Below are 115343 nucleotides of genomic sequence, written 5' to 3'. Positions count from 1 at the left end.
CGCGGCCGCTGAACACGAAGGTCTCCACCGAGGCCACGCCGCCGACCTTGCGGTAGAACTCCTCGCCTACCTCGCCCGCCTGCGAGGCGCGCAGCACCACCACGTGGCCGTGCCCGGCCTTGGCCAGGAACCAGCGCAGCGCGTCATAGTTGCGGTCGCCGCCGCCCATCAGCAGCAGGCCGGGCGACACCGGACCGGGCGTGGGCGCGGCCGGGTCGCCGACCAGGTACTGGCGGTACTCGCGCGCGACGGCGGGCGTGGCCAGGCACAGGCCCAGCAGCAGGGAGAGCCAGGGCCGGAACAGGCCGACGGAACGGGTCATGCGGATCTCCTCGGGAACGGGACGGGCAGGCGAGCGTGCGGCTCGCTGCTGAGAGGGGACGAACGGCGGCACGGTTTCCCCCCGCCACCGCCACCCTCCCACGTTCGCCTGCGCGGCACTTGCCCGCAGCTGCCGGCGATCGGCTAATGTGGGATCCATGTCCGCTTCCCTCGACGATTGGTTCGTCCAAGAAATCCTGGTCCACGAGCAGGCGCTCAGCGGCTACCTGCGGCGCTGCTGGCCGCATCGCGAGGAATGGCACGACCTGCGCCAGGAGATCTATGTGCGCGTCTACGAGGCTGCGGGCAAGTCCCGGCCGAGCCTGCCCAAGTCGTTCCTGTTCGCCACCGCGCGGCACCTGATGACCGACCGCCTGCGCCGCAATCGGGTGGTGTCGATCGAGGCGGTGGGGGATCTGGAGTCGATGCACGTCCTGGTAGATGAGCTGTCGCCGGAACGCTGGTGCGGCGGACGCCAGGTGCTGGGCCGGCTGGCCGCGGCCTTCGATCGCTTGCCGGACCGCTGCCGCAGCGTGGTCTGGTTGCGGCGGGTCGAGGAACTGCCGCAGAAGGAGGTGGCCGTGCGCCTGGGGATCAGCGAGAAGAGCGTGGAGAAGCAGGTGGCCCGGGGCATGCGCTTGCTGGCCGATCATTTCCATGGCGACGAGGGCGCGGCGGCGCCGGCGGCGCCGTTGCAGGCGCGCGCACGCGATGGACAGCAAGTGGATTGAGGCGCGTGCGGCGGCCTGGCTGGCGCGGCGCGACCGCGGCGACTGGACCGACGCACGGCAGGCGCGCCTGGACGCGTGGCTGGCCGCGGCCACCGCGCACCGGGTGGCGTTCCTGCGCCTGCAGGCGGCCTGGCAGGAAAGCGGGCGCCTGCAGGCGCTGGGCGCAGGCCAACGCGACGGGCAGGTGCCCGAACGCGGCCGCTGGCAGGGCCTGGGCGGCCGTAGCACGGCGGCGCCGGCCGCGGCGGCAGCGGCCACTCCCGATCTGCGCGACCTGCGCTTCGCCCCACGTTCGCCCGCGCGCCCGCGGCGGCGCTGGCCGGCCGCGCTGGCGGCGACGCTGCTCGGTGCCGCGGTGCTGTCCCTGGTCTGGCGCCATGCCGTCGAACCGGTGCCGACCGCCTACGCCAGCGTCACCGGGCAGTTGCGGCCGGTGGCCCTGGCCGACGGCTCGCAGGCCACGCTGAGCAGCGACAGCCGCATCGCCGTGGCGCTGTCGCGCGCGCAGCGGCATATCGACCTGCAGCGCGGCGAAGCGTTCTTCGCGGTGAGCAAGGACCCGGGCCGGCCGTTCGTGGTCGCCAGCGGCGCGCGCCAGGTGGTGGCGGTGGGCACGCGCTTCGCGGTGCGCCGCGACGCCGACGCGCTGCGCGTGGTGGTCACCGAAGGCACGGTGCGGCTGGAGTCGGCCGATGCACCGCACGCACCGCCGTTGCTGCTGCCTGCCGGCAGCATCGCCCAGGCCGGCCCGCACGGGGTGCTGGTGCGCCGGGTGGCGCTGGCCGAGGCCGAGCGCGCGCTGGACTGGCGCAGCGGCTACCTGAGTTTCGACGACACCCCGCTACAGGCGGCGGTGGCCGAGTTCAACCGCTACAACACGATCAAGCTGCAGGTCGCCGATGCCGGCGCCGCGGCGCTGCGGGTCGGCGGCAACGTGCGCTGGTCCAACGTCGACGCCTTCGTGCGCCTGCTCGAACAGGGCTTCCCGATCCGCGCCGAGCGCCGCGGCGACACGGTGCTGTTGCACAGCCGGTAAGCCGCCCGCGCCGGCGTGCGCGAGGGCGGGGGGATTTGCCGGTCTCGTTCGTCCTGGAGCTACGAAGGCGCGCTCCGCGCCCGTTTGGGGGAGAAAACTCGATGCGGTATCCGATGCGTGCCCTGCTGCTGAGCATGGCCTGTGCGAGCGCCTGCGCGGCGCAGGCGCAACCCGCTGCCGTGGCCGCCACCGGCACGGTGGACATCCCCGCCGGCCCGCTGCGTGCGGCGCTGGATGCCTTGGCGCGGCAATCCGGCGTGCAACTGATCTACCGCGCCGATCAACTCGGCCAGGCCCGCAGCGGCGGCGCGCACGGCCAGTTGGACACGACGCAGGCGCTGCAGCAGGTACTGCGCGGCAGCGGCTTCGTCGCCGAGCGCGACGCCTCCGGCGCGTGGCTGGTGCGGCGTCAGGCGCCGGCTCCGGCGCGCGCGCCAGCGGCGGCCCGTGTCGCCACGCCGACGCCTGCAGCGGTACCTGACGCCCCGGTGGCGCAACTGGACACCCTGCGCGTCACCGGTTCGCGCATCCCGCGCACGCAGGTGGAAGGCCCGGCACCGATCAGCGTGATCGGCGCCGAGCAGATCAAGGCCAACGGCTTCACCTCGGTGCCGGACGTGCTGCGCGCGATGACCCAGAACGGTGGCGAGACGCAGAGTCCGCAGTCGGCCAGCGGCGCGGACTTCTCGCCCGGCGCGCAGCAGGTGGACCTGCGCGGGCTCGGCCCCAACCACACCCTGGTGCTGGTCAACGGCCGCCGCATCGCCGACTTCCCGATGCCGTTCAAGGGCCGCAGCAACTTCACCGACATTTCCAACATCCCGCTGGGCATGATCGACCGCATCGAGATCCTGACCGGCAGCGCCTCGGCGATCTACGGCTCGGACGCGATCTCCGGCGTGGTCAACTTCATTCTCAAGCAGCACGCCGACGGCACCACGCTGGACTACCGTTTCGGCGACACCACCCGCGGCGGCGGCGAGAGCTTCAACCTCAGCCTCAGCAGCGGCTGGTCGCGCGGCAACTTCGATGCGGTGTTCGGCGCCGAGCTGGTCTCGCAGACGCCGCTGTGGGCCTACCAGCGCAGCCGCCAGGACAGCACCCTGGACGGCCCCACCGCGCGCTCACAAGTGCCGCGGCGTACCTTCCTGCGCACCGATTACGACGACAACTATCTGGATCCGGGCGCGGACACCTGTGCGGCGGTGTCCGCGCTCAACGGCGGCAGCACCGGCTACGCCACCCGCCCGGGCTATGGCGCGTTCTGCGGCAGCAGCGCCTCGATCGGCTACGGCACCATCACCAACAAGCGCCGCGGCCTCAACGGCTACGCCTCGCTGCGCTACGCCTTCGACAACGGCAGCGAGTGGTTCGCCGACGTGCAGGTGGGCTACCACGAGCTGTCGCTGTTCCGCGACGTGACCCAGTGGGGCTACATGGCCCCGGACGGCAACGAGCAGGGCTATTTCTACAACCAGGCCACCGGCCAGGTGGAAGCCTGGGGCCGCCAGTTCAGCCCGGAGGAAATGGGCGGCCTCGATGCCGGCACCATCCGCACACGGCAAAAGACCTTCAGCGTCACCACCGGGTTCAAGGGCCGCCTGGGCGCGGACTGGGACTACGAAGCCAGCCTCAGCCACTCGCAGTACCAGGCCACGATCAGCTGGCCGCAGATCGTCGCCGCGCGCGCCAACGCGCTGTTCCTCGGCCCGCAACTGGGCGTAGACGAGGATTCGGGGCTGCCGATCTTCGACGCCGACCCGCAGCGCCTGTACACGCCGCTGCGCCGTGCCGAGTACGACAGCATCGCCCAGCGCACGGTGTACCAGCCGCGCTCGCGCACCGACACCCTCGCCTTCACCGCCACCAACACCGCGCTGTTCTCGCTGCCCGGCGGCGATGCCGGCATGGCCGCGACCGCCGAATTCGGCAACCAGGCCTACACCCTGCGCCCGGATCCGCTGGCCACGCAGTACTACTACTACAGTTGGAAGGACTCCGACGGCCACGGCAGCCGCAACCGCTGGGCACTGGCCAGCGAGCTGCGCCTGCCGGTGCTGTCGACGGTGTCGCTGAGCCTGGCCGGGCGCTACGACCAGTACCGCTTCGCCGGGCGCTCGCTGGGCAAGTTCACCTACAGCGGCGGGCTGGAGTGGCGGCCGGTGCAGTCGCTGCTGGTGCGCGGCTCCTATGGCACCGCGTTCCGCGCGCCCGACCTGCACTACGTGTACGCCGGCCCCGGCAACGACGAGACCACCGGCGTGGACTACTACCGCTGCGCCAGCGAGGAGCCGGGCGTGGCGATCCAGGACTGCAGCTACAACGAGGAAGCGGTGATCCGCGGCCGCAGCGGCAACCGCGCGCTGGACCCGGAGAACAGCACCTCGTGGACCGCCGGCCTGGTGTGGTCGCCGATGGCCGACCTGGACCTGTCGCTGGACTACTTCGACATCGACATGCGCGACCAGGTGCAGGACCTGCGCGTGGACCAGGTGCTGCGCGACGAGGCCGATTGCCGCCTTGGCGTGCTGCAGGCGGCCTCCACCACCTGCCAGCAGGCGCTGGCGCGGGTGACCCGCAGCGCCGACGGCCGCCTGTACGGGGTCTACGTCAACCCGATCAACATCGCCCGCGAACGCACCAACGGCGTCGACCTGAGCGCGCAGTACCGTCTCGACACCGGCATCGGCACCTTCCGCCTGAGCGGCAACTACACCTGGGTGCGCCGCCACGATATCCAGGTGTACGCCGGCGAAGCGATGGTGGACGAATTCGCGGTCAACAGCGGCTACGACATCCCGCGCACCAAGGCCAGCGCCAGCGTGTCGTGGGAGCGCAATGCCTGGACCGCGACGCTGCACGGCGAACGCCTGGGCCGGCTGCCGAGTTCCGATTCCTACGATCAGGTCTACGACCCGGAGAGCGGCGACAGTCCGTGGATCGGTGCCACCTACCGCTACAACGCCTCGCTGCAGTACCGCTTCACCGACCACGCGCAGCTGTCGCTGACGGTGACCAACCTGTTCGACACGATGCCGCCGCACGACCGCACCTACACGGCGTATCCGTACTACGACGTGTCCTGGTTCGACACCGTGGGCCGCAGCGTGTACCTGCAGTACACGCAGAAGTTCGGCGGCAGCGCGTTGTAGCGCGGGGCGTCCAAGCGATGATGTAGGAGCGGCTGCAGCCGCAACAGGCGTTACCGAAGGCCTGTCGCGGCTGAAGCCGCTCCTACAACAGACACTCGGCCTGTGCGTGCAGGTGCAAGGTCCAGCGCATTGGCACCGACGCGGCACCGATGCACTGCAGGGCGCATGTGGGAGCGACTTCAGTCGCGACGCATGGAACCGGAATCGGGCTGACCCCGTCAGTCGTCGGGACTGAAGTCCCTCCCACAAGGACGCCCGATCAATACCCCGTAGGAGCGGCTTCAGCCGCGACCGGAGCGTTCCCGATGTCCCGGTCGCGGCTGAAGCCGCTCCTACGACATCGGTTGATGCTGTTGAGTAAAACGACAGATGCGCGTCGGGACTGAAGTCCCTCCCACAGTGCGCCCTCCGACGATGCTGGCGCCGCACCTGTGGGAGCAGCTTCAGCCGCGACGCGTGAAGTCCAAAATCACCTGGCACCGCCATGCGTCGGGACTGAAGTCCCTCCCACAAGGGCGCCCGACCATTCCCCCCGTAGGAGCGGCTTCAGCCGCGACCGGGGCGTTCCCGATGTCCCGGTCGCGGCTGAAGCCGCTCCTACGACTACGACACCGGTTGGTGCTGTTGGGCTGTTGGGTAAAACGGCGGATGCGCGTCGCCGTCAGCCGCCGCTGCCGCTCACAACGTGTCGCGATGCTTGCCGCGCCATGGCCGGTACCAGGTGCGGATCGCGGCGATGTCGGCCTGCATGTCCTCGCTGGTGTACACCGGCTCGCCGAGGCCGACGGTACGGCTGGGGTAGTCGAAGTACACCGGAAAAATCGGGACCTGCGCGCCGTGGGCGATCTTCCAGAAGCCGGTCTTCCACTTCTCCACGCGCTTGCGCGTGCCCTCGGGGGTGATCACGTACCACATGCGCTCGGCGCCGCGGATCAACGCCACCGCCTGTTCCACCACCCCGCGCGGCGAGGTGCGGTCCAGCGGAATGCCGCCGAGCTTGCGCAGCAGCGGCCCCAGCGGCCACCAGAACAGCTGGGTCTTGCCCAGCACGCGCACCTCGAAGCCGACCGCGAACTTGACCGCGAAGCCCAGGAACCCGTCCCAGTTGGACGAATGCGGCGCCACGATCATCACCAGCTTCGGCACGTTGGGGAACTCGCCCACGACCCGCCAACCGGTCACCCGCAGGGCGGTGCGGCCGAGCCAGCGCATGAAGCGGCTGGGCTTGACCATCGGCATGTTCGGCGGCGCTGCGGGCAGGCGGTAATCGCGTTCGGTCAAAAGTCACTCCCAGCGGCCGGGCGACCGGCCGCGTTTGATCTGGCTGCGCTCGCGCTTGGCGTCCAGGCGTCGCAACTTGGCGCCGTGCGAGGGTTTGGTGGCGATGCGCCGCTTCGGCACCGACAGCCCGGCGGCGATGAACTCGGCCAGGCGCTGGCGCGCATCGTCGCGGTTGCGGTCCTGGGTACGGAAGCGCTGCGCATCGATCACCAGCACGCCCTCGGCGGTGATGCGCCGATCGCGCCGCGCCAGCAGCCGCGCGCGCAGCGGCTCCGGCAACGACGGCGAGCCGGCCAGGTCGAAGCGCAACTCGACCGCGGTGGCGACCTTGTTGACGTTCTGCCCGCCGGCGCCGCTGGCGCGCACGAAGCGCTCGACGATTTCGTCCTCCGGAATCGTCAGGCTGCTCGAGATGTGGATGGCCCCATTACCCATGGCGCGGATTGTAGGGCATCCGCCGGACCGCCTGATTTCCGGGCCGGGGAAGACTGAACGGCGCAGCCGGCGGTCGCCGGCCCGCGGCGCCCCGGCGAGCGTCGGCAGGGCCGCGGGGATTGCCGTATTCTGGCCGCCGGTCATCGTCCTGCAGGATGCCCCATGTCCCCGACTCCGCGCTTCTTCCGTTGGCCGCAGCGCCTGCTGCTGGTCCTGCTGCTGGCCCTGGCCGCTGTCCCGGCGCTGGCCGAACCGCCCACCGATGCCGACGTCAACCGCCTGCTGTCGGCCTCGCGCGCGCAGAACATGCTTGACACCATGCTGCCGCAGATCGAGGCGATGCAGCGCCAGCAGTTTGCCCAGCTCACCGCGCAGCACCCGCTCGACGCCGCCCAGCAACAGAAGCTGCAGCAGATCCAGGAGCGCACCCAGGCCACCGTGCGCAAGGCACTGTCCTGGCAGGAAATGCGCCCGCTCTACGTCAACCTGTACAAGCAGACCTTCTCCAAGCAGGACGTGCTGGCGATGGCCGAGTTCTACGAGAGCCCGGCCGGCCAGAGCCTGCTCGACAAGACCCCGCAGCTGATGCAGAACCTGATGGGCGCGATCCAGCAGAAGATGACCCCGCTGTTCGCCGACCTGCAGAAGGACCTGGAACAGACGATCAACACGCCGCCGGCGAAATAACTAAAACCGATCTTGCAGTCGTAGGAGCGGCTTCAGCCGCGACCGGGCGTTATCGAGGAAGCCCGGTCGCGGCTGAAGCCGCCCCCACGACAGCCGTCAGGCTTGCGGCGTTCCCTGCTGACATCGCATCCGGATGCATCACCCTCTCGATGCTGTGCCAGTTCCGACGTGGAAGCGCGATCACTTCCGGGTGAGCGACGTCGATCGCGACAGAGGGCCGGTAAAACGCGATTACCGACGTCGCTCGCACACCCACGCGCGGCATCCGGCAGCCGCTATCCTCCCGCATCCACCTGCCACGGCGCAGGATCCCAGCCGAACAACCCGAACGCCCGCACGAACGCCGCATCCAGCGGCGCCGTCACCGCGATCCGATGCCCGTCCGGGTGCGGAAACGCCAGGCGCTCGGCGTGCAGCAGCATGCGGTGCACGCCTTGCATGCGGAAGAAGCGGTTGTGGCGGCCGTCGCCATGGCTGGTGTCGCCGATCAGGTGATGCGAAATGTGCTTGAGGTGGCGGCGGATCTGCCGGAAGCGCCCGGTCACCGGGCTGCAGCGCAGCAGCGCATAGCGCGAAGTCGCGAACTCGCCCGACGGCACCGGCAGTTCGCCGCAGGTCAGGCGCGCGAAGCGGGTCTGCGCCGGTTTCTTCAGCGGCTTGCCGGGGCCGCCGTCGAGATCGTGGTCGACGTCGAAGTGCTCCTCGGCCGGCCAGCCGCGGCAGATCGCCAGATAATCCTTGTCCACTTCGCCGCCCATCAGCGCCTTGCCCAGCGTACTGGCGGTGTCGCGGTCGAAGGCCAGCAGCAGGCAACCGCTGGTGGCACGGTCCAGCCGGTGCACCAGGAAGATCGGCCGGCCCAGCTGCGCACGCAGGCGGTCGGCGAGGAAATCGTCCTCGCCGCGGGCGAGCTTGCTGTCGTGGACCATCAGCCCGGCAGGCTTGTCGACCACGGCCAGCAGCGCGTCCTGGTACAGGATCTGCAAAGGAGGTTCGGCGGTATTCACCTGCAGATTATCCGTGCCGCACCGGCGCGCCACAATGCGCATGGGGTGCCTGGCGTCCAGGCGCGCGATGCGTCGGGGCGCGACAACGCGGACACGCCCGCATCGCGGCGGATGCTCGATCGCGATCCCGCGCCTGCGCGGCGTGCCGCTGCGCCGCGGCGGCGGTCGCCCCTGCGCACAGGAAACCGCGCCTCACGGCGCCGATACCTACGCGTCTTTGACCGCCAACAGTTCGCCGTTGCCGACCGGCAGCGTGGTGCAGGTGAAGGCCGCATCGGCCTGCAGCAGCGCCGCGAACGGTGCCATCTCCGCCGCGTGCGACAGCGCGTTGTCCACCACCAGCAACCCGCCTGGCCGCAGCACCCGGCGCAGTTGCGGCCACCAGTCGCAGTACAGCGTGCGCTCGGCGTCCAGGAACACCAGGTCGAACGCGGCCGACGCCGCGTCGGCCAGCCATGCGCCGGCATCGGCGTGGACCAGTTCGACGCAGCCCTCCACGCCGGCACGGGCGAAACTGCGCTGCGCCAGCGCGATCTTGTGCGCGGCGTATTCCAGCGTGACCACGCCGCCGCCAAGCGCCGCCGCGGCCTCGGCCAGCCACAGGGTGGAATAGCCGTTGGAGGTGCCGATCTCCAGCACCCGCCGCGCCCCCGTGGCGCGCACCAGCACCGCCAGCAGTTCGCCGGTTTCCGGAGTGATGTTGAGCAGGCGCTGCGCGCGCTCGGACTCGCCGGCGTCGTGGCGCGGCCCCTCGGCGCCGAGTTCGGTCCGCACCGCCTGCAGTTGCGTGCGGTCGAGCGTGGCCGCGGTCAACGCCGCCACCATGCCGACAGCAAGGCCGCCACGCCGGCACCGCCGCTGATCCACGCCCACAGCGACACCCCGCCCAGCTGCGGGCCACCGGCGTCGAGCGCGTACAACAACGTGGCCACCGTGAGCAGGCCGACGCCGGCGATCGCCGCGACCACCCGCCGCTGCATGCGCCGCACCAGCAGGTTGAGTTCGAACAGGTCGCGCGAGCGCATCGACAGCTCATGCCGGCCCTCGACCTGCTGGCGCAGCCAGCCGTGGATGAGCCGTGGCATGTCCGGCGCGTGGGTCATGATCTCCGGCAGGCGCTTGCGCAGTTCGTGCAGCGCCCGCTGCGGGCTGTAGCGCTCGATCAGGATGCGTTCGAGCACCGGCCGCGCCACCGCCCAGATGTCCAGCTCCGGGTCGAGCTGGCGGCCGACGCCTTCGATGTTGAGCAGGGTCTTCTGCAGCAGGATCAGCTGCGGCTGCAGGGTCAGCTGGTAGCGCTGGGCCACGCGGAACAGCTTGATCAACACCTCGGCCAGCGAGATCTGCGACAGCGGCCGGGTGAAGTACGGCTCGCACACCGAGCGCGCCGCGGCCTCCAGTTCGTCGATGCGCACGCTCGCCGGCATCCAGCCGGCCTCCACGTGCAGCTCGGCCATGCGCCGGTAGTCCTTGTTGAAGATGGCCATGAAGTTCTCGGCCAGGTAGTACTGATCTTCCTGCGAGAGCTGGCCCATGATGCCGAAGTCCAGCGCGATGAAGCGCGGGTTGTCGCGGCGCGCCGGGTCGCTGTCGACCCAGATGTTGCCGGCGTGCGCATCGGCATGGAAGAAGTTGTCGCGGAACACCTGGGTGTAGAACACCCGCACGCCCTTGGCCGCCAGCGCGCGGCGGTCGATGCCGGCAGCGTCCAGCGAAGCGATGTCGTCGGAGGGAATGCCGCGCACCCGCTCCAGGGTCAGTGCACGCTCGGCGGTGTGGGTCCAGATCACCTCCGGCACGTACAGATCGTCCGAATGCAGCCAGAAGCGGCGCAGCACGCTGGCGTTGGCGCCCTCGCGCTGCAGGTCCAGCTCCGCGGCCAAGGTGGTCTCGATCTCGGCCACCACCTCGCGCGGGCGGATCTTGTCGGCGCGCGGATGGGTGCGCTCGACCAGCGCGGCAGCCGATTTCAGCAAGGCGATGTCGGCGTCGATCTGCCGTTCGATGTCCGGGCGCAGCACCTTGACCACCACTTCGCGGCCGTCGTGCAGCGTGGCCGCATGCACCTGCGCGATCGAAGCCGAGGCCAGCGGCGTGGTGTCGAAACTGGCGAAGGCGACGCCGATCGGCTGCCCCAGCGCCTGCTCGACGATGCGCCGCGCGGCCTCGCCGTCGAACGGGCGCACCCGGTCCTGCAGCAGGGTCAGCTCCTCGGCCACGTCCGGCGGCATCAGGTCGCGGCGGGTGGACAGGATCTGTCCGAACTTGACGAAGATCGGCCCCAGGTCCTGCAGCGCCAGGCGCAGGCGCGCCCCGCGCGACTGCGCGGCGATGTCGGGGCTGGCGCGCGGCACGAACGGCTTGGCCAGGCGCAACCAGCGTTCGGCCGGGGTGCCGTCGAGCAGGTCGTCCAGGCGATAACGCAGGATCACCCGGCCGATGCGGCTGGCACGGAACATCGCCTTCATGCGCCGCGCTCCGGCTGCAGCCGCGCCACCCGCGCAGCCAGGCGTTCGATATCGTCGCGCAGCACGTCGACGTCGTCGTAGAAGGCCTCCAGCTCGGCGCGCGCGACCACGTCGCGCGACTCCTCGGTGACGTACTCGGCCGCGCTCTGCGCCAGGTCCTGCGCACTGCGCCGGGCCTGCTGCAGGGCCGAACGCGCGGTGTTGGCCACCTGCACGCCGAGCACCTCGCCGAACACCTGCACGAACGGCCGCTGCCAGTCCGGATCGAAGCGCGTGGCCAGGTGCTGCAGGCGCCGCGCCAGTTCGGCATCGCCGGAGACCCGCACCCGCCCGCCGGGGCCGCCGGTGCGCCGCGCCTGCGCCAGGAACGGCAATTGCGCGAGCAGGCCGCCGAGCGTGCTGCGCACCGCCAGTTCCGGCTCCTGCGCCGGATCCACCGGACCGACCCGCAGCTGCGTGCCGTCGACGCGGATCTGCAGGGCCAGCGCGGGCGTCTCCAGGGTCAGCGCCACGCGCTGGCCATCGAGGTCGCGCAGGGCATCGCCGGTTTCCGGGTCCAGCGCCAGCGCGCGATTGAGCGCCGCTTCCAGCGCGCGGCCGGCCAGGGGCTTGAGAGCATCGAAGGGGGATCCAGACATGCCCGCATTCTAGCGGCAGACACGTCGCAAGGCCGTGCGCAGGGCGAGACAGATGCTCCACCCGTGCCACCGCTCGCCGCTACTGCGCCTGCGCACCGCCCAGGTGCCTGCTCAGGAAGGCCAGCAACTGCGTGTAGCAGGCGCGCCGATGCGCTATATCGGCGGCCACGTCGGTGGGGCCGGCACGCCGCAGCACGCCCTCCAGAAACGACTTGCCCGCGACGCAGGGCGCCGCGGGCAAGAAATCGACGTTCGATTGTCGCGGAAGGACTACACCTTGCCGCGGCGGAACATCGAGATCACCGCCAGGATCAGGAACACCACGAACAGGATCCAGGCGATGTTGGTCGCCGCACCGGCGATGCCGCTGAAGCCGAGCACGGCGGCGATGATGGCGATCACGAAGAAGATGATGGCGTAATGCAGCATGGCAATATCCAGAAGTTGTCGTGCCGAATCGGCGCGGCATCATCTTCGGCAAATAGCGGTCGTCAGCGGGTGACGGACGTGTCGTGGCGCCATGAGGACGCCAACCGCTGCAGGCCCTGCTCGATCGTCACCTGCGGCACGTAGCCGAAGTCGCGTCGCGCCGGTTCCATGCTGTACCAGTGCGGGGTGCACAACTGCTCGGCCAGAAAGCGCGTCAGCGGCGGCTCGCCGCGCAGGCGCAGCAGCGGCCACAGGGTCTCGCAGGTGGCGCCGATGCGGTAGGCGGCCTTGAACGACAGCGTCTTGGTCACGGTCGGTGCACCGACCGCGGCGAGCAGCTTGTTGAGCAGTTCGCGCATCGGCAATGGCTCGCCGTTGGAAATGAAGTAGGCCTTGCCGGCGCAGGGCGCCCCCACCGCCAGGTGCTCGAAGGCGTCGAAATGCGCCTGCGCGGCGTTGTCGATGTAGGTGGAATCGACCTTGTTGTCGCCGCCGCCGACCAGGCGCACGCGCCCCGCCTGCGCGCGTGCGACCAGTTTGGGCAGGATCTGGTTGTCGCCCGGCCCCCAGATCAGCCGCGGACGCAGCGCCACCACGGCCAGTTGCGCGTCGTTGGCGGCCAGCACCATGCGCTCGGCGATCGCCTTGGTCGCCGCGTACGGCGCCTGGAACTCCTCGCCGTAGGGCACCTGGTCCGCGCCCAGGCCTTCGACCGGATGGGTGGCGCGGTGGGTCACGCTCGGCGTGGAGGTGTAGACCAGGCGCCCCACGCCATGCGCGCGGCAGGCGGCCAGCACGTTCTCGGTGCCGACCACGTTGGGCTGGTAGTAGCTGTCGTAGCTGCCCCAGGCGCCGGCCTTGGCGGCGTTGTGGAACACCGCATCGGCGCCGGCCAGCGCATGCTGCAGCGCCTGCGCGTCGGCCAGGTCGCCACGCACCTGGGCCACGCCCAGCGCCTGCAGTTCCGGGTAGTGGCCGCGGTTGAAGCTGACCACCTGGTGCCCGCGCGCGACCAGCCCGCGGCACAGCGCCTGGCCCAGGAATCCACCGCCACCGGTCACCACGATCTTCATCGCCACACTCCATTGTCAGGGCGGCCATTCTGGGGCCGGCCTTGCTTCACGCCAACGTCGCCCAGCAGCACAGGCACGCCAGGCCAGCTGCCGCGTGCACTCATTTACGCTGTTCCGCCGCCCACAGCGCCAGCTTTTCCCGCCCGATCTTGGCGTTGTGGCGGATGTCCACCGGGAAGCCGGGGTGGCTCAGGAAGTCGACGATGCCGGCCGTGTGCGCATGCGCGGCGGCGGTGTCGCGCAGTTGCTGCTGCAGCGCCTGCAGTTCCGGGCCGCTCGACAGCATGGCGTTCACTTCGAGCTCGTAGCACAGCACCGGACGCTGCCGCCCCGGCTCGCCGATGCCGACCAGGGCGGTGCGGCCGATGCCCGGCAGCGCGTTGAAGATCGGCTCCACCTGTTCGGTGTACAGCGGCCCCTGCGCGGTTTCCACGCGCTGGGTCTTGCGCCCGCAGAACCACAGACGGCCCTGCGCGTCGAAATAGCCGACGTCGCCCATGCGGTGCACGATGCGCTCGCTGCCGTCGTCCAGGCGCTCGCGGATCTTGGCCAGGCGCGTGGCCGCGTCGCGGTTGAAATAGGTGTCGGTGGCAGTCGGGCCGGCCACGGTGATCTCGCCGACCGTGCCCACCGGAACTTCGCGCACGCCGCTCCACTCGGGAATGGCGGCATCGTCGATGGCGATGATGCGCACCTCGTTGGGCGGCACCACGGTGCCGATGCAGGTGCCGGCGCCGTTCTCGGTGGCCGCGCGCGTGTCCTGCAGCTCGCGACCCTCGATCACCGCCACCGGCAGGCACTCGGTGGCGCCGTAGGGCGTCCAGAACCGTCCATCCTCCGGCAGCAGGCTGCGGATCCGCGCCACCACGTCCGGCGGCACCGGCGCGCCGGCCGAGGTGGCGCAGCGCACGTTGGTCAACGGCTTGCCGTAGTCGGCCAGCACCCGCATCAACGCGGGCGACCCGAACAACTGGGTCACGCCGAAGCGCTGCATCGCATCGTGCAGCTTGCGCGGATCGACCTTGGCCGGACGCGTCGGGTCCATGTCCGGGATCACCGAGGTCAGTCCCAGCGCCGGGTCGAACAGCGCGAAGGGCGGGAAGGTCGGCAGGTCGATGCCGCCCGGCTGCATGTCGAAGGCATTGCGCATCAGCTCGATCTGGCCGACGAAATGCCGGTGCCGGTAGACCACGCCCTTGGGCATGCCGGTGGAGCCGCTGGTGAACAGGATCGCGGCGACGTCGTCGGCGGCCGTATCGGCCAGCTGGCTGCCGGCGCCCTGGCCGGCGCGCTCGATCCGCGCCAGCGTGGTGCCGCCCCAGGCCCAGCGCCGGCCGACGGTGACGATCCGTTTCGCCGAGCGCGCCCAGCCGAGCACGCGCCGCGCCAGCTGCGCCAGCGGAATGCCGATGAAGGCCTCCGGCTGCGCCTCGTCCAGGCATTGCTTGAGCGCGCGCCGGTCGATGCCGGGGTCCACCAGCACCGGCACCGCGCCAGCCTTGAACAGCGCGAACATCAGCAGGAAGAACTCGGGCGACGGCCGCACCATCACCACCGTGCGGGTGCCGCGGCCGATGCCGTAAGCGCCCAGGCCGGCAGCGATGGCATCGCTGCGCGCATCCAGCTGCGCATAGCTCAGGGTCACGTCGTAGGCCGCCATGCCGCCGGGGCCGGGCCGGCCGGGGCAGCGCATGGCGATCTGGTCCGGGCGCTCGCGCGCCAGCCGCGGCAGCGTGGCCGCGATGTTGCAGGTCGTGGTCATGCGCCGATTATCGCCGATGCGCCGGGCCGCAGCCGACAGCGCGCCCGTGACGGCCACGGCTGAATGCCGCAGTGCTTGCAGCGCGCGCCGGTTCGGTCAGAATGCCGCGCCCCCCACCGCTGTTCGCCGCGCAAGGCCCGGCTGCCATGTCCCATCCCTGCCTCACCTGCGGCGCCTGCTGCGCCTACTTCCGCGTCAGTTTCCACTGGAGCGAAGCCGATCCCGCGCTGGGCGGCAGGGTCCCGTTCGAGCTCACCGAGCCGTTGCGCACCCATGAGCGGGTGATGCGCGGCACCTCGCAGGCGCAGCCGCGCTGCATCGCCCTGGACGCGGACATCGGCCGCTACAGCCGCTGCAGCATCCACGAGCGGCGGCCGTCGGTGTGCGCGGCGGTGCCGGCCTCGCTGGAATTCGGCGAACGCAGCGCGCAATGCGACAAGTCGCGGCTGGCGCATGGACTGCCACTGCTGACCCTGGCCGACTGGGACGGCGTGGTCGAACGCAATCTGCCGGACGCCTGAGCGGCGGCGGTCGCCAGGAGGGCGGGGAGGCCGTAGGAGGCTCTTGTCCCCGTCTGTGGGATCGGCGGCGAGCGGCGTTACCGGAAAGCCAGGTCGCGGCGGAAGCCGCTCCTACGAGACGACGAGCCCCTGGCAGCATCCGGCGAGCGGCGCGACGCACGCGGCACCCGCGCGCCGCCTCGGCTCAGCGATGTTTCCAGGCAGTCGGCACCGGATTGGTCACCGTGTTCTTTTCCAGGGTGTAGGTGCCGTTCTGCTGGGCGATGGCCTCGCCGGTGTCGACGATCGCATTCTGGATGAAGACGTTCTTGTCCTCGCCGCGGATGAAGGTCAACTGGTGGAAGGCGGTCTTGTTGCCCCAGTCCTCGGACGGCAACGAGATGAAGCGGATCGTATAGGTCTGATCGTCGAAGCTGCCCTGCAGCACGTACACGCCGTAGTGGTTCTCGCCCTGCGAAATGATCTTGTACATGCCGTTGCTGTAGTAATAGATCTCCGCATCGGGGAACGGCTTCTTGTCGTACAGCTTGCGGTAGTGCAGCACCTGCTTCCAGGTGGGTTGGCCGAATCCCACCGTCAGCGTCTTGCCGTCCGCGGACGTCGTCAGGTCCTCCGCATGCACGCCCGGCACGCTCATCGCCATCAGCAGCATCGCCATTGCCATCGCTTTCACTCTCGGTCTCCGGTCGGATTGCGTGCATCGTCCGCTTCGGCGCAACGCGCACGTCGGCGGCGACTGTACACAGCCGCACATGTTGCAGCACGGCAATCGGTAGCAGTTTGCGTGCGCCCGTGTAGACGATCCACGGCGCAGCGGCGCCGGGATCGCGGCGCACGTCGCGGCAATGCTCTCCGCATCTGCTGCACGCCACTGCGGCGCACGGCTGCACGGCGGCACCCACCGCGTAACGCGCTCAAGCCAGCGGATGCGCGTCCAGGAAGCGGCGGATCGCCGGCACCAGCACCTCGTGCTTGTCTTCCAGCACGTAGTGGTTGGCATCCTCGAAGGCCATCACCTCGGCCTGCGGCAGCGCGCGGCGGAAGCCCTCCAGGAAATGATGGTCGAAGCAGATGTCGCGCAGGCCCCAGCCGATGAAGGCCGGTCGATCGGCGAACGACGGCAACGCCTGCTCGGCCCGCGCCAGCAGCGACCAGGCCTTGTCCGCCGGCGACAGCGGGATGTCCTGCATGAAGCGGATGGTGGAGATGCGATTGGCCCAGCTGTCGTACGGTGCCACGTAGGCGCGACGCACGTCGGCGGGCATGCGCCGCGACACGCCCAGCCACGACGCGCCCGAGGAGAACGCATTGAAGGTGCGGATGAACCACTCGCCCATGCGCCAATGCCGGCCCATCGCGATCTGCCACGGCATCGGCTTGGCCGCCGGCAGCGGGAACGCCGCGGTATTGGTGATGACCAGGCGCCGCACCTGCGCATGGTGCGACAGCGCCCAGCCGAAGCCGATCATGCCGCCCCAGTCGTGCACCGCCAGCGTCACCGGTCCGTCGATGCGCAGATGCCGCAACAGCGCGTCGAGGTCGTCCACGCGCGATTGCAGGGTGTACTCGTAACCCGGCTGCGCGCCCGGCGCATCGTCCGGCTTGTCCGACAGGCCCATGCCGATGTGGTCGGGCACGATGCAGCGGTAGCGATCCGACAATCCGCTCACCAGCGTGCGCCACAGATAGCTCCACGACGGATTGCCGTGCAGCATCACCACCACCTCGCCATCGCGCGGGCCCTCGTCGAGATAGGACATGTGCAGCCCCGGGCGAACCTGGAAGCGCTGCGGGGTGAAGGGGTAACCGGGGTAGTTCATGCGGGGGACCGATGCGATGTGGAGAGGGATGAGAACGGCGGCGCCGCGGCGCGTGGCGCATCGCCGTCGGCGTGCGGCACCGGAGGGCTCATAGTGGCTGCGCACCCTCGCTGAGGATGTCCAGATAGGCCTGATAGGCGAACACGCGGTGCCGCTGCTGTCCGGTGAGTTCGTTGACGATATCCAGATCCTGCAGGGTGCGGATGGCGGCACGGATCGTCGGTGCGCTGAGCGGCAAATGCGGCAGGACCTGCGGCACGCCGAGCAGCACACGATGGGCGAACTGCTCGAACACCAGGCCGACGTTGCCGGCGCGCGTTCCCAACCCGGCGATACGGGCACGGTCGGCCGCCAGCAGCGCCAGCAGGCGCTGCGCGGTGGTGACCGCCTGTTGCGCCGTGTCCGCCACGCCCTCGAGAAAAAAATCCAGCCAACCTTCCCAGTCGCCTTCGGTGCGCACAGCATTGAGGCGCTCGTAATAGCGCGCGCGATGACGCTTGAAGAACAGGCTCAGATACAGGCTGGGTGCGCGCAGCACACCTTCGTTGCACAGGATCAACGCGATCAGCAGCCGGCCCAACCTGCCGTTGCCGTCGCTGAAGGGATGGATGGTTTCGAACTGCACATGCGCCAGAGCCGCCTTGACCAGCGGCGAGACATCGCGGTCCGGCGCGTGCAGGAAACGCTCGAAGGCAGTCAGCGCCGCATCCAGCGCCTCCGGCGGCGGCGGCACGAAATGCGCCAACGCCGGCGAGGCACCGCCGATCCAGACCTGGCCCGAACGGAACTCGCCCGGACGTTTGCCGGCACCACGCCCACCTTGCAGCAGCAGGGCGTGCATCTCGCGGATCAGGCGCAGCGACAGCGGGAAGTCGTCCTGGCGCAAGCGTCGCAACCCGTGGTTCAACGCGGCGACGTAATTGGAGACCTCCTCCACGTCGTCCAGGGGAACACCCGGCGCCTCGTCCAGCTCGAACAGCAGCAAGTCGGACAGCGACGACTGCGTGCCCTCGATCTGCGAGGACAGCACCGCTTCCTTGCGCACGTAGTGGTAGAGGAACAGCTCCGGGTCCGGCAGCATCAGGGTGATGCCATCCAGGCGACCCAACGCCTGGTCGGCCTGTTCCTTGCGCGCGATCAACGGCGGCGCCGCCAACTGCAGCGGCGGCTCGGGCGGCAGCGGGTCAGGAACGAACGCCTGATAACGGCTGCCGGCCAGCGATCCGGGGACGTAGTGTCCGGTACAGCGTCGAAGCGACATCGGGCAATCCTTGCCGTGGCTGGGGAAGGCTCTTAGGAAAGAAATCTAGCAAATTTCTTTCTAAACACCTAACTTGAGGCGCGCAAGGAAAATCCGCGCGCCTGCCCTGCGCCCTGTCGCTTACCAAACCACCTCGGCCATCGAGCAGTTCAGGCCAGAGCCGATGCCCATCAGCGCGATCCGGTCGCCCTTCTTCAGGCGGCCCAGCTCGCGCAGCTTGCTGAGCACGATCGGCACGCTGGCCGGGCCGATGTTGCCGTATTCGCCGAAGATGGTCATGACCTTCTTCTGGTCGATCCCGAAGCTCTTCATGAAGGCCTTGGTGTGCGGAAGGCTGACCTGGTGGATGACGAACTGGTCCAGTTCGTCCACGGCCCAACCCAGCGCCTGCCGGGCAGCGGCGAAGGTCTTCTGGCCCAGCTTGAGGCCTTCGATCAGCAGCATGCGGGTGTCGGTGACCATGCGGTCCATGTTGCCCCGGCACAGGGTGTTCCACTGCGTGGCCGAGCGGGTCACGCCACCGCGGTAGCGCGGCGCATCCGGTGCCAGGTCGGTACGCGCCATCACCATCGCCACGGCACCGCAACCCAGGGTCAGGGTCGCCATCTCGTCGCGGAAGGCATCGGCGGTCAGGTCCTGCGAGGCCATCCGCTCCAGGGTCTTCTCGTACACCAGGTTGGCGGTCTCGCCATCGACCACCATCGCGTAGTCGATCTCGCCACGCTCGATCATCCGCGCCGCGATGTCCATGCCGTTGATGAAGGCCAGGCAGGCATTGGCGACGTCGAAGGTCATGCACTGCTCGCTCACGCCCAGGTTGCCGGCGACGATGCTGGCGGTGGACGGCTCCAGGTAATCGCGGCTGACCGAGGTGTTGACCAGCAGCCCGACCTGCCCAGCCTCGATGCCCGCATCGCTCATCGCCTTGCGCGCCGCCAGCGTCGCCACGTCGGAAGCCTGCAGGTCCTGGTCCCACATGCGCCGCGCGTGGACGCCGGCGATGTCGCCGAGCACGTCGGCACGGATCCGCAGCCGGTCCAAGGTAGGCTGCAGGCGCGCGTTGATCTGCTTGGAGGTCAGCGTGTGCGGCGCGTCGATATGCGCCAGTCCCGCGATCGAGACGTTGGTGAAGAGCATCGAGGTGTACGCCAGGGTCAGGCGAGGGGGCGCCAATTCTAGCGGTTACACCGTTTTACCGCATCTTTAACAAATCCCCGGAAAGCGTATGGTCTGAGCGGTTCAGCGACCGCCGCACTGGTAGGCGGTGAAGCGCTGGTCGCCGTCGACCGGGTCGCCCATCGCCTGCACGGTGTTGGCGCCCACGCCGGGCGCCTCGTTGCGGGCCAGGGTCTCCAGCTCCTCGCGCACCCGCAGCGGGTTGCGCTGGTAGAAGCCGACGCTGCTCTTCACCGACACCACCACCTCGCCGCGCTTCTCGCAACCGCTGGCGGCCTGCCCGGGCGGCAGGACCCGCACCCCTTTGCCTTCCGGCGCCATCGGCACCCAGGTGCAGCCGGCGAGCGTGGCGAGCAGGACGAAGGCGATCGGTAGACGCATGGAGGGGCCCGTTGGCAGGTGAATCCGGATTGTGCCGCAGAACGGTGAATCCGCCATGACACCGTCGGCGCGCCGCCACCCGCAGGCGGCGCGCCGGCCATCGTCGATGTGCACCTGCTCCGATCAGCGCGGCGCCGGGGCCGCCGCCGCACCGCCCTGCGGCACCCCGTCGGCATCGATCACCGTGACCTCGCCCAGCTTCAGCGCGCGCACCGGCGCCTCGATCTGCTTCAGGTCGCCCACCACCACCCAGGTCAGGCTGTTCGGGTCGAGCATCGACGCCGCCTCGCGCACCTGCGCCGGGGTCATCGCCTCGATCTCGGCCTTGCGCTTGAACACGTAGTCGTCGGGACGGCCATAGCGGACGATGCCGCCGATCGCGCCCATCACCGAACTGGCGGTCTCGTAGGCACCGGGCAGGCTCAGGGTCTGGATGTTGCGGATGCGCGCCACCTCCTCCGCCGTCGGCGGCGCCTTGCCGTTGGCGAAGGCGCTGATCTCCTTGGCCATTTCCTGCAGCGCCGGCGCGGTCTTGTCGATCTGCACCGGCGCCGAGGCGGTCCACGGCCGCTGGCCGAGCGCGCTGGCCGCGCCGCTGCGCGCGCCGTAGGACCAATGCTTGTTCTCGCGCAGGTTCATGTTTAGGCGCGAGGTGAAATCGCCGCCGATCACGCCGTTGGCCATGTCGAAGCGGACCGACGCCGGATCGGTGGTCGGCGGCACCAGTTCCGAGGCGAACAGGTTGGCCTGCACCGCGCCGGGCTGGTCGATCAGGTACACGCGCGGCTTGGCCGGCCGCGCCACGCCGGCCGCGGCCGGCACCGACGGCGCCTGGCCCTCGCCCTTCCAGTCGCCGAACTGCGCGTCCAGCAGCGGCACGATTTCGCCCAGGGTGGTGTCGCCGACCACGATCAGGGTGGCGTTCTCCGGACGCACCCAGTCGCGGTGGAAGTCGACTAGGTCCTCGCGCTGCAGGGCCGCGATCGCCGCCTCGGTGCCGGTGCCGCTGAACGGGATCGCGTACGGATGGCCGGCGCCGTACAGCAGCGGCGGCAGCACCCGCATCGCCACGCCGTTGGGCTGCGCCTTCTCCTGGCGGATGCCGGCGATCCAGCTGGCGCGGATCCGCTCGATCTCGTTCGGCGCGAAGCGCGGCCGCCGCAGCATGTCCGCATACAGCGCCAGCGACGGCGCCAGGTTCTCCTTCAGCGCCGACAGATAGGCGTTGCTGCCGTCCAGCGAGGCGCCAGCGGACAGCGACGCGCCCAGGGCATCGGCCGCATCGGCGAACGCCAGCGCATCGCGCTCGCCGGCGCCCTCGTCGAGCATGCCCATGGCAAAACTGGCCGTGCCCGGCTTGCGCCCCTGGTCGGCGCTGTAGCCGCCGCGGAACTCGTAGCTGAACTGCACCACCGGCACGTCGTGGCGCTCGGCCAGGATCACCGTGCTGCCGTTCTTCAGCGTGGCGCGCTGCAGCGCCGGGAACTTCAGCTGCGGGAACTGGGTGGTCTTGGGCGGGCCGGCGCTGCGATCGACCACGCTGGGCAGAGCGCGGTATTGGGGATCGACCGGCGGCGGGTTCAGCGGCGCCGGTTGCACCGTCGGTTCCTCGGCCAGGGCCACACGTTCGCCCGGCTGGATCAGCAAGGTGTAGTCGCCCTTGCCCAGCCATTTGCGGCCGACCGCGGTGAGATCGCGCGGGCGGGTGGAGGCGATGGTCGCCAGCGAGGTGCGGAAGCAGCCGGGGTCGCCGGTGTAGACCGCGCACTCGGCCAGCACGTCAGCCTTGCCGCCGAAGCCGCCGATGCGTTCCACACCGCGGATGAAGCCGGCGCGGAACGCGGTCTTGGCGCGCGCCAGTTCCGCCTTGTCCGGGCCCTTGTCCAGCAGCCGGCGCACTTCCTCGTCGATCGCCGCCTCGACCCTGGCCGGGTCCACGCCCTGCTTGACCATGGCGATGATGCCGAAGCCGGAGCCGAGCTGCGACGGCCACACCGAGGCGCTGATCTGGTCGACCAGCTTGTCCTCGTGGACCAGGCGCCGATCCAGCCGCGAGGACTTGGCGCCGCCCAGCACCTGCGCCAGCAACTGCAGGCGGTCGACATCCTCGGTGCCGGTCTGGGCCACGTTCCAGACCCGGTAGATCCGCGTCTGCGGCACCTTGTCGGTCATGGTCTCGCGGGTGGACTGGCTGCGCTGGGCCACGTCGACCTTGGGCTGGGCCATGGTCGGGCCGGCGGGAATGTCGCCGAAGTAGCGCGCCACCTTCTCCTTGGCCGTGGCCACGTCGATGTCGCCGGCCAGCACCAGCACCGCGTTGTTGGGCCCGTACCAGGTGCGGAACCACTGCTTCACGTCGGCCAGCGAGGCCGCGTTGAGGTCGTTCATCGAGCCGATGACGGTGTGGTGGTACGGGTGGCCGGCCGGGTACAGCGCACGGCTCAGCCGGCTCCAGGCCTGCCCGTATGGCTGGTTCTCGCCCTGGCGCTTCTCGTTCTGGACCACCCCGCGCTGTTCGTCCAGCGCGGCCTGGTCGATGGCACCGAGCAGGTGGCCCATGCGGTCCGATTCCATCCACAGCGCCATGTCCAGCGCAGTGGTCGGCACGTTCTCGAAGTAATTGGTGCGGTCGCTGTTGGTGGTGCCGTTCTGGTCGGTGACACCGACCTGCTTGAACGGCTCGAAGAACTCGCCGTGGTGGTTCTCGCTGCCCTGGAACATCAGGTGCTCGAACAGATGCGCGAACCCGGTGCGCCCGGCCGGCTCGTCCTTGGCGCCCACGTGGTACCAGAGGTTGACCGCCACGATCGGCGCCTTGCGATCGGTGTGCACCACCACCCGCAGTCCGTTGGGCAGGGTGAATTGCTCGTAGGCGATATCCACCGACGTGGCGGCGGCGGGCCTGGCCGCCGCCGAAGGCGGCGCATAGCTCAGTGCGCCGAGCGCGGCGGACAGGGCGAGGGCCAGCAGGGTGCCACGCGGGCGGGTCGAGACGGTCATGCGGATCCTTCTTCCTTGGGGGCCAATGAAATAGCCGGTGAACGCCGATCGTACCGGGCGTCCCGCACGGCGCGTATTCCGCCGTTGTCGCTGAGGTCCTGCTTCGACGGCGTCGCGACCGCGCCGCCAAAGGGTCGACGGCCGCCACGACGGGCGCCGCGGTATCCGTGTCCGGCGTACGCGAGCGCCCGGGTGTCCGCCCGCGGACACTCCAGAGAGATCAATTCCTCTTCAAATACAGATACTTGGAGTTGGCACGCAGCCTGCTTGAACACCCTCAAGCGCGAAAGCCGACGCCGCATTAGTGAATGCAAGCTTAATGAAACAACGCAACACGAAAAAGTTCTTGCAGCCCCTGATTAGGTGTACTACCTTACTACAACACCACTGATCAACAACACCAACGAGGCCCGCCATGAAAACCACCACCCTGCTCCTGACCGCCGCCATCGCCGCCCTGTTCGCCGCCCCGTCCTTCGCCGCCACGCAGATCGCCACCCTGGACACCGTGCAGGTGCGTCCGTCGGCCGAACAGATCGCCCAGCGCAACGTCGAGCAGACCAGCGGCATCGCCACCCTCGCCGCCGTGCAGGTGCGTCCCTCCGCCGAGCAGATCGCCCAGCGCGAGGCCGAACTGTCCAGCCACATCGCCACTCTGGCCGCGGTGCAGGTGCGCCCGTCGGCCGAGCAGCTGGCCGAACGCGACCTGGAACAGGCCGCCGGCCAGCACGTGGTGACCCTGGCCACCGTGCAGGTGCGTCCGGACGCGGACATGGGCAGCATGCTGGCGATCGGCGATGTGGTCGGCGAGACGCTGGACACCGCGATGCTGCAGCTGCAGCCGAGCCTGCAGAAGCTGGGCCAGGACCTGGCGGTCGGCCTGGTGCGCTGACCCGCCCCAAGCCCGCCGCGCCGGCGCGTACACTGCGCCGATGATCGCCACCCCAACGCTGCACGTTCTGCTGTACCAGCCCGAGATTCCGCCCAACACGGGCAACGTCATCCGCCTCTGCGCCAATACCGGCGCGCAATTGCACCTGATCGAGCCGCTGGGCTTCGACCTCGGCGACCGCCAGCTCAAGCGCGCCGGCCTGGACTACCACGAATACGCCCGACTGCAGGTCCACGCATCGCTGGAAGCGGCCCTGCAGGCCATCGCCCCGCGCCGCCTGTTCGCCCTCAGCACCCGCAGCAGCACCCGCTACGACACGCCCGCCTTCGCCGACGGCGACGCCTTCCTGTTCGGCCCGGAAACCCGCGGCCTGCCCGACGCCGTGCTCGAGCAGGTGCCCGACGCGCAGCGCCTGCGCCTGCCGATGCAGCCGCACAACCGCAGCCTCAACCTGTCCAACGCGGTGGCGGTGGTGGTGTTCGAGGCCTGGCGACAACTGGGCTTTCCCGGCGCCGAGTGAGCGCCGGGCACGCAGCGCCCTCAAGCGAAGCGCTTTGATCCATGTGGACGAACAGATCCGCAGCCTGCCCCTGGCGATCGCGTCGCGCCTCGCTCGAAGCCCGCTGACGCTTCTACACTGGGGTCCCGGCGGCGCAACCTCTGCATGCAGCGAGAACGCCGCCTGTCGTGCTCCTACTGGACTCCGCCAATGGCACCGCACACCCAACCCAACGCCAGTGACTGGGTCAGGATCCGCCGCGACCGGGAGACCGGCATAGAAAGCGTGCATGCGCACTTCCACGGGCATGCCTACGATCCGCACGATCACGATGAGATGCTGGTCGGCGTGACCCTGCAGGGCGTGCAGCGCTTCCGTTGCCATCGCTCGCTGCACACCAGCACGCCCGGGCGTGCCATGCTCATCGAACCTGGCGCGGTCCACGACGGGCATGCGCCCGCCGAGGACGGTTTCACCTACGCGATGCTCTACCTGCCGCAGCGCTGGGTGGCGGGGGCACTGCAACGCCTCGGCCAGCAGGACGGTTCCGCGCTGCATCCGGCGTTCCGCACGACTCTGGCCGACGACGCCGCACTGAGCGCGGCGATACGCCAGGCCTTCCTGGCGATCCATCAGCACGAAGGCCGGCTGGCGCGGGACCAGAGCCTGGACCGCATGATGCGCCTGCTGTCCCCGCAACTGTCGGCCGAGGCGCAGCGCCCTTGCGCGTCGACGCCGGCGGTGGCGCGCGCCAGGGAGTTTCTGCACGCGCAGATGGAGCGCGACGTCGGCCTCGATGAGCTTGCCGACTGCGCCGACCTGGATCGGTTCCGCCTCACCCGGCAATTCCAGCGCACCTTCGGCCTGTCGCCGCATGCCTACCTGGTCCGACTGCGCTTGCGCGCGGCCCGGGCCCTGCTGGCGGATGGACAGGAACCGGCGGAGGTGGCGCTCAAGGTCGGATTCGCCGATCAGAGCCATCTGGGCCGCTGGTTCAAGCGCGCCTATCGGCTCACGCCGGCCGCGTACCGGCGGCAGTGCGCCGGCGGTGCTGCACAGGCGTTCTAGAACGCAGCGACGGCGCCGCGGACCATGGCCGCAACGTCCCCACCGCGGAGTTTCCCGTGTTCGACACCAAAGTAGCCCTGATCGTCCGCAACGACCTGGCGATCTGGCAACGCCTGAACGTCGCCGCCTTCCTGGCCACGGGCATCGCCGCGGCCGCTCCCGACGCGATCGGCGACCCTTACGTCGATGCCAGCGGCCAGCGCTACGGTCGCCTGCTCGGCCAGCCGATGCTGATCTTCGAAGCCGATCTCGGCGGGCTTCAGGCCGCGCACCGCGTGGGGCTGGCACGCGAGATCACCGTGCTGCCGTACGTGTTCGCCATGTTCTCGACCGGCCACGATGCGGCCAATCGCCAGGCGTTCGCGGCGGAAGATCCTGGCGATCTGAACCTGGTGGGACTCGGTCTGCGCGGACCGAAGAAGGCCATCGAAAAAGCCACCAAGGGCCTGGCGCTGCATCGTTAGGCACGCGCAGGCACGCGCGCAGCGTCAGGAGAGATCGTGCAGGTCCTTGCCCAGCACCGGCCCCAGGCTCCAGTCGGAGAAGCGGACCTTCAATCCCTCGCGTTCGGGCGTGCACGTCATCGGGCCGACGAGGTAGGAGGACGCCACCGGGAACGGGCACAGCCGCACCAGCGGCCAGTACTTGCCGTCGCGCGAGACCTGCAGGCGCAGCACGCCCGTGTCCACGGTGGCGCGCATCCAGAAATCCGAGGCGTCGGCTTCGTACGGGCCGGTGGCCCAGTCCGAGCGGCCATCGGTCAACACGCTACTGAGCATTGGCCGGCCGTCGCTCAGTTCGATGCCGGCCTTGACCCAACGGCGCTCGTCGATCCGGACCATGAGGCCGGCCTGATCGTACAGCTGTTCGAACTTCCCACGGATGCGCAGCTGGCAGGTGAAGCGCGCGGGCGCGGCGATGCCGAGGAAATGTCCGCTGTCGCGGGTGAACCCGTAGTGGGTTTCGCGCCAGAAGTCGCTGCCCTTGTCGGTGACTACCTCGAGCACGCCGCCGGGCAGGATCCGATGGACCTTGGGCGCGTTGAGCCAGGTGCCGGCCTCCCAACCGGCCGCCGGCGCAGCGCGCGCCCCGGCGGCAGGCGCCCCGGTGGCCAGCACGACGCCACCGGCGGCAAGCCCGCCCAGAGTCGCCCGGCGGCCGATATCCACGTCCCGCTCCCCGGTATTGGCCATCGCCCTGCTCCTCGCGTCGCTGTTTTCGAGGCGCCATCGCGGCGATGGCCTTCGTCGACCTCATTGGCCAATTTGTACATCCGTACCAATTGAGGTGTCAATCGCGAACTGCGATCATCGGCGCTCGTCGAAAACAGCGTTGGACAGGCATGAGCGGCAGGACCTGGCGGCAGGATCCGCACCGGAAGGACGCGATCGAGCAGGCCGCGCTGCGGGTGATCCTGGACCACGGCGTCGCCGGCACCACCTTCCGCAAGGTCGCCGAGCAAGCCGGCGTTCCGCTCAGCGCCACTACCTATTATTTCGGCTCGATGCACGAGCTGCTGGTGGCCGCGTTCACCCGGTTTTCCCAGGAAGTGTCCACCGACTTCGCCGCCGAAATCCGCGCCGCGCAAAGCCACACGCAGGCTCTGGACGCGGTGGTGAACATCATCTTCGCCGAGGGCACGGCCTCCCCGCGGGTGCTGCTGCTGAGCTACGAGCTGTACGCCTTCGCCCGCCGGCATCCGGAGATGACCGCGATCATGCAGCAGTGGATGGCCAGGAGCCGGGCGGCGCTGGAAACGCATTTCTCCGTGGCGGCGTCCACCGCCATCGACGCCTTCATCGAAGGCGCGACGATCCATCGCTCGGTCGTGCCCATGGACAGGCAGCGCGTGCGCGATGCGATCGAGAAACTCGCCGCGCTGTAGGCGACGACGGGGACGTGGATATCCGCGCCATCCCCGGCAAGGCGCAGCACCGCCTTGAGGACGCCGAGCCCTGCAAGCCACCGACCGGCGTTGCCGCAGTGACGGCCCGCCCCGCCCGGCTGATCCGGCGCACGGCGGCCATGAGCAGAAGCACGCTCTGGATGAGGAGCATCACTGCCTGCCGGCAGCGCTCGCAGAGCAGTGTGAACTGCATCCCTGCAGCGCGCCGCCGTTCCTGAACAAGGCGTTTAATTTATGTACTAGTCAGTTCGGGATTCAGGGCGAGTTCGGGTGGCTAACGGATAATTTACATATCGGCAGCGAACGGCCCCACGCCTCAGCGCCGACAAACCAATAACGAAGGTACCCGATTATGAAGACCTCTCTGCTTGCTCTCGGCCTCCTGGCCACCCTGCCGTTCGCCGCTTCGGCTGCCGAAGGCCTTTCCTACAACTATGTCGAGGGCGGCTACGTCAAGACCGACGCCAGCGGCGGCGACGCCGACGGCTGGGCTGTCAAGGGTTCCTACGCGTTCCACCCGAACTTCAGCGTGTTCGGCGACTTCAACCGCCAGAAGACCGACTTCGATGACGTGCGCGTCGACCAGTGGCGCATCGGCGCCGGTTACAACCACGAGATCGCGACCAGCACCGACCTGGTGACCCGCGTGGCCTACAACCGTTTCGACCCGGAATACGGCACCAAGTTCAACGGCTGGAGCGCCGAAGCGGGCATCCGCACCGCGTTCAACCCGTACCTGGAAGTCTATGCCCTGGGCGGCTACGAGGACTATGCGAAGAAGGACGGCGTCAATCCGGAGGGCACCTTCTACGGTCGTCTGGGCGCGCAGGCCAAGCTGAACCAGAACTGGGGCCTCAGCGCCGACCTGAAGATGGACCGCCACGGCGACAAGGAATGGTTCGTCGGCCCGCGCTTCAGCTGGTAAGCGTTCGCTAGCGCCGCGCGCGTCGTCTCTCTCTCCCGCCGCGCGCGGTTCGGAAAGCCCGGTCCAACGACCGGGCTTTTTTTTGCCTGGCCGCGCCGGATACCAATGGCGCGCCGGCGTCGGAAACGAAAACGCCCGGCCAGGCCGGGCGTTCGCGTTTCCGGCAGTTGGCCGGATCAACTGAACAGGGTGGTCGGGTACTCGGGCTTCTGCTCGCGCGCCAGCAACTGCTGCAGGCCCACCGCCGGAGTCAGTTCGCCGTGCAGGACCGCGCGCACCGCGTTGGAGATCGGCAGGTCGATGCCGTGGCGCTCGGCCTGGCGCATCACCTCGTCGGCGGTCTGCACCGACTCGACCACCTGGCCGATCGCGCGGACCGCCTCCTGCAATGGCTGCCCGCGGCCCAACGCCAGGCCCAGCCGGCGATTGCGCGACAGGTCGCCGGTGCAGGTCAGCACCAGGTCGCCGAGCCCGGCCAGGCCCATCAGGGTTTCCGGCTTGGCGCCGATCGCCGCGGCCAGCCGCAGCATCTCGTTGAGGCCGCGGGTGATCAGGCCGGCGCGGGCATTGAGGCCCAGCTCCATGCCGTCGGCCACGCCGGTGGCTACCGCCAGCACGTTCTTCATCGCCCCGCCCAGTTCGGCGCCGACCATGTCGTCGCCGGTGTAGGCGCGGAAGGTCGGGCCGTGCATGGCGTCGGCGACCTGCTGCGCGAAGGCGGCATCGCCGTGCACGGTCACCGCGGTGGGCAGGTCCAGGGCCACTTCCTTGGCGAAGGACGGGCCCGTCACCACCGCCAGCGGGACGTCCTCGCCCAGGATCTCCTGCGCCACTTCGTGCAGGAAACGCCCCGACCCGGGCTCGAAGCCCTTGGTCGCCCAGGCCACGCCGGCCTGCGCCGGGCGCAGCGGCGCCAGCTGGCGCAGGGTCTCGGTGAACGCATGCGACGGCACCACCACCAGGATCCAGTCGGCGCCGTCGATGGCCGCGGCCAGGTCGGTGGTGGCCTGCAGGCCCTCCGGCAGCGCGATCCCCGGCAGGTAGCGCGGGTTTTCGTGGCGCTGCCCGATGACCTCGGCGACCACGGCATCGCGGCCCCACAGCACGGTCGGATACCCGTGCCGTGCGGTCAGCGACGCCAGCGCCGTGCCCCAGGAGCCGGCGCCGAGGACGGCGATCTTCTTCTTGGCGTTATCGCGCATGCGCAACGGCGGACGCGCTCAGGCGTTGCCGGCCGGCTCCGAATCGGCCAGCGACTGGCCCTCGCCCTGCTGCGCGCGCTGGCGCAGGGTCTCGGCGTACAGGGCCTCGAAGTTGATCGGCTGCAGGAAGAACGGCGGGAAGCCGCCGGCCTGGATCAGGTCGCTGACCAGCGAACGCACGTACGGGAACAGGATGCTCGGGCACTGGGTGCCGAGCAGCACGTCCACCGCCTGCGGGTCCAGGCCGACCAGGCCGAACACGCCGGCCTGCTGCACTTCGGCCACGTACGCGGTCTTGCCGCCGGCGGTGCAGGTCAGGGTCACGGCCAGCACCACTTCAAAGGCCTGCTCGTTGAGCTGCTGCACGCGCTGGTTGAGGTTGAGCTGCAGTTCCGGCTGCGCGTTGTCGTTGAACACCGACGGCGCGTTGGGGGACTCGAAGGACACGTCCTTGACGTAGATCTTCTCGATGGTGAAAGCGGGGCCGGCCGCGGCTTCGGCCGGCGCCGCGGCGCCGTTGTTGGTGACGTCGGACATTGCTTGACTCCGGTGGATTCGGTAACAGGAAGAAACGGGATTATCACACGCCGGCCGCGACCCTCGGGGGGCCGGCCGGGCGCGTGTCTCAGCGGCCCTTGACCAGCGGCAGCTCGGCCTGCTGCCAGGCGGCGATGCCGCCCTCCAGCACATAGACCTGCTCGAAGCCGGCCTTCTTCAACTGCTTGGCGGCGCCGTCGGCAGTGGTGCCGGTACGGCAGACCAGCACCACCGGCTGCGCCTTGGCGTTGGCCACCAGCTTGTGCTCGGGACCGAACTGGCTGGCGGTGGCGTTGCGGCTGCCGGCGATGTGGCCCTTCTCGAAATCGGCCGAGGCCGACAGGTCGACCAGCACCGCGTTTCCGGCGTTGATCAGGCGGGTCAACTCGGCCGGCCGCAGGCTCTTGTAGCCACGGAACAGGCGCGCCACTTCGGTGACGATCAGGGCGATGGTGAGGCCCACCAGGGCCAGGGCCAGCATCGGGTTGCGGCCGGCGAAGGCCAGCAGTTCTTCGAAGTTCACGGGACTCGGGGGCGGGAAGCGGGCGCCGATTGTCGCACAGCTCGGCGACCGCGCTACTGGCCGTTCCACAGGTCCGGCAGGCCGTCCTGCAGCCACCAGGTCTTGGCCTCGGGATCCCAGCGCCAGCGCTCGCGGTAGCGGACGACACGCTCGGCCTGGGTATTGCGGTTGATCACGCCCAGCTCGATCTCGCGCAGCGCCTCGCCGTCGCCCACCGCGCCGCCGCCGACCTTGTAGGAGGAGACCTGGATCTGCCGGTAGCGCTCCAGTTGCAGATCGGTCAGCGGGTGCGCCTGGCGGTAGGCCGGATCCACCGCCTGCCAGGCGGTTTCGAACTCGCTCCAGCGCACCGCGGCGGCGTAGGCGGTCTGCAGGTCGTCGAGCTTGCGCTGTTGCGCACGGGTGCCGGCCACGGCCGCGCCGGCCCAGCCCAGCAGCAACAGCAGCGCGAGCGCGCGGAACATCGAAGGCATGGCGGCGTCCAGGTGGCGGCGCGCGGCGCGCGCGATCCGCGCATCCTACCCTTTGGCGATGGCCACGAAGCGACCGCCCAGGGTCGCCGCCGCCGCCGCGCCGGGCGCACCGACCTGGGCCTGGATGCCGATGCGGGCGCGGCCGCGCTGGCGGAAGGTGTGCACGAACACGTCCCAGTCGCCCTCGGCGTCGGCATTGGCCTGGGCGTGCAGATCGGCGTACAGCGGCGCCAGGTAGCGCACCTGGCTGTCGGCGACATAGACGTCGGCCTGCAGCCCGGCGCGGTGCAGCTCGCAGTTGACCAGCCCCCAGCCGGCCAGGGTCATCACCGATCCCAGGCTGCCGCCGAAGGCGTTGCCCTTGTCGTTGATGTTGGCCGCCAGCGGCGCGACCACATGCAGACGCCGGTCGGCATAGGCGTGCACGGCGACCTGGAGCGCCGCCACCGGCGGCATGGCCTGGAACTGGCGTTGCAGCTGCTGCAGGAACGCCTCGAAGGAAAGATCCGCTGCCATGGTGCGATTGTGCTGCCGGTGGGGGCTCGCATAATGCCTGGCATGAGCGCGCATGCAACCGCCGCCCCGGCCTGGACCCTGATCTCGCTGCGCCCGCAGGGCGAGCACGCGCCGCTGCGGCGGGCCGCGGCGCGCTGCGGCGGGCGCGTGCTGGCGCTGTCGCCGTGGCGGCTGCGGCCGCGCACCGATCCCGCCACCCGTGCGGCCCTGGCCGCGGCATTGGCTGCACCGCGGGTCATCGTCAGCAGCCCGGCGGCGGTGCGCGCGGCGGCGGCGCTGCAGCCGCTGGCGGCACGCCCTGGGCAGTGTTGGCTGGCGGTGGGCGCGGGCACGGCGCGCGCCTTGCGCCAGCACGGCATCGCCGAGGTGGCGACGCCGGCGCGGATGGACAGCGACGGCCTGCTGGCGCTGCCGGAACTGGCCGCGCCAGACGTGCCGGTAGGCCTGGTCACCGCGCCCGGTGGCCGCGGCCTGATCGCCGCGCACCTGCAGGCACGCGGCACCCCGCTGCTGCGCGCCGACGTCTATGTCCGCGAACCGGTGCCGTTACGCCCGGCCGACCTCGCGCGCCTGCGTGCAGCGCCGCCCGGGGTACTGGCCGTGAGCAGCGGCGAGGCGCTGCACCAGTTGCTGGCGCAGTTGCCCGAGGAATTGGCGCAGGCCTGGCGCATGCGCCCCGTCGTCGTCGCCAGCGCGCGCCTGGCGGCGCTGGCGAGAGACCTGGGATTTACCGAGGTGGTGCAGGCGGCCGGACCGATGCCGCAACAGCTGGTGGCCGCCGCGGTCGCGATCGTGACGCGCTCGCCACCTCGCTGAACGCGGGCCAGCGCCCGGGTTGCGGCCGCAGTGCCGCTCACGCCATGCTCCGGCGGTGCCGCGCCACCCGCCGCCTTGCTCGCGACGGGCGTCGGCCCCCCAGGACGCTGCCGATGACCGACGAAATCCCGATCACGCCTCGCCGTTCCACACGCTGGATCTGGTTGCTGCTGGTACTCGCCACGCTGGCCGCGTTGGCGTTCGCCGGCTGGCGTGGCTGGGACTGGTGGCAGGCGCGCAGCGCGCGCGAGCTGGCCCAGCAATCGGACCTGCAGCAGCAGCTGCAGGCGTTGCAGCAGGCCCAGGACAGCCTGCGCCGCGACCAGCGCGCCACTGTGCAGCGGCTGCAGGATGCGGCCAGCACCAACCGCGTGCTGCGCGATGAAATGCTCGGCCTGAGCCAGCGCAGCGCGCTGCTGGAAGCCAATGTCGCCAAGCTCGCCGATTCCAACCGCCACGGCGCGCAGGCGCTGCGCCTGGACGAGGTCGAACTGCTGCTCAACCAGGGCCAGCAGCGCTTGCTGCTGGCCGGCGACGCGGCTGGTGCGCGCCGCGCCTACGCCCTGGCCAGCGGCGTGCTGGACGGCATCGACGATCCGCAGTTCCTCAACCTGCGCCAGGCGCTGCTGCAGGAACGCACCGCCCTGGATGCGCTGGGCGACGGCCCGCAGGCGCGCCTGGCGGCGCAACTGGATGCCTTCGCCGCCAGCCTGGACAAGTTGCCGACGCAAGTGCCGGACAGCGCGCAGCCGCCGCTGTGGCAGCGCCTGCTGGCGCCGCTGGTGAAGATCCGCCCGTCGCAGGGCGGCGTACTGGCCGCCGGATCGGAGCGCGTCGCCGCCCACGATGCGCTGCAGCTCGACCTGACCCTGGCGCGCGCGGCGCTGGAGCGCGGCGACACGCGCGGCTATCGCAGCGCACTGGCCGGCGCCGGGCGCTGGCTGTCGCGGCTGTGGCCGGAATCGCCGCAGCTGCGCGAACGCCGCGCCGCGTTGCGCACCCTGGCCAACGCCGATCTGCGCCCGACCATTCCCGAACTCGGCACCACCCTGCAGCAGTTGCGCGCGATGCGCGACGCAAGGAGCCCGTCATGAAATCGCTTCGTTCCCTGATCGTGCTGTTGATCGTCATCGCGCTGGGCGTGATCGGTGCGCAATGGCTGGGGCAGGACCAGGTCCGCCAGTTGGGCGAGGTGATCGTGCGCGTCGGCGGCACCGACTACATCGCCTCGCTGCCGCAGGCCTCGCTGCTGCTGGTGATCGCGTTCCTGGCGCTGTGGCTGGTGTGGAACGTGCTCAGTTTTCCGTTCCGCGCCTGGGGCCGGCGCCGCCGCAAGCAGTCGCGCGCGCGCCTGCTCGACGGCCTGGCTGCCGCCCACGCCGGCCAGTGGACGCGGGCCGAGAAGCAGCTCAACGCCGCCGCCGAGGATCCCGAGGTCAGCGCCATCGCCCTGATCGCCGCGGTGCGCGCGGCCGATGCGCGCGGCGACCGCGAGGCGACCGAACGCCACCTGCGGCGCCTGGCCGAACGCGATGCTGCCGCGCACGCGCTGCTGCAGGCCGAACTGCACCTGGAGCAGCAGCGCCCGGTCGATGCGATCAACGCGCTGGACGTGGCCGCGGCGCAGCCGCTGCCGCCGCGCGGGCTGTTGCTGCGCACCGAGGCGCTGGCCCGCATCGGCCGCGCCGGCGAGGCCTACGGCCAGCTCGGCGCGATCCGCCAGCAGCAGGCCTTGCCGCTGGAGGCGATCGCCACGCTGGAAACGCGCCTGGCCGCGGCCTCGCTGGACCAGGCCGGCGATGCCAATGCCCTGGCCGAGCGCTGGGAAAGCCTGCCCAAGTCGCTGCGCAGCGAGCCGGCGGTGGTCGCCGCCTATGCGGTGCGCGCGGCGGCGCTGCGCTGGGACGATGCGGCGCTGCGCAGCCTGGAGCAGGCGCTGGACACGCGCTGGGACGAAGGCCTGGCCGCGCTGTACGGACGCCTGCCGGTGGAGAAGTACGATTCGCGCCGTGCCAGTGCGCAACGCTGGCTGCAGGCGCACCCGGACAGCCCGGCGCTGCTGCTGACCCTGGCGCGCCTGGCCCGGCACCAGCAGCAATGGCCGCAGGCCGAGGAATTCCTGCATCGTGCGCTGGCGCTCGGCGCCGGTGCCGAGGCCTGGGAAGTGTTCGGCGACGGCTATGCCGACGCCGGCGACATGCTCGCGGCGCAGCGTTGCTACGCCAATGCGCTGCGCGTGCGGCGTGGCGAACCGGCGCAGCCGCTGCCCGAACCGGTCGCTCCGGTCACCCCGATCGCACCGGATCCGGATGGTACCGAGCGCCGCGACGCGCATGGGTTTCCGAGGCTCGAGGGCTGAGTCCGGGACGGACGCGGGAGTCGGCGCGGCTTAGTGGTCCCTGTTTGGGCTCGGCCGCGACGCGCGATCTCGACTGCCCAACGTGGCTAATAGGCAGCGCCGATCGCCGGCTTTTGCCACGTTGCGCCGAATGCCGTTTGCCCCGTAGGAGCGGCTTCAGCCGCGACCGGGGGTTCCTGGGAATGCCCGGTCGCGGCTGAAGCCGCTCCTACAGGATGCTTCCCGTCGTTGTCGGAGAGGCGCTCAAGGCCTGCCTACGAGACAAGGCTACCTGGCGCTGATCCGCGGCGAAGCGCGTCTTAGGCATCACCGACCCAAGAGCACGCGCGCATCGCGCAGGGCCGCTGCGCGGCCGGCGAGATCCCGGAAGCCCGGCGGGATTCAGCGATTCTCGTCATGTGGCCACGCCCGCCGCGCGGCGCGCACCCCATCCAACGGTGCACTGACCGCCCGCTCAGCGTCGCAAGGCCGGCGGCAGCGCCGGCAGGCGCGACAGGAAGGCAGGCGCCAAGCCCTTGTAGCGTGCGTAGCGCTCGTCCATGCGCCGCGGCACCAGGATGCGCGCACCGAGCATGCCCCAGATCAGCATCACCAGGAACACCAGCGGCCCCACCACCCATCCGAGGTCGTCGCCAGCGGCAAATCCCAGCAGCGGACCGGCGAGGAAGGCGCCCACGCTCAGCAGCACGAAGCGGTTGCGCCGGCGCCGATGCTCGGCACACATCCCGAGCACATGGCTGCTGCGCTTGCGCGCGACCAGCGCCGCGATCAGGTAGATCACCACGCTCACCAGGATCAGCGCATACCAGCCCGGCGCATGCCAATAGAAGGTGCGCTTCTTCAGCTCGTCGTTGCGGAGCGCCACTCCGCACTTCACGCAATGCGGTGGGAACGGCGTATCGCGCAGACACAGCACCTCGTTGCCGTCGCGCCAGAGCGTCTCGCCCGGCAGGGGCGGCGGCAGGCTGGACGCGGTGGCGACGCTGGGTGCCTGGTACGGATTGAAACTGCCCTGCTCGGTCATGGCCTGCGCCCCCCTGCGCGCGGTGTCGCCCGCATGGCGCCGGCGAATCGGCGGGCATGGTAGCGCGGCGCGTGCAGGGCGGTCAGCGCCGACGGCGCAAGGCCCGGTGGTCGCGCCAGCAGGGCGCATCCCCAGCGGGGCGATCGCGCGCGTGCGTGCACGCGCGCGGCCAGGCTTAGCGTTCGACGATCGCCACCACGCCCATGCCGCCGGCGGTGCAGATCGAGATCAGCGCGCGGCCGCCGCCGCGTTCGACCAGTTGCTTGGCGACGGTGGCGACGATGCGCGCGCCGGTCGCGGCGAATGGGTGGCCGGTGGCCAGCGACGAGCCCAGCGGGTTGATCTTGGCCGGGTCGATCTGCCCCAGCGGCGCGTCCAGGCCCAGCCGGGTGCGGCAGTAGTCCTCGCTCTCCCAAGCCCGCAGGGTGCACAGCACCTGCGCGGCGAAAGCCTCGTGGATTTCGTAGATGTCGAAGTCCTGCAGGCGCAGGCCGTGACGCTTGAGCATCTCCGGCACCGCGATGGTCGGCGCCATCAGCAGGCCTTCGCCGTGCACGAAATCCACCGCCGACACCTGCGCATCGCGCAGATAGGCCATCGGCACGTGGCCGTGCGCTTGCGCCCAGTCTTCCGAGGCCAGCAGCACCGCGGCGGCGCCATCGGTCAGCGGGGTCGAGTTGGCCGCGGTCAGGGTGCCGCGGCCGCTGACCTTGTCGAACGCCGGCTTCAGCGTGGCCAGTTTCTCCAGCGAGGTGTCCGCGCGCAGGATGTTGTCGCGCTCCACGCCGCGGAACGGCGCGATCAGGTCGGCGAAGAAGCCGCGCTCGTAGGCGGCGGCCAGCTTCTTGTGCGAGGACACCGCCCAGGCGTCCTGCGAATCGCGCGAGATGTTCCACTGCTTGGCCATGTCCTCGCAGTGATCGCCCATGCTCTTGCCGGTGCGCGGCTCGGCCACGCCGGGGAACTCGGGCTTGAGCTCGGCGAACTTGAAGCCGCGGGTCAGCGCGCGCAGCTTGTCGCCGGCGCTCTTGGCGCGGTTGGCCGCCAGCAGCCGCGCGCGCAGCTTCTTGCCGTAGACGATCGGCACCTCGGAGGTGGTGTCCGAGCCGCCGCCGATGCCGGACTCGATCTGCCCCAGCGCGATCTTGTTGGCCACGGTGATGATGCTGTCCAGGCTGGTGCCGCAGGCGCGCTGCAGGGTGATGCCCGGGGTCAACGGCGACAGCCCGGAGGACAGCGCCGCCTCGCGACCCAGGTTCCAGTCGCTGGAATGCTTGATCACCGCGCCCATCGCCACTTCGCCCAGCTGCTGCCCGTGCAGTCCGTAACGCTCGACCAGCGCGCCCAGCGTGCGCACCGACATGCCGAGGTTCCCGACATCCGCGTACGCCGTGTTCTGCCGGCAAAACGGAATGCGGACGCCGCCGAGAATGGCGACGGGACGGGCTGCTGGCATGGGATTACCTCGCGCGAGGGGAGTCGGGGACATGGCCTGCACGTTAGCGCAGGCATAATGAAGCGAGTGTAGCTATGCGCCCGCGACGGGCCAACCGCCAATCCCATGACCCAAGCCTTCGCCAACAGCCACGCCCGCGGGGTGATCGCCCTGGAACTGTCCTCCGGGCGCGAACCGACGCATCCGGCGCTGCCGCATACGCAGGCCGCCGAGCTGGCCGAGAAGGTCGGCCGCGACCTGGCGCAGCTGGTACCGGCGGTGCGCGAGCTGGAGCTGAGCCTGGCCGGCGCGCATTTCGACCCGGCCGAAGCGCTGCGCCCGGGCTGGCCGCTGCACCGGCGCCTGGAGGAACTCGCGGCCCGCGCGCCCGGCCGCGATGACGGCCCGCGGCTGCTGGCCTTCGGCACCGATGCCGACGGCAGCGTGCCGCTGCCGTTCCAGGCCGATAGCGGCCTGCGCGGCGGCGCGTTGCGGGTGGTGCCGTTCCTGCTCAGCGGCCCGGCCGACACCGTGCAGGCGGTGGCCGAGGCCCTGGAGGAGGTGCTGCTGGCGCAGGGCATGGCCCAGGCCGATACCGCGTTGCTGGCGCAGCAGGGCTTCGGCGCGCAGATCGAGCACGCCCGCTATCTGACCGGCAACGACCTGGCGGCGATGATGTCGATGCAGTACGACAACCAGGGCCTGGCGCCGCTGTGGCCGCTGATCGAGACCGCGCTGCTGGCACCGGACCAGGAAGAGTGGCTGCAGGCCCCGCCGGAGCCGTTGCTGCGCTACCGCGGCGGCGAAGTGCGCATGGCCCTGTTCGACCCGGCCAGCTGGTGCGCGCACTACGCCTACGACCGCCAGGACTGCGAGCGCCTGCAGCGGGTCTACGAGCAGTACCTGGCCCGGCAGCGGCAACTGGCCGCGGTGCTGGAGGCCCACGGCCTGCCGGTGCTGTACGTGCATTGCGAGAGCGGGCAGGACGCGAAGCAGGCGTTGCTGGCGGCCTGAGCCGCAATGCGCCTGACGCATCGGCGCACAGTCGCCGTGCGTCATCGCTAGGAACAATCCCGATCCTGGGAACACAACTGCATTGGCAGCGTGCCGCTGCGGCCTGAGCACGACAGGACGCGACACCGGCGGCGGTATGCCCGCCGCCGCCGGTGCCGGGAGCGCTCGCTTAGTGGCTACCGGCCGCAGCCGGCGCGGCCGCCGCGTCGCCCTTGATCACGCCGCAGGCCAGGCGGCCGCCGGCGTTGCCGGTGGGCTGGCTCTTGTAGTCGTCCGGGTCGGCGTGGACGATCACCGCGTGGTTGAGAATGTCGAAGCCATCGCCCTTGCCGATGTTGACGTTGTTGGACACCGCCGCGTCGATGGTCGCCTTGCCCTCGGCATCGGCCTTGAGGTTGGGCATGTCGCCGCCGTGGTGCGGATCGCTGCCGACCTGGCCGTGCTCGGTCTTGGCCGGGTTGAAGTGGCCGCCGGCGCTGCTGCCGTCGGGCGCGCTGCAGTCGCCGAACTCATGGATGTGGAAGCCGTGCTCGCTGTTGGGCTTGAGCCCGGTGATGGTGCCGGTGACGTGCACGGCGCCGTCGACGGTGGTGAACTTGACCTCGCCGGCCACTTCGTTGCCCTGGGTCGGGCTGAGCGAGGCGCTGGCGCTGCCGGTGGCATTGGCGGCGGCCGGCGGCGCGCTGGCCGCGGGAGCGGCGGCAGGTTCCGGGGTCGGCGCCGGCGTGGCCGCCGGTTCCTCGCGCTTGCAGGCGCTCAGCGCCAGGGTGGTGGCCAGGAACAGCAGACTGGGAAGGGTACGACGCATGGGGTTCTCCTTCGTTGCAGAGCCGCGGAATGCGGACGGACCTCCCAGGCGGACCCGGGCGGAAGTAGCGATGCGAGGTCAGCGCAGCGGGCGGATCACGCCGCAGGCCACGCGCGCGCCGGCATTGCCGGCCGGTTGGCTGCGGTAGTCGTCCGGGTCGGCATGCGCCACCAGCGCGCGGCCGACGATATCGTTGGCCGCGCCGCCGCCCAGCACCACGCCGTGCAGCAGCACGTCGATCTGCGCGGTGCCGTCAGCGTTGGCGTTGAGGTTGTCCATGTCGCCGGCGTGGTGCGGGCCGTTGCCGGCGCGGCCGTGCGGTGCGCCGAGTGGATTGAAGTGGCCGCCGGCGCTGCTGGCGTCGGCCGCGCTGCAGTCGCCGCGCTCGTGCACGTGGAAGGCGAAGCTGCGGTTGGGCTGCAGGCCGCCGAGCGTGCCGGTGATGCGCACGCCGCCGGGCGCGGCGACCAGCGACAGCTTGCCGCTGACCAGGCTGCCGGAGGCCGGTGCCAATACGGCCTGCGCCTGCTGCACGGTGCCGGCGCTCGGCAACGGCGGGGCCTTGGGCGGCGGCGGCGGCGCCTTGGGCGGCGCGCTGCTGCACGCGGCCAGCATCAACAAGGCGCTCGCGGCGAGGGGCAATCCATAACGCATCGACATCGACTCCTGTGACAGGGCGAAACTAGAGGGGCAGCCGTGCAGACCTCATGAAGGCGCACGGCGCGCAGTCTAACCGGCCGGGATTCGGGATTCGGGATTCGGGATTCGGGATGACCAGCCTGCGGCTGTTGAGAGGCGGGATTCGGGATTGGGGATTTGGAGCGGCGATTTCCCATGCGCGGGCAGATGTCGCCCGCTGCATGGATGAGTGAAAGGGCATGACATCCCAGGGCATTGCGCCCAATCTCATAGCGCTACGCTTTTGCGAATCCCCAATCCCGGCTCTCAACAACCGCAGGCTGGTCATCCCGAATCACGAACTTCAGCGCCGCCGCCGCCCCGGCCCCAGCTTGCGGGTGACGGTGTTGCGGCCCACGCCCAGGCGGGCGGCGGCTTCGGCGCGGCGGCCCTGGGTGAAGCGCAGCGCCACTTCCAGCAGTGCCTTGTCGAAGCGCTCGCGGGCCTCGGCGTGCAGGCCCTCGGCGCCGTCGGACAGGCGCTGCTGCGCCCAGGCCGACAGCTGCACGTCCCACTCGCCGCCGTCGCCGGCGCGCTCGCGGCGGCCGCCACGCAGCAGGGCGGCCTCGACGTCGCCGGCGTCGATGATCTCCGCCGGCGCCAGCGCGGCCAGGCGCCAGCACACGTTCTCCAGTTCGCGCACGTTGCCCGGCCACGGATAGGCCCGCAACGCGTCCAGCGCCGCCGGCGCCAGCCGCTTGGGCGGGGTGTCGAGCTTGCGCGCGGCCATCGCCAGGAAGTTCTCGGCCAGTTGCGGCACGTCGGCGCGGCGCTCGCGCAGCGGCGGCAACTGCAGCCGCACCACGTCCAGGCGGTGCAGCAGGTCGGCGCGGAAGCGGCCCTGCTCGACCAGCGCTTCCAGGTCCTGGTGGGTGGCGGCGATCACCCGCACGTCGACCCGGATCAGTTCGCGCCCGCCGACGCGGAAGAATTCGTTCTCGGCCAGCACGCGCAGCAGCCGGGTCTGCAGCGGCAGCGGCATGTCGCCGATCTCGTCGAGGAACAGGGTGCCGCCGTCGGCCTGCTCGAAGCGGCCGATGTGGCGGCGCTGGGCGCCGGTGAACGCGCCGGCCTCGTGGCCGAACAGTTCGCTCTCCAGCAGCTCGGCCGGGATCGCGGCGGTGTTGAGCGCGACGAACGGTTTGCGCGCGCGCGGCGACTCGGTGTGCAGCGCGTGCGCGACCAATTCCTTTCCTGTGCCGGTCTCGCCGTTGATCAGCACCGACAGCGGCGCCTGTGCCAGCCGGCCGATGGCGCGGAACAGCGCGCGCATCGCCGGGGTGTCGCCGATCAGTTCGGTACTGCCCTGCCCGGCCGGCGCCACTGCCGGCGTCGCGGCGATGGCGCTGCCGGCATCGGGCAGCGCGCGCGCGGCCAGCGCCACCGCGTCGTCCAGGTCGAACGGCTTGGACAGGAACTCGTGGGCGCCGCCGCGGAACGCGCCGGCGGTGCTGGCCACGTCGGTGTAGGCGGACATCACGATCACCGGCAGTTGCGGATGCGCGGCCTTGAGCTTGTCCAGCAGCACCAGGCCGTCGTCGCCGGGCATGCGCACGTCGGTGAACAGCAGGTCGGGCATCGGCCGCTGCGCCAGCGCCTGCAGCGCGGCGGCGGCACTGTCGAAGCCGTCCACGCTGTAGCCGGCATCGCGCAGCGCGGTGGACAGCACGAAGCGCACCGAACGGTCGTCGTCGACCACCCAGATACGTTGCGTTCCTTGCAGGGAATCGGTCATCGCAGTGCTCCTAATCGGTGTCCGCTGCGCGCTGCGGCAGCAGCAGGGTGAACACGGTGTGGCCGGGGCGGGAGCGGTAGGTCAGCGAGCCGGCATGCTCGCGCGCCACCTGCTGGGCCAGCGCCAGACCCAGGCCGCTGCCCTCGGCGCGGCCGCTGACCAGCGGCAGGAACAGGTGCTCGGCCAGTTCCTCGGGCACGCCACGGCCGTCGTCGACGATCTCCAGGCGCAGGCCGCGCACGTGCACGCGGTCGCCGATGCGCTGGCCGTGCTCGACGCGGGTGCGCAGGGTGACCTGCGCGGCGCCGGCCTGGATCGCGTTGCGCACCAGGTTCCACACCGCCTGGGTGAGGCGGTCGGCATCGCCGAGGAATTCGGGGATGCTGGGGTCGTAGTCGCGCTGCAGGCGCACCGACCAGCCGCCTTCGTTCTCGGCCAGGCGCAGCACCCGCTCCAGCACCGCGTGGATGTTGAGCATGGCGTGCGGGCGCGCCGGCGCCGGCGACAGCAACTGGTCGAGCAGGCTGTTGAGGCGCTCGATCTCCGCGCCGATCAGTTCGATCAGCTCGCGCTCGTCCTCGTCGCGGTGCTGGGCGCGCCGCGCCAGCAGCTGGGCCGCGCCCTTGAGCCCGGCCAGCGGATTGCGCAATTCATGGGCCAGGCCCTTCAGCGCCGCGCTGAGCGCGTTCGGCAGGGCCTGCGCCGGGTCCAGCGTGGGGAATTCGTCGACCGGATGCGCTTCCAGCAGCCAACCGCCGTCGTCCAGCCGCGACAGCCAGCCCTCGGCGAAGCGTGGGGGCTCGCCGGGCACGGCCAGGGCCATGCGGTGCAGGCGCAGCACGTCGCGCTCGTCGTTGCGCAGGAACCGCGCCAGCGCATCGCCCTGCACTTCCAGCGAGGCCAGCGGCTGGTCGAGCAGGCGCCGCACGCTGACCCCGAGCCAGCGCGCGAAGGCAGGGTTGGCGCCGCGCAGGCGGCCGTCGGCATCGGCCCAGACCACCGGGGTACCGAGTGCGGAAAGCGGGGGCGGCGAGGAGTTCATGACCATTGCACCAATGTAGTGCAAAGGCCGGCAGGCGGCACGGGCGGGCGGCGCATGACGCGATCCCTGCCCGCGCAGGCGACGCGGCGGGCGGCCGCCTGCGGACCGGTGGGCGCTACTCCCCGGCCTTGCATTACGACGCAGCCAGGAATCTTGCGGAAAGCCGGGGGTGTGGCGAGGCGAATGGCCACGCGGAATACCTCGATCTTTTGAGAATGGCCGGCGCTTCCCCCCAGGAAGCGCCGGCGAAGGCCGCGGTCGCGAGGGCCGGCCACCAGCACCGGCCACACGCACTGCGACAAGGCCCGCGACCGCCGCCGCGGGCCGGCGAACCTCAGGACTCGTAGGCCGATTCGCCATGCGAGGTGATGTCCAGACCCTCGCGCTCGGCGTCTTCCGGCACGCGCAGGCCGATCACCAGCTTGGCGATCAGGAAGCCGACCACCGAGACCACGCCGATCCAGCCGACGGTGATCAGCACGCCTTCGGCCTGCACCAGCACCTGGTGGCCCATGGTCACGCCCTCGGCGTAGCCCATGCCGCCCAGCGCCTTGTCGGTGAACACGCCGGTGAGGATCGCACCGACGATGCCGCCGACGCCGTGCACGCCGAACACGTCCAGGGTGTCGTCGGCATTGAGCAGCTTCTTCAGCCCGGTCACGCCCCACACGCAGATCACGCCGGCGGCCACGCCGATGGCGATGGCACCGAACGGTCCCACGGTGCCGGCGGCCGGGGTGATGCCGACCAGGCCGGCGACCATGCCCGAGGCCACGCCCAGCGCCGAGGACTTGCCCTTGACCACCTTCTCGGTCAGCGACCAGGCCAGCACCGCCGCGGCGGTGGCCAGCAGGGTGTTGAGGAAGGCCAGCGCCGCGGTGGCGTTGGCTTCCAGCGCCGAGCCGGCGTTGAAGCCGAACCAGCCCACCCACAGCAGTGAGGCGCCGACGAAGGTCAGGGTCACGTTGTGCGGCTTCAGCGCGGTGTGGCCGAAGCCCAGGCGCTTGCCGACGAAGTAGGAGCCGACCAGGCCGGCCACGCCGGCGTTGATGTGGACCACGGTGCCGCCGGCGAAGTCCAGCGCGCCCTTGCCGAACAGGAAGCCCGGGGCCGACCACACCATGTGCGCCAGCGGCAGGTAGCCGAAGGTGAACCAGATGACCACGAACAGCAGCACCGCGGCGAACTTCACCCGCTCGGCGAAGGCGCCGACGATCAGCGCGCCGGTGATGCCGGCGAAGGTCAGCTGGAAGGCGACGAACACGTACTCCGGCAGCTTGAAGCCCTTGGAGAAGGTGTCGGCCAGCGTGGTGGTGTCGACCCCGACCAACAGCGCCTTGTGCAGCGTGCCGATGAACGGGCCGCCGTCGGCGAACGCCAGGCTGTAGCCGTACACCACCCACAGCACCGCGATCAGCGAGAACACCACGCCGACCTGGATCAGCACCGACAGCACGTTCTTGGCGCGGACCATGCCGCCGTAGAACAGCGCCAGGCCGGGCACCACCATCAGCAGCACCAGCAGCGTGGAGGTGAGCATCCAGGCGACGTCGCCCTTGTCCACCACCGGCGCGGGCGTGGCCGCGGCCGGCGCGGCCGCCGGTGCGGGCGGCGGCGTCAGTTGTTCGGTGACCACGTCCGGCGTCGGCGCGGGAGTGGTTTCGGCCTGGGCGAAGGCGTTGCCGGGCACGCCGACCGCCATCGCGCTGACCAGCATCAGCATGCATACCGCGTAGAACCGGGCCTTCCACCCGGCGAACAGACCTGTCTTCATGAAGGGCTCCAAGGTGGGGTTAGAGCGCATCGGCGCCGATTTCGCCGGTACGGATGCGGACGACCTGCTCGATGGCGGTGACGAAGATCTTGCCGTCGCCGATCTTGCCGGTGCCGGCCGCGCCCTGGATCGCCTCAACCACGGCGTCCAGACGCTCGTCGGTCACCACGGTCTCGATCTTGATCTTGGGCAGGAAGTCGACGACGTATTCGGCACCGCGATACAACTCGGTGTGGCCCTTCTGCCGACCGAAGCCCTTGACCTCGGTGACGGTGATGCCGGACACCCCAGCCTGCGACAAGGCCTCGCGGACCTCGTCGAGCTTGAATGGCCGGATGATGGCGGTGATCAGTTTCATGCGCATACCCCGTTGGTGGAAGGAACCGGCCGCCGAAGGCCGACCGGCACTGGGCCCATCGCCCGCGCCGCGAACGGCGCGGGTACTGCTGCGCGATGCGTTCCGTGGATCACGCCGTGGCCCACCGCACCCGAGGTGCGGCGGCGACGGCGACGTGGGAGGGAACGTGGCCCACGGCACGCAAGCGCTGTGTTGCGCGGTACATCCCCTGGACAATCGATGACGCGATCTGCGGCGCGGACCACCTGCGCGGCTCCCCAGCCGGACAGGTGGCGGCGATGGCGAAGGAGGGAGGGGAAGCCTTCGCCATCGCCGCGCGTGGAACTCAGTTGGCGTAGTACAGCTGGTATTCCAGCGGGTGCGTCGCTGCGCGGAACTTGGTCACTTCCTGCATCTTCAGCGCGATGTAGCCGTCGATGAAGTCGTCGGTGAACACGCCGCCGGCCTTGAGGAACTCGCGGTCGGCATCCAGCGCTTCCAGCGCCTGGTCGAGGCTGGAGCACACCTGCGGGATCTGCTTCTCCTCTTCCGGCGGCAGGTCGTACAGATCCTTGTCGCTGGGCGCGCCCGGGTCGATCTGGTTCTTGATGCCGTCCAGGCCGGCCATCATCAGCGCGGCGAAGGTCAGGTAGCCGGACTGCAGCGGATCGGGGAAGCGGATCTCGATGCGGCGCGCCTTCGGGTTGGACACCCACGGAATGCGGCACGAGGCCGAACGGTTGCGCGCCGAGTAGGCCAGCATCACCGGCGCCTCGAAGCCCGGCACCAGGCGCTTGTAGCTGTTGGTGCCGGAGTTGGTGAAGGCGTTGATCGCCTTGGCGTGCTTGAAGATGCCGCCGATGTACCACAGCGCCAGCTGCGACAGGCCGCCGTAGCCGTCGCCGGAGAACAGGTTGGTGCCGCCCTTGGCCAGCGACTGGTGCACGTGCATGCCCGAGCCGTTGTCGCCGACGATCGGCTTGGGCATGAAGGTCGCGGTCTTGCCGTTGCGGTAGGCGACGTTCTTGATGATGTACTTCATCATCATCAGCTCGTCGGCCTTCTTCACCAGCGAGTTGAACTTGGTGCCGATCTCGCACTGGCCGGCGGTGGCCACTTCATGGTGGTGCACTTCGACTTCGATGCCGACCTGCTCCAGGGTCTTGCACATCTCGGCGCGCAGGTCCTGCAGCGAGTCGGTCGGCGGCACCGGGAAGTAGCCGCCCTTGACCGCCGGACGGTAGCCGCTGTTGCCGCCTTCGATCTTGCTGCCGCTGCTCCAGGCCGCCTCTTCCGAATCGATCTTGAAGAAGGTATGGCCCATCTCGTTGCCGAAGCGCACGCCGTCGAAGATGAAGAATTCCGGCTCCGGGCCGAAGAACGCCTGATCGGCGATGCCGCTGGACTTGAGGTAGGCCTCGGCACGCTTGGCCACGCCGCGCGGGTCGCGGCCGTAGCTCTGCATGGTGGCCGGATCGAGGATGTCGCAGGTCAGCACCAGGGTCGGATCGGCCATGAACGGATCGACGAAGGCGGTGTCGGCGTCGGGCAGCAGGACCATGTCCGACTCGTTGATGCCCTTCCAGCCGGCGATCGAGCTGCCGTCGAACATCTTGCCTTCCTCGAACAGCGCCGGCTCGATGATGCTGACCGGGAAGGTGACGTGCTGCTGCACGCCGCGCATGTCGACGAAGCGCAGGTCGACGAACTCGATCTTGTTGTCCTTGACCAGCTTCTCAATAGTTTCCGCAGACATTCGATGCAACCTCGGGTTGTGAAGGGCGTGAGCGAGTATCAGCAATCGCCATGCCAAGCGTGTGGCACTCACAAGCCCTTGATTCCGCTGAAGCGTGCACGCGAACGATGCAAATGCACTGCACTTAAGTGGTGCATTTGCAGATGAACGCACCAAATTTGTGCGCAAGGCGGATGCTCTATCCTTGCCCAGCTTCCCCCTCCCCCAAAACGCGACCCTCTCCTCCATGAGCGATCTGTTGTCGGCCCTGCTGCTGGGCATCATCGAAGGCCTGACCGAATTCCTGCCCATCTCCAGCACCGGGCACCTGTTGATCGCCGAGCGCTGGCTCGGCCACCGTTCGGACTTCTTCAACATCGTGATCCAGGCCGGCGCGATCCTGGCCACCACCCTGGTGTTCCGGCAGCGCCTGTGGGACCTGGCCACCGGCCTGGGCGACCGCGCCAACCGCGACTACGCGTTCAAGCTGGGCGCCGCCTTCCTGGTGACCGCGGTAGTCGGCCTGGTGGTACGCAAGGCCGGCTGGCAGTTGCCCGACAGCGTGCAGCCGGTGGCCTGGGCCCTGGTGATCGGCGGCGTGTGGATGCTGGTGGCCGAGTACTTCGCCGCGCGCCTGCCCGAACGCGAGACGGTGACCTGGACGGTGGCCATCGCGGTCGGCCTGGCGCAGGTGGTGGCGGGCGTGTTCCCCGGCACCTCGCGGTCGGCGGCGACGATCTTCCTGGCGATGCTGCTGGGCCTGAGCAAGCGCTCGGCCGCGGCCGAGTTCGCCTTCCTGGTCGGCATCCCGACCATGTTCGCGGCCAGCGCCTACTCGTTCCTGGAGCTGTACAAGGACGGCGGCCTGGGCAGCGAGAACTGGGGCGACGTGGCGCTGGCCTTCGTCGCCTCGATGGTCACCGGCTTCGTGGTGGTGAAGTGGCTGCTGGGCTACATCAAGTCGCACCGCTTCACCGCCTTCGCGGTGTACCGCATCGTGCTGGGCGCGGCGCTGCTGCTGTGGCTGCCGGCGGCGTGAGGGGTCGAGTCCGCTAGGCGCTGCGCGCCCCGACCCTCACCCCAACCCCTCTCCCGGTGGGAGAGGGGCTCTAGCTACTCCCTTCGCCCATCGGGAGAAGGTGCCCCGAAGGGGCGGATGAGGGTACGGGCGAAGCCTCGCAAGGACAGATCGGCTAGGCGCTTCGCGCCCGACCCTCACCCCAACCCCTCTCCCGGTGGAAGAGGGGCTTTGGCTTCTCCTTCTCCCGCCGGGAGAAGGTGCCCCGCAGGGGCGGATGAGGGTGCGGGCGAAGCCTCGCAAGGACAGATCGGCTAGGCGCTGCGCGCCCCGACCCTCACCCCAACCCCTCTCCCGGTGGGAGAGGGGCTTTATGGTTCACTTCGCCGCTGGATTGAGGCTGTAGGTGCCATGCAGGCTGGCTTCGGCCAGCACGTGGCCTTGCATTGCGCGCAGGGCGTCGGCGGCGGTGAAGCGTGCCGGGACGTCCAGCCGCGCCACGTCCAGGGCGAACAGGCGGAAGAAATAGCGGTGCACGCGCAGGTCGTTGGCCGGCGGATACGGGCCGTCGTAGCCGTGGTAGTCGCCGCCCATCGCCGCGTCGCCGGCAAACCAGTCGGTGTAGCTGTTCAACCCCTGCCGCGCGCCCGCCAGGCCGGGCGGTTGCCGCTTGCCCTTGGCCACCACACCGTCGCTGGCGCTGCCCTCGGCGATCTCGCGCAGGTCGGCCGGCAGGTCCACCGCCACCCAATGCACGAATTCGGTGCGCGGTTGTTCGACCGGGATCTGCACGTCGTCGCGGCCGACCATCTCGGCCACGGTCGGCACGTCCGGATCGACGCACAACAGCACGAAGGATTGAGTACCGGCCGGCACCGCGTCCCAGGCCAGGTGCGGGTTGCGGTTGCCGCCGAAGCCGTCGGCCTGGCCCATCGCGTAGGTCGCGGCGATGGGCTGACCCGGCTGGATGCTGTCACTGCGAAGACGCATGCGTGATCTCCTTGGGAATCAGGTTTCAGGGTAACCAAGGCGCACCGCCACCGGCGTCAGCAGCGCGAACGCGGCGGCCAGCGGGCCGGCGTAGGCGCGCCAGTGGCCGACGGCCAGGCGCGGCGGGCCGACCGTGGCGATGGTCGGGAACGGCATGCCGAACGCCTGCTCCAGCGCCGCCGCCACGCCAGCCGGATCGTGCTCGGTCCCGTCCAGGCGCACCAGGTGGTGCGGATACAGGTCTTGCTCGTGCAGGTCGGCGACCTGCGCCAGTACCGCGGCCAGCCACTGCGCGCCGGTCTCCGGCGAGGCCAGGCCCAGCGGCGCCGGGGCGCCGTTGGCCAGCCAGTCCAGCAGCATGTCGCGCGGGTCGCGCAGCACCACCAGCAACCGCCCTTCCGGCAGGTGCGGGCGCAGCGCGCGCAGCAGCGCGTTGTCCCACCACAGCAGCCAGTCGACGATGTTGCCGTCGCCGACGCCGCGCGCCAGCAGTTGCGCACGCCACTCGCTGACCAGCGCCGCACCGTCCAGGGCGCCGCTGTCCAGTTCCTCGACGCTGCGGAAGCGCTGCAGCCCGTCGGTCGGCGGCTGCGGGCCGAAGCGGTCGCCGCGCAGCACCGGGCTGGCCGCGTCGATCACCGCAATCACCCGCTCCACGCCGCTGCCCGGGGGACCCCAGACGAACAGCGGGCGCGCCTGGTTCTGCGGGTCGACCGTGCCCAGCGGCGGCCACTGCGCCGGGGCTTGGCCCAGCGGCGGCAGCGGCAGCCGGTGCGGCAACTGTTCCTGCTGGAAGGCCGTCCATGTCGCCAACGCGTCTTCCGGGCGCCCGGCCGCATCCTGCACCGCCGCCAGCCACGGCCGCACCACGGTGCGGTCGTGTTCGGGCATGCGCTGCATCAGGCCGCGCACGTGGGCGATGGCGGCATCGTGCTCGCCGCGCTCCAGCAGCGCCTCGACCAGGCGTTCCTCGCCGCTGAGCCGGCCCGGTTCCAGCGCCACGATGCGCTGCGCCACGGCCTCGCCCTGGTCGCGCTCGCCGGCCATGTCGTGCACGCGCAGTTGCGCTTCCAGCGCCGGCACGTGCGCCGGCATCGCCGCCTGCCAGCGTGCGATCAGCGCGCGCGCCTCGGGGCCGCCCACCGGCTCCAGCGCCAGCCGCGCCAGCCACAGGTCGTGGGCATCGGTGGTGGTGGCCAGCGCCGCTTCCAGGGTGGCGCGGGCATCGTCGAGGGTGCCCAATCGCTGCCAGGCGATCAGCGCGGCGTGCAGGGTGCGGCGGTCGGCCGGCGCCACCGCCAGGGTGCGGCGCAGATGCTCCAGCGCCTCGGCCGGGCGGTCGGCCTGCAAGGCGTATTCGCCGGCCAGCCGGCGCATGTTGGGGGTATCGCCGGCCGGAGCGGCCAGCACCGCTTCCAGCGCGGTGATGGCGTCGTCCAGGCGGCCCTGGCGGTAGGCCAGCTGCGCGACCAGCGCCAGCATCGCCGCGCTGGTGCCCGGGGTGAGCGCGGCGACGCGGCGGAACGCGGTCTCGGCGAAGGCGAAGTGCTGCTTGTCCAGGTAGGCGAAGCCCAACGCGTAGAGCAGGCGCGGGTCGTCCGGCAGGGCATTGCTGGCACGCGACAGCAGCGCCAGCGCACGGTCGGCGTCGCCGCGGCGCAGCGCCAGCATGCCGTCCACGCCGAGCAACTGCGGATGCTCCGGCTGCAGGCGCGCGGCGGTGCGGCTCAGCCGCTCCACTTCGTCCAGGTCGCCGCGGCCCAGCGCCAGGTGCGCGCGCATCACGTAAGCGAGGAATTCGTTGGGATCCAGCGCCGCGGTCTGCGCCAGCGCGTCCTCGGCCTGGGCCAGGTCGTTGGCGCTGACCAGCATGCCGGCGTGCAGCAGGTGCAGGCTGGCGTCTTCCGGTGCCAGCGCGATCGCGCGGCCGATGCTGTCCAGGGCGGCGGCGGTGTCGCCGTGCTGCTGTTGCGCCAGCGCCAGCCAGCGGAAGGCCTGCGGGTCGTCGGCGGCCTCGGCGGCCCAGGTCTGGGCGAGACGCAGCGCGTCGGCGGTGTCCTGGCGGCGCAGGGCGTCGAGAATGGGCTGGTGCATGTGGGTCCGGCGTTGGGGCAAACCCGCATTGTAGCGGGAGCGTCGGCCCGCCCTGCGCGGGCGTCTGCGGCCACGCGGCGGGCGCGTCGGGCCTCGCTGGAAGCCGCCGTGTCGCCGCCCCTGCGCGGGGCGGAAGCGATGCGGTCGGCGAGGCGCGCCGCGCAGGCCCGGCTGCGCAGATGAGCCGGTGTGCCGAGGCGCGCGATGCGGTGGCGCCGGTGATGCGGGAACGACGGAAGGCGCGTCGACAGGTGCCGCACCCGGGAATCGCGGGTGCGCCCACCCTGCTGACCACCTGCCGCACGCCGGCGTGGGCGAGATCGCCCGCCGGCCGGCGCGCCACCGCCGGCTAGGCTTCCACCAGCCCCTCGGTCAGCCGTTCGGCCACCCAGCGTTCGGCGAAGCCATCGCCGCGCGCATTCTCGATGAAGCCGCAATGGCCGCCCCAGTGCGCGATCTCCAGCCGGGCCACCTCGGGCAGGCGCCAGTTGCGGAAGTCGTCCAGCGGGATCACCGGGTCGTCCTCGGCCATCAGGATGTCGGCCGGCACGCTCAGCCCAAGCAGGCGCTCGCCGGCGATGCAATAGCTGTCGAAGTAGGCGTCCAGGCTGGCGAAGCCGGCATGGCGCTCGGCCAGCCAGGCCATCAGCCCGCGCATGTCCAGCGCCAGGGTGGCGTCGTCGTAGCCGTGGCGGTCGGGAAACAGTTCGCGCTTGCGCAACAGCGACTCGCGCCACTTGCGGCGGAAGTACCAGTCGTAGAACTGCGGGCCGTTCTCGATCCGCTGCATGGTGGTGGCCGGGTCCAGCAACGGGCACACCGCGGCGACGTGGCGCAGCGGCAGGCCCGCCGCCGGCGCGCGCAGGGCCAGGCGCAGGGCGAAGTTGCCGCCCAGCGAATAGCCGGCCGCGAGCAGAGTCGGCGCGGGGAAGCGCTGCCACAGGTCGCAGGCGGCGTTGACCACTTCGTCCAAGCGCTCGGAGTGGAACAGGTCCACGTTGAGGTGGTGGGTGCCGCCATGGTCGCGGAAGTTCAGCCGGAACACCTGGTAGCCCAGCGCCAGCATCTTCGCCGCGGTCAGGCGCATGTAGCTGGAGTCGGCGCTGCCTTCCCAGCCGTGCAGCAGCAGCACGGTGCCGCGCGGCGGGGCGCCGGCCGGCACGCTGAGCCAGCCCTGCAGGCGCACGCCGTCGCCGCCGTCGAGGATGTGCGAGGTGGTGGTGGCGCCGCTGGCGGCAAGCAATTGCTCGCCGCGGCGCAGCCGCAGCAGGCTGGAACCCAGTACCGATTGGACGTGCGGGTTGCGCAGCCAGCGTGGGGGGGAGTAATCGGTCGCGTTCATGGGCCGCCAGCTTGCACCCGCCGATTGGAGTAATCGGTCAAGCGCGTCAGGATCGGTGTCCCGGTGTTCAGGGTTGTGCCATCGCCGTGACGATGCGCGCGCGCGAGGTCTCGGCGATGCGCCGGCGCCCCTCCACGTCCTGCAGCCGGATCGGCTCCAGGAAATGCACCTCGGCCACCCGCCCCGGCTCGCCGAGCAGGCGCAGGAAGTTGGCGAAGAAACTCTCGTGCGGGCCGAACGCGACGATCTGCTGCGCCGAGCCGCCGGCGCCGTAGCGCAGGGCCACCGGCTGCACCGCCACCTCGGCCTCGACCGCGGCCTGGAAGATGCGCGCGTGGAACGGCCCCACGTCCTGGCCGCTGCGGGTGCGCCCTTCCGGGAACACGCCGACCGAGCACCCGGAGCGCAGCCGCTCCAGCATCGCCTGCAGCACCCCGCCCAGCGACTCGGTGCTGCCGCGCTGGTGGAAGATGGTCTGCCCGCGTGCGGCCAGCCAGCCGACCAGCGGCCAGCCGGCGATCTCGCGCTTGGCGACGAAGCCCATCATGCGCTGGCTGTGCAGCATCACGATGTCGATCCAGCTGACGTGGTTGGCGACGAACAGCACCGGGTTGGGCAGCGGCGCGCCGATGCGGCGCACGCGCAGGCCGAAGATGCGCAGCAACCAGGTCGACCACCAGCAGACCATGCGGTCGCCGAAGGACTCGGTGCCGGCGCGGCCGGGCGACAGCGCCATGCACACCAGCAGGAACGGCAGCGACAACAGCACATGCAACGCCAGCAGCGGCACGCGGTAGCCGTAACGAACCCAGCGCAGCGCCCCACCGTATTGGCGCATGGCGGGTGGGGAGAACTCGCTCATTCGGATAAGGGTACCGGAAGCGGGGGCCTAGCGGAGAATTGTGTCAGCCCGAAGACCCCGCCGCGGCGGCGCGCGCCACGGCAGGGTTCAGCCATGGACCGGGCTCAGCCGCGGTCGACCACCGCCAGGGTCAACCGCGACACGCACACCGGCTTGCCCGCGGCGTCCTCGATGTGGATTTCCCACACCTGGGTGCTGCGGCCCACGTGCAGCGGCCGCGCGGTGCCGGTGACCACGCCACTGCGCGCGGCGCGCAGATGGTTGGCGTTGATCTCCAGGCCCACGCAGATGCGCCCCGGCTCCACGCACAGGTTGCCGGCGGTGCTGCCCAGGCTTTCGGCCAGCACCACCGACGCACCCCCGTGCAGCAGCCCGTACGGCTGCCGCGTGCGCGCGTCCACCGGCATCGTCGCCCGCAGCCAGTCCGGCCCGGCCTCGGTGAAGACGATGCCCAGGTGCGCGATCAGGGTGTCGCGGCAATCGGCGTTGAGGGCGGCGAGATCGGCAGGTGCGCGAAAGGACATTGGGAGGCCGGGATTGGGGATTGGGGATTGGGGATGAGCAGCCATTCGGCTGCTGAAAAACCAGGAGCCGCAAGAGCGCATCCCAGGCACGGACATTATCGCGCCTGCACTGGGCATCCGGTCGCAGGGACTTGCTTTTACGAATCCCCAATCCCGAATCCCCACTCCCGGCCACTCAAAGAATCGGCACCAGCCCCGAGCCGAACGCGGTCAACATGCGCACCAGCAGCCACTTGGGGCCGACGTTGACCTCGGGGAAATCGCCGACCGCCTTGTAGCAGCGGTGGAAGCCGGGATCGCGCCGGGTCAGCGGCGCCGGGCAGTCGGGGCTGGGCTGGAAATCGTAGTCGGTGGCGTAGCGCCATGGCCAGAAGTCCAGCACCGGCAGCGCCTCGGAGACCTTGCCCATGCTGTAGTTCAGGCCCGACAGCACCGGCGGCTTGACCCGCGGTGCCACCACCCAGGAATTCTCCGGCTCGATGTCGCGGCCGATGCTGGCCGCCAGTGCCTGCGCGAACGCCGGATCGTCGACGATCACCGCGCCTTCGGTGTTGTAGGTCTCGCTGCGCGGGTCGAAGTTGTGGGTGCCGATCACGCCGACACGGCGGTCCACCACCAGCGACTTGGCGTGCAGGCCCATACGCGCGCCCTCGCGGGTCACCGGCAACGGCCGGTTGGCGATGCGCCGGCTCAGGTAGGACGGGCGGGTCTCGGTGCGCAGCACGCGACGCTCGACCTGGCTGCCGTCGCCGCGGCCGCCGGATGGCCCGCCACTGCCGCTGCCGAGCAGCGAACTGCGCCCGGCGGCGCTGCCGCCCAGCAGCGTGTTGCGCCCGCTGCCGGCATCGCCGCGGTTCTCGCCGCTGGCCGGCGTGGACGGCAGCTCGCCCTGCAACGGCGCCGGCAGCAGGTTCGTGTAGTCCACCGGCGCGTCCAGCGGGAACGGCTTGTACTCGTAGATGTCGAAGCCGAGCTCGCGCAGGTTGCGGCGCTTGTACTTGTAGGACAGCGCGTACACCACCGGGTTGTCGGTGGCCGCCAGGCTGTTGGTGGCCACCACCACGCGCGGCGGCGGGGTGCGTTTGCGCAGGTCGCGGAAGATCTCCTGCGCCGGGTCCGACAGCACCAGGTACGGCGTCTGCAGGATGATCTCCTCGCGCGCCTCGGCGATCAGCCGGTCGAGCTTGGGCGCGGTGGAAATGGCCTTGGGGCCGTGCTCGCGGCGGTGCTTCTGCGGCAGGTCGGCGACGTAGTCCACGTGCTTGACCGGCAAGGCCGGCAGCACGAAGGCGTTCTCCACGAAGGCCGGATCGGCCGCCTCCTCGCTGACCCGCTGCACCCGCTCCGGGCGCAGGAACTGCGCCGGCGGCATCGCCGGCACGCCCTCGCGCAGCAGCAGCTTGCCGACGTCGTTGAGCCGCGCCACCGGCACGCTGCGCCGCGCCGCCCAGTAGGCATCGAAGTTGGCGGCCATCGACCGCGCCACGGGACCTGCGACCAGCACGTCGCGGTCGCGGAAGTTGTACTCGGCGTCCCAGTCGTAGTAATCGTCCTGGTAGTTGCGCCCGCCGACCACGCCGATCGCATCGTCGATCACCAGCAGCTTGTTGTGCATGCGCTGGTTGAAGCGGCGAAAGCAGCACAGCACGCTGGCCGCGTAGTGGAAGTAGTTGGGTTTGGCCAGGCCGAAGGTGGGGTTGTAGATGCGCAGCGAGAAGTTCTCGTGCGCGCCGGCCAACGCGCCGAGGATCTGCAGGTCGGAGATCGCCGAGAGCTGGTCGATCAGCACCCGCACCTTGACCCCGCGCCGCGCCGCGGCCAGCAACTCGTCCATCACCAGCCGTGCGCTGTCGTCCTTGTCGAAGATGTAGGTCTGCAGGTCGATGCTGCGGCTGGCGCTGCGGATCAGGTTGACCCGCGCCACCAGCGCCTCTTCGCCATGGTCGAGGATGGTCGCGTAATGCCGCGGCGCGCCGTCGCCGGACTGGGCGAAGGCCTTGCCGGCCAGCCCGCGCAGCGGCGAGGCCAGCGCGCAGTGGTCCCCGCGCGTGCAGTCGACCTGGCGGTCGCGCGCGGCCTCGGCGATCGCCACGGCACGGCCGTGCTGCGCCTGCGACAGGCTCGCGCAGCCGCTGCCGAGCAGCAGCGCCACCACCACCAGCACCCGCATCAGCCGCGATGTCACCGAGGAGCCGCCTCGGTCAGGCGTGCGCGCAGCACGAACGTGACCCGGTCGCTCAAGGCCAGATCCCACTTGTCCATTCCGTAACGTCCACGCAATACCGTACCGCGGCTGATGACATCGCAATCATAGCCTGGGCGGGTGCATGCGGCCGGCATGACGGTCAGCGTCTCGGCGTGGCTGATCCCGCGGATGCTCAGCGTGCCGGGCACCGGCCCGCCCTTGCCCAGCACCTGCGGCGAGAACGGCTGCGAGTCGAAGGACACGGTGGGGTAGCGTGGCGCGTCGAAGAAATCCTCGCCGCGCATCCAGCCGGTGTAGCGTGGCTTGCCGGGAATCTCCACGTAGGCGGTGAACAGGCGCAGCTGCACCTGGTGGCGACCGTCGGGCAGCACATGCACGGTGCCCTCGTAGCGCGGGAAGAAGCCTTCGATGCGTTGGCCGAAACGGGTACGGATCTCGAACCCGAAGCGCGACTGCGCCGGGTCCAGCCCGTACTCGCCGGGCGCCAGCGGCGCAGGCGTCACCTGCGCGTGGCCGATGGCGCACCACAGACACAACGGCAGCAGCGCGGCGCACAGCGCCGGCCGCAGGACCCTGCGCAGCGCGCTCAGGGCCACCAGAACGCGGTCAACCGCGCCACGCCCGGCTCGATCGCCGCGTCGTGCGGCACCCCGAGCACGGCGACGCTGGCGGTGGGCATGCCGCGGTAGTCGCCGGACTGGCCGCTGTGCATCAGCGCCGCCAGTCGCTCCAGGCCCGGGTTGTGGCCGACCAGCAGCAGCCGCTCGACGTCGCGGTGGCCATCCAGCAGATCGGCCAGGGTGCCCGAGGTGGCCTCGTAGATGCGCGGCTCCAGGCGCTGCTCGACGTAGCCGGTCAGGCCCAGCACCGCCTCCAGGGTCTCGCGCGCGCGCCGCGCCGGCGAACACAGCACCCGGTCCGGCACCAACCGCTGCTCCAGCAGCCAGCGCCCGGCCGCTTCGGCCTCGGCCAGGCCGTGCGGCGACAGCGGCCGGTCGAAATCGGCCTGGCCGGTGTCGGCCGGCTCGGCGTGGGCATGGCGCAGCAGGATCACTTCTCGCAAAACGATGGTCATCGGTCAGGCCTTCTTGAGCCACTTGAGCAACGGTTCCCAGTCCTGCTGATGGTCGCGGACCTGGACGGAGTGGTAATCGAACAGGCTGCGGCCCAGCCCCACCAGCACCACGTAGGCCTGGCTGTCGCGCAGTTGCGCCACCACCGGGTAGGGCCAGTCGGCGAGCATCTGCAGCGCCTGCTGGGTGGCATTGGTCCAGGGCTTGCTGCGGTTGAGCACCAGCCCGACCGGCAGCTTGCGCTGGTGCACCCGCGGCACCTTGGCCAGGGTGTTGAGGAAGCCGACGGTGGCGTCGATGTCCAGCGCCGACGGCATCACCGGCACCACCACCGCGTCGGCCTCCTCGAGGAAGTGGCCCAGATCCTCGGCCATGGCGCCGGCGGCGGCGTCGACGATCACCCGCTGCGCATCGTCGGGCAGGGCCGCGCGCCAGCTGCGCTTGCGGCTGGCGTCGATCGGCAGCACCGCGCTGTCCAGCCCGGCGCGGCGTTCGGCCCAGCGGGTCGAGGAGCCCTGCGGATCGGCATCGGCCAGCACCGTGCGCTTGCCGGCCAGCGCGTAGGACGCCGCCAGGTGCGTGGCGACCGTGGTCTTGCCCACGCCGCCCTTGGAGCCGGCCACCAGGATCGTCTTCATGCACGCCTCGCTTCCGGGGGAAGAAGCCGGAGCGTACACCGGCCCTACGTCAGCCGGTAGTCAACGCGCAGCACGCCGCCCGCCGCCGGGCTTGCTATCGTGGCGGCCCCCTTCGGCTTCCAATGCCATGAGCGAACTGCAGGACCTGGTCGCGCTGATCCGCGCCAACACGCCCCTGATCGTGATCGAGACGCAGGAGGAGGCGCGCATCGTCGATCTGTTCCGGCAGGCCTTGATGCAGGTCTGGCGCGCCCTGCACCGCTGGTCGATCACCGAGGGCCTGCGCCGCATCGACCTGGACCGCGAGGATCCGCCGAGCGGGCCGCCGGACGCCAGCGCGGTGCTGCAGGCGATCAAGCAGGCCGATCAACGCGGCATCTACCTGTTGCTCGACGTCACCCCGTACCTGGGCTATGCCAGCCACCAGCGCCTGCTGCGCGACATCGTCGAGCGCCGCCATTGCCAGCCGCACGTGCTGGTGCTGATCGGCACGCGCATCGAACTGCCGCCCGAACTCGAGGCGCTGGCCACCCGCTTCAATCCACGCCTGCCCGATGCCAACGCGCTGCTGAAGATGGTGCAGGAGGAAGCGCAGGGCTACGCACGCGAATTCGGCGGACGCCGGGTCGAGGTCGACGGCGAGGCGGTCAAGCAGATCCTGCGCAACCTGCGCGGGCTCAGCCTGATCGACGCGCGGCGCATCGCCCGCCAGCTGATCTACGCCGACGGCGCGCTCACTGCATCCGACCTGCCGCAACTGGCCAAGCTCAAGTTCGAACTGCTCAACCGCAGCGGCCATCTGCAGTACGACAACGATGCCACGCGCTTCGAGGACGTGGCCGGCGCGCGCCGGCTCAAGCAGTGGATCGCGCAGCGCCGCGCGGTGTTCGCCGGCACCGCGCCGCCGGGGCTGGACCCGCCCAAGGGCGTGCTGCTGCTCGGCGTGCAGGGCTGCGGCAAGTCGATGCTGGCCAAGGCCACCGCGGCCGGGTTCGGCGTGCCGCTGCTGCGCCTGGACATGGGCGCGCTGTACGCCAAGTACCACGGCGAGACCGAGAAGAACCTGCGCGACGCGCTGGCCGCGGTCGAGCAGCTGGCGCCGTGCGTGCTGTGGATGGACGAGATCGAGAAGGGCCTGGCCAGCGGCGGCGAGGACGGCGGCGTATCGCGGCGCGTGCTCGGCACGCTGCTGACCTGGATGGCCGAACGCGGCAACGCCGACGGCAGCGCCGGGGTGTTCATCGTCGCCACCGCCAACCAGGTGCACGAGCTGCCGGCCGAACTGCTGCGCAAGGGCCGCTTCGACGAGATCTTCTTCGTCGACCTGCCCGATCCGCAGGCGCGGGTGGAGTTGTTGCGCCTGCACCTGACCCGGCGGCAACTGCACGCGGACGCGTTCGCGCTGTCGGCGCTGGCCGCCGCGGCGGACGGGTTTTCCGGTGCGGAGATCGAACAGGCGATCGTCTCCGGGCTGTACGCCGCGCACGCCGAACAGCGGCCGCTGGACACCGAACTGCTGATGCAGGAGATCCGCGGCACGCGGCCGCTGTCGGTGCTGATGGCCGAACAGGTGCAGGCGCTGCGCAGCTGGGCCAGCGGACGGACGGCGCCGGCGGATTAGCGGCGGGCGGTGGGCGAGATCGGGGGATGCCGCTGTACGAGGCTGCGCCCGACCCTCACCCCAACCCCTCTCCCGGGGGGAGAGGGGCTTTGCTTCCCTTCTCCCTCCGGGAGAAGGTGCCCCGGAGGGGCGGATGAGGGTGCGTCGCCCACGCCATGCCACACCCCATCGATCCAGGTAGCACCCTCCCGGCGCAGGCTCAACGCAACGCCCCCAACACCCACGCCCAGGCCGGCAAGGTCACCAGCGACAGCAAGATGCCGTAGCCGACCAGGGCCGCGGCCAGGCGCGGGGCGAGGCGATGCGAGATCGCCAGCAGCGCCGCGGTGATCATGGTCGGCATCGCCGACTCCAGCACGTTGGCCTGCAGCGCCTGCCCGCGCAGGCCCAGCGCCCACGACAGCGGCCAGGCCAGGGCGGGCAGCAGCAGCAGCTTCAAGACCAGGCCAGCGGCGAGCGGCGCCAGCTCCTCGCGCGGCAGCCGCAACTGGATCGAGAAGCCCACCGCCAGCATCACCAGCGGCAGCATCGCGTCGGCCAGGTGCTGCAGGCCGGAGGCGATCCAGGCCGGCGGCTGCGCCGGCATCAGGGTCAGCGCGAACGCCAGCGCCCACAGCGGCGGGAAACGCGCCATCCGCAACAGCGTCTGCCGCGGCGAGGGCGGCGCCTCGCCGCTGTAGCGCGCCAGCACGTACAGGCCGAAGCTGGACAGCAGCACGAAGGTGCCGAACTGATCGTAGACCACCGCATACGGCAAGGCCGCCTCGCCGAGCAGCGCGCGCACCATCGGGTAGCCGATGAAGCTGGAGTTGCCCAGCGCCACGCACAGCAGCAGCACCGCCTGCTGGTCGCGGCGCAGCCGCAGCGGCCCGCGCAAGGCCAGCATCGCCAGCGCGCTCACGCCGGTCAGCAGCCAGGGCGTCAGCATCAATCCGAGCAGGTCCAGGTTGAACTGCAGGCGCGGCACGTAGATCAGCACCGAGGCGGGCAGGCACAGGTACAGCACCACCCCGTTGAGCACCTCGGTGGTGTTGGCCGGCAGGACGCGCTGGCGCGCGAACAGTTTGCCGAGCGCCAACATGACCAACATCAGGGCGAACGCATCGAAAGCCATGGGTACAGCACGGAATCCAGCGGGTACGCGGCATCATCGCATGGCATCTGCGCAGGCGCCGTCGTGGCGGCGCGGATCGCGTTCTCGTCTTCGTCGCCGTGGCGATGCCGATGACGTGGATAGCGGCCGCGAAGCGTGCCGGCTCGCTCCTGCCGCGTATGCCGCGCAGAGTGCGCCGCGCATCGGCAGGCCGTGGCTGCGGCCTCGCAGCACGGGCCGTAGAACGCCGAAGCGTACTGGCCGAGCAGGCCATGATGCGCACCTGCGGGTGCTCGTCGGCAGTCAGCGCACGCTGGCCTGCATAGACAGGCGGCGACTGGCGTCGACATCCGTCGGAGCAGCTTCAGCCGCGACCGGCGCCTCCGCCATCTGCATCCTGTCGGCGCCGATGCGCGACCGACGCCGCACCTGTCTTGCGCCCAGCCGCAGACGAACTCTCGGTGCAGGAGCAACGACACCTTGCCCCGTGCGATCGACCACGATCAACACAACGGATTGCGCTGGCCGCGACGCGCTCCTTGGCGCGCGGCCCTCAGGGCCAGGCCGGCGGCGCCGCCTTCCAGGCGGCCTGCACCTCGGCCAGGGTGGCACGCTCGTCGTCGCGCCAGCTCGGCAACAACGCGGCGAAATCGGCGCCGGCACCCCATTTGTCCGGCCAGGTGCGTGCCGCGGCGGCGTACCACTTCACCGCCTCGTCCTTGCGCTGCAACCGCCACAAGGCCAGCGCCAGGGTCGGCGGGACCCAATCCGGTGCCGCCGGGCGGCCATTGACCAGGGCACTCCACTCGCTCAACGCGCGGCCCGGGTCGCCGGCACGCAGCAGGTCCCACCCGTAGTTCCACTGCACCTGCCGCCGCTGCATGCCGGCGGGCAGGCCATGCAGCGCCGCCTGGTACAACTGTTCGCCAAGTTCCCGGCGGCCGCCGGCCATGGCGATGCCGGCCAGCTGGGCGCGCGCCTCGTTGGCGTTGGGGTCGCGCTGCACGGTACTGGCCAGGCGATCGACCAGGGCCTCGCCGCTGCCGGCGATGGCGGTGACCGGGCGGGTGGTGCTGCGGTCTTCGTCGAAATAGAACTCTTTCGGTGCCGGCAATGCCTGCGCCCGCACGCTGGCCGCGGTGGCCAGACCGATGCAGGCCAGCATCGCGGCCACTGCGTATGTGTATGCCTTCACTGCTGCAATCCCCTGGAGTGATCCCCTCACCCAAGTCCCATCCTACCGTGCCCGCGCCGCCGTGGACGAGAACGAGCGCAAAAATCGCCGCTGATACAATCGGGGCGATCGCGCGCGGCAGGCGCTGCGCGCCCGCCAGCCTTCCATTTCCGGGCAAGCCATGAACCGCATCGCCGATCCGCGTCCGTCGTCCTCCCTCGCCGCAGCGGCTGCCGACGGCGTGGATACCGGCTATACGCTGGAAGACAAGTACACCCGCACCGATGGCCGCATCTATCTGTCCGGCGTGCAGGCGCTGGTACGGCTGCCATTGATGCAGCAACTGCGCGACCGCGCCGCCGGGCTGAACACCGGCGGCTTCGTCAGCGGCTACCGCGGCAGCCCGCTGGGCGGGTTCGACCTGGAACTGTGGCGCGCGCGCAAGCACCTGGACGCGGCCAACGTGGTGTTCAAGCCCGGGCTCAACGAGGACCTGGGCGCGACCATGGTCTGGGGCACGCAGCAGACCAATCTCTTCCCCGGCGCGCGCGTGGATGGCGTGTACGCCATGTGGTACGGCAAGGGCCCGGGCGTGGACCGCTGCGGCGACGTGTTCAAGCACGGCAACGCCGCCGGCACCTCGCGCCACGGCGGCGTGCTGGCGCTGGCCGCCGACGACCATGCCTGCCGCAGCTCGACCCTGCCGCACGGCTCGGAGGACGAGTTCGTCAGCGCGATGATGCCGGTGCTCAATCCAGCCGGCGTGCAGGACATCCTCGACATGGGCCTGCTCGGCTGGGCGATGAGCCGCTACACCGGGCGCTGGATCGGCTTCAAGACCATCGCCGAGACGGTGGAATCCTCGGCCTCGGTGCAGGTGGATCCGTTCGCGCGGCAGATCGTGCTGCCGGAGGATTTCGAACTGCCGCCGGGCGGCCTCAACATCCGCTGGCCGGATCCGCCGCTGGACCAGGAGATGCGCCTGCACCGTTATGCGGTGCGCGCCGCGCAGGCCTTCGCCCGCGCCAACGGCATCGACCGCACGGTGATGGACGCGCCGCAGGCGCGGCTGGGCATCGTCACCACCGGCAAGAGCTACCTGGACGTGCTGCAGGCGCTGGAATACCTGGGCCTGGATGCGGACGCCTGCGCGCGCATCGGCATCCGCGTGTACAAGGTCGGCATGACCTGGCCGCTGGAGCCGCTGGGCATCGCCGCGTTCGCGCGCGGGCTGCAGGACATCGTCGTGGTGGAGGAGAAGAAGGCCTTCATCGAGCGGCAGATGAAGGAGCAGTTCTACAACTGGCCGGCCAGCGCCGGCCCGCGCCCGAGCATCGTCGGCAAGTACGACGAGGCCGGCGAATGGATCCTGCCGTCCACCGGCGAACTGACCCCGGCGACCATCGCCGGGGTGATCGGCAAGCGCATCCTGCGCCTGCCGCAGTCCGCTGCGCTCGACACCGCGTCGATCGAGCAGCGGCTGCGCTGGATGGAGGCCAAGGAAGCGGAAATGGCGCTGCCGCGCGCCAACTTCCCGCGTGTGCCGCACTACTGCTCCGGCTGCCCGCACAACACCTCCACGGTGGTGCCGGAGGGGTCGCGGGCGATGGCCGGCATCGGCTGCCACTACATGGTGACGTGGATGGACCGCGCCACCGACACCTTCACCCACATGGGCGGCGAAGGCGTCACCTGGGCCGGGCAGGCGCCGTTCACCGACACCCCGCACGTGTTCCAGAACCTGGGCGACGGCACCTATTTCCACAGCGGCTCGCTGGCGATCCGCCAGTCGATCGCTGCCGGCGTCAACATCACCTACAAGATCCTCTACAACGATGCGGTGGCGATGACCGGCGGGCAGCCGGTGGACGGCACCCTCAGCGTGCCCGACATCGCCCGGCAGATGCGTGCCGAAGGCGTGCACACCATCGCCCTGGTCAGCGACGACATCGGCAAGTGGACGCGGCGCCGCGAACTGTTCCCCAGCGACGTGGACTTCCACGACCGCAGCGAGTTGGACGCGGTGCAGCGGCGCCTGCGCGAGGTCAAGGGCACCAGCGTGCTGATCTACGACCAGACCTGCGCCACCGAGAAGCGGCGCCGGCGCAAGCGCGGCAAGCTGCCCGATCCGCCCAAGCGCGTGCTGGTCAACTCGCTGGTGTGCGAAGGCTGCGGCGACTGCGGCGAGAAGAGCTTCTGCGTGTCGGTGCTGCCGAAGGAGACCGAGTACGGGCGCAAGCGCCAGATCGACCAGTCCAGCTGCAACAAGGACTATTCCTGCGTGTCCGGGTTCTGCCCCAGCTTCGTCACCGTGCACGGCGGGCAGCCGCGCAAGGGCCGCAAGGCCGAGGCCGCGGCGCTGCTGGAGCAGCTGCCGGCGCCAAGCTTCCGCAGCGACCTGCGCCAGCCCTGGAACATCCTCATCACCGGCGTCGGCGGCACCGGCGTGGTCACCATCGGCGCGCTGCTGGGCATGGCCGGGCACCTGGAGGGCAAGGGCGCCAGCGTGCTCGACCAGACCGGCCTGGCGCAGAAGGGCGGCGCGGTCACCACGCATATCCGCATCGCGCGGCAGCCGGAGGACCTGCACGCGGTGCGCATCGCCGCCGGCGAGGCCGACCTGGTGCTGGGCTGCGACATGGTGGTGGTCAACGACTATTGGGCGCTGTCCAAGGTGCGTGGCGACCGCTCGCAGGTGGTGCTCAACAGCTACGAGGCGATGCCCGGCACCTTCACCACGCATCCGGACATGCAGTTCCCCGCCGCCGAGATCATCGCCGGCGTGCGCCTGGCGCTGGGCGGGCGCGACCCGCTGCTGCTCGACGCCACGCAACTGGCAACCGCGCTGCTCGGCGACGCCATCGCCAGCAACCTGTTCATGCTCGGCTACGCCTGGCAGCAGGGCCTGGTGCCGCTGTCGCACGCGGCGCTGATGCGCGCGATCGAACTCAACGGCGCGGCGGTGGCGATGAACCAGCAGGCGTTCGCCTGGGGCCGCCTGGCGGCGCTGGACCTGCCCGCGGTGCGACGCGCGGCCGGCCTCACCGATGCGGCCGCGGACGAACGCGAACGCCAGGCGCTGGGCCTGCAGCAACTGCCGCCGGGCGAGTGGGAAGGCCACGAGGCCGGCGCCAGCGCCGCGCCGCGCAATCCGCCCAATCCGCGTCCGGCGCGCGAGCTGCCGGCCGCCGCCGACAACGGCGACGACACCGGCCACGCGCCGCTGGACGACAGCCGCCTGTCGCGCTCGCTGCACGAGCTGACCGCGCGCCGCCATGCCTTCCTGGTCGACTACCAGGACGCCGCCTACGCCGCACGCTACAGCGCGCTGGTGGAGCGCGTGCGCGCCGCCGAGCAGCGCGTGGCCCCTGCCTCGACTGCGCTGACCGAAGCGGTGGCGCGTTATGCGTTCAAGCTGATGGCCTACAAGGACGAGTACGAAGTGGCGCGGCTGTACACCAGCGGCGCGTTCGCGCAGCAGGTGCAGGCGCAGTTCGAGGGCGACTACCGGCTGCGCTTCCACCTGGCGCCGCCGCTGTTGGCGAAGAAGGACGCGCAGGGCCGGCTGCGCAAGCGCGAATACGGCCCGTGGATGTTCACCGCGTTCAAGTGGCTGGCCAAGCTGCGCCGCCTGCGCGGCGGTGCCTTCGACGTGTTCGGCTACAGTGCCGAGCGGCGCGGCGAACGGCAGTTGATCGCCGACTACGTCGCCACCGTGGACGAACTGCTGCAGCGGCTGCAGGCGGACAACCTGGGGCTGGCGGTGCAGATCGCCAGCATCCCGGAGCACATCCGCGGCTACGGCCACGTCAAGGAAGCGCACCTGCACGACGCCAAGCAGCGCGAAGCGCGGCTGCTGGCGACTTGGCGCAATCCCAAGGCGCTGCATATCGTGCAGGCGGCCTGAGGCAGCCAGTCACGTCGGCATCGCCGTGGGTGGCGGTGCCGGTCGTGGCGATGACGCAGGCCGCGGGATGCTTGGTGTGCGGCGTAAATAGCGTCGCGGCTGAAGCCGCTCCTACAACACCATTATCCGCTTTGCGTAGGAGCGGCTTCAGCCGCGACCTCGGATGTCGTCATCACGCCGGACTGCCGAATGACTTCCGGGGAACATCTTTGGATCACTGCCCGTGTGGCAAGGTCGTAGCGTGGCCCTGATTCTCGGGTATCGGAAACACTGCGCGTCGGGACTGAAGTCCCTCCCACAGAAAACACTCCCACATACGGCGCAGCGGCCACGCATATGCGGACGCTGCGCCGACGGAAGGCGCAATTCAATCGGGCGCCGCTGGCGGCAACCCGATCGAACGCGCGGCGACATCAGACCCGCGGATCGGGCGGATTGCCGCGGCCGGGGCGATCGTAGCGATCCGAATCGAAGGCTTCGCGCACGGCGGCCTTGGCCTGCGCCCAGCTCAGCCGCGAGCGGTCCTTGACGCGCTCCCAGCCGCTTTCCAGATCCGATTCCAGGCGGTCGTCCCAGACGCGATCGCGGTAGCGGCTGCGCGCCTGCACGCCATAGCGGTAGGCCGGGCGGTAGTCGTCGTAGCTGCTGTCGGTGCCGCGGTAGTCCACGGTGTCGAAGCGCTCGGCGTAGTAGCGGTCGCTGTCCTCGTAGGTGCGGTAGGTGGCATCGGCGCGCTCCCAGGAGTCGCGCGCGGCCAGTCGCGCCTCGTCCCACTCCAGGCGCGAGTCGCCGCGGCGCTTGCCCCAGTCGTGCGACAGTTCGCGCTCGTGTTCGTCCCAGGTGCGCGAGGGATACTGCTCGCGCGCCTGCAGGCCCAGGCCGTAGGCCGCGGCGTAGTCGCGGTCGTAGTCGTAATCGGCCTTGGCGTAGTCGCGGTTGCGGTATTCCTCGCGCCAGTAGGCGTCCTCGCCGGTGGGGTCGATGCGCTCGGCCACGCCCTTGCCCGCGGCCGCGCCGGCAACCACGCCCACCGCTGCGCCGATCAAGGTGCCGAGCGGCCCGAATACGGTGCCGGCCAGTGCGCCCGCGGCCACGCCGCCGGCGGTGCCGCCGATGCCGACCCCGACCGGATGCGAGCCCGGGGTGCCGGAAATCGGGTCGCGATTGAGATCGCGGGCTTTGTCGTTGTTGTCCATGGGAACGCTCCGTGGCGAAGGAAGGAAGCACCGGCCGCGGGCACGTTCGGCGGCGGCGGGTGTCGTCGCACAGTCGCAAGCGCGCGGTGAATCCGCCGTGGCACCACGGTGAAACCGTCATGAGGGGAACGACGCGTCTTCGTCACCTGGACGCAACGCGCGGCCGACAAGTCGATCGCGCGCTGGTCGGCCACGCCTAGCCCCGGCGCCAGACCAGGCAGCGGTTGTTGGCGGGCATCGCCACGTCTTCCTGCAGCACCAGGCCCTGCGCCTGCGCCAGCGCATCCACCGCCTCGGCATCGCGGATGCCGCTCGCCGGGTCGCGCGCCTTCAGCCACGCATCGAAATCGCGGTTGCTGTCGCTGGTGAAGGCGCCGCCATCGTTGAACGGCCCGTACACTGCCAGCACGCCATCGGCGCTGTTCGCCAACAGCGGGCCGACGCCGGCGAAGAACGCCTGCACCGCGTCCCAGCCCATGATGTGCAAGGTGTTCGCGGTGAACACCGCATCGTAGCCATCGCACGGCCACAGCCCTTCGCGCACGTCCAGCGCCAGCGCCGGCGGCGTGTTCGGCAGCGCCGCCGCCTCCAGCCACTGCGCGATGCCGGGCAGGTGCTCGGCACGCTCACTGCATTGCCAGGTCAGCTGCGGCAGCGCCGCGGCGAAATACACCGCGTGCTGGCCGGTGCCGCTGCCGATCTCCAGCACGCGGCGGCGGTCGGCGAACTGGCGCTGCAGCACCTGCAGGATCGGATCGCGGTTGCGGTCGCAGGACGGGGCGTAGGGTCGATCGCTCATCGTGTCGTGCACCTGGATGCGCCGGGCAATGCCGCGGCGCCACACCGCGGCGCGTGCGGTAGCGACAGGCGGCTCATCCGCGCGAGCGCACGAAGATGCGCTTGCCGCCGCCTTCGTTGCCGCGCTCCTCCAGTTCGAAGTGCGACGACAGCCGGCGCAGCAGGTCGCTGAGCTTCTTGTGCCCGTACAGGCGCGGATCGAAATCCGGCCGCACCTTGTTCAGGTAGCTGCCGACGCTGCCGAGTCCGGCCCAGCCCTGGTCGTCGGAGGCTTCCTCGATCGCCTGCCGCAGCAGGGTCAGTGGCGGCGCGGCCTTGGTCTCGGTCGGCACCGGCGCCGGCTCGGGCTTGGCCGGCGTCGCGGCGGGCTTCTTGCGGCCCTTGGCCGCCGGCTTGGCGGCCGCGGCAGCGGGCTTGGCCGGCTCGGCGGCATTGGCCTCGCTGCGCAGCACTTCGGTGTAGATGAACTTGTCGCAGGCCTGCACGAACGCATCCGGGGTCTTGCGCTCGCCGAACCCATACACCGTCGGCCCCTCCTCGCGCAGGCGCTGCGCCAGGCGGGTGAAGTCGCTGTCGCTGGAGACCAGGCAGAAGCCGTCGAAGCGGCCGGTGTAGAGCAGGTCCATCGCGTCGATGATCAGCGAGCTGTCGGTGGCGTTCTTGCCGCTGGTGTAGGCGAACTGCTGCACCGGGCTGATCGAGTGCTTCAGCAGGGCCTGCTTCCACTGGGTCATGCGCGTGCTGGTGAAATCGCCGTAGATGCGCTTGACGCTGGCCAGGCCGTACTTGGCGACCTCGGCAAGCAGGCCTTCGATCACCGATGGCTGCGCATTGTCGGCGTCGATCAGCACCGCCAGCCGCGGCTGGTCGTCGTCGCTGTCGGAACGGTGGCGGGTTTTCATGGCGGGGCACCTGGCAGAAAACGGGGACGAAGGCGGCCGCAGGGCAGCGGCCGCCACTGTGCCACCGCCACGCGGCGACGGCCAGTCGCGAGGCGTTGGTCAGTCCTGCGCTGCGGCCACCGGCGCCGCTGCCGGCAACGGCGGCAGATCCAGATGCCGGCGGAAGAAGCGCGCGATCACCCGCAGCGCCTGCTGGCTTTCCGGCAATGCGGTGTTCAGATGGAACGCGTGACCCATGCCGTCCCACACGTGCAGGTCCGCCTCGCGGCCCAGATCGACCAGCCGTGTGTGGGTGTAGGCGACATTGCTCAGTTCCGCCGCGCGCGTGCCGGTGATGAACAGCAGCGGCGGGAACTGCGCCAGCACCGCGTCGGAGAACACCGGCGACACCAGCGGATCGTGGAAGTCCACGCCCTCGCCGTAGTACAGGTCTTCCATGATCGGCAGCGCACCCTGCGCATCGGGCAGCGGTGCGTCGTTCACCGCCGCCACCACGTAGCGCGAATCGCCGCGGTAGCGCGCATCGCCGCCGGCGCAGAACATGCCGGCCGCCGCGGGCATCGGCAGTTTCTCTTTGGCGAACCAGGCCAGCGACTCGCCGGTCAGCACGCCACCGGCCGAGCAGCCGAACAGGCCGATGTGCTGCGGCGCGTAGCGCTTGAGCGCGGCGCGATAGACCGTGGCCACGTCTTCGCTGGCCGCAGGGAAGCGGTGTTCCGGGCCTTGCCGGTAGTCGACGCTGACCACGGTGACGCCGGTCATCGCCGCCACCGGGATCGCCTCCATCATGCCGAACGAGGCCGCGCTGCCCATGACGAAGGCACCGCCATGCAATTCGATCAGCAGCCGCTGGCGCTGCGCCGGCGAGGCATCGCGCGGCTGCACCAGGGTCACCGGCACGCCGTCCCAGGTGGTCCGCTGCAACGTCACCCCGTAGCGCTCGCGCAGCGGATCCACCACGGTCTTGGCCCAGGCCTCGGTCTCCGCGCGGATGCGCGGCAACTCACGGCGCAGCGTGGCGTTATCCATCTTCGCCAGCGGGTCGCCCTGCGCCATGTCCTTGCGCGCGGCCGCCTGCGCCTGTGGACTGAGGAAGGGCGACAACGGCAGATTGAACGTCGGCATGTGCCGCACGCCATCGTGCGGCGGTGCGGCGTCCGTGGCCCGCGACGCCAGCGGGGTCACGCCCGCGATCAGCGCCAGCAGGCGCGCCCCTTGTCTGTACATCGCTCCCATCACGTCCAGGTGCCCTCCACGGCATCGATCGATCGCCGAGGATAGCGGGGCGGCGCACGCGCGACTTTGCACGATCCCGCCGCTTGGCCGATGCGACTAGGGCGACGCGGGCAACGCCTCGTAGGCCTGGCGCACCGCGGCCTCGCCGTAGCGGCGTTCCAGCCGGCGCACGGTGAAGTGGCCACGCGCCATCGCCTGGAAGTGGGCGATGAACACGGTGTTGAGCAGCGCGCCGCTGGCCGCGCCCACCAGCGGCACCGCCTGCGCCGCCAGCTTCTCGCTGACCGTGACCGAAAACTTGGCGGCGATGCGCGACAGCAGCGACACCAGCACCGGTGCGCCCTTGCTGCCCAGCCCATGCGCGGCGATGTACTGTGCGGCGGCGCTGAGTTGCTGCGCCATCGCCGCACGCACCGCGAAGTAGCCCGATTCGCTGCCATCGTCGCGCTGGCTGCGGCCGCCGTGCGCCAGCACCTCCAGGCAGGCCAGCGCGGTGGCCGGGTCGTCCAGGCGCTCGCCCTCGGCGCGGGCGATGTCGGCGATGGAGCGCAGCATCAGGGTGGTGGTCAACGGCAGTTCCACCACCAGCCCGGGCAGGCCGAAGAAGCCGCCGGCGGCGCCGGTCGCCGCCACCGCGGCGCCGTGCAGGCGCGGCCGCGCGCGTTCCGGCGCCTGCCCACGCAGGGTCAGCAGCGCCGAGCGCAGCGCCACCCGCAGCGCACGCTGGCTGACCGCATCGAGGCGCGAGGACAGCATCTTCGGCATGCGCTTGCTGATCAGCGCTTCGATCGGTGCGCCCACCGCATTGGCGATCTTCGCCGCCAGGCCCGGGTGTTCCAGCAGCGCGCGCGCCTGGGCCAGGTCGCGGTGGTCGTCGGCATCCATCACGGGGACGGGCAATAGCGAGGTCATGGCCGAAGCTCGTGGCGAGGGAGGCGACAGCATGCACCGGGCCGCGGCGGCATGGTGTCGAGGCCCGATGACCGGTGCGGGACGTTCAGGAACCGGCCGTGCCTGCGCAGGAGGTGCTGACAGGCCCTAGATCCGCTCCAGCGCGCGCTGGTGGGTGCGCGGTCCGAACCGGCCCACCACCGCGGCGGCCAGCACCAGGCTGGCGGCGATGAAGCCGAGCACGCCGCGGTGGCCGGCGCGGTCCAGCAGCACGCCGATCAGCAGGCTGCTGGCAGCGGTGGACAGGCGGCTGAAGGAATAGCAGAAGCCCACCGCGCGGGCGCGCAGCGCGGTGGGGAACAGCTCGGCCTGGTAGCCGTGGTAGGCGAAGCTCATCCAGGCATTGCAGAAGGTCACCGCCGCGCCGCAGGCGATCAGCAGCAGCGGCTGCTGCTGCCAGGCGAACAGCAGGCCGAACAGCACCGCGCCCAGGGCCGACACCACCACCTGCCACTTGTTCTCCCAGCGCTGCGCCACGCCCACCAGCAACAGCGGCGCCAGCGGATAGGCCAGCGAGATCGCGAAGGCATAGCCGAGCCCGTGCACGCTGTCGGCGCCCTGCCGCGCCAGCAGCGCCGGCAGCCAGTTGCCGAAGCCGAAGAAACCGATCGCCTGGAAGATGTGGAAGCTCACCAGCATCGCCATGCGCCGCCGGTACGGAGGCTGCCACAGCGCGGACAGCTGCGGCGTCGGCACTGGCGTTGCCGATGTCGGCGCCGGTGCCGGCAACGGCTGCCCCAGGTCGGCGGCGCAGCGCGCCTCCAGCCGCTGCAGCACCGCGTCGGCCTCGGCATGCCGGCCCTGCGTGGCCAGCCAGCGCGGCGATTCCGGCAGGCGGCTGCGCAGCCACCACACCGCCAGCGCGAAGCCGCCGCTGAGCAGCGCCACCCAGCGCCAGCCGCTCAGGCCCAACGGCGCGTGCGGCACCAGCGCCCAGGCGCTCAACGCCACCGCCGGTACCGCCAGGAACTGCACGCAGAAGGCCAGCGCGAACGCGGCTCCGCGCATCTGCCGCGGCACCATCTCCGACAGGTAGGTGTCGATGGTGACCAATTCGATGCCCAGGCCGATGCCGACCACGCCGCGCCACAGGATCACCCCCAGCGCGCTGTGCTGCAGGCCCATCGCCACCGTGGCCACGCTGTACCAGAGCAGGGCAAAGGAGAACACCGCGCGGCGCCCGAAACGATCGACCAGCGGGCTGAGCAGGCTCGCGCCGAGGAACAGGCCCAGGAACGTCGCCGAGGCGAACGCGGCCTGGTCGGCGATGCCGAACACGCCGGCCGCACCCTCGGCGAACACGCCGTCGCGCAGCAGGCCGGGGCTGAGATAGGCGGTCTGGAACAGGTCGTACAGTTCGAAGAAACCGCCCAGCGCCAGCAGCGCGACCAGCCGCCACAGGCTCCGGGTCGGCGGCAGGCGTTCCAGGCGCGCCGCGACCAGGGCGACGGGATCGGAAACGGCAACGGCGGCATCGCGCATGCGGGCAAGTCCTGGGGCGAGGAAACGCGCCGGCGCATGCTGCCCGATCCAGCGGCACGCGCGCCACCGTGTCGGGCGAAAACTGCCGACCGCGCCGCTTCGGCGTTCAGCAGGATGTCGGCTTCGGTGGGTCCGGCCGCGGCGGGCGCCCGCCGCCGCTCAGCGCAGGAACAGGATGTCCAGGTCGCGGTCGGGCACGAAGTCGCGCTGGCGGAACTCGAACGTCAGGGCATCGGTGCGCTGCAGCTCACCGTCGAAGCACAGGCTGAGCAGGTCGCCCGGCGCGCGCTTCTTCAGGGTCAGGTGGAAATCCTGGATCGGCCCCTTCCAGTTGGCGCCGGTGCGCAGCACATAGCGCAGGTTGCTCCACTGCAGGCCGTCGGCGCCGGCACGGCGGCGCATGCGCTGCTGCATGGCAGCGTCCAGGCAGGTGCGCTTGGCGTACTCGCCGATCAGGTCGCTGGCCGGCATCGGCACGCCGGTGGCGACGCTGGGCACGTAGCGGTGGCGGATCGCCACCGCGCCGCCGGCGGGGAAGCGCTGCTGCCAGACGAAGTACTCGCTGAGGGTGAAGCGCGGCTGCCCGTCCGCGTCGAACCAGCGCGCGGGCAGCGGCTTGCGGCCGGCCGGGACGGTGCCGCCCTCGACGTACTCGGCCAGGTCGTCCGGCGTCCAGCCGCTGGCCGCCCACGCGCGGGAGATGTCGTTGCCGTCCAGCTTCGCCACCAGCCGGCGCTCAGTGCGCACCGGCTTGCCGTCCACCCACAGCGTGAAGTCGGTGAGCGCGCTGTGGTCGGCCATGCCGAAGTACATGGGCGGCATCGGGAAGGCGATCGGCACAACCAGGTCGCGCGCGCTGGTGTTGGTGAACACGTAGTCGACCTGCACCCGCTCCTCGCTGATGAACAGGTCTTCCTTGCTCATGCGGATGTCCGGTTGGCGGATCAGTTCGATGGAGCCATTGGCGTCGCCGATGCTGCTGTCGTTGGCGAAGGCGGCAGCGGCAAACAGCAAGGGCGACAGCAGCAGGGGCAACAGGCGGCGCGGCGAGACGTTGGCGATCATGGCAGTGGGCGGTTGGCGAGACGGGCGCAGCGGTCGGTGCGTGGCACCGGGCAATGGGCGGGCGCCATGGTAACCGCGGCGACACGGGCGGCCGCATCGCACCCCGCCGCCCCCTTTGCTACGGTAGCCGGCGCCGCCACGGGGGAAGGCCACCGCCATGTTCAGAGCATTCGCACCGCTGGCGCTGCTGGCGACCGCCGGGCTGGCCGCGGCGCAGGCGCCGGGCGCACGCAGCTACGCCAACCCGATCGACCTGGACTACCGCTACAACTTCGAACAACTCAACGACGGCATCTCCTATCGCACCGGCGCCGACCCGGTGTTCGTGCGCTTCGGCGATGCCTACTACCTGTTCCAGACCCTGGCCGACGGCTACTGGCGCTCCAGCAACCTGCTCGACTGGCAGTTCGTCACGCCCAGCCGTTGGCCATTCGAGAGCATCGTCGCGCCGGCGGTGGTCGCCGACGGCGACCGTCTGGTGATCATGCAGTCGGCCTTCGAACCGCGCCCGCTGCTGCAGACCCGCGACCCGGCCAGCGGCACGCTCGACTTCCTGACCCGGCTGCTGCCGAAGCTGCCGCGCGCCCAGCCGATCGGCACCGAGATGAAGGGCCGCCCGCTCAGCGACGTGCCGCCCGGCCCCTGGGACCCGGATCTGTTCATCGACGACGACGGCCAGTGGTACCTGTACTGGGGCTCGTCGGACCGCTACCCGCTGTACGGCATCGCCATGGACCGCAGCGCGCAGGGCTTCGTCTTCCGCGGCGCGCCGACGCCGCTGCTCGCGCTGGAACCGGCGCAGCACGGCTGGGAGCGCTTCGGATCCGACCACCGCGGCGCCCGCTTCCCCGACGGCAGCCCGATCGGCAGCTATCTGGAAGGCGCGTGGATGACCAAGACCGGCGGCCGCTACTACCTGCAGTACGGCGCGCCGGGCAGCGAGTACAACGCCTATGCCACCGGCGTGTACGTCGGCGAGCACCCGCTCGGCCCGTTCGTCTATGCGGCGTACAACCCGGTGGCGTACAAGCCCGGCGGCTTCATGCAGGGCGCCGGCCACGGCTCCACGTTTCAGGACGCGCACGGCAACTGGTGGAACAGCGGCACCGCCTGGATCGGCGCCAACTGGACCTTCGAACGGCGCATCGTGCTGTTTCCCGCCGCGTTCGCCGCCGACGGGCAGATGCGCGTGTCCACCCGCTTCGGCGATTTCCCGCACTGGATGCCGGAAGGCCCGGTAGACGACCCCGAGGCGCTGTTCACCGGCTGGATGCTGCTGTCCTACCGCAAGCCGGCCAGCGCCTCGTCGACCCTGGACGGTTTCGCCGCCGGCCGTGCCACCGACGAGGACCCGCGCAGCGACTGGGTGGCTGCGCGCAACGCGCCCGGCGAGACCCTCACCGTCGACCTGGGCGGGAAGCGCAGCGTACGCGCGGTGCAAGTCAACTTCGCCGACTACCGCGCCGGCCGCTACGGCGATGCGGCGGACATCTACACCGCGTTCCGGCTGCAGCACTCGCGCGACGGCCGCCACTGGCTGCCGCTGGCCGAGGTCGGCGACGGCGCCGACCGCCGCGACCGGCCCAACGCCTACCTGCAGTTGCCCGAACCGGTGCGCACCCGCTACATCCGCTACGTGCACGGCCACGTCGGCGCCGCCCACCTGGCGATCAGCGAGCTGCGCGTGTTCGGCAACGCCGACGGTGCCCCGCCACCGGCGCCGACCGGTGTCGCCGCGCACCGCGATGCCGACCGCCGCAACGCCCGCGTGCACTGGCAGGCCGTGCCCGGCGCCGTCGGCTACAACGTGCGCTGGGGCCTGCGCGCCGATCGCCTCACCCTCGCCTACCAGGTGTTCGCCGACCGCGGCACCGACCTGGAGATCCGCGCGCTCAACGTCGACCAAGACTACGTGTTCGCCGTCGAAGCCTTCGACGAGCGCGGTGTTTCCCCGCTGAGCGCGCCCATCGCCGTGCCATGAAGCCATCACCGCCCTTCCCGTATGCTTGGCGCCACCTCGACCGCGCACCGGCGATGCGGCGCGCGGCAGGATCGGTTGCCGATCGAAGGAGAAGGACGATGCACCAGCACCAGGGAACCCAGGGCCAGCGCCGGCTGCGCGCATGGCTGATCGCCGCGATGGTCGCCGCCGTGTGCGGCAACGCCGCCGCGCAGCAAATGGACCCGCGCGACGCGCAACTGCAGCAACAGCAGCGCCTGCTGCAGCAGCAGGCCGAGCAGATCCAGCAGATGCAGCAGCAACTGCAACAGATGCCGCCGGCCGGCGCCGAACCCGGTGCACCGAGCGATGGCCTGTCCGCCACCTACCACGACTGCCGCAAGCAGGCACAAGGCCTGGACGAGAGCCGCCGCTGCATCCAGCGCGAACAGCGCGTGCAGCAGGAGCGACTGGACCGCGCCTACGACAAACTGCGCTACCGCCTCAGCGGCATGGACCGTTCCCGGCTGATGGATGCGCAGTACACCTGGCAGCAGTCCAACGAACAGGCCGCAAACCTCGACCGCGCGCTCGGCGCCCGCGGCCAGGACGCGGCCCTGCAAAGCGCCGAGGCCACCCTGCGCCGGATCAGCTCCCGCGCCGACGAACTGGAAGGCTATACGCGCGGCGGGCGTTGAGGGCACGTTCGCATCGACCCTCCACGACACCCTGCGATCCTTCGAGGACACCCGTGCACGCCTACGACATCGAACCCGGAGACTGGCACGGCGGGGCGCCCGTCCCCGACAGCGACGGCTGGTGCTTCGGCCTGCCGCCGGGCATCGCCGCGGCGCAATGGCCGCTGGATCCTTGGAGCGGCTATCCGATGCAGCACGGCTTCACCCTGCGGCTGCCACCGGACTACCGTGTGCACGGCCCGGACATCGTCGCGGTGTCGTTCTTCGCCACCGCGCCGGACCATAACGACGGCGGCCCGGCCGGAACAGTGGACGGGATGCACGCCGCGATCGCCACGCCCGCGCAGGCGCTGGCCGACCCGGCACTGCAACCGTTCCGCGAACGCGCGCTGCAGGCTCACCCGAGGCTGCGGCGCATGCAGGACGTTCTGGACTGCGCCTATGCGCTGATCCTGCTGCGGCAGGAAGAGGTGGATGGCGCGCCATGCCGGCCGCCGCCGCTGGTGGACAGCCCGTTGCTGCAGCAGACGCCGCCGCCGGAATGGCTGCAGGTCGGAAGCGCGACAGTATGCGAGGCGTGGGACGCGCGCAGCGCGCCGCTGCCGCAGGCGCCGGACCGTTTCGCCCTGCATCGTCCGCTGCGGCTGCGCCTGCGCGAGCACGATCCCAATGCCGGGGTGCCGCCGCGCGAGACGTTCGGCGACGCGCCCGATCCCGGCGGCTATCAGCCGTTCTACTACTGGCAGGACGGCGTGGTCAGCCGCGAGCACTACCGCGAACACGACTGGGCCGCCGGCCACGCCATCAACCACCTCGGCGGCACCATGCGCCCGATACAGGGCATCCCCGACTTCAGCCCGTACTACATCGAGTTCGACGAGGCCTTCGGCGGCTACAACTTCGGCGGCGGCATCGCGCAACTGGACATCCAGGGCCTGCGATTGGACTGGGCCTGCGACTGAGGTCGCCGAGCCGGGCGACGCTTGCGCGGCGGCGCTCACTCCCCCGCGGCGCAGCCCCCTCCCTGTTCCGCGCACACCTTCATGGCGCGTTGCAGCTCGGCCTCGCTCAGCTGCGGTGGCGGCCGCGCGATGGCGGCCTGGACCTGGTCGGGGCCGCCGGTCAGCGCGTGCAGGCCCTTGGCCGCCTTGCCGGCCAGGTAGTAGACGCCGAGCGCAATGTAGCCGCCGCTCTGGCTGACCTGCTCCACCGAGGGCGGCGGCCGCCAATCCTTGTCGAAGCGGTTGGGCGGTGGGGTCACCGGGTTCTTGAAGCGGTACAGGTCCAGCGGCTCGCTCTCGTCCGGCGGCAGCGCGCGCACTTCGCCGAGTGTCTGGATGTCGTCCTTGGCAGCAGCGGTGGCCGGTGGCGACATGGCGACGGATGCCGCGGGCGGCGCAGCGGCATCGGTCGCAGGCGCGGCCTGTTGCGCCTGCGCCTGGGTGCATGCGGCCAGCAATGCGACGGCCAGCAAGGCCCTCAGGCGCCGGCCGATCGGATCCGTTGTGTCCACGCTGTCCATGGCGCCCGAGCTTACGGACGCGGCGCGGCCTTCTCTAGCGCGTCGCCACCGCCGTTCACGTCGGCGACAGCGGGCGCAGGCACAGCCAGATCGCGCACCAGTGCGCCAGCGCGCCGCCCAGCACGTGCGCATGCCAAATGGCGCGGTTGTAGAGCATCGACTTGCGCACGTAGAAGGCCACGCCCACCGTGTAGATCGCGCCGCCGGCGGCGATCAGCCACAGCACCGGCGTGTCCAGCCCGGCCACGATCGGCTTGACCGCGGCCATCCCGGCCCAGCCCAGCAGCAGGTAGATCGCCACCCAGAAGCCCTTGGCGATGCCGGGCAGGAACAGCTTGGCGAATACGCCGAACAACGCCACGCCCCACACCGCCAGGGTCATCGACCAGACCCAGGCGCCGGACAGCGCCAGCACGAAGAACGGCGTGTAGGAGCCGGCGATCATCACGAAGATACCGGCGTGGTCGAGCTTGCGCAGCACCGGCTGGCGCTGCGGCGGGGCGAAGTTGTACGCCGCCGAGCAGGCGAACATGGTCAGCAGCCCCAGCGCGTAGATGCTGGTGGCCACGATCAGCGCGTCGTTGGCATGGGCGCGCCAGACCAGCAGCGCGCCGCCGACCACGGCCAGCAGCAGCCCGGCGGCGTGCACGAGCAGGTCGGCGCGGCGGGCGGCAGCGGTGCGGTAGTGCGGGGGAATCGGGGAAGCGGACACGGGCAAGGAAAATAGACGACAGGAGCCGCCGTTGCCGAGGGGGACGACAGGATACCTGTCGGTGGCGACAACGCATGCCACGCAACGGCAGCAACCTCACCCGGCGGCACAGCACCGAGGCGGCCAACCGCACTCACGCAACCGCCCCGCCTGAATCCGCTCAGCCTGCCCGCCTCGCCTCGGCGGTCCCCGTCTCATACCCTGAGACGCGATTTCGCTTCCCTGTTCCACTTTGAGAGCCGTGCCGATGCCCGCCCACGCCCTAGCCCCGCGCACCGAGGACGCCGAGCGCGCCCTGTCCACCACCGACGGGGTGCCCTCGCGCGATGGCGCCCTGCTCAGCGCGCGGCTGGAGCGCCGTTACCACGACCGCATCACCGGCAGCTTCACCATCCCCGGCCAGGCCGGCCGCTATGCGCCGATCCCCGACGACGTGCCGCCGGCGCTGGCCGCCGCACTGCGCGAGCGCGGCATCGCGCAGCTGTACAGCCACCAGGCCGAGGCCTGGGACGCAGCGCAGCGCGGCGAGCACGTGGCCATCGTCACCCCCACCGCCTCGGGCAAGTCGCTGTGCTACACGCTGCCGGTGGTGGCCGCGGCGATGACCGCGCAGGCCAAGGCGCTGTACCTGTTCCCGACCAAGGCGCTGGCGCAGGACCAGGTGGCCGAGCTGCTGGACCTCAACCGCGCCGGCGACCTCGGGGTGAAGGCCTTCACCTTCGACGGCGACACCCCCGGCGATGCGCGCCAGGCGATCCGCCTGCACGGCGACATCGTGGTCAGCAACCCGGACATGCTGCATCAGGCGATCCTGCCGCATCACACCAAGTGGGCGCAGTTCTTCGAGAACCTGCGCTACGTGGTGATCGACGAGATCCACACCTACCGCGGCGTGTTCGGCAGCCACGTCGCCAACGTGCTGCGCCGGCTCAAGCGCATCTGCGCGTTCTACGGGGTGACGCCGCAATTCATCCTGTGCTCGGCCACCATCGGCAATCCGCGCGCGCACGCCGAGGCGCTGATCGAGCAGCGCGTGCACGCCATCACCGACTCCGGCGCGCCCAGCGGCGACAAGCACGTGCTGCTGTGGAACCCGCCGGTGGTCAACGCCGACCTGGGCCTGCGCGCCTCGGCACGCTCGCAGAGCAACCGCATCGCCCGCATCGCGATCAAGTCCGGGCTCAAGACCCTGGTGTTCGCGCAGACGCGGTTGATGGTGGAGGTGCTGACCAAGTACCTGAAGGACATCTTCGACCACGACCCGCGCAAACCGCCACGCATCCGCGCCTACCGCGGCGGCTACCTGCCCAGCGAGCGCCGCGAGGCCGAGCGGGCGATGCGCGCCGGCAGCATCGACGGCATCGTCTCCACCTCGGCGCTGGAGCTGGGCGTGGACATCGGTGCGCTGGACGTGGTGGTGCTCAACGGCTACCCCGGCAGCGTCGCCGCCACCTGGCAGCGCTTCGGTCGTGCCGGGCGCCGCCAGCAGCCGGCGCTGGGCGTGCTGGTGGCCAGTTCGCAGCCGCTGGACCAGTACGTGGTGCGGCACCCGGACTTCTTCGCCGACGCCTCGCCCGAGCACGCCCGCATCGCCCCGGACCAGCCGCTGATCCTGTTCGACCACATCCGCTGCGCCGCGTTCGAACTGACCTTCGTCGCCGGCGAGGCGTTCGGCCCGGTGGACCCGGCGGTGTTCCTGGAAGCGCTGGCCGAGAGCGAGGTGGTGCACCAGGAAGGCGACCGCTGGGAATGGATCGCCGACAGCTACCCGGCCAATGCGGTGAGCCTGCGCTCGGTGGCCGACGGCAACTTCGTGGTGGTGGACAAGACCGACGGCAAGCAGCAGATCATCGCCGAGGTGGATTATTCCGCGGCGGCGCTGACCCTGTACGAGGGCGCCATCCACATGGTGCAGAGCACGCCCTACCAGGTGGAGAAGCTGGACTGGGAAGGACGCAAGGCCTACGTCACCCGCACCCACGTCGACTACTACACCGACAGCATCGACTTCACCAAGCTCAAGGTGCTGGACCGCTTCGACGGCGGCGCAGCCGGCCGCGGCGACGCGCACCACGGCGAGGTGCACGTGGTGCGGCGCGTGGCCGGCTACAAGAAGATCCGCTATTACACCCACGAGAACATCGGCTACGGCCCGGTCAACCTGCCCGACCAGGAACTGCACACCACCGCGGTGTGGTGGCAGTTGCCGCAGGCCACCCTGCTCAAGGCGTTCGGCAGCAAGCAGGATGCGCTGGATGGTTTCCTTGGCGCCGCCTACGCCCTGCACGTGGTGGCCACGGTGGCGGTGATGGCCGATGCGCGCGACCTGCAGCAGGCGGTGGGCGACGGCGACGGCGCCTGGTTCGCGGTGGCCGACGCCAAGGGCCGCGGTCAGCTGCGTGGCGGCGACAGCGGCGAACCGGCCAGCATCGAACTGCAGCAGTTCGTGCCCACCGTGTACCTGTACGACAACTTCCCCGGCGGCGTCGGCCTGAGCGAGCCGCTGTGGCGGCGCCAGGCCGAGCTGGTGCAGCGTGCGCGCGAACTGGTGCAGGGCTGCGACTGCGTGGCCGGCTGCCCGGCCTGCGTCGGCCCGGTGCTGGCGGCGCAGGAGGAAAGCGCGACCACGCCCCGGGCCCTGGCGCTGCGCGTGCTGCGCTTGCTGCTCGACGGCGAGGACGACGCGGCGCTGGACGCGCACGGCGCGACCACGATCGTCGCCGACGCAGACGCCGACGCGCTGCCGGAGTGGAGCGCATGAGCATCAGCCTGGAGCGCCTGCGCGCGCTGCGACGACAGGCCGGCGATGCCAGCGCCGAGCGCACGCCGGTGTCCTCCGGCAATCGCATCGCGGCCGACGCGTCTGCCGCGCCGCGCGCAGACACTGCCGCGGCGACGTCCATGCAAGCGCCGAGGCAGGCCGCGGCGCAGCCTCGCGAGGTCGCATCGCAGGCAACTGCACCGCCGGCCGCACGCACGTCACCCGCCCCCACGCGTGGTGGCGGCAACGATACCGCCGTGGCGCCGCCCATCGCCATCGCCCCGTTCGACCGCGGTGGCACCGATGTGTCCGCGCTGCGGCGCCTGCTCGGCCTGCGCGAGCGCGCCGTCGCGCCCGCCGCGGCGGCGGCCGCGCGCAGGCCGGCGGCGGCACCGGACCGGCACCTGCCCGGGGTGGAGATCGCACCCGGGCTGCACCTGATCGAGGCGTTCCTGCCGCAGCCGGTCCCCACCGGCGCGCTGTCGCTGGCCTTCGCCCGGCGCGAGGACGCGGTGGAGCCCACCGACCTGCTGTTCTTCGATACCGAGACCACCGGCCTGGCAGGCGGTACCGGCACGCGCGCCTTCATGATCGGCGCGGCCGACTGGACCGTGCATCCGGCCGATGGCCCGGGCCTGCGCATCCGCCAGTTGCTGATGGCCACGATGGGCGCGGAGAAGGCGATGCTGGAAGCGTTCCGCGCCTGGCTGCGGCCGGGCACCGTGCTGTCCAGCTACAACGGCCGCTGCTACGACGCACCGCTGTTGAAGACCCGCTACCGGCTGGCGCGCTGCGCCGATCCGCTGTCGGCGCTGGACCACGTGGACCTGCTGCATCCCACCCGCCGCCGTTACCGCGGCACCTGGGAGAACTGCAAGCTCGCCACCATCGAGCGGCAGTTGCTGCGGGTGGTACGCGAGGACGACCTGCCGGGCTCGGAAGCGCCGGCGGCGTGGCTGGGCTACCTGCGCGGCGGCAACGCGCGCAACCTGCGCCGCGTCGCCGCGCACAACCATCAGGACGTGGTCACGCTGGCGCTGCTGCTGCAGCGCCTGGTCGCCGCCGAGGCCGAGGAACGCGCACTGGCGGCGGTCGCATCGGCGTAGTCGCTGGGCCGGTGTAGTCCCTGGGCATGCGGGCGGCGCCTTGCCGACCTCATGAATGCTGCCTCGCGCGCTGCGCGCTGATGCGCACGACATGCTGCGGACGCGGCATGGGAGCCTTGCACGGGCAATGTATCCAGGGGTGCGACCGGTGCGGAAACGATGTGAGAAGCGTCCCGTCATGTGGGCGCGCACGCGGTGCGCGTGTAGGAGCGGCTTCAGCGCGACAGGCGTTGCCGGGAAAGGCCTCGCGGCTGAAGCCGCTCCTACAAGGCAACGGTAGGTCTCGCCAAGCAGCGACAGAAGGGAATGCTGCGGCGTCCTTCCATCGCAATAGGCTTTCCCGCGAACGCCTCGTCCAGACTGAAGTCGCTCCCACCATGCCTTGCCGACTGTCCCAGCGGGCTGCGCGTGGTTCGAGACGGCGCCGCGTCAACGCGAGAGCACGCCGCGCGCGCCAGGCGCGCGGCGTGCAGCAGATCACTCCAGCCGCTGCGCGCTGCCCGCAGCGATGGCCGCATCGAGCAGGCGGTCGACCTCGCGATCGATCTGCGCGCTCAATTCGCCCTGCCGCGTGCCCAGTTCGCCTTGCTGCCGGCCCAACGCGGCCTGCTGTTCGCCGAGCGCGCGCATCTTCGCCGACAGCGCGTCCTGGCGCTGCGCAAGCGCTGCCTGTGCATTCGCCTGCGCCTTGGCAGCGACGGCGTCCATGTCGATGCGCGCCAGCGCCCGCGCCGCGGCCTCCTGCGCCAGCTTGCCCTGTTCCCGGCCCAGCTCGCCCTGCTCGCGGCCCAGTGCGCCCTGGCGCTTGCCGAGTTCGCCCTGCTGCGCGCCCAGCTTGCCCATCGGCTCGAACAGCGCATCGAAGCGGGCCAGCAACGCAGGATCGTGCACCACATAGCGCGTGTCGCCGCGACGGAACCACAGGCCATCGCCCTGGGTCTCGCGCTTCATGGTGGCGAGCTGGTCGCTGCTGCCACTCATCGTCGAATGGTTGCCCTTGACCCGGACATACGACTGTTCGAGTTGACCGTTGCGGGTCTTCTGCACCGACCGCGTGCTGATCCGCGAGCCGATGGCCGGCGGCGCAGCGGGGACCGCCGGTGCCGGCCGCGCGAGCGGCGCGGGCGGCGGCAGCGGTGCGGCTGGCGGCAACGGTGCGGCCGGCGGCGGCGCGCGACGCGAGGTCGTCGCAGAAGTGGCGGAGGTGGCAGACATCGCCGAGGTCGCCGCACGCGGCGGCAGCGGCGTCCCGGGCACGTTGGCGGCACGGGCGGCGGTGCCGTCATCCATGGCCGTGTCGTTGTCCGTGTCGGCAGCATCGGCGGCGTCGGCCGCCTTCTCCGCTGCTTCGGCGGCTGCTTCGGCGGCTGCATCGGCAGCGGCCTCGGCGGCCTCGGCAGCCGCATCGGCCGCCTCGGCTGCGGCGTCGGCCTCGGCGGCGGTCGGTGCCGCTGCATGAGCGGAACCCGACTTGCTGGCAGGCGCGACGGAATGGCCGGGCTGGGCCACCAGACGCAACGGCGCCACGCCAAGCACGGTCACTGCGGTCAGGATCAGGGCCGCGCCCAGGCGCGGAAAAGCGGACGTGGTCTGCAGCATCAGCAATCTCCGTTTCAGGCTCAGGAAGGTCGGCGAAGCGCTGGCCAGGCCGGCGCTGGGCCGCGGCGCCACCCCCAGCTGCACCAGCAGCCGTGCGTAGTCGTGACGGCAATGACGGTGGCCGGCGACCACGGCTGCATCGCAGGCCGCTTCGCGGGCCAGGGCGTACTCGCGGTTGGCCAGGTGCACCAGCGGGTGGAAGAAGAACAGGTGCTGCGCCACCGCAGGCAGCAGGCCCCACCACAGGTCGCGGCGCTGCAGGTGCACCAGCTCGTGGGTCAGCGCCATGTCCAGGTCGTCGGCGCGCAGGCTGGCCATGCGCCGCGCCGGCAGCAGCAGCACCGGCCGCCACGGGCCGATCAGCTGCGGCGAATCGATGTGCGCACACAGCCGCAGCTGCGGCGGCTGGCGCAGGCCATGTGCCTCGGCCGCCAGGCGCAGCGCGCCGAGCAGGGCGGCGTCGGTGCACGGCGCCGCCTCGCGTGCACGCTGGCGGCTGCGGCGGTAGGCCAGGACGCTGTGCGCGGCGCAGACCAGCACGCCGGCCAGCCACAACGCCGCCAGCGCCTGCGCCCACGGCCAGGCGGCCAACGATGCCGTTGCCGGCGTGGCGGTGATCGCCGTGGTGGCGGTCGCGGCAGTCGCGTTGATGTTGACCTGCATGGGCGTCGCAGCCGACGTCGGCACGGTCGACGTCGCAGCGCGTGCCGGCGTTGCCGTCACCGTGGCGACAGCCGCCGGTGCTGCTGGCGCAGGCGCGGCCGGCAGTACCGGCAATTGCACCGCACCGGCCCACAGCAGGCCCAGCACGCTCTGCGCGGCCACCAGCCACCACAGCCGGCAACGCGTCGCCGCCGGCAGGGTCGGCAGCCAGCGGCACAGCGCCCAGACCAGCGCGACCAGCACCACCGTCTGCACACTGGTCGCCAACAGCCGCGACAGCAGAGTCTCGAACACGTCCGTCCCCAACAGGCTATGCATGGCTCAGTCCTCTCGCCGTTGCGATTGCAGTTTGGCCACCAGGGCCTCCAGTTCGGCCAGCTCCGTGTCGCTGACCTCGGCGCGCTGCGACATCCACGCCACGAACGGCGACACCGAGCCCTGCAGGGTCTTTTCGACGAAGCTGCCGACCGCACTGCGCACCACGTCGTCCTGGCCGCTGGTAGCGGCGTAGCGGTACACCCCCTGCACCTGGCGGCGGCGCAGATAGGCCTTGGCGCGCAGCCGCTCCATCATGGTCAGCACGGTCGAGCGTGCCAGCCCGCGCGCTTCGCCGAACCCGGCGGCGACCTCGCCGACGCTAGCATCGCCGTGCTCGGCGATGTACTGCAGCAGGGCCAGTTCCTGGTCCCCGATCGATTTGCGGCGCATCCGCCCACTCCGATGACTACACGTGTCGGCAAAGCTACCCATGACGACAACTGTCGTCAATAGGTCGCAGGTCATGGGCTGGCGGTCGGTGGGACATTTGAATGGGAGGATGCCCTTTCGGAGAGGACCCCTCTGCATAGGACTCACTGGCGATGCGCCGAGCGCCTTCTCATTGTAATGTAGGCTAGAACGTGAAACGCATTGGCGATGCCCACCGCTTTGCGTTAGCCATGGGAACGGCGACCTCTGGGGAAGAGGAATGATACGAACCATCAATATTCAGAATTTCCGAAGCTTCGATCCCGCATCAAGCACTGTGATTTCCTTTGAGCCGAACAAGCGCGTCGCTTACTTCTATGGTCTCAATGGCGCTGGAAAATCCGCAATTGGCCAAGTCATACAGGCCTGTGGCACGGGCCAAAATCCCATACCCAACTGCACTTTGAGCGTATTCCCTCAAGACACAAAGTACGAGTATCTGGTTTACAACGATCATTTCGTTGAAACCAATTTTCGCAACCGGAGCGATATGCCTGGGATCTTCACCATTGGTGATCCTGAGTCATCCGCACTGGAGGCTACTGAGGACTTAGAGCAAGAGGTCGCAACTTGGCGTGGGCAGCATGAAAACTTGGTAAAGCAACAGGAACTGCGTCAGGCGGAGGCAACCAATTCTCATGAAAACGCGATTCGCGGAGTCTGGAGGAGCTACACGGCGCTAAAAGATGGCCCATTCAAGCGCTGGCTACCATACGGAAATTCCAAACAGCGTTTCTTCGATGCGCTCCAGGCCTAGGCAAAGCTGGCCTATGATGGGGAGCCGCCGGACCTGGATAAGCTTAAACAGTTACTCATCGAGCTTGGCGACAGCAACTCGATGCCCAAGCCTCGTGTTGATGTTGATCTTCCCAACTTCAATCGTTTCGAACAGGACGAGATTTGGGCCGAGCCAATCATCGGCTCAAGCGACAGTGCTCTTTCGGCGATGATCAAGGACATCGCCAACTTCGACTGGGTCAGTCAAGGGCGATCCTACGTAGAACTAAGCCATAATCTCTGTCCGTTCTGCCAGCAGAGCCTTCCACCTGCGTTCCCGCAGGAACTTGCCAAGCTATTCGATGAAAGCTTTGAGAGGCGCGTGGAACGGACAAGGCAGCTTGCGTCCTCTTATGCTTCCAGTCTCGCTGGCCTTGAGCATGCAATTGCTAGCCTTTTGGAATCGGAAGCTTTTGCCTCTGAGACCGATGCCATTCGATTGGCTTGGGCAAACGCAAGTCGCCTTCTAAGCGAGAACGCCCAGCGTATGGCGGCTAAGTCGGGATCGCCGCAGAGTGCTATCGAACTTCACTCCACCCAGGCGCCGATGGCGATGCTTGAAGATGCGATCAATGAGGTCTCCAAGCGTGTCGATGAGCACAATCGCCGTTTGAGCCGCAGGCAGTCCGAACTGAACCGAATCGAGAATGGATTCTGGGCTCGTCTTCGCGAAGACAATGAAGGCATTCTAACCCTCTACAAAACCACATCAAGAAGCGCTACGGATGCACTTGAGGCGATACGTGAATCGAAAGCCCAGCTTCAATGGCAGATCAGCCAAGCAGAGCTGCGGCTAGTTGAACTTCGTGCGACTAGCGGCGGAACCGAAGAAGCGGTTGTCGCGATCAACACTAGACTGCAATCGCTAGGGGTCGACTCATTCAAGATCGAACGGCGTGAGGACGATCTGTACCAGCTGGTGCGCCCTGGCAAAGGACCGGATACGTACGGCTCACTGAGTGAAGGAGAAAAGACCCTTATCACTTTTCTTTACTTCGTCGAGCTGATCACGGGATCATCCACTTCAAGTACGTCCTCCCGCTTGGAAAAGAAGATCGTTGTCATTGATGATCCAATTTCAAGCCTGTCACATAACTTTGTGTACGACATTGCAGCCACGATTTCCCCGGGACATTATCGGGCTGAAGAACTCGCAGGATAAGCAGCTGAAGCAGGTGATTGTGCTTACACACAGTCTCTTCTTCCTCAATGAACTCATCAAGGTCAGCAAAAAAGCAGATCCTGCACAGCTGCAGCGGGTCATCAAGAAGCGCTACTCGGCGATCGTGCCAATGAAGATCGAGGATCTCAAGAATGACTACGAATCCTGGTGGCAGGTGGTGAAGGACGCCTATCAGGATCTGGTGAGTCCTGCCACAGTCGCCAATGCGATGCGGTGCATCCTGGAGCGGTTCTTCTACTTCACCAAACGGCAGGATTCATTCAATACAGTGATGGATAGACTCGCCGTGCAGGATCGCACCTTCTTTGCACTAAGCCGCTACTTGGCACATCACTCCCATGGTGACGCAAACACGTTGACCGACTTCGGCGAGTACGATGTCACCTACTGCCTCATCAAGTTCAAAGCGATCTTTGATGAACTGGGCTTCTCTGAACACCATCGCGTGATGGCAGGAATTCCGGAACCGGCTGCGGAGTAGGTGATACCACCCTCACTACGGTCTGCCATCCTGGCATAGCTCGAACGATCTCTAGTACCTCATGACAATCGCTAGATATCACGAGAAAACTTCTATGCGCGAGCATTGCTCCACGCAGCTAGCCGATTTTCTTGACGGTAGCGAGTGCGACGATCCCGCAACACATCCACTGTACATGCACTCGGCATAAAGCACTCTGCGATCGGCGCTGTCACTGCAACAGCACCGGCACCCTATACCCAGGTATCGCAACGCATACGCGTGGCAGGCAGCGCTGTACCAACGCGCAGTGGTGCAAGCGCACATGCGGTGCAAGAATTTCCTGCATCGCTTCACGCCGCTGTCTCCACCTCGGATAACGCGCTGTCGCGCGGATGCGCCGTTCGCCTTCATCGATTGGAGCGAACGGCCGCAAAGCCGCGCGCGACATCCCTGGTCCGCGCCGCACCGCCGGCGCCCTCCCATCGCAAACGCACAGCCAGCCGGACGCCGCCGCAAGGTCGCCGCCCAGCGCTGGGTGCGCGTCTGCGCCACCGCTTCCCCCTGCACGCTGGACCCGCCATGCACGTGACTTCCTTCCATCTTCGTGTCGCCGTTCTACCGCTGCCGGTACCGCATCGCCGCATTCGGCCCGGCACGCCGTCGTTGCTCTCCGCGGCGCTGGGCGCCTGCCTCGTCGCGTCGGCGGCGCACGCCACGGAGGCGGCCACCAGCGCCGATCCCGGCACCACCCCCACCACGCTGTCCGCGCTGGACGTGGTGGCCTCGCCGCATGCGGCAGCAGTGGCGCCTACGCAAGTGGTCGGCCCGAACCGCTACGTCATCAATGCCGGCGACATGGACGCCGACGTCGCCGGCAGCAACGGCCTGGCGCGGCTGAAGACCGTGCCCGGCGCCAGCTATACCGCCACCGATGGCCTGGGCCTGGACGTCTCCGCGACCAGCCTGTTCGTGCGCGGCTTCCGCATGAACGAAATGGGCATCACCTTCGAAGGCGTGCCGTTGAACGACAGCGGTTTCCTGTCGCTGACCGGGACCAGCGTGGTCAACGTCGGCGTGCCGGATGCCATCGGCTCCATCACCGTCAGCCCCGGCGCGGCACCGGTGAGCGTGTTCTCCAGCAGCGCCAACGGTGGCGCGCTGGAGTATCGCCTGGGCGAACCGAAGGACACGCCCGGCCTTCGCCTCAAGCAGGGGGTGGGCAGCGACGCGACCCGGGTCACCACGGTCTCGGTGCAAAGCGGGCAACTCGGCGATACCGGCCCGAAGGTGCAGGTGGACCTGCAACGGCTGGGCGCGGACAAATACCAGGGCGGCGGCACCCAACGCTTCCTGCGCGGCGACCTGAAGGCGACGCAGGACGTGGCCTGGGGCACGTTCACCGTGTTCCTGTCCGCCAGCCACGCGGCGATGTGGGGCTACAACAACCTGTCCTTCGATATGCTCGACAAGCTCGGTTGGCACGCCGACAGCGTCTATCCCGACTACGCCAAGGCCTATGCGGTCGCCCTGCCACAGAACGCCGGCGCGTCCTGTGGCGCCTACAGCTGCGGCGCGCTGGCCGGGCTGCTGCCGTACGACACCGGCCAGGTCACCGACGACCGCATCGCCTCGTTCGCGCACGATTTCCACATCTCCGACGCGCTCAGCGGGCGCGTGCAGTTCTACAGCGCACACAGCCGCACCCATGCCACGCTGAGCGATCCGACCACACCTTCGCCCAATGGCGCGCCGTTCTCCGAGCAGGTGCAGGCGCCGCACCTTCAGCGTAGCGGCGGCCTGCTCAGCCTGACCTACCTACTCGGCCGCCACACCCTCAGCGCCGGCTTCTGGGACGAGCGCTCCACCGCCGACGCGGCGACGTTCTGGTACACCGAGCCGCTGCTGGGGCAAGGCGTACCGCTGCGCACCATCGGGCCGTGGGACACGTACGGCCCGTCGTTCAAGACCGACAACGCCTCGCACTGGACCACCCGCGCGCGCCAGGCGTACGTGCACGACGACATCGCACTGAGCGACACGCTGGTGCTGGGCGTGGGCGCCAAGGCGGTGGATTTCCGCACCAGCGGTGGCGGTGTCGGCGATGCACCGGACCGGCCGGCGTCCGGCACGCTGCGCGCCAGGCGCGCGTTCCTGCCGCACTTGTCGCTGTTCTGGAGCCCGACCGCGCAGACCGATGGCTTCATCGACCTGGGCAGCGCGATGAACGGCTTCCGCGTCGCCCAGCGCGGCAACATCGGCTACACCGCCTCGGCCTGGACCGTGCCCGACCAGGCCATGTTCGACCGCCTCGCCCGCCACCTGCAGCCGGAGCAGGACTGGAACCTCACCGTCGGCGGCACCCATCGCCTCGACCGCGCCACCATCACCGCGGACGTGTTCTACGGCGACATCCGCCATCGCCTGCTGTCGGCCGCGGTCGGCACCCAGTTCGCGCAGGTCAACACCGTGCAGGTGATGCCGAGGATGCACACGTTCGGCGCCGACCTGGGCGCGACCGTCGACCTCACCCCGCACCTGCAGTTCTACCAGGGCGTGGCACTGGCGCGCTCGGTGTACGACCGCGATGTCGTCGTCGACGGCAGCGTCTACCCGATCCAGGGCAAGGCGCAGCCAGGCTACCCGCAACTGTCGCTGGTCAGCGACCTGTCGGCGCACCTGCGCCACTGGCGTCTCGGTGCCACCAGCACCGAGTACCTGCATCAGCCCTTCACCTACGAGAACGACCTGCGCGTGCCGGCGTTCTGGCAGGTCAACGCGTATACGGCCTACACGCTGGGCGTGGACAGCCGGCTGCCGGGCCTGGAGCTGCGCCTGGACGTGAGCAACCTGCTCGATCGCCACAACATCGGCACCGCCAACATCGCCGGCTCGGCATTCGCCGGCGACTACCAGACGCTGCAGCGCAGCGCGCCGCGGCAACTGCTGTTCAGTACGTCGCTGGCGTTCTGAGGGAGCGGCACGCGCACCCACGCCAGCGGCGCGCATGCATCGGGCTGACACGGCGTTCACGGCGGTGCCACGCCGGCACGACTAGAAGTTTCCGCACCGGTCCGCCGACGCATGCCGCGTCCGTCGGCACTCGCCACCACCCGTGGCGCCCCACGACCGCAGCGGCTTCTGGACAGCAGGACATCGGCATGAGCGACGATCCCCGCAACACCGGTTCGCCCGACCGCGACCGCATCAATCTCCACGAAGACTACGAAGTGCGCTACTGGACGCAGGCGCTGGGCGTGTCCGCCGACGAATTGCGCGCCGCGGTGCAGGCCGTGGGCAGCAGCGCCGCGGCGGTTCGCGCGCACCTGCGCAAGTGACGCGGGCCGGGCCCGCGCCATGAGCCTCGCCGACTACCGCCGCAAGCGCCGCTTCGACAAGACCCGCGAACCGGAGCCGGGCAAGCCGGTGCCGGCGGGGCAGCGGCCGATCTTCGTCGTGCAGCTGCATCACGCCAGCCGCCGCCATTACGATTTCCGCCTGCAGGTCGGCGATGCGCTGAAGAGCTGGGCGGTGCCCAAGGGGCCGAGCTACGACCCCAAGGTCAAGCGCATGGCGGTGGAGGTGGAAGACCATCCGCTGGACTACGCCAGCTTCGAGGGCGAGATTCCGCAAGGCGAATACGGCGGCGGCCACGTCGCCCAGTTCGATCACGGCGTGTGGAGCAGCGCGCACGACCCGGAAGCGCAGCTGGCCAAGGGTCACCTGCGCTTCGAGTTGTTCGGCGACAAGCTCAAGGGCGGCTGGCACCTGGTGCGCTCGGGCAAGCCGGCGCGGCAGCCGCAGTGGCTGCTGTTCAAGGAGGACGACGCCTTCGCCGGCGACCTGGAGGCCGACGACCTGCTGGCCGATGTCACCGCGGCGCCGGCGCAGGACGTCAAGCGCGCCGGCGCCGGCAAACCCAACAAACGCAAGGCCACGGTCGTCGCCGCACCGGGCCGCAAGGGCCGTCGGACGAACTGGGCCAAGCTCGCCCAGGCGCTGCCGGCGGCCGTGCCGGCCGCCGCACCGGACGGGCCCTTCGCCGCGCAACTCGCCCGGCTCGGCGACGCGCCGCCGCAGGGCGAACACTGGATCCACGAGATCAAGTGGGACGGCTACCGGATCCTGGCCACCGTCGCCGACGGCGTCGTGCGGTTGTGGTCGCGCAATGCGATCGAGTGGACCGACAAGATTCCCGAGATCCGCGACGCCATCGCCGCACTGGGCCTGCGTTCGGCAGCGCTGGACGGCGAACTGATCGCCGGCAAGGGGACCAAGGAGGACTTCAACCTGCTGCAGGCGGTGTTGTCCGGCGAGCGCCAGGGCAAGCTGGCGCTGGCCCTGTTCGACCTGTTGCACCTGGACGGGATCGACATCGCTGCCGCCCCGCTGTCCGAGCGCAAGGCATTGCTGCAGCGGCTGCTGCAGGGCGCCGATGCGCACCTGGCCTTCAGCTCGCACATCGACGGCGATGGCGACGCGGCGTTCCAGCTCGCCGGCGCGCAGCACTTCGAAGGCATCGTCTCCAAGCGCGCCGACCGCGGCTACCACGGCGGCCGCAGCGACGACTGGCGCAAGACCAAGCAGTTGCGCTCGGAGGAATTCGCGGTGGTGGGCTACACCGCGCCCAAGGGCAGCCGCAGCGGCTTCGGCTCGCTGCTGCTGGCGCGGCCGGATGCCGAGCACGGCTGGCTGTACGTCGGGCGCGTGGGCTCCGGCTTCTCCGACGCCTTGCTGCGCGAGGTGACCGCACTGATCGGCAAGGCCGGCAGCGCCACGCCCAGCGTGCACGTGCCGACCACCGAGACCGACCTGCGCAGCGCGCGCTGGTTCGCGCCGCGCTTCGTGGTGGAAGTGTTCTACCGCGGCGTCGGCGGGCAACAGTTGCTGCGCCAGGCCTCGCTGAAGGCGGTGCGCCCGGACAAGGACATCGCCGACCTGGGCGATCGCGACGCACCGGCGCCGCGCGCGGCAGCCGCGCGCGCAACACCGCCGGCCAGGAAAGCCAAGACGGACAAAACGGCCAAGGCGACCAAGGCGGCAAAGGCGGTCGGCGCGAAGGCCGCCAGCGCCAAACGCGGCGCAGCAGCGGCCGACAACGCGCGCACGCCGCCGACCCTGTCCAGCCCGGGCCGGGTCGTGTTCCCCGACATCGGCGCGACCAAGCGCGAAGTCTGGGACTACTACAACGCGGTGATGGACCACCTGCTGCCGGAGATCGCCGGGCGCCCGCTGTCGATCATCCGCTGCCCGGCCGGCGCCGAACGCGCGTGCTTCTTCCAGAAGCACCACACCGCCGGGCTGGAGCTGGTGTCGTCAGTGCGCTTGAAGGAGGAGAGCGGCACTCAGGCCGAGTATCTGGTGGTCGAGGATGCGGCCGGGCTGCTGGAACTGGTGCAGTTCAACGCCTTGGAGTTCCACCCCTGGGGGGCGCATGCGCAGCGCCCGGACGTGGCCGACCGCGTGGTGTTCGACCTGGACCCGGGGCCGGACGTGCCCTTCGCCGAGGTCAAGCGCGCGGCCACCGACATCCGCAAGCTGCTCGCGCAACTGGAGCTGGAGTCGTTCCTGCGCGTGTCCGGCGGCAAGGGCCTGCACGTGGTGGTGCCACTGGCACCGGGCTGCGACTGGGACCTGACCAAGCGCTTCGCCCATGGTTTCGCGGACGCACTGGCGCAGTCGCAACCCGAGCGCTTCCTCGCCACCGCCAGCAAGCGCCTGCGCAACCAGCGCATCTTCGTCGACTACCTGCGCAACGGCCGCGGCGCCACCGCGGTGGCCTCGTACTCGCTACGCGCGCGCGCCGGCGCGCCGGTGGCGATGCCGCTGGCCTGGAGCGACCTGCCCAAGCTGCACCGCGCCGACGCCTTCAAGCTGCGCGACGTCCCGGCCAAGCTGAAACGGCGTCGCAAGGATCCCTGGGCCGGGATCGAGGCGCTGAAGCAGAACCTGGCGCGCTGGGCCGAAGCAGAGTGAAACAAAGCCCCTCTCCCGTCGGGAGAGGGGTTGGGGTGAGGGTTCGGCGCGAAGCGACTCGCTGACCTGATCCACGCGGCTGCGCCCTTACCCTCATCCGCCCCTGCGGGGCACCTTCTCCCGATGGAGAAGGGAATCAAAGCCCCTCTCCCGCCGGGAGAGGGGTTGGGGTGAGGGTTCGGCGCGAAGCGACGCGCTGAGATCGAACACGAGCGACCCGTACCCTCATCCGCCCCTGCGGGGCACCTTCTCCCAGCGGGAGAAGGGAGTCAAAAGCCCCTCTGCCACCGGGAGAGGGGTTGGGGTGAGGGTCCGACCGCTAGCCAACGCACTGCCCAACCCACCCAGCAACTATCCCGTCGGCCCCCCCATCACCGGCAGGATCGCGCCATTGATGTAGCTGGCAGTAATCGGCGACGCCAGGAACACATAGGCCGGCGACAGTTCCTCCGGCTGCGCCGGGCGCCCCATCGGGTTCTGCTTGCCGAACTCGGCCACGTCCTCGGCGGACTTGTCGGCGGGGTTGAGTGGCGTCCACACCGGCCCCGGCGCAACCGCGTTGACGCGGATGCCGCGCGGTTGCAACTGGCTGGCCAGGGCCATGGTGAAGGCATGGATCGCGCCCTTTGTCGCCGAGTAATCCAGCAGCGACTTGCTGCCGAACAGCCCGGTCTCCGAGCCGCTGTTGACGATCGCCGCGCCGCGCTTGAGATGCGGCAACGCCGCGCGCGCCATGTGGAAATAGCCGGCGATGTTGGTCTGCAGCGTCTCCTGCAGATGTTCCTCGCTCAGGTCCTCCAGCGCATCGCAATGCAACTGGAAGGCGGCATTGTTGACCAGCACGTCGAGTCCGCCGAAGGCGCGCACGGTCTGCGCCACCGCGTCCTCGCAGAACGCCGGATCCTTCACGTCGCCGGCGATGGTGATGCAGCGGCGGCCTTCGTTCTCGACGTGCTGACGGGTGACCTGCGCATCCTCGTGTTCGTCCAGGTACAGCACCGCCACATCCGCGCCCTCGCGCGCGAACAGCACCGCCACCGCGCGGCCGATGCCCGAGTCGGCACCGGTCACGATCGCGCTCATGCCGCGCAGCTTGCCGCTGCCCACGTATTCCGGCGCCTCGAAGCGCGGCTGCAGCGCCAGCTCGTGCTCGTTGCCCGGCTTGGCCAAGTGCTGCTTGGGCATGCGCTGCGGCTGCTTGCGCGGCCCGGCCTGGCCAGCGTCGCCCGCCTTGGCGCGCTTGGGCTTGGGCTTGGGCTTGGCGTCGCCGGCATCGACCGCGCGCTGCAGCGCGCGCTGCTGCTGCGCGGTCTTGGCGCTGGACGAGGATGCGGCGCTACTGCGCTTGGATGGGGCGGACGGGGTCGCGGCAGGACGCTTGCGGGAGGCCATCGGCAGTACTCCGGGTGCGGGAGGAGGACGCGGTGGCGCAGCCCTCCTCGAAGGGAAGGAAGAGGGCGTCACTCAGGCGCGGTCGGCCAGACCGCTGACGCCGGCGTGCTGGGCACAATGCGCGCAGCAGAACATGCGCTCGCCGGCCTGCACGCCGTGGCCGACGATGCGGCAATCGCAGTGGCTGCAGCGCGGGGCGAAAGCGTGGATGGCGCACTCGAACGAATCGAAGGTGCCGCTGCGCGCGCCCTGGGTCAGGGTGAAGGCCTGGTCGTAGTCGTTTCCGCAGACATCGCAGGTGGCCATGATCGGCTCCGGTTGCTGGGGGAATCCCGAGTCTGGCCCCGCCGGCGGCCACGACCGGTGAAACCGCCGGGGCGATCTCTTCATGCCGCGCAAACATGCGCCGCGACAGGCTCGCGCCATCGATCGAAGGAGACGCCCATGATCCGCCACCCGCTTGCCCACCTCGCCCCGTTCGCCGCCGTGCTGCTACTCGGCGCCTGCAGTACCACTCAGGTGGCGCAGGTGCAGCCGATCGACGGCGTCATCTCCGGCCAATGCCATATCGACAAGGTGCGCGGCGCGGTCGGCCTGGCCGCCTCGCGCATGACCGTCGAACGCGCCCGGGTCGACAGCGACAGCCTCAAGGTGCAGGTGGTCAAGAGCAGCGTCACCGACAACGGCGCCACCTCCAGCGGCGTGGACAGCCCCAACCGCGGCGCCCGCGAAACCGGCGGCGACCGCCTGACGGTCGAGATCGGCCCGACCAACAACATCACCACCGTCTACTGCGGCTGATCCGCGTCGCCGGCTTGGCCCGCCGCGCCTGAGGGCAGCGTCATCCGCTCAGGCGCGCTTGCGTGCCCTGGGCGCGGCCTTGCGCTTGCCGCGATGACCGCTGCCCTGCGCGCTCGCCGCCACGCCCTTGCGCGTGGTCCGAGCAACCTTGCGCAGCGGCGGCGCCTTCGCCGCGGTGCGGCCGGCGGCCTTGGCCGCCTTGCGCGCCGCGGTGCGGGCCCGCCCCAGATACTTCAGCGTGATCAGGTCCCACTGCCGCTCGCCGCGCACGCCCTCGCACAGCCCGTGCAGGCGGCCACAGCGCCAGCCGTCGAACACGCACGGATCGATATAGGCCTTGCGGCACACCGCCGGGGTATTGCCCAGCGCCTCGGCCACCTCGCGGATCACCGCGTTCTGCGCCTGCGCCAGCGCGCGCTCTCCGCCCGTATCCGGCAGCGGCAGCGCGGCCAGCCGCTGCAGCGCGGCGCGGGTGCCGCCCCAGGTGCGGAAGTCCTTGGCGGTGAAGCTTTCGCCCATCGCCTCGCGCAGGTAGTCGTTGACCTCGCCCGAATCCACCGGCTGCAGCTGGCCGTCGTCGTCGCGGTACTGGAACAACGCCTGCCCGGGCAGTTGCTGGCAGCCGCGGATCAGCTTGACCAGGTGCACGTCGTCGACCTCGATGTCGTGCTCCTGGCCGCCCTTGCCGCGGAACTGCAGCCGCGCGCGGCCGCCCTTGACGAAGGCCAGGTGGCGGTTGCGCAGCGTGGTCAGGCCGTAGGAGCGGTTGCTGCGTGCGTATTCGGCGTTGCCCACGCGCACCAAAGTCTCGGCCATCAGCGCCACCACCATCGCCAGCACCTTGTCGCGCGGGTAGCCGGGCAGCGCCATGTCGCGGCGCAGGCGCCGGCGCAGCCGCGGCAGGGCCTGGCCGAAGGCGACGATGCGCTCGAACTTGCCGTCGCCGCGCACCTGCGCCCAGTCGGCGTGGTAGCGGTACTGCTTGCGCCGGCGCGCGTCGCGGCCGGTGGCCTGCAGGTGGCCGTTGTCGCGCGTGCAGATCCACACCTCGGTATAGGCCGGCGGGATCGCCAGCTGGCGGATGCGCTGCAAGGTGGCGGCGTCGCGCACCGCACTGCCGTCGGGCATGCGATAGCCGAAGCCCTTGCCGGCACGGCGGCGGACGATGCCTGGCTCCTGGTCGCTGACGTAGACCAGGCCCGCGCTGCTGGCGGCCTGGCGGGACTGCCGGGCACGCGCCGCCTCGGCCGCGGCGGTGGAACGGGACGGGTTGGACATCGGACCTCCGGAAGCCGGAACCGCGGCCAGCGCCGCCGGTTCCACGAGCCCGGATTGTCGGCAGCGCAGCGGCTACGGCGCGTGATGCCCCGTCGTTGCACCGCTTAACGTGTGGCGAACGCGCCATGTCCGATGCTGCCGGTGTTGGACGTGCGTCGCGCCGGCAGACACCGCAACGGCCGTCGGCGCATCGGCGGTGCCGTTCGCCGCCGATGGCCGCGGCCGGTCTCAAGCGCGGCGCACGGTCCAGGGATGTCATGCACGTGGAGGCGGGACGCGGTGGCGATGCGCGATGCGGAGCGGTTGGTGTGCGGAGTGCGGGCCCCGGGCCGGCGCCAGGGCGCACGCCTTCGCACCGCATCGCGGGTGCTCCGCACTCGTCTCACGGGCATCACACACTCTATGCTGCACCCATCCTCCCTCCATCCATCAGGAGCCCCGATGAGCACACCCCTTTCCTCCCGTGCGTCCACGCGTGTCGGCCTGCTCGGCACGGCCTGCCTGGCGCTGGCCCTGGCCGCCTGCGGCGCGCCGCCGCCTGACGAGCAGGAACAGGTGACCGCCAAGGCCCAGGCCGCCGCGCAGCAGGCCGCCGCGCCGGACCCGGCCAATGCCCCGGACGCGCCGCCCGTAGGGACCTGCGATGCCTCGCAGGCACAGGGGCTGGTCGGCCAGGCCGCCGAGCAGGCGCTGCTGGACCAGGCGCGCAGCGACACCGGCGCCAAGAGCGTGCGCGTGCTCAAGCCGAACCAGGCGGTGACCATGGAGTTCAACGGCGAACGGCTCAACATCGAGGTCGACGAGAAGAACCAGATCACCGGCGTGCGCTGCGGCTGAGCGCTCGGCCAAGACCCCGGCGCGGCGGCGGCGACACGGCCGCCGCCAGCGCTGAAGTTGCAGGTGTAACGGTGTATTGCGGCACCGCACCAACTATGTTTTAGTCGGGATTCCGGTGACCTCAAGAAGCGCTCCAGGAGAGAGCGGGGGCGAGTGTCGCCGCGTTCCTTCGGATCGCTTTCAGAGGCAGACATGGCCCCCCGCAACCGCCACGGGCTCTACGACCCCCAAGACGAGCGCGATGCCTGTGGTTTCGGCATGGTCGCGCAGCTCGACGACCAACCTTCGCGGGCGCTGGTGGATACCGCCATCGCCGCCCTCTCGCGCATGACCCATCGCGGCGGTGTCGCCGCCGACGGCCTCACCGGCGACGGCTGCGGCCTGCTGATCCGCAAACCCGAGCCGTTCCTGCGCGCGCTGGCGCGCGAGGCCGGCCTGAGTGTCGGCGCGCGCTTCGCCGCCGGCAACGTGTTCCTGCCGCGCGACGCAGACGATGCCGCGCGCTGCCGTCAGGTGCTGGAAGAGGAACTGCGCCGCGTCGACGTGCAGCCGTGCGGCTGGCGCCTCACCCCCACCGACGATGCGGTGTGCGGACAGCTGGCCAAGGACACCCTGCCGCGCATCGAACAGGTGTTCGTCGACGCCGGCGCCGAGCAAAGCGAGGACGCCTTCGCCCTGGCCCTGTTCCTGGCGCGCCGCCGCGCCGAGCAGCGGCTGCGCGAGGTCGGCGATTTCTACGTCACCACGCTTTCGCCCAACGGCATCAGTTACAAGGGCATGGTGCTGCCGGACAAGCTCAGCACCTTCTACCCGGACCTGCAGCGCAACGACCTGGCCTCCAGCGCCATCGTGTTCCACCAGCGTTTCTCCACCAACACGCTGCCGCGCTGGCCGCTGGCGCACCCGTTCCGCCTGCTCGCGCACAACGGCGAGATCAACACCATCGAGGGCAACCGGCACTGGGCGCAGGCGCGCAGCAAGGTGTGGAAGACTCCGCGCTTCGACATCGCCGAGCTCGACCCGGTGATCTCGATGCATGGCTCCGACTCGCAGAGCCTGGACAACATGCTCGAGCTGCTGGTCGCCGGCGGCATGGACCTGCTGCAGGCGCTGCGCATCCTGGTGCCGCCGGCCACCCAGTCGCTGGAGTTCAAGGACGCCGACCTGGCCGCGTTCTACGAGTTCTACGGGCTCAACACCGAGCCGTGGGACGGCCCGGCCGGCATCGTCGCCTGCGACGGCCGCTACGCCGCGTGCATGCTCGACCGCAACGGCCTGCGCCCGGCGCGCTGGATGCTGACCTCCGACCGGCATTTCCTGGTCGCTTCCGAAGCCGGCGTGTGGGAACTGCCGGCCGAGCGCGTCACCCGCAAGGGCAAGCTCGGCCCCGGCGAGATGATGGCCATCGACCTCAAGCGCGGCGACCTGCTCGATTCCGACGCCATCGACCGCATCAACCGCGGCCGCGCCCCGTACAAGCAATGGCTGCAGCAGGGCGTGACCTACCTGCAGACCGAGCTGATCGATCCCTCGCTGGTCGAGGAGCCGTTCGACGAGCGCACCCTGCGCAGCTACCACAAGTTGTTCCAGCTCAGCACCGAGGAAGTGGAGCAGGTGCTGCGGCCGCTGGCCGAGACCGAGCAGGAAGCCACCGGCTCGATGGGCGACGACACCCCGATGGCGGTGCTCAGCCGCCACACCCGGCCGCTGTACGACTACTTCCGCCAGGCCTTCGCGCAGGTCACCAACCCGCCGATCGACCCGTTGCGGGAAGACTGCGTGATGTCGCTGACCACCCAGCTCGGCAAGGAGACCAACATCTTCCATGCCGGCCCGGAGACGGTGAACCACGTCATCCTCAACTCGCCGGTGCTCAGCCAGCGCAAGCTGCGGCAGTTGCTGAAGATGGAGCAGTACCAGACCCGCAACGCGCAGATCGACCTGTCCTACAGCGTCGAGGAAGGCCTGGAGGCCGGGCTCAGGCGCATCTGCGCCGAGGCCGAACAGGCCGCGCGCGACGGCAAGGTCATGCTGCTGCTGACCGACCGCTACCCGGTGCCGGAGCGGCCGATGGCGCACGCGCTGCTGGCCACCGGCGCGGTGCACCACCACCTCTCGCGGGTCGGCCTGCGCTGCGACGTCAACCTGATCATCGAGACCGGCACCGCGCGCGATCCGCACCACATGGCCTGCCTGCTCGGCTTCGGCGCCACCGCGGTGTATCCGTACTTGGCCTACCAGACCCTGTTCGACCTGGGCCGGCGCGGCATCCTGCTGCTCAAGAGCGGCGGCGAGCAGACCCAGATCGGCCGCAAGTACCGCAAGGGCATCTACAAGGGCCTGTCCAAGATCATCTCCAAGATGGGCATCTGCACCATCGCCAGCTACCGCGGCGCGCAGTTGTTCGAGATCGTCGGGCTGGATCCGGACGTGGTGGCGCTGTGCTTCCCGGACACCGCCGCGCGCATCGGCGGCGTCGGCCTGGCGCGGCTGGACACCGAGGCGCGGCAGCTCGCCGCGCGCGCCTGGAACGACCTGCTCAAGCCGGAAGTGGGCGGCTTGCTCAAGTACGTGCACGGCGGCGAGTACCACATGTACAACCCGGACGTGGTGCTGACCCTGCAGCGCGCCACCCGCAGCGGCCTGCAGGCCGACTGGGACGCCTACGCGGCCGCGGTGCACGGGCGCCCGGCCTCGGCCCTGCGCGACCTGCTGCAGCTCAAGCGCGCGGCTACGCCGACGCCGCTGGACGAGGTGGCCCCGGCCGAAGACCTGCTGCGCCGTTTCGACACCGCCGCGATCAGCCTCGGCGCGCTGTCGCCGGAGGCGCACGAGGCGCTGGCGATCGCGATGAACCGCCTCGGCGGGCGCAGCAATTCCGGCGAAGGCGGCGAAGACCCGGCGCGCTACGGCACCGAGAAGCGCTCCAAGATCAAGCAGGTGGCCTCCGGCCGCTTCGGCGTCACCCCCGAGTACCTGGTCAATGCCGAGGTGCTGCAGATCAAGGTCGCGCAGGGCGCCAAGCCCGGCGAAGGCGGCCAGCTGCCCGGCCACAAGGTCAACGAACTGATCGCGCGGCTGCGCTACGCCAAGCCGGGCATCGGCCTGATCTCGCCGCCGCCGCACCACGACATCTACTCGATCGAAGACCTCGCGCAACTGATCTACGACCTCAAGCAGGTCAATCCCAGCGCGCTGGTGTCGGTGAAGCTGGTCAGCCATGCCGGCGTGGGCACCATCGCCGCCGGCGTGGTCAAGGCCGGCGCCGACCTGATCACCGTGTCCGGCCACGATGGCGGCACCGGTGCCAGCCCGGTCAGCTCGATCCGCTATGCCGGCGTGCCGTGGGAACTGGGCGTGGCCGAGTCGCACCAGGCGCTGGTCGCCAACGACCTGCGCGCGCGCACCATCCTGCAGACCGACGGCGGCCTGAAGACCGGCCTGGACGTGGTCAAGGCGGCGATCCTGGGCGCGGACAGCTTCGGCTTCGGCACCGGGCCGATGATCGTGCTCGGCTGCAAGTACCTGCGCATCTGCCACCTCAACAACTGCGCCACCGGCGTGGCCACCCAGGACGAGCGCCTGCGCGCCAACCACTTCGTCGGCCTGCCCGAGCGCGTGGAGAACTTCTTCCGGCTGCTGGCCGAGGAAGTGCGGCAATGGCTGTCGTACCTGGGCGTGCGTTCGCTGGACGAGATCGTCGGCCGCACCGAACTGCTGCAGCAGCTGGACATCTCGCCGCGCGAAGGCGTGCGCGTTGACCTGTCGCGGCTGCTCAAGGACGTGCGCCACGACGGCGGCCACTGCGCCGCGCAGCGCCTGTACGAATCGCCGGACAGCCTGGCCACGCAGATGGACGGCCTGCTCGCCGACGCCATCGCGCACAAGCGCGGCGGCGACCATCGCTTCCTGATCCACAACACCGACCGTTCGATCGGCGCGCGCCTGTCCGGCACCATCGCCCGCGTCCACGGCAACCACGGCATGGACGATGCGCCGCTGACCCTGCGCTTCCGCGGTTCGGCCGGGCAGAGTTTCGGCGCGTTCAACGCCGGCGGCCTGCACCTGGAACTGGAAGGCGAGGCCAACGACTACGTCGGCAAGGGCATGGCCGGCGGCCGCCTGGTGGTGCGTCCGCCGCGCGGCGCGCGCTTCGAGGCGCGCAGCACGGCGATCATCGGCAATACCTGCCTGTACGGCGCCACTGGTGGCGAACTGTATGCGGCCGGCCGCGCCGGTGAGCGCTTCGCGGTGCGTAACTCCGGCGCGCTGGCGGTGATCGAGGGCGCCGGCGACCATTGCTGCGAGTACATGACCGACGGCATCGTGCTGGTGCTGGGCAAGGTCGGGCTGAACTTCGGCGCCGGCTTCACCGGCGGCCTGGCCTACGTGCTCGATGTGGACCGCGACTTCGTCGACCGCTACAACCACGAACTGATCGACATCCACCGCATCTCCGCCGAAGGCTTCGAGAGCCACCGCCAGCACCTGCACAAGCTGATCAGCCGCCACCGCGAGCTGACCGGCAGCATCTGGGCGCAGCAGATCCTCGACGAATTCCGCGACTACGTCGGCAAGTTCTGGCTGGTCAAACCGAAGGCGGCGAGCATCGAGTCGTTGACGGAGTCGCTGCGCCGAGCCGCCTGATGGCGGCCCGTCGCAGCGACGGGATTGGGGAGTCGGGATTCGGGATTGGCAAAAGCAACCCCGCACGGATCCGACACCCGTCCTCCGCTTTCTCGAATCCCGAATCCCCAATCCCGAATCCCCACACAACACCGCGCTCCGTACCCTCATCCGCCCCTTTGGGGCACCTTCTCCCGGTGGGAGAAGGGATTACGCCACGGATTTTTTTATGAGCCGCAAGCACGCCTTCCAGTTCCTCGACCTGCCCCGGCAGATGCCGCAACGCATTCCGGTGGAACTGCGCACCTCCGGCGACTGGAACGAGCTGTACGGCAAGTTCGACAAGGCCGATGCGCAGTACCAGGCCGGGCGCTGCCTGGATTGCGGCAATCCGTACTGCAGCTGGAAGTGCCCGGTGCACAACGCCATCCCGCAGTGGCTGCAGCTGGTGCAGGAAAACCGCATCGAGGAAGCCGCGGCGCTGTGCCACAGCACCAATCCGCTGCCGGAAGTGTGCGGGCGGGTGTGCCCGCAGGACCGCCTGTGCGAAGGCAGCTGCACGCTGGAGGAGTTCGGCGCGGTCACCATCGGCGCGGTCGAGAAGTACATCGTCGATACCGCGCTCAACAACGGCTGGCGCCCGGACCTGAGCCAGGTCGAACCCACCGGCAAGCGCGTGGCGGTGATCGGCGCCGGTCCGGCCGGACTGAGTTGCGCCGATCGCCTGGCGCGCGCCGGCATCCAGGCGGTGGTGTACGATCGCTACGAGCAGATCGGCGGGCTGCTGCAGTTCGGCATCCCCAGCTTCAAGCTGGACAAGAGCGTGATCGGCAAGCGCCGCGAGGTGCTCGAAGGCATGGGCGTGCAGTTCCGCCTGGGCGTGGAGATCGGCCGCGACGTGAGCCTGGAGCAACTGCTTGGCGAATACGACGCGGTGTTCCTGGGCACCGGCGCCTACCGCTACACCGACGGCGGCCTGCCCGGCCAGGACCTGCCCGGCGTGCTGCCGGCGCTGCCGTTCCTGGTGCAGAACAGCCGCATCGTCGGCGGCAACGATCCCTGGGGCCGGCCGATCGCCGGCTGGGAAGACAAGATCGCGCTGCCCGACCTGAGCGGCAAGCGCGTGGTGGTGCTGGGCGGCGGCGACACCGGCATGGATTGCGTGCGCAGCGCGATCCGTCTGGGTGCGGCCAAAGTCACCTGCGCCTACCGCCGCGACGAGGCCAACATGCCCGGCTCGGCGCGCGAGGTGGCCAATGCGCGCGAGGAAGGCGTGCGCTTCCTGTTCAACCGCCAGCCGCTGGCGGTGGAAGCCGACGCCGACGGCAACCTGGCCGGCGTGCGCGTGGTGCAGACCCGGCTCGGGGAGCCGGATGCGCGCGGGCGCCAGGCCGCGGTGCCGGTGGAAGGCAGCGAATCGCTGCTGGACGCGGACGTGGTGATCATCGCCTTCGGCTTCTCGCCGAGCGTGCCCGAGTGGCTGGCGGCGCAGGGCGTGGAAGGCACCGCCAACGGCCGCATCCTCGCCGGCGGCAGCGAGTCCGACGGCAGCGGCCGCCTGCCGTACCAGACCACCAATCCCAAGCTGTTCGCCGGCGGCGACGCGGTCCGCGGCGCCGACCTGGTGGTGACCGCGGTGGCCGAAGGCCGCGATGCCGCGGCCAGCATCGCCGCGTGGATCGGCAACCGCCTGCCGGTGACGACCCAGGCCGCCGCCTGAGCGACGGCGCACGGTCTTGGCGGAATTCGGCCGGTTCGGCGCGGGCAGGAACATCGCAGAGTTAGCGGTGCGGCCGATGGCAGCACCGCCGAACTGCTGCCTGGCATTCCCGGGATGCAGGACGCGTGTGGCGTCGCTGGTGGTCGCGCCCCTTCCACCGCGACTCCTTCGCTGCGCACCTGACCTGGCGCACGGACGGCTGACGCAGTGCCGCGACCACGGTCACGCCGCTGCTGTCGGCTGCAGCACGCGCCTGCCGTGACGCCGCCGACGTCCGCGCGCAGCGTGCCTGGGTCAGGTGAATGCCGGGCTAACACGGGTGCGTGCAGGCTGGCGATCCCGGGGGCGATCCTTGCACGCTTGCGCCTGCCGTCCCGCATTCCCCCGACGCGGACGGCGCCTCCCCTCACCCAAGGAAGCTCCCCCATGTCGCTTTCCTCGTCGTGTTCTGTGCGCTGGCGTTCCCTGCCGCTGGCGCTGCTGCTCGCCGTCGCCTGCAACGCCGCCGCCGAAGGCCGCAACGTGCTCAAGTACGCCGGCGTCAACCTGTCCGGCGCCGAGTTCAACTCCGGCAAGAAACCGGGCGTGCTGTACAAGGACTACACCTACCCGACGGCGACCGACTACAGCTACTTCGCCAGCAAGGGCATGAACACCATCCGCCTGCCGTTCCTGTGGGAACGCCTGCAGCCCACCGCCAAGGGCGAGTTCGACCAGGCGCAACTGGCGCTGTTGAAGAAGTCGGTGGAGCAGGCCAAGGCCAACCGCATGTACCTGATCCTGGATCCGCACAACTACGCCAAGTACAACGGCGCGCTGGTCGGCAGCGAGGGCGCCCCCGACGACGTGTTCGCCGACCTGTGGCGGCGCCTGGCCAAAGAGTTCAAGGGCGACGACAACGTCATCTTCGGGTTGATGAACGAACCCAACGCGGTGTCTTCGACCGACTGGGCCAGCGCGGCGCAGGCGGCGATCGACGCCATCCGCAAGGCCGGCGCCAACAACCTGATCCTGGTGCCGGGCACCGCCTACACCGGCGCGCACAGCTGGCGCAGCACCGCCTACGGCACGCCCAACGCGGTGGCGCTGCAGCCGCTGAAGGATCCGCGCAACCGCATGGCGTTCGAAGCGCACCAGTACCTGGACCGCGACAGCAGCGGCACCAAGGGCGAGTGCGTCAGCGCCACCGCCGGTGCCGAAAAGCTGGCCGGGTTCGTCAGCTGGTTGCGCGAGAACAAGAAGGTCGGCTTCATCGGCGAGTTCGCCACCGCCAACACGCCTACCTGCAACCAGGCGCTGGAGAACATGCTCAGCTACATGCAGAAGAACGACGACGTGATCCTGGGCTGGACCTGGTGGGCGGCCGGTGCGTGGTGGAAGCCCGACTATCCGTTCAACGTGCAGCCCGGCAAGGACGGCAGCGAGAAGCCGCAGATGGCGATCCTGTCCAAGTACGCCCGCCAGATCACCGGCAAGAAGTGAGCCGCCGTTGCCGGCGCCGTGTGCCGGCAACGCCTCGCATCACCGCACGACGCGTGCGGCGTCCACGACGCGCACGCCGGGCACAGCGCATGCAGCGCGATCCAGTACCGGTTCGCGCTGCCAATCGCGGCACAGATCCAGGCATCCGCGCCTGCGACGCATCGCCTCTCCCTCGGCAATGCACTACGGTGTCCGCACACCGTTGTCATCAGCCCGGCCTGGCAGTTCCATCGGCCGGGTTCCCCCTTGATGCCGAAGGAGATCCATCATGATCGCGCGCACCTTGCGTCGGCGGTCGCGGCACGCATGGCGTGCCGCGCTGCTGCTGTGCCTGTCCGTTCCGCTGCCGTCGCTGCAGGCGCAAGAGGCGCTGCGTTTCGCCGGCGTCAACCTGTCCGGCACCGAGATCGCGCCGTCGAAGATTCCCGGCGTCGTCGGCGTCGACTACACCTATCCGCGCAGCAGCGACTACACCTATTTCGCCGGCAAGGGCATGAACCTGCTGCGCCTGCCGGTGCGTTGGGAACGCCTGCAACCGCAGCCGCGCGGTCCGCTCGACGCCGCGCAACTGGCGCTGATCGACGACGCCGTGCAGCAAGCCAAGGCGCAGGGCATGTACGTGATCGTGGACATCCACAACTACGCGCGTTACGACGGCCGCCTCATCGGCAGCACCGGCCTGCCGGTCGCCGCCTTCGTCGACCTGTGGCAGCGTCTGGCGCGCGCCTACGGCAGCGACAACGCGGTGGTATTCGGGCTGATGAACGAGCCGCATGGCATCAGCCCCGCCGCCTGGGCCGGCGCCGCGCAAGCCACGCTCGATGCGATCCGCGCCACCGGCGCCAGCAACCTGATCCTGGTGCCGGGCGCGCTGTGGACCGGCGCGCATAGCTGGTACACGCCGGTGGACGGCACGTCGAACGCCAGCGCGCTGGCCACGCTGCACGATCCGCTGCAGCGCGTGGCGATCGAAGTGCACCAATACCTCGATGCCGACTCCAGCGGCACCAGCCCGGTCTGCGTCAGCGACGACATCGGCGCCGAACGCCTGCGCGCGTTCACCGGATGGTTGCAGGAGACCGGCCACCTCGGCTTTCTCGGCGAATTCGGCGCCGCCGACAATCCGGTCTGCCGGCGCGCACTCGATGGCATGCTCGCCGACATCGCGCAGCACCCGACGCTGTGGCTGGGCTGGAGCTACTGGGCCGGCGGCGCCTGGTGGCGCGCCGACTATCCGTTCAACGTGCAGCCCGACGCCGACGGCCACGACCGCCCGCAGATGGCGATCCTCGCGCCCTGGGCGCAGCGCATCACGCGCTGAGCCCGGCGCTGCCGAAGGCGAGGCGCGCGTGCGGCGCCATGCGTCACGACGCCGTGGCGCGCGCCGACACATAGGGATCTTTAGTCACGTCGGGACGTGTGCTGTGAGCGGCGCTCCCCTTTCTTGCGAGATCAGCCGAGGCGGGCTTTACCGCGAACGCGTCGTCGCGGCTGCGCCGCTCCCACAGGGCAAGCTGCATCCAGCGGATTGTGCGCAAGCAGGCGAGTAGAGGCGCCCGCGTGACCTGCGACGTGCAATGCGTCGCACATTTCCGATGACCACGATCGCTCTGGCATGGCGGTTGCAGCGTGGTGCACGGCCGCGCACGCCGCATCGCGGCGGCGCCTGCCGCTCTTTCCCCACGAAGGATCCGCCATGCCACGCAATTCCCGTTTTTTCCGCTTCCCGCAATGGCGGCAGCGCGCCGCGCTGTGCCTGCTCCTGGCCGCCTGCGTGCCGTTCGCCCACGCGCAGCAGACGCTGCGCTATGCCGGCATCAACCTGGCCGGTGCCGAGTTCAACTCGGCGAAGAAGCCCGGCGTGCTGTTCAAGGACTATGTGTATCCCACCGACGCCGACTATGCGTACACCGCGGCGCAGGGCATGAACATCGTGCGCCTGCCGTTCCTGTGGGAGCGGCTGCAGCCGCAGGCCAACGGCCCGCTGGACACCGCGCAACTCGAGGCCCTGCGCACCGCCGTCGCGCGCGCCAAGCGCTACGACCTGCAACTGGTCCTGGACGTGCACAACTACGCCAAGTACAACGGCGTGCGCATCGGCGGCGACGCGGTGCCGGCGGCGGCGCTGGCCGATCTGTGGCGGCGCCTGGCGCTGGTGTTCGGCAACGACAGCAGCGTGGTGTTCGGGCTGATGAACGAACCCAACGGCCTGGCATCGGGCGACTGGGCGGCCATCGCGCAAGCGGCGATCGACGCGATCCGCGGCACCGGTGCCGACAATCTGATCCTGGTGCCCGGCACCGCCTTCAGCGGCGCGCACAGCTGGAACAGCACCTGGTACGGCGTGTCCAACGCGCAGGGGTTGCTGACGGTCCACGATCCCGCCGGCAACCTGGCGTTCGAAGTGCATCAGTACCTGGATCCGGACTCCTCCGGCACCAGCGCCGCCTGCGTCCGCACCAGCATCGGCGCGGAGCGTCTGCAAGGGTTCACCCAATGGCTGCGCGCCAACGGCTATCGCGGCTTCCTCGGCGAGTTCGGCGGCAGCAGCGACGCCACCTGCCTGGCCGCGCTCGACACCATGCTCGACTACGTCCACGCCAACGGCGACGTCTGGCTGGGCTGGACCGCCTGGGCCGGCGGCGCGTGGTGGCGCAGCGACTACGCGTTCAACCTGCAACCGGACAAGAGCGGGGCCGACAAGCCGCAGATGGACGTGCTGGCGGTGCGCGCGCAGCAGATCACGCAGTGACCGCGGCAAGGCCGGGGTCCACGGCGGCGGCATGGCGATCGCGCGGCGATTGAGTCGGCCCCGGGACGGGCGCAGACTGTCGCACCTTCTCCGCACGGATCGACGCATGCGCCTGGGCCTGGCCGCCAACCGATTGCACCACCAGGGCAAGGATGCCGCGCTGTTCCGCTGGCTGCGCGCCAGCGAAGCCGGCATCCGCGAGCTGCAGCTCGGCCTGCATGCGGTCGGCCGCACCCACGAGGCGATCGTGCGTGCCGGGTTGTTGACCGGCTATACCGGCCTCAAGCGCTACCCGTTCGGCCGCGAAGGCGGACTGATGAAGCTGGTGGCCGAAGTCGTGGGCCTGGAAGGCGCCGAACGCACCCTCGACGGCGCCATCTACCTGATCGATCCGGTCGACCCATCCTCGATTTTCCCCGAGGCGATCGCGCTCAAGCGCCAGTGCGTGATCCACGGCAAGCCGTTCATTTCGACCGTGGCCAGTGCCCGCGACTGGGTGGAGATGGAGCGCATCCACGCCGCGTTGCCGCCGGACCGTGGCGCCGACGATCTGTACGCGCTGCAGCGGCAGACCCTGGCGCTGATCGCCCACGACGCGATGAAGCCGCAGATGCTGGCGTTCGCCAGCGCGCATTTCGACCTGCTGTCGCGCTTCGCCGAACGCGTGGCCACCGGTACCACCGGCCAGCGGCTCAACGAACTGGCCTGGAGCCGCGGCTGGCCGCAGGGCCAGGAATGGGTGCACCGCTACCAGAGCGGGCCGATGGGCGGCGACGCGCAGATCGCCGATCGTGTGCTCGCGCGGCGCTGCCACCGCGCGATCTTCTTCGAGGATCCGCATGTCGCGCGCCAGCACGAGGCCGACATCCAGTTGCTGGAACGCGCAGTGACCACGGTCACCGACAGCGCCGTGTGCATCACTTCGCCGGTGATCGCCGCGCGCTGGGCGCAGGCCGCCGCACGCCGCCTCGCCGCGGACTGACACGGGCGGTCATCGCGCGCGCTCGCCTCGCGCGTGGACAGCAGACAGGACCCGCCACGACGCTGCGCTGGCGTGCGTGACCGTACGCACAGTCACTGCGATGTCACGCCAATCGCCAACACTGCCGCGCCTGTCCAGATCCCAGGGGGGATCCCATGTTGCGTTTCACCCTGCGCCTGCTGCTGCTCGGCGCAGCAGCACTGTGCGCGCTGCCGTCCGCGTCTGCGCAGCCGGCCGAGCGCCTGCGCGTGCACGGTTCCAACAGTCTCGGCGCGCGGCTGATGCCGGCGCTGGTGGAATCCTGGCTGCAGAGCATGGGCTACCGGCAACTGCAACGGCGTCGCGTCGATGCGACGACGCTGGAGATCGCCGCAGTGCGCGACGACGCGGCGCTGGTGGTCGAGATCGCCGGCACCGGCTCGGCCTCAGGCATCGCCGACCTGGTGCATGGCGAGGCCGAACTGGCGATGCTGGCGCGCCAGCCCGACGCGCGCGAACGCGAGGCCGCCTGGCAGCTCGGCGACCTGGCCTCGCCGGACCAGCAGTTCGTCGTCGCCCTGGACGGTGCGCGGGTCCTGGTCGCCGCCGACAACCCCATCGCCACGCTCAGCGTCGCGCAGCTGCGCGATATCCTCAGCGGCCGGACGACACGCTGGTCGCAACTCGGTGGTGCGGACCTGCCGATCGCGCTCCATCGCAGCGCCGTGCATGGCGGGCTCGACGATTTCCTGCGCGAGCGCCTGGCGCTGCCGGCGCTGCACGCGCCGGGGGAGGTCCTGCATGCCGACCAGGCCGAGGCCGCGCGCGCCATCGCCGGCCATCCCGACGCCTTGGCGATCGTCGGGCTGACCACACCGGTGCCGGCCGGCACGCGCGCCCTGGCCATCGCCGACGGCGGCCTCGCCGTCGCCCCGACCGCGGCGGCAGTGCGCGGCGAGGACTATCCGTTGGTCCAGCGCTACAGCCTGTACGGCGGGCAGATGATGTCGGCGCTCGGCCGCAGCCTGGCCCTGTATGCGATCGGCCCGCAGGCGCAGCAACTGGTGCGCCGGCTCGGTCCGATCGCCATGACGATCGACGTCGACCCCACCACACCGGCAAGCGGGAGCACCGCTGTCCGCACCGACGCGGCCTATGACCAGGCCATCGCCGGCGCCCGGCGCCTGACCACCACGCTGCGTTTCAGCCTGCACTCGCTCAATGGGATGTACGAGGCGCGCAGCGTCCAGGACCTGGACCGGCTGGTTGCCTTCATGCACCAGCCGGCGATGCGCGGCCGCGCCCTGGCGGTGATCGGCTTCGCCACGCCGGACAGTGCCAACCGCCTGTACCCGACCATCGCCAGCAACGACCGCGCCGACGTGGTCGCCGCGTACCTGGTGCAACGCGGCGTCGCGGTGGAGCGCGTGCGCGGCCTCGGCGCAGTGCGTCCGCTGCTTGGCGGCGAAGACGCCGCAGCCAAGGCCCGCAACGAGCGCGTCGAGCTTTGGCTGCTGGATCGGGCGCGGTAGCACGCTCGGCGCAGGTCGAAGAGCGTGGCGACGGGTGGACGCATCGGTGCCGCGGGACGCGAATGCGTGGCGTGGCATCCCGCAGTTTTCTTTGAGACGACAGCTGCAGCGGACACGGCGGCCTATCTGCAAAAGGCGTAGCGCGATCAAGCACGACGCCGCTGGCCGGGTAGCCGATACAGCGGTCGATACCGATGCAGAGCGCCTGCTGCAGGAACGAGCGCTTCCATAACGGCAAAAGCGAGCACACGTGCAGGAGCGGCCTCAGCCGCAACGAGGCGTCCCCGGGAATGCCCGTCGCGGCTGAAGCCGCTCCTACAAAAACCTCAACGACACCTTCAGCTCGCCACGACAAGGTGCGGCTGCGAACGGCTCGGCGCGCCGCCCAGGGGAACCACGTCGACGCACGGATGGCGCCACATGGCCACGCCAGACGAGCGAGCGGATCCCGGCTACAGCGCGCCGCCGTGGGCCATGCACCGTTCACCGCACGGCGCCTAAAGTCGCCCGACAACGCCCCCTCATCCGGCCCTGGAGATCGCCATGCCTCGTCCGTCGCACGCCGTGCTCGGCGTGATGCTTGCCGCAGCCGCCCTGGCGCACAGCGCGCCCGCCGCCGCAGTGCAGCGGCTGTGGCCGACCGCGGACCAATGGCAACAACTGCACGCCTCGGCCGCCACCGATCCGGCCTGGCGCCAGGTCGAGGCGGCGCAGGCCCGGCTGGCCGATGCGGCGCGCGCACAGGGCGCGCATCCGCTCGACAACCTGAGCACCGGCGGCCGCCTGCACGGCGATCCGGTAAAGGCGGCGACCGAAGCCAGCCTCGGCGACATGCCGCGCATCCAGGCGCTGGCGCTGGGCTACGCCCTGGACGGCGAGCGCGCGGACGCATTGGCCGCCGGCGACCAACTCGCGCAATGGGCCGCACGCAACGTGCCCAACGGCAATCCGATCGACGAGACCGGGCTGGAACCGGCGATCTTCGCCTACCGCATCGTGCGCCCGACGCTGCCGGACGCGCAACGCCACGCCATCGACGCCTGGATGCGAAAGATCGCCGACGCCGAAATCGGCTCGCGCGATCTCAAGCGCAAGACCGCCACCAACAACTGGCATAGCCACCGCCTGAAGACCGTGGGCATGATCGGCGCCGCGCTCGACGACACCCGGCTGCTGGACTACGCCCGCACCGGCTTTCGCCAGCAGATCGCCGACAACCTGTTGCCCGACGGCCGCAGCATCGATTTCGTCGAACGCGATGCGCTGTCCTATCACGTCTACGACCTGCGCCCGCTGGTGACGCTGGCATTGCTGTTCTCCGAACGCGGCGAGGACCTCTACCACTGGCGCGCGCCGAACGGCGCATCGCTGGCGCGCAGCGTCGACTGGCTGCTGCCGTATCTGCGCGGCGAACGCAGCCACGCCGAGTTCGTCGGCAGCCAGGTGCCGTTCGACAAGGCACGCTCGGACAACGGCGAAGCCGGACACGTGATCGGCACGCCGTACGCGGCGGAGGGCGCGGAATCGCTGTTGGTGCTTGCCGCAGCCTACGATCCCGCCTGCGCCCGCTTGGCCCAACAGCTCGGCCACGGCACGCCGTCTTGGCGCCTGGCGATCAGCACATTGCCCGATTCACCGCGCTAGCCCCGTCACACCCGCGGGCATCGGAACGCCGGCGCTCAGCCAAGGCATGACGGAGGGGCTGCGACGCGGCACGTCTCGATGCGAGCCGTTGCGCACCTCATCGCGCGGCACAGCGGCGCAGGAAGTGGTCGAGCGGTTTGGCCTCATTTGCACATCCGTGGCCCCTTCTTCAGGCGGGAGAAGGAAGCAACCGAGCCCTCTCCCGCCGGGAGAGGGGTTGGGGTGAGGGTACGGCGCGCGCAGCCCCTCGCCGATCCGTCATTGCGAGGTTTCGCCCGCAACCTCATCTGCCCCTGCGGGGGCACCTTCTCCCCGACGGGAGAAGGAAGAACCGAGCCCCACTCCCCCCGGGAGAGGGGTTGGGGTGAGGGAACGGGGCGCGCCTCGCCGATCCGTCATTTCGAGGCTTTTGCCCGCACTTCCATCGCCTGCTCGCGTCGCGCTGTTTTTTCCCGCGCAATAAAAAATCCCCGTCCTTTCGGACGGGGATTTGGGGTAAAGCCCCTGGCGATGACCTACTCTCGCATGGCTTGAGCCACACTACCATCGGCGCAGCTGCGTTTCACTTCCGAGTTCGGGATGGGATCGGGTGGTTCCACAGCGCTAATTTCACCAGGGAGACGGTTGGAGTGTCGCCACGTGCGGGTCCTCGGTTGTTGGACCGAGGACGGCAAGGGCGCCAGCCTCTCATAGGGTGTGATGTAGCGAGCGAGTGAGAGCGATCGACGTGTGTCGCGCTAAGGGATGCTTATGAGGAAGCATCTTGAGGTTATATGGTCAAGCCGCACGGATCATTAGTATCAGTTAGCTCAATGCATTGCTGCACTTACACACCTGACCTATCAACCACGTAGTCTACATGGTTCCTTTAGGGGACTTGTGTCCCGGGAGATCTCATCTTGAGGCGCGCTTCCCGCTTAGATGCTTTCAGCGGTTATCGCTTCCGAACATAGCTACCCGGCAATGCCACTGGCGTGACAACCGGAACACCAGAGGTTCGTCCACTCCGGTCCTCTCGTACTAGGAGCAGCCCCTCTCAAATCTCCAACGCCCATGGCAGATAGGGACCGAACTGTCTCACGACGTTCTGAACCCAGCTCGCGTACCACTTTAAATGGCGAACAGCCATACCCTTGGGACCGACTACAGCCCCAGGATGTGATGAGCCGACATCGAGGTGCCAAACACCGCCGTCGATATGAACTCTTGGGCGGTATCAGCCTGTTATCCCCGGAGTACCTTTTATCCGTTGAGCGATGGCCCTTCCATACAGAACCACCGGATCACTAAGACCTACTTTCGTACCTGCTTGATCCGTCGATCTTGCAGTCAAGCACGCTTATGCCTTTGCACACAGTGCGCGATGTCCGACCGCGCTGAGCGTACCTTCGTGCTCCTCCGTTACTCTTTAGGAGGAGACCGCCCCAGTCAAACTACCCACCATACACGGTCCCCGATCCGGATTACGGACCTAGGTTAGAACGTCAAGCACGACAGGGTGGTATTTCAAGGATGGCTCCACCACAGCTAGCGCCATGGTTTCATAGCCTCCCACCTATCCTACACAGACGAACTCAACGTTCAGTGTAAAGCTATAGTAAAGGTTCACGGGGTCTTTCCGTCTTGCCACGGGAACGCTGCATCTTCACAGCGATTTCAATTTCACTGAGTCTCGGGTGGAGACAGCGCCGCTGTCGTTACGCCATTCGTGCAGGTCGGAACTTACCCGACAAGGAATTTCGCTACCTTAGGACCGTTATAGTTACGGCCGCCGTTTACTGGGGCTTCGATCAAGAGCTTCGCCTTGCGGCTGACCCCATCAATTAACCTTCCAGCACCGGGCAGGCGTCACACCCTATACGTCCACTTTCGTGTTTGCAGAGTGCTGTGTTTTTGATAAACAGTCGCAGCGGCCTGGTTTCTGCGACCCTCTTCAGCTATAGCTCGCACGAGCCACCAAAAAGGGTGCACCTTCTCCCGAAGTTACGGTGCCATGTTGCCTAGTTCCTTCACCCGAGTTCTCTCAAGCGCCTGAGAATTCTCATCCTACCCACCTGTGTCGGTTTACGGTACGGTCTGCGTAAGCTGAAGCTTAGGAGCTTTTCCTGGAAGCGTGGTATCAGTGACTTCGTCTAAAAGACTCGTCTCGGTGCTCGGTCTTAAAGGATCCCGGATTTGCCAAAGATCCAAACCTACCGCCTTTCCCCGGGACAACCAACGCCCGGTACACCTAACCTTCTCCGTCCCTCCATCGCACTTACGCGAGGTGCAGGAATATTAACCTGCTTCCCATCGACTACGGCTTTCGCCCTCGCCTTAGGGGCCGACTCACCCTGCGCCGATTAACGTTGCGCAAGGAAACCTTGGGCTTTCGGCGTGCGGGTTTTTCACCCGCATTGTCGTTACTCATGTCAGCATTCGCACTTCCGATACCTCCAGCAGACTTCTCAATCCACCTTCGCAGGCTTACGGAACGCTCCTCTACCGCGCATCGCTTATCGCGATGCACCCCAAGCTTCGGTTCACTGCTTAGCCCCGTTAAATCTTCCGCGCAGACCGACTCGACCAGTGAGCTATTACGCTTTCTTTAAAGGGTGGCTGCTTCTAAGCCAACCTCCTGGCTGTCTATGCCTTTCCACATCGTTTTCCACTTAGCAGTGAATTTGGGACCTTAGCTGTGGGTCTGGGTTGTTTCCCTTTTCACGACGGACGTTAGCACCCGCCGTGTGTCTCCCATACAGTCCGTCTCGGTATTCGGAGTTTGCAATGGTTTGGTAAGTCGCGATGACCCCCTAGCCATAACAGTGCTCTACCCCCGAGAGGATACATATGAGGCGCTACCTAAATAGCTTTCGAGGAGAACCAGCTATCTCCGGGTTCGATTAGCTTTTCACTCCTAATCACACCTCATCCCCTACCTTTGCAACGGGAGTGGGTTCGGGCCTCCAGTCAGTGTTACCTGACCTTCACCCTGGGCATGACTAGATCACCCGGTTTCGGGTCTACTGCCCGCGACTATGCGCCCTTATCAGACTCGGTTTCCCTTCGCCTCCCCTATACGGTTAAGCTTGCCACGAACAGTAAGTCGCTGACCCATTATACAAAAGGTACGCAGTCACTCTTGCGAGCTCCTACTGCTTGTACGCACACGGTTTCAGGATCTATTTCACTCCCCTCTCCGGGGTTCTTTTCGCCTTTCCCTCACGGTACTGGTTCACTATCGGTCGGTCAGGAGTATTTAGCCTTGGAGGATGGTCCCCCCATGTTCAGACAGGGTTTCACGTGCCCCGCCCTACTCGTCTTCACTGGTATGGCCCTTTCAAATACAGGGCTATCACCTTCTATGGCCAACCTTTCCAGGTTGTTTTTCTAAAACCATACCAGCTTAAGGGCTAGTCCCCGTTCGCTCGTCACTACTTAGGGAATCTCGGTTGATTTCTTTTCCTCCGGTTACTTAGATATTTCAGTTCACCGGGTTCGCTTCCAGCAGCTATGTATTCACTGCAGGATACTGCCGAAGCAGTGG

The 115343-nt window shown here is 69.7% G+C and carries 92 protein-coding genes, 2 rRNA genes and 3 pseudogenes (2 of these 97 cut by a window edge); 38 read left to right on the top strand and 59 right to left on the bottom strand.

The window, feature by feature from the left end; all coding sequences use genetic code 11:
• Positions 1-169 (bottom strand): annotated as a pseudogene (locus NUG21_RS01445) (cyanophycinase) (its annotated part extends 443 nt beyond the left edge of the window); the annotation flags it as partial.
• 310 nt (positions 170-479) lie between these two features.
• Here NUG21_RS01445 and NUG21_RS01440 point away from each other — a divergent pair.
• From NUG21_RS01440 to NUG21_RS01430, 3 genes are all read left to right on the top strand, one after another.
• Complete coding sequence (locus NUG21_RS01440) at positions 480-1052, top strand: RNA polymerase sigma factor (RefSeq protein WP_242081516.1); 573 nt, start codon at positions 480-482, stop codon at positions 1050-1052.
• Positions 1033-2088 (top strand): FecR family protein, encoded by a 1056-nt coding sequence (locus NUG21_RS01435; protein ID WP_263392073.1) that lies wholly within the window; start codon positions 1033-1035, stop codon positions 2086-2088. The genes NUG21_RS01440 and NUG21_RS01435 overlap by 20 nt, the downstream gene beginning before the upstream one ends.
• 113 nt (positions 2089-2201) lie before the next feature.
• Complete coding sequence (locus NUG21_RS01430; protein ID WP_263392072.1) at positions 2202-5240, top strand: TonB-dependent receptor; 3039 nt, start codon at positions 2202-2204, stop codon at positions 5238-5240.
• A 678-nt stretch (positions 5241-5918) separates the two neighbouring features.
• On the opposite strand, the gene NUG21_RS01425 is transcribed toward NUG21_RS01430, so the two are convergent.
• Together NUG21_RS01425 and arfB are read right to left on the bottom strand one after the other, a co-directional pair.
• Entirely contained in the window at positions 5919-6473 is a 555-nt protein-coding gene (locus NUG21_RS01425) for a lysophospholipid acyltransferase family protein (protein ID WP_160947945.1), read from the bottom strand.
• Positions 6474-6524: 51 nt separating this feature from the next.
• Positions 6525-6956 (bottom strand): alternative ribosome rescue aminoacyl-tRNA hydrolase ArfB, encoded by a 432-nt coding sequence (gene arfB, locus NUG21_RS01420; protein ID WP_010340085.1) that lies wholly within the window; start codon positions 6954-6956, stop codon positions 6525-6527.
• A 162-nt stretch (positions 6957-7118) separates the two neighbouring features.
• On the opposite strand from arfB, the gene NUG21_RS01415 reads away from it, so the two are divergent.
• Positions 7119-7643, top strand: a complete 525-nt coding sequence (locus tag NUG21_RS01415) for a DUF2059 domain-containing protein (protein ID WP_019797487.1) — start codon at positions 7119-7121, stop codon at positions 7641-7643.
• Between the two features lie 275 nt (positions 7644-7918).
• Here the strand turns inward: NUG21_RS01415 and NUG21_RS01410 are convergent, their stop codons facing one another.
• From NUG21_RS01410 to oleC, 8 genes are all read right to left on the bottom strand, one after another.
• A complete protein-coding gene (locus NUG21_RS01410) occupies positions 7919-8692 on the bottom strand; it encodes a pseudouridine synthase (protein WP_263392071.1) in 774 nt (257 codons plus the stop codon).
• 165 nt (positions 8693-8857) lie between these two features.
• Positions 8858-9475: an O-methyltransferase gene (locus NUG21_RS01405; RefSeq protein ID WP_160947887.1), complete on the bottom strand. Its 618-nt coding sequence runs from the start codon at positions 9473-9475 to the stop codon at positions 8858-8860.
• The gene (ubiB, locus tag NUG21_RS01400; protein WP_160947888.1) at positions 9460-11118 is read right to left on the bottom strand and encodes a ubiquinone biosynthesis regulatory protein kinase UbiB; all 1659 of its coding nucleotides are present in this window, start codon (positions 11116-11118) and stop codon (positions 9460-9462) included. Before ubiB ends, NUG21_RS01405 begins: the two co-directional genes overlap by 16 nt.
• Positions 11115-11756: a ubiquinone biosynthesis accessory factor UbiJ gene (locus NUG21_RS01395; protein ID WP_263392070.1), complete on the bottom strand. Its 642-nt coding sequence runs from the start codon at positions 11754-11756 to the stop codon at positions 11115-11117. The genes ubiB and NUG21_RS01395 overlap by 4 nt, the downstream gene beginning before the upstream one ends.
• A gap of 79 nt (positions 11757-11835) precedes the next feature.
• Positions 11836-11997 (bottom strand): hypothetical protein, encoded by a 162-nt coding sequence (locus NUG21_RS01390; protein WP_019796982.1) that lies wholly within the window; start codon positions 11995-11997, stop codon positions 11836-11838.
• Between the two features lie 29 nt (positions 11998-12026).
• A complete protein-coding gene (locus NUG21_RS01385) occupies positions 12027-12185 on the bottom strand; it encodes a DUF1328 domain-containing protein (protein WP_003468167.1) in 159 nt (52 codons plus the stop codon).
• Positions 12186-12247: 62 nt separating this feature from the next.
• Positions 12248-13258, bottom strand: a complete 1011-nt coding sequence (gene oleD / locus NUG21_RS01380; protein ID WP_242081520.1) for a 2-alkyl-3-oxoalkanoate reductase — start codon at positions 13256-13258, stop codon at positions 12248-12250.
• Positions 13259-13358: 100 nt separating this feature from the next.
• Positions 13359-15020, bottom strand: a complete 1662-nt coding sequence (gene oleC, locus NUG21_RS01375; protein WP_263392069.1) for an olefin beta-lactone synthetase — start codon at positions 15018-15020, stop codon at positions 13359-13361.
• A gap of 146 nt (positions 15021-15166) precedes the next feature.
• On the opposite strand from oleC, the gene NUG21_RS01370 reads away from it, so the two are divergent.
• Positions 15167-15541: a YkgJ family cysteine cluster protein gene (locus NUG21_RS01370; protein WP_017911452.1), complete on the top strand. Its 375-nt coding sequence runs from the start codon at positions 15167-15169 to the stop codon at positions 15539-15541.
• Between the two features lie 184 nt (positions 15542-15725).
• Here NUG21_RS01370 and NUG21_RS01365 read toward each other — a convergent pair whose 3' ends face one another.
• The 6 genes from NUG21_RS01365 to NUG21_RS01340 all read right to left on the bottom strand — a co-directional run bounded on the left by NUG21_RS01365 (position 15726) and on the right by NUG21_RS01340 (position 23179).
• Positions 15726-16205: a hypothetical protein gene (locus tag NUG21_RS01365; RefSeq protein WP_263393012.1), complete on the bottom strand. Its 480-nt coding sequence runs from the start codon at positions 16203-16205 to the stop codon at positions 15726-15728.
• Positions 16206-16455: 250 nt separating this feature from the next.
• Positions 16456-17361 (bottom strand): alpha/beta fold hydrolase, encoded by a 906-nt coding sequence (locus NUG21_RS01360; RefSeq protein WP_263392068.1) that lies wholly within the window; start codon positions 17359-17361, stop codon positions 16456-16458.
• Positions 17362-17449: 88 nt separating this feature from the next.
• Complete coding sequence (locus tag NUG21_RS01355; RefSeq protein ID WP_019795939.1) at positions 17450-18622, bottom strand: Fic family protein; 1173 nt, start codon at positions 18620-18622, stop codon at positions 17450-17452.
• Positions 18623-18742: 120 nt separating this feature from the next.
• Positions 18743-19759, bottom strand: a complete 1017-nt coding sequence (locus NUG21_RS01350) for a 3-oxoacyl-ACP synthase III (protein WP_160947948.1) — start codon at positions 19757-19759, stop codon at positions 18743-18745.
• Between the two features lie 102 nt (positions 19760-19861).
• Positions 19862-20179, bottom strand: coding sequence for a DUF4156 domain-containing protein (locus NUG21_RS01345; RefSeq protein WP_017907737.1), 318 nt, complete (start codon positions 20177-20179; stop codon positions 19862-19864).
• A gap of 123 nt (positions 20180-20302) precedes the next feature.
• Positions 20303-23179: a M16 family metallopeptidase gene (locus NUG21_RS01340; protein ID WP_263392067.1), complete on the bottom strand. Its 2877-nt coding sequence runs from the start codon at positions 23177-23179 to the stop codon at positions 20303-20305.
• A 415-nt stretch (positions 23180-23594) separates the two neighbouring features.
• On the opposite strand from NUG21_RS01340, the gene NUG21_RS01335 reads away from it, so the two are divergent.
• From NUG21_RS01335 to NUG21_RS01320, 4 genes are all read left to right on the top strand, one after another.
• Positions 23595-24071 carry a hypothetical protein gene (locus NUG21_RS01335; protein WP_019797092.1) on the top strand — a complete coding sequence of 159 codons (477 nt, stop codon included), beginning with the start codon at positions 23595-23597 and terminating at the stop codon, positions 24069-24071.
• A 40-nt stretch (positions 24072-24111) separates the two neighbouring features.
• The gene (trmL, locus tag NUG21_RS01330) at positions 24112-24591 is read left to right on the top strand and encodes a tRNA (uridine(34)/cytosine(34)/5-carboxymethylaminomethyluridine(34)-2'-O)-methyltransferase TrmL (protein ID WP_160947896.1); all 480 of its coding nucleotides are present in this window, start codon (positions 24112-24114) and stop codon (positions 24589-24591) included.
• Between the two features lie 144 nt (positions 24592-24735).
• On the top strand, positions 24736-25638 hold the full coding sequence (locus NUG21_RS01325; protein WP_345780432.1) for an AraC family transcriptional regulator: 903 nt from the start codon (positions 24736-24738) through the stop codon (positions 25636-25638).
• Between the two features lie 56 nt (positions 25639-25694).
• Positions 25695-26102, top strand: coding sequence for a PTH2-like family protein (locus NUG21_RS01320; protein WP_019796909.1), 408 nt, complete (start codon positions 25695-25697; stop codon positions 26100-26102).
• A gap of 24 nt (positions 26103-26126) precedes the next feature.
• Here the strand turns inward: NUG21_RS01320 and NUG21_RS01315 are convergent, their stop codons facing one another.
• Entirely contained in the window at positions 26127-26831 is a 705-nt protein-coding gene (locus tag NUG21_RS01315) for a DUF1349 domain-containing protein (protein ID WP_020415532.1), read from the bottom strand.
• A gap of 44 nt (positions 26832-26875) precedes the next feature.
• Here NUG21_RS01315 and NUG21_RS01310 point away from each other — a divergent pair, with 44 nt between their 5' ends.
• Positions 26876-27523, top strand: a complete 648-nt coding sequence (locus NUG21_RS01310) for a TetR/AcrR family transcriptional regulator (protein ID WP_263392065.1) — start codon at positions 26876-26878, stop codon at positions 27521-27523.
• Between the two features lie 373 nt (positions 27524-27896).
• A complete protein-coding gene (locus NUG21_RS01305; protein WP_263392064.1) occupies positions 27897-28469 on the top strand; it encodes an OmpO family porin in 573 nt (190 codons plus the stop codon).
• A gap of 176 nt (positions 28470-28645) precedes the next feature.
• Here the strand turns inward: NUG21_RS01305 and NUG21_RS01300 are convergent, their stop codons facing one another.
• The 5 genes from NUG21_RS01300 to NUG21_RS01280 form a co-directional block, all read right to left on the bottom strand.
• The gene (locus NUG21_RS01300) at positions 28646-29671 is read right to left on the bottom strand and encodes an NAD(P)H-dependent glycerol-3-phosphate dehydrogenase (protein WP_263392063.1); all 1026 of its coding nucleotides are present in this window, start codon (positions 29669-29671) and stop codon (positions 28646-28648) included.
• 18 nt (positions 29672-29689) lie between these two features.
• Positions 29690-30208, bottom strand: a complete 519-nt coding sequence (gene secB, locus NUG21_RS01295; protein WP_160947900.1) for a protein-export chaperone SecB — start codon at positions 30206-30208, stop codon at positions 29690-29692.
• A gap of 88 nt (positions 30209-30296) precedes the next feature.
• On the bottom strand, positions 30297-30731 hold the full coding sequence (locus tag NUG21_RS01290) for a rhodanese-like domain-containing protein (protein ID WP_019797227.1): 435 nt from the start codon (positions 30729-30731) through the stop codon (positions 30297-30299).
• A gap of 53 nt (positions 30732-30784) precedes the next feature.
• On the bottom strand, positions 30785-31204 hold the full coding sequence (locus NUG21_RS01285; protein WP_184502829.1) for a hypothetical protein: 420 nt from the start codon (positions 31202-31204) through the stop codon (positions 30785-30787).
• A 45-nt stretch (positions 31205-31249) separates the two neighbouring features.
• Positions 31250-31720 (bottom strand): YiiD C-terminal domain-containing protein, encoded by a 471-nt coding sequence (locus NUG21_RS01280; protein ID WP_160947901.1) that lies wholly within the window; start codon positions 31718-31720, stop codon positions 31250-31252.
• A gap of 33 nt (positions 31721-31753) precedes the next feature.
• Between NUG21_RS01280 and NUG21_RS01275 the strand changes: the two genes are divergently transcribed.
• The 3 genes from NUG21_RS01275 to NUG21_RS01265 all read left to right on the top strand — a co-directional run bounded on the left by NUG21_RS01275 (position 31754) and on the right by NUG21_RS01265 (position 34895).
• Positions 31754-32536, top strand: a complete 783-nt coding sequence (locus tag NUG21_RS01275; RefSeq protein ID WP_263392062.1) for a uroporphyrinogen-III synthase — start codon at positions 31754-31756, stop codon at positions 32534-32536.
• Between the two features lie 113 nt (positions 32537-32649).
• Positions 32650-33630 carry a uroporphyrinogen-III C-methyltransferase gene (locus NUG21_RS01270; protein WP_160947903.1) on the top strand — a complete coding sequence of 327 codons (981 nt, stop codon included), beginning with the start codon at positions 32650-32652 and terminating at the stop codon, positions 33628-33630.
• Positions 33627-34895, top strand: coding sequence for a heme biosynthesis HemY N-terminal domain-containing protein (locus NUG21_RS01265; RefSeq protein ID WP_263392061.1), 1269 nt, complete (start codon positions 33627-33629; stop codon positions 34893-34895). Before NUG21_RS01270 ends, NUG21_RS01265 begins: the two co-directional genes overlap by 4 nt.
• A 454-nt stretch (positions 34896-35349) precedes the next feature.
• Here the strand turns inward: NUG21_RS01265 and NUG21_RS01260 are convergent, their stop codons facing one another.
• Positions 35350-35919 carry a hypothetical protein gene (locus NUG21_RS01260; protein ID WP_019798286.1) on the bottom strand — a complete coding sequence of 190 codons (570 nt, stop codon included), beginning with the start codon at positions 35917-35919 and terminating at the stop codon, positions 35350-35352.
• A 175-nt stretch (positions 35920-36094) separates the two neighbouring features.
• The gene (locus NUG21_RS01255; RefSeq protein ID WP_160947905.1) at positions 36095-37375 is read right to left on the bottom strand and encodes an acetyl-CoA C-acetyltransferase; all 1281 of its coding nucleotides are present in this window, start codon (positions 37373-37375) and stop codon (positions 36095-36097) included.
• 105 nt (positions 37376-37480) lie between these two features.
• On the opposite strand from NUG21_RS01255, the gene NUG21_RS01250 reads away from it, so the two are divergent.
• The gene (locus tag NUG21_RS01250) at positions 37481-38368 is read left to right on the top strand and encodes a hypothetical protein (RefSeq protein WP_242081533.1); all 888 of its coding nucleotides are present in this window, start codon (positions 37481-37483) and stop codon (positions 38366-38368) included.
• 169 nt (positions 38369-38537) lie between these two features.
• Here the strand turns inward: NUG21_RS01250 and NUG21_RS01245 are convergent, their stop codons facing one another.
• From NUG21_RS01245 to glnA, 7 genes are all read right to left on the bottom strand, one after another.
• Positions 38538-39176, bottom strand: coding sequence for a superoxide dismutase family protein (locus NUG21_RS01245; RefSeq protein ID WP_263392060.1), 639 nt, complete (start codon positions 39174-39176; stop codon positions 38538-38540).
• A gap of 78 nt (positions 39177-39254) precedes the next feature.
• Positions 39255-39830 (bottom strand): superoxide dismutase family protein, encoded by a 576-nt coding sequence (locus NUG21_RS01240; protein ID WP_160947908.1) that lies wholly within the window; start codon positions 39828-39830, stop codon positions 39255-39257.
• Positions 39831-40158: 328 nt separating this feature from the next.
• Positions 40159-41589: a nitrogen regulation protein NR(I) gene (gene ntrC / locus NUG21_RS01235; RefSeq protein ID WP_263392059.1), complete on the bottom strand. Its 1431-nt coding sequence runs from the start codon at positions 41587-41589 to the stop codon at positions 40159-40161.
• Between the two features lie 10 nt (positions 41590-41599).
• Positions 41600-42637, bottom strand: a complete 1038-nt coding sequence (locus NUG21_RS01230; protein WP_263392058.1) for a two-component system sensor histidine kinase NtrB — start codon at positions 42635-42637, stop codon at positions 41600-41602.
• A gap of 328 nt (positions 42638-42965) precedes the next feature.
• The gene (amt, locus tag NUG21_RS01225) at positions 42966-44405 is read right to left on the bottom strand and encodes an ammonium transporter (RefSeq protein WP_263392057.1); all 1440 of its coding nucleotides are present in this window, start codon (positions 44403-44405) and stop codon (positions 42966-42968) included.
• Positions 44406-44424: 19 nt separating this feature from the next.
• The gene (locus NUG21_RS01220; RefSeq protein ID WP_010341076.1) at positions 44425-44763 is read right to left on the bottom strand and encodes a P-II family nitrogen regulator; all 339 of its coding nucleotides are present in this window, start codon (positions 44761-44763) and stop codon (positions 44425-44427) included.
• Positions 44764-45088: 325 nt separating this feature from the next.
• Positions 45089-46498 carry a type I glutamate--ammonia ligase gene (gene glnA / locus NUG21_RS01215; protein ID WP_160947912.1) on the bottom strand — a complete coding sequence of 470 codons (1410 nt, stop codon included), beginning with the start codon at positions 46496-46498 and terminating at the stop codon, positions 45089-45091.
• A 226-nt stretch (positions 46499-46724) separates the two neighbouring features.
• Here glnA and NUG21_RS01210 point away from each other — a divergent pair, with 226 nt between their 5' ends.
• The gene (locus tag NUG21_RS01210; RefSeq protein WP_010341074.1) at positions 46725-47516 is read left to right on the top strand and encodes an undecaprenyl-diphosphate phosphatase; all 792 of its coding nucleotides are present in this window, start codon (positions 46725-46727) and stop codon (positions 47514-47516) included.
• 357 nt (positions 47517-47873) lie between these two features.
• On the opposite strand, the gene NUG21_RS01205 is transcribed toward NUG21_RS01210, so the two are convergent.
• From NUG21_RS01205 to NUG21_RS01165, 9 genes are all read right to left on the bottom strand, one after another.
• Positions 47874-48485 carry a YbhB/YbcL family Raf kinase inhibitor-like protein gene (locus NUG21_RS01205; protein ID WP_019798258.1) on the bottom strand — a complete coding sequence of 204 codons (612 nt, stop codon included), beginning with the start codon at positions 48483-48485 and terminating at the stop codon, positions 47874-47876.
• A gap of 18 nt (positions 48486-48503) precedes the next feature.
• Positions 48504-50579, bottom strand: a complete 2076-nt coding sequence (locus NUG21_RS01200; protein WP_263392056.1) for a tetratricopeptide repeat protein — start codon at positions 50577-50579, stop codon at positions 48504-48506.
• Positions 50580-50928: 349 nt separating this feature from the next.
• Positions 50929-51921, bottom strand: coding sequence for a YheT family hydrolase (locus tag NUG21_RS01195; protein ID WP_160947914.1), 993 nt, complete (start codon positions 51919-51921; stop codon positions 50929-50931).
• 67 nt (positions 51922-51988) lie between these two features.
• The gene (locus NUG21_RS01190) at positions 51989-52783 is read right to left on the bottom strand and encodes a lysophospholipid acyltransferase family protein (RefSeq protein WP_160947915.1); all 795 of its coding nucleotides are present in this window, start codon (positions 52781-52783) and stop codon (positions 51989-51991) included.
• Positions 52784-52887: 104 nt separating this feature from the next.
• Positions 52888-53307, bottom strand: a complete 420-nt coding sequence (locus NUG21_RS01185) for a hotdog fold thioesterase (protein WP_242159098.1) — start codon at positions 53305-53307, stop codon at positions 52888-52890.
• 175 nt (positions 53308-53482) lie between these two features.
• On the bottom strand, positions 53483-55477 hold the full coding sequence (locus NUG21_RS01180) for a phospholipase D family protein (RefSeq protein WP_263393011.1): 1995 nt from the start codon (positions 55475-55477) through the stop codon (positions 53483-53485).
• A gap of 11 nt (positions 55478-55488) precedes the next feature.
• Positions 55489-56031 (bottom strand): YceI family protein, encoded by a 543-nt coding sequence (locus NUG21_RS01175; protein ID WP_242081631.1) that lies wholly within the window; start codon positions 56029-56031, stop codon positions 55489-55491.
• Between the two features lie 68 nt (positions 56032-56099).
• Positions 56100-56576 (bottom strand): SixA phosphatase family protein, encoded by a 477-nt coding sequence (locus NUG21_RS01170; RefSeq protein ID WP_160947952.1) that lies wholly within the window; start codon positions 56574-56576, stop codon positions 56100-56102.
• 15 nt (positions 56577-56591) lie between these two features.
• A complete protein-coding gene (locus NUG21_RS01165; protein WP_160947918.1) occupies positions 56592-57224 on the bottom strand; it encodes a nucleotide-binding protein in 633 nt (210 codons plus the stop codon).
• A gap of 127 nt (positions 57225-57351) precedes the next feature.
• Here NUG21_RS01165 and NUG21_RS01160 point away from each other — a divergent pair, with 127 nt between their 5' ends.
• Entirely contained in the window at positions 57352-58845 is a 1494-nt protein-coding gene (locus NUG21_RS01160; protein WP_263392055.1) for an AAA family ATPase, read from the top strand.
• 199 nt (positions 58846-59044) lie between these two features.
• On the opposite strand, the gene NUG21_RS01155 is transcribed toward NUG21_RS01160, so the two are convergent.
• Together NUG21_RS01155 and NUG21_RS01150 are read right to left on the bottom strand one after the other, a co-directional pair.
• Positions 59045-59959: an AEC family transporter gene (locus NUG21_RS01155; protein WP_160947920.1), complete on the bottom strand. Its 915-nt coding sequence runs from the start codon at positions 59957-59959 to the stop codon at positions 59045-59047.
• Between the two features lie 532 nt (positions 59960-60491).
• Positions 60492-61103 carry a tetratricopeptide repeat protein gene (locus NUG21_RS01150; protein WP_242081632.1) on the bottom strand — a complete coding sequence of 204 codons (612 nt, stop codon included), beginning with the start codon at positions 61101-61103 and terminating at the stop codon, positions 60492-60494.
• A 190-nt stretch (positions 61104-61293) separates the two neighbouring features.
• On the opposite strand from NUG21_RS01150, the gene NUG21_RS01145 reads away from it, so the two are divergent.
• On the top strand, positions 61294-65019 hold the full coding sequence (locus NUG21_RS01145) for an indolepyruvate ferredoxin oxidoreductase family protein (protein ID WP_263392054.1): 3726 nt from the start codon (positions 61294-61296) through the stop codon (positions 65017-65019).
• A 413-nt stretch (positions 65020-65432) separates the two neighbouring features.
• On the opposite strand, the gene NUG21_RS01140 is transcribed toward NUG21_RS01145, so the two are convergent.
• The 7 genes from NUG21_RS01140 to NUG21_RS01110 form a co-directional block, all read right to left on the bottom strand.
• Positions 65433-66215: a hypothetical protein gene (locus tag NUG21_RS01140; protein ID WP_160947922.1), complete on the bottom strand. Its 783-nt coding sequence runs from the start codon at positions 66213-66215 to the stop codon at positions 65433-65435.
• A gap of 196 nt (positions 66216-66411) precedes the next feature.
• Positions 66412-67014 carry a DUF938 domain-containing protein gene (locus NUG21_RS01135; protein ID WP_160947923.1) on the bottom strand — a complete coding sequence of 201 codons (603 nt, stop codon included), beginning with the start codon at positions 67012-67014 and terminating at the stop codon, positions 66412-66414.
• Positions 67015-67087: 73 nt separating this feature from the next.
• Positions 67088-67915 (bottom strand): NYN domain-containing protein, encoded by an 828-nt coding sequence (locus tag NUG21_RS01130; RefSeq protein ID WP_263392053.1) that lies wholly within the window; start codon positions 67913-67915, stop codon positions 67088-67090.
• 99 nt (positions 67916-68014) lie between these two features.
• Positions 68015-69142, bottom strand: a complete 1128-nt coding sequence (locus tag NUG21_RS01125) for an alpha/beta hydrolase (RefSeq protein ID WP_019797914.1) — start codon at positions 69140-69142, stop codon at positions 68015-68017.
• A 105-nt stretch (positions 69143-69247) separates the two neighbouring features.
• Positions 69248-70063, bottom strand: a complete 816-nt coding sequence (locus NUG21_RS01120) for an EcsC family protein (RefSeq protein WP_263392052.1) — start codon at positions 70061-70063, stop codon at positions 69248-69250.
• Between the two features lie 126 nt (positions 70064-70189).
• The gene (locus tag NUG21_RS01115; RefSeq protein WP_263392051.1) at positions 70190-71584 is read right to left on the bottom strand and encodes an MFS transporter; all 1395 of its coding nucleotides are present in this window, start codon (positions 71582-71584) and stop codon (positions 70190-70192) included.
• A 159-nt stretch (positions 71585-71743) separates the two neighbouring features.
• Positions 71744-72649 (bottom strand): DUF4424 family protein, encoded by a 906-nt coding sequence (locus NUG21_RS01110; protein ID WP_263392050.1) that lies wholly within the window; start codon positions 72647-72649, stop codon positions 71744-71746.
• A gap of 157 nt (positions 72650-72806) precedes the next feature.
• On the opposite strand from NUG21_RS01110, the gene NUG21_RS01105 reads away from it, so the two are divergent.
• The 3 genes from NUG21_RS01105 (at position 72807) to NUG21_RS01095 (ending at position 76248) form a co-directional block, all read left to right on the top strand.
• Entirely contained in the window at positions 72807-74630 is a 1824-nt protein-coding gene (locus tag NUG21_RS01105; protein ID WP_263392049.1) for a family 43 glycosylhydrolase, read from the top strand.
• 98 nt (positions 74631-74728) lie between these two features.
• The gene (locus NUG21_RS01100; RefSeq protein ID WP_019798002.1) at positions 74729-75286 is read left to right on the top strand and encodes a lysozyme inhibitor LprI family protein; all 558 of its coding nucleotides are present in this window, start codon (positions 74729-74731) and stop codon (positions 75284-75286) included.
• A gap of 53 nt (positions 75287-75339) precedes the next feature.
• On the top strand, positions 75340-76248 hold the full coding sequence (locus tag NUG21_RS01095; protein WP_263392048.1) for a hypothetical protein: 909 nt from the start codon (positions 75340-75342) through the stop codon (positions 76246-76248).
• Between the two features lie 35 nt (positions 76249-76283).
• On the opposite strand, the gene NUG21_RS01090 is transcribed toward NUG21_RS01095, so the two are convergent.
• Both NUG21_RS01090 and NUG21_RS01085 read right to left on the bottom strand, forming a co-directional pair.
• Positions 76284-76808: a hypothetical protein gene (locus NUG21_RS01090; RefSeq protein ID WP_263392047.1), complete on the bottom strand. Its 525-nt coding sequence runs from the start codon at positions 76806-76808 to the stop codon at positions 76284-76286.
• Positions 76809-76863: 55 nt separating this feature from the next.
• Positions 76864-77526, bottom strand: coding sequence for a PAQR family membrane homeostasis protein TrhA (locus NUG21_RS01085; RefSeq protein WP_184502824.1), 663 nt, complete (start codon positions 77524-77526; stop codon positions 76864-76866).
• A 241-nt stretch (positions 77527-77767) separates the two neighbouring features.
• Between NUG21_RS01085 and NUG21_RS01080 the strand changes: the two genes are divergently transcribed.
• Positions 77768-80281 (top strand): DEAD/DEAH box helicase, encoded by a 2514-nt coding sequence (locus NUG21_RS01080; protein ID WP_242081554.1) that lies wholly within the window; start codon positions 77768-77770, stop codon positions 80279-80281.
• Complete coding sequence (locus NUG21_RS01075; protein WP_263392046.1) at positions 80278-81387, top strand: ribonuclease H-like domain-containing protein; 1110 nt, start codon at positions 80278-80280, stop codon at positions 81385-81387. The genes NUG21_RS01080 and NUG21_RS01075 overlap by 4 nt, the downstream gene beginning before the upstream one ends.
• Before the next feature lie 477 nt (positions 81388-81864).
• Here NUG21_RS01075 and NUG21_RS01070 read toward each other — a convergent pair whose 3' ends face one another.
• The gene (locus NUG21_RS01070; protein WP_263392045.1) at positions 81865-83967 is read right to left on the bottom strand and encodes a M56 family metallopeptidase; all 2103 of its coding nucleotides are present in this window, start codon (positions 83965-83967) and stop codon (positions 81865-81867) included.
• Between the two features lie 3 nt (positions 83968-83970).
• Positions 83971-84357 (bottom strand): BlaI/MecI/CopY family transcriptional regulator, encoded by a 387-nt coding sequence (locus NUG21_RS01065; RefSeq protein WP_017909741.1) that lies wholly within the window; start codon positions 84355-84357, stop codon positions 83971-83973.
• A gap of 259 nt (positions 84358-84616) precedes the next feature.
• Here NUG21_RS01065 and NUG21_RS01060 point away from each other — a divergent pair.
• From NUG21_RS01060 to ligD, 5 genes and pseudogenes are all read left to right on the top strand, one after another.
• Positions 84617-86335, top strand: a pseudogene (locus tag NUG21_RS01060) (AAA family ATPase).
• Between the two features lie 13 nt (positions 86336-86348).
• Entirely contained in the window at positions 86349-86837 is a 489-nt protein-coding gene (locus NUG21_RS01055) for an AAA family ATPase (protein ID WP_263392044.1), read from the top strand.
• Positions 86838-87461: 624 nt separating this feature from the next.
• Positions 87462-89789: a TonB-dependent receptor gene (locus NUG21_RS01050; protein ID WP_317852480.1), complete on the top strand. Its 2328-nt coding sequence runs from the start codon at positions 87462-87464 to the stop codon at positions 89787-89789.
• Between the two features lie 188 nt (positions 89790-89977).
• Positions 89978-90154 carry a DUF3606 domain-containing protein gene (locus NUG21_RS01045; RefSeq protein WP_019796493.1) on the top strand — a complete coding sequence of 59 codons (177 nt, stop codon included), beginning with the start codon at positions 89978-89980 and terminating at the stop codon, positions 90152-90154.
• A 19-nt stretch (positions 90155-90173) separates the two neighbouring features.
• The gene (gene ligD / locus NUG21_RS01040; RefSeq protein WP_263392042.1) at positions 90174-92792 is read left to right on the top strand and encodes a DNA ligase D; all 2619 of its coding nucleotides are present in this window, start codon (positions 90174-90176) and stop codon (positions 92790-92792) included.
• A gap of 351 nt (positions 92793-93143) precedes the next feature.
• Here ligD and NUG21_RS01035 read toward each other — a convergent pair whose 3' ends face one another.
• Both NUG21_RS01035 and NUG21_RS01030 read right to left on the bottom strand, forming a co-directional pair.
• Positions 93144-94184: an SDR family oxidoreductase gene (locus NUG21_RS01035; protein ID WP_263392041.1), complete on the bottom strand. Its 1041-nt coding sequence runs from the start codon at positions 94182-94184 to the stop codon at positions 93144-93146.
• 72 nt (positions 94185-94256) lie between these two features.
• Positions 94257-94490, bottom strand: coding sequence for a metallothionein (locus tag NUG21_RS01030; protein ID WP_019797504.1), 234 nt, complete (start codon positions 94488-94490; stop codon positions 94257-94259).
• A gap of 138 nt (positions 94491-94628) precedes the next feature.
• On the opposite strand from NUG21_RS01030, the gene NUG21_RS01025 reads away from it, so the two are divergent.
• Positions 94629-94985, top strand: a complete 357-nt coding sequence (locus tag NUG21_RS01025) for a hypothetical protein (protein WP_242081560.1) — start codon at positions 94629-94631, stop codon at positions 94983-94985.
• A gap of 48 nt (positions 94986-95033) precedes the next feature.
• Here the strand turns inward: NUG21_RS01025 and NUG21_RS01020 are convergent, their stop codons facing one another.
• On the bottom strand, positions 95034-96263 hold the full coding sequence (locus NUG21_RS01020; protein ID WP_263392040.1) for a DNA topoisomerase IB: 1230 nt from the start codon (positions 96261-96263) through the stop codon (positions 95034-95036).
• A gap of 441 nt (positions 96264-96704) precedes the next feature.
• On the opposite strand from NUG21_RS01020, the gene NUG21_RS01015 reads away from it, so the two are divergent.
• From NUG21_RS01015 to NUG21_RS00975, 9 genes and pseudogenes are all read left to right on the top strand, one after another.
• Positions 96705-97100 carry an I78 family peptidase inhibitor gene (locus tag NUG21_RS01015; RefSeq protein WP_160947937.1) on the top strand — a complete coding sequence of 132 codons (396 nt, stop codon included), beginning with the start codon at positions 96705-96707 and terminating at the stop codon, positions 97098-97100.
• Between the two features lie 192 nt (positions 97101-97292).
• Entirely contained in the window at positions 97293-101747 is a 4455-nt protein-coding gene (gene gltB, locus NUG21_RS01010; protein WP_263392039.1) for a glutamate synthase large subunit, read from the top strand.
• 208 nt (positions 101748-101955) lie between these two features.
• Complete coding sequence (locus NUG21_RS01005; protein ID WP_242081562.1) at positions 101956-103446, top strand: glutamate synthase small subunit GltD family protein; 1491 nt, start codon at positions 101956-101958, stop codon at positions 103444-103446.
• Positions 103447-103971: 525 nt separating this feature from the next.
• Positions 103972-104928, top strand: a pseudogene (locus NUG21_RS01000) (glycoside hydrolase family 5 protein); the annotation flags it as partial.
• Between the two features lie 268 nt (positions 104929-105196).
• Positions 105197-106249: a glycoside hydrolase family 5 protein gene (locus NUG21_RS00995; protein WP_263392037.1), complete on the top strand. Its 1053-nt coding sequence runs from the start codon at positions 105197-105199 to the stop codon at positions 106247-106249.
• Positions 106250-106624: 375 nt separating this feature from the next.
• Positions 106625-107680, top strand: coding sequence for a glycoside hydrolase family 5 protein (locus NUG21_RS00990; RefSeq protein ID WP_019797903.1), 1056 nt, complete (start codon positions 106625-106627; stop codon positions 107678-107680).
• Between the two features lie 106 nt (positions 107681-107786).
• Positions 107787-108662 (top strand): methylglyoxal synthase, encoded by an 876-nt coding sequence (locus tag NUG21_RS00985; protein WP_019797902.1) that lies wholly within the window; start codon positions 107787-107789, stop codon positions 108660-108662.
• A gap of 155 nt (positions 108663-108817) precedes the next feature.
• Complete coding sequence (locus NUG21_RS00980) at positions 108818-110173, top strand: substrate-binding domain-containing protein (RefSeq protein ID WP_263392036.1); 1356 nt, start codon at positions 108818-108820, stop codon at positions 110171-110173.
• Positions 110174-110716: 543 nt separating this feature from the next.
• The gene (locus NUG21_RS00975; RefSeq protein WP_263392035.1) at positions 110717-111817 is read left to right on the top strand and encodes an alginate lyase family protein; all 1101 of its coding nucleotides are present in this window, start codon (positions 110717-110719) and stop codon (positions 111815-111817) included.
• Positions 111818-112319: 502 nt separating this feature from the next.
• Here the strand turns inward: NUG21_RS00975 and rrf are convergent.
• Positions 112320-112434 (bottom strand): 5S ribosomal RNA (rrf, locus tag NUG21_RS00970).
• A gap of 156 nt (positions 112435-112590) precedes the next feature.
• Positions 112591-115343: ribosomal RNA gene (locus NUG21_RS00965) — 23S ribosomal RNA — on the bottom strand; it runs 127 nt beyond the window's last position.

This window comes from Xanthomonas sp. CFBP 8445, from assembly GCF_025666235.1.
Taxonomy (GTDB): Bacteria; Pseudomonadota; Gammaproteobacteria; order Xanthomonadales; family Xanthomonadaceae; genus Xanthomonas_A; species Xanthomonas_A indica.
This window is presented reverse-complemented; position numbering and strand designations above follow the sequence as displayed.

Excerpts from the sequence above, each read along its gene's own strand:
- NUG21_RS01180 (WP_263393011.1), bottom strand. The coding sequence starts at position 55,477 with ATGCGGGTGCTGGTGGTGGTGGCGCTGCTGCTCGGCAGCGGCTGCGCG.
- NUG21_RS01150 (WP_242081632.1), bottom strand. The coding sequence starts at position 61,103 with ATGCTGGCCTGCATCGGTCTGGCCACCGCGGCCAGCGTGCGGGCGCAG.
- NUG21_RS01035 (WP_263392041.1), bottom strand. The coding sequence starts at position 94,184 with ATGGCCTCCCGCAAGCGTCCTGCCGCGACCCCGTCCGCCCCATCCAAG.
- NUG21_RS01250 (WP_242081533.1), top strand. The coding sequence starts at position 37,481 with ATGACCCAAGCCTTCGCCAACAGCCACGCCCGCGGGGTGATCGCCCTG.
- amt (WP_263392057.1), bottom strand. The coding sequence starts at position 44,405 with ATGAAGACAGGTCTGTTCGCCGGGTGGAAGGCCCGGTTCTACGCGGTA.
- NUG21_RS01200 (WP_263392056.1), bottom strand. The coding sequence starts at position 50,579 with ATGCACCAGCCCATTCTCGACGCCCTGCGCCGCCAGGACACCGCCGAC.
- NUG21_RS01255 (WP_160947905.1), bottom strand. The coding sequence starts at position 37,375 with ATGCCAGCAGCCCGTCCCGTCGCCATTCTCGGCGGCGTCCGCATTCCG.
- NUG21_RS01070 (WP_263392045.1), bottom strand. The coding sequence starts at position 83,967 with ATGCATAGCCTGTTGGGGACGGACGTGTTCGAGACTCTGCTGTCGCGG.
- arfB (WP_010340085.1), bottom strand. The coding sequence starts at position 6,956 with ATGGGTAATGGGGCCATCCACATCTCGAGCAGCCTGACGATTCCGGAG.
- secB (WP_160947900.1), bottom strand. The coding sequence starts at position 30,208 with ATGTCCGACGTCACCAACAACGGCGCCGCGGCGCCGGCCGAAGCCGCG.
- NUG21_RS01190 (WP_160947915.1), bottom strand. The coding sequence starts at position 52,783 with ATGAGCGAGTTCTCCCCACCCGCCATGCGCCAATACGGTGGGGCGCTG.
- NUG21_RS01245 (WP_263392060.1), bottom strand. The coding sequence starts at position 39,176 with ATGCGTCGTACCCTTCCCAGTCTGCTGTTCCTGGCCACCACCCTGGCG.
- NUG21_RS01285 (WP_184502829.1), bottom strand. The coding sequence starts at position 31,204 with ATGCCTTCGATGTTCCGCGCGCTCGCGCTGCTGTTGCTGCTGGGCTGG.
- NUG21_RS01435 (WP_263392073.1), top strand. The coding sequence starts at position 1,033 with ATGGACAGCAAGTGGATTGAGGCGCGTGCGGCGGCCTGGCTGGCGCGG.
- NUG21_RS01045 (WP_019796493.1), top strand. The coding sequence starts at position 89,978 with ATGAGCGACGATCCCCGCAACACCGGTTCGCCCGACCGCGACCGCATC.
- NUG21_RS01355 (WP_019795939.1), bottom strand. The coding sequence starts at position 18,622 with ATGTCGCTTCGACGCTGTACCGGACACTACGTCCCCGGATCGCTGGCC.
- NUG21_RS01230 (WP_263392058.1), bottom strand. The coding sequence starts at position 42,637 with ATGGTCATGAACTCCTCGCCGCCCCCGCTTTCCGCACTCGGTACCCCG.
- NUG21_RS01205 (WP_019798258.1), bottom strand. The coding sequence starts at position 48,485 with ATGCGTCTTCGCAGTGACAGCATCCAGCCGGGTCAGCCCATCGCCGCG.
- NUG21_RS01105 (WP_263392049.1), top strand. The coding sequence starts at position 72,807 with ATGTTCAGAGCATTCGCACCGCTGGCGCTGCTGGCGACCGCCGGGCTG.
- NUG21_RS01125 (WP_019797914.1), bottom strand. The coding sequence starts at position 69,142 with ATGTACAGACAAGGGGCGCGCCTGCTGGCGCTGATCGCGGGCGTGACC.
- NUG21_RS01345 (WP_017907737.1), bottom strand. The coding sequence starts at position 20,179 with ATGCGTCTACCGATCGCCTTCGTCCTGCTCGCCACGCTCGCCGGCTGC.
- NUG21_RS01005 (WP_242081562.1), top strand. The coding sequence starts at position 101,956 with ATGAGCCGCAAGCACGCCTTCCAGTTCCTCGACCTGCCCCGGCAGATG.
- ubiB (WP_160947888.1), bottom strand. The coding sequence starts at position 11,118 with ATGAAGGCGATGTTCCGTGCCAGCCGCATCGGCCGGGTGATCCTGCGT.
- NUG21_RS01280 (WP_160947901.1), bottom strand. The coding sequence starts at position 31,720 with ATGGCAGCGGATCTTTCCTTCGAGGCGTTCCTGCAGCAGCTGCAACGC.
- NUG21_RS01340 (WP_263392067.1), bottom strand. The coding sequence starts at position 23,179 with ATGACCGTCTCGACCCGCCCGCGTGGCACCCTGCTGGCCCTCGCCCTG.
- NUG21_RS01260 (WP_019798286.1), bottom strand. The coding sequence starts at position 35,919 with ATGACCGAGCAGGGCAGTTTCAATCCGTACCAGGCACCCAGCGTCGCC.
- gltB (WP_263392039.1), top strand. The coding sequence starts at position 97,293 with ATGGCCCCCCGCAACCGCCACGGGCTCTACGACCCCCAAGACGAGCGC.
- NUG21_RS01360 (WP_263392068.1), bottom strand. The coding sequence starts at position 17,361 with ATGAACTACCCCGGTTACCCCTTCACCCCGCAGCGCTTCCAGGTTCGC.
- NUG21_RS01240 (WP_160947908.1), bottom strand. The coding sequence starts at position 39,830 with ATGCGTTATGGATTGCCCCTCGCCGCGAGCGCCTTGTTGATGCTGGCC.
- NUG21_RS01155 (WP_160947920.1), bottom strand. The coding sequence starts at position 59,959 with ATGGCTTTCGATGCGTTCGCCCTGATGTTGGTCATGTTGGCGCTCGGC.
- NUG21_RS01135 (WP_160947923.1), bottom strand. The coding sequence starts at position 67,014 with ATGAGCGATCGACCCTACGCCCCGTCCTGCGACCGCAACCGCGATCCG.
- NUG21_RS01030 (WP_019797504.1), bottom strand. The coding sequence starts at position 94,490 with ATGGCCACCTGCGATGTCTGCGGAAACGACTACGACCAGGCCTTCACC.
- NUG21_RS00995 (WP_263392037.1), top strand. The coding sequence starts at position 105,197 with ATGATCGCGCGCACCTTGCGTCGGCGGTCGCGGCACGCATGGCGTGCC.
- oleC (WP_263392069.1), bottom strand. The coding sequence starts at position 15,020 with ATGACCACGACCTGCAACATCGCGGCCACGCTGCCGCGGCTGGCGCGC.
- ntrC (WP_263392059.1), bottom strand. The coding sequence starts at position 41,589 with ATGACCGATTCCCTGCAAGGAACGCAACGTATCTGGGTGGTCGACGAC.
- NUG21_RS01080 (WP_242081554.1), top strand. The coding sequence starts at position 77,768 with ATGCCCGCCCACGCCCTAGCCCCGCGCACCGAGGACGCCGAGCGCGCC.
- NUG21_RS01385 (WP_003468167.1), bottom strand. The coding sequence starts at position 12,185 with ATGCTGCATTACGCCATCATCTTCTTCGTGATCGCCATCATCGCCGCC.
- NUG21_RS01440 (WP_242081516.1), top strand. The coding sequence starts at position 480 with ATGTCCGCTTCCCTCGACGATTGGTTCGTCCAAGAAATCCTGGTCCAC.
- NUG21_RS01395 (WP_263392070.1), bottom strand. The coding sequence starts at position 11,756 with ATGTCTGGATCCCCCTTCGATGCTCTCAAGCCCCTGGCCGGCCGCGCG.
- NUG21_RS01220 (WP_010341076.1), bottom strand. The coding sequence starts at position 44,763 with ATGAAACTGATCACCGCCATCATCCGGCCATTCAAGCTCGACGAGGTC.
- NUG21_RS01365 (WP_263393012.1), bottom strand. The coding sequence starts at position 16,205 with ATGGCAATGGCGATGCTGCTGATGGCGATGAGCGTGCCGGGCGTGCAT.
- NUG21_RS01195 (WP_160947914.1), bottom strand. The coding sequence starts at position 51,921 with ATGAACGCGACCGATTACTCCCCCCCACGCTGGCTGCGCAACCCGCAC.
- NUG21_RS01210 (WP_010341074.1), top strand. The coding sequence starts at position 46,725 with ATGAGCGATCTGTTGTCGGCCCTGCTGCTGGGCATCATCGAAGGCCTG.
- NUG21_RS00980 (WP_263392036.1), top strand. The coding sequence starts at position 108,818 with ATGTTGCGTTTCACCCTGCGCCTGCTGCTGCTCGGCGCAGCAGCACTG.
- NUG21_RS01115 (WP_263392051.1), bottom strand. The coding sequence starts at position 71,584 with ATGCGCGATGCCGCCGTTGCCGTTTCCGATCCCGTCGCCCTGGTCGCG.
- NUG21_RS01335 (WP_019797092.1), top strand. The coding sequence starts at position 23,595 with ATGAAAACCACCACCCTGCTCCTGACCGCCGCCATCGCCGCCCTGTTC.
- NUG21_RS00985 (WP_019797902.1), top strand. The coding sequence starts at position 107,787 with ATGCGCCTGGGCCTGGCCGCCAACCGATTGCACCACCAGGGCAAGGAT.
- NUG21_RS01315 (WP_020415532.1), bottom strand. The coding sequence starts at position 26,831 with ATGGCCAATACCGGGGAGCGGGACGTGGATATCGGCCGCCGGGCGACT.
- NUG21_RS01090 (WP_263392047.1), bottom strand. The coding sequence starts at position 76,808 with ATGGACAGCGTGGACACAACGGATCCGATCGGCCGGCGCCTGAGGGCC.
- NUG21_RS01325 (WP_345780432.1), top strand. The coding sequence starts at position 24,736 with ATGCAGCGAGAACGCCGCCTGTCGTGCTCCTACTGGACTCCGCCAATG.
- NUG21_RS01370 (WP_017911452.1), top strand. The coding sequence starts at position 15,167 with ATGTCCCATCCCTGCCTCACCTGCGGCGCCTGCTGCGCCTACTTCCGC.
- NUG21_RS01270 (WP_160947903.1), top strand. The coding sequence starts at position 32,650 with ATGACCGACGAAATCCCGATCACGCCTCGCCGTTCCACACGCTGGATC.
- ligD (WP_263392042.1), top strand. The coding sequence starts at position 90,174 with ATGAGCCTCGCCGACTACCGCCGCAAGCGCCGCTTCGACAAGACCCGC.
- NUG21_RS01265 (WP_263392061.1), top strand. The coding sequence starts at position 33,627 with ATGAAATCGCTTCGTTCCCTGATCGTGCTGTTGATCGTCATCGCGCTG.
- oleD (WP_242081520.1), bottom strand. The coding sequence starts at position 13,258 with ATGAAGATCGTGGTGACCGGTGGCGGTGGATTCCTGGGCCAGGCGCTG.
- NUG21_RS01140 (WP_160947922.1), bottom strand. The coding sequence starts at position 66,215 with ATGGACAACAACGACAAAGCCCGCGATCTCAATCGCGACCCGATTTCC.
- NUG21_RS01020 (WP_263392040.1), bottom strand. The coding sequence starts at position 96,263 with ATGTCCAACCCGTCCCGTTCCACCGCCGCGGCCGAGGCGGCGCGTGCC.
- NUG21_RS01410 (WP_263392071.1), bottom strand. The coding sequence starts at position 8,692 with ATGCGCATTGTGGCGCGCCGGTGCGGCACGGATAATCTGCAGGTGAAT.
- NUG21_RS01405 (WP_160947887.1), bottom strand. The coding sequence starts at position 9,475 with ATGGTGGCGGCGTTGACCGCGGCCACGCTCGACCGCACGCAACTGCAG.
- NUG21_RS01300 (WP_263392063.1), bottom strand. The coding sequence starts at position 29,671 with ATGCGCGATAACGCCAAGAAGAAGATCGCCGTCCTCGGCGCCGGCTCC.
- NUG21_RS01075 (WP_263392046.1), top strand. The coding sequence starts at position 80,278 with ATGAGCATCAGCCTGGAGCGCCTGCGCGCGCTGCGACGACAGGCCGGC.
- NUG21_RS01160 (WP_263392055.1), top strand. The coding sequence starts at position 57,352 with ATGAGCGAACTGCAGGACCTGGTCGCGCTGATCCGCGCCAACACGCCC.
- NUG21_RS00975 (WP_263392035.1), top strand. The coding sequence starts at position 110,717 with ATGCCTCGTCCGTCGCACGCCGTGCTCGGCGTGATGCTTGCCGCAGCC.
- NUG21_RS01015 (WP_160947937.1), top strand. The coding sequence starts at position 96,705 with ATGAGCACACCCCTTTCCTCCCGTGCGTCCACGCGTGTCGGCCTGCTC.
- NUG21_RS01305 (WP_263392064.1), top strand. The coding sequence starts at position 27,897 with ATGAAGACCTCTCTGCTTGCTCTCGGCCTCCTGGCCACCCTGCCGTTC.
- NUG21_RS01120 (WP_263392052.1), bottom strand. The coding sequence starts at position 70,063 with ATGACCTCGCTATTGCCCGTCCCCGTGATGGATGCCGACGACCACCGC.
- NUG21_RS01350 (WP_160947948.1), bottom strand. The coding sequence starts at position 19,759 with ATGCTCTTCACCAACGTCTCGATCGCGGGACTGGCGCATATCGACGCG.
- NUG21_RS01275 (WP_263392062.1), top strand. The coding sequence starts at position 31,754 with ATGCCTGGCATGAGCGCGCATGCAACCGCCGCCCCGGCCTGGACCCTG.
- NUG21_RS00990 (WP_019797903.1), top strand. The coding sequence starts at position 106,625 with ATGCCACGCAATTCCCGTTTTTTCCGCTTCCCGCAATGGCGGCAGCGC.
- NUG21_RS01310 (WP_263392065.1), top strand. The coding sequence starts at position 26,876 with ATGGCCTTCGTCGACCTCATTGGCCAATTTGTACATCCGTACCAATTG.
- NUG21_RS01425 (WP_160947945.1), bottom strand. The coding sequence starts at position 6,473 with ATGGTCAAGCCCAGCCGCTTCATGCGCTGGCTCGGCCGCACCGCCCTG.
- trmL (WP_160947896.1), top strand. The coding sequence starts at position 24,112 with ATGATCGCCACCCCAACGCTGCACGTTCTGCTGTACCAGCCCGAGATT.
- glnA (WP_160947912.1), bottom strand. The coding sequence starts at position 46,498 with ATGTCTGCGGAAACTATTGAGAAGCTGGTCAAGGACAACAAGATCGAG.
- NUG21_RS01415 (WP_019797487.1), top strand. The coding sequence starts at position 7,119 with ATGTCCCCGACTCCGCGCTTCTTCCGTTGGCCGCAGCGCCTGCTGCTG.
- NUG21_RS01025 (WP_242081560.1), top strand. The coding sequence starts at position 94,629 with ATGATCCGCCACCCGCTTGCCCACCTCGCCCCGTTCGCCGCCGTGCTG.
- NUG21_RS01130 (WP_263392053.1), bottom strand. The coding sequence starts at position 67,915 with ATGAAAACCCGCCACCGTTCCGACAGCGACGACGACCAGCCGCGGCTG.
- NUG21_RS01065 (WP_017909741.1), bottom strand. The coding sequence starts at position 84,357 with ATGCGCCGCAAATCGATCGGGGACCAGGAACTGGCCCTGCTGCAGTAC.
- NUG21_RS01185 (WP_242159098.1), bottom strand. The coding sequence starts at position 53,307 with ATGTCCTTTCGCGCACCTGCCGATCTCGCCGCCCTCAACGCCGATTGC.
- NUG21_RS01145 (WP_263392054.1), top strand. The coding sequence starts at position 61,294 with ATGAACCGCATCGCCGATCCGCGTCCGTCGTCCTCCCTCGCCGCAGCG.
- NUG21_RS01165 (WP_160947918.1), bottom strand. The coding sequence starts at position 57,224 with ATGAAGACGATCCTGGTGGCCGGCTCCAAGGGCGGCGTGGGCAAGACC.
- NUG21_RS01430 (WP_263392072.1), top strand. The coding sequence starts at position 2,202 with ATGCGTGCCCTGCTGCTGAGCATGGCCTGTGCGAGCGCCTGCGCGGCG.
- NUG21_RS01110 (WP_263392050.1), bottom strand. The coding sequence starts at position 72,649 with ATGATCGCCAACGTCTCGCCGCGCCGCCTGTTGCCCCTGCTGCTGTCG.
- NUG21_RS01100 (WP_019798002.1), top strand. The coding sequence starts at position 74,729 with ATGCACCAGCACCAGGGAACCCAGGGCCAGCGCCGGCTGCGCGCATGG.